At 35.3% G+C, this 83,375-nt stretch carries 62 protein-coding genes, 1 rRNA gene and 3 pseudogenes; 37 read left to right on the plus strand and 29 right to left on the minus strand.

Annotated elements, in window-relative coordinates; genetic code table 11:
- The first annotated feature begins 342 nt into the window (after nt 1-342).
- Nucleotides 343-1,398, plus strand: coding sequence for a choice-of-anchor L domain-containing protein (locus tag ACP6PM_RS26155; RefSeq protein ID WP_426589828.1), 1,056 nt, complete (start codon nt 343-345; stop codon nt 1,396-1,398).
- Between the two features lie 539 nt (nt 1,399-1,937).
- Here the strand turns inward: ACP6PM_RS26155 and ACP6PM_RS26160 are convergent.
- Both ACP6PM_RS26160 and ACP6PM_RS26165 read right to left on the minus strand, forming a co-directional pair.
- The gene (locus ACP6PM_RS26160) at nt 1,938-2,993 is read right to left on the minus strand and encodes a sulfotransferase (protein ID WP_426589829.1); all 1,056 of its coding nucleotides are present in this window, start codon (nt 2,991-2,993) and stop codon (nt 1,938-1,940) included.
- A gap of 427 nt (nt 2,994-3,420) precedes the next feature.
- Complete coding sequence (locus ACP6PM_RS26165) at nt 3,421-7,605, minus strand: tetratricopeptide repeat protein (RefSeq protein ID WP_426589830.1); 4,185 nt, start codon at nt 7,603-7,605, stop codon at nt 3,421-3,423.
- Nucleotides 7,606-8,805: 1,200 nt separating this feature from the next.
- Here ACP6PM_RS26165 and ACP6PM_RS26170 point away from each other — a divergent pair.
- The 4 genes from ACP6PM_RS26170 to ACP6PM_RS26185 all read left to right on the plus strand — a co-directional run bounded on the left by ACP6PM_RS26170 (nt 8,806) and on the right by ACP6PM_RS26185 (nt 14,917).
- The gene (locus ACP6PM_RS26170) at nt 8,806-10,101 is read left to right on the plus strand and encodes a M16 family metallopeptidase (RefSeq protein WP_426589831.1); all 1,296 of its coding nucleotides are present in this window, start codon (nt 8,806-8,808) and stop codon (nt 10,099-10,101) included.
- 1,003 nt (nt 10,102-11,104) lie between these two features.
- Nucleotides 11,105-12,133, plus strand: a complete 1,029-nt coding sequence (locus ACP6PM_RS26175) for a hypothetical protein (RefSeq protein ID WP_426589832.1) — start codon at nt 11,105-11,107, stop codon at nt 12,131-12,133.
- A gap of 624 nt (nt 12,134-12,757) precedes the next feature.
- Entirely contained in the window at nt 12,758-14,476 is a 1,719-nt protein-coding gene (locus tag ACP6PM_RS26180) for an NAD(P)/FAD-dependent oxidoreductase (protein ID WP_426589833.1), read from the plus strand.
- Nucleotides 14,477-14,776: 300 nt separating this feature from the next.
- Nucleotides 14,777-14,917, plus strand: coding sequence for a hypothetical protein (locus ACP6PM_RS26185; RefSeq protein WP_426589834.1), 141 nt, complete (start codon nt 14,777-14,779; stop codon nt 14,915-14,917).
- Between the two features lie 202 nt (nt 14,918-15,119).
- Here the strand turns inward: ACP6PM_RS26185 and ACP6PM_RS26190 are convergent, their stop codons facing one another.
- The 3 genes and pseudogenes from ACP6PM_RS26190 to ACP6PM_RS26200 all read right to left on the minus strand — a co-directional run.
- Nucleotides 15,120-15,998, minus strand: a complete 879-nt coding sequence (locus tag ACP6PM_RS26190; RefSeq protein ID WP_426589835.1) for an RNA-guided endonuclease InsQ/TnpB family protein — start codon at nt 15,996-15,998, stop codon at nt 15,120-15,122.
- Nucleotides 15,940-16,200: a helix-turn-helix domain-containing protein gene (locus ACP6PM_RS26195; protein ID WP_426589836.1), complete on the minus strand. Its 261-nt coding sequence runs from the start codon at nt 16,198-16,200 to the stop codon at nt 15,940-15,942. The genes ACP6PM_RS26190 and ACP6PM_RS26195 overlap by 59 nt, the downstream gene beginning before the upstream one ends.
- 144 nt (nt 16,201-16,344) lie before the next feature.
- A pseudogene (locus ACP6PM_RS26200) lies at nt 16,345-16,416 on the minus strand (IS607 family transposase); the annotation flags it as partial.
- An 82-nt stretch (nt 16,417-16,498) separates the two neighbouring features.
- Here ACP6PM_RS26200 and ACP6PM_RS26205 point away from each other — a divergent pair.
- From ACP6PM_RS26205 to ACP6PM_RS26240, 8 genes are all read left to right on the plus strand, one after another.
- Nucleotides 16,499-16,693, plus strand: a complete 195-nt coding sequence (locus tag ACP6PM_RS26205) for a hypothetical protein (protein ID WP_426589837.1) — start codon at nt 16,499-16,501, stop codon at nt 16,691-16,693.
- 505 nt (nt 16,694-17,198) lie between these two features.
- A complete protein-coding gene (locus ACP6PM_RS26210; protein WP_426589838.1) occupies nt 17,199-17,867 on the plus strand; it encodes a PEP-CTERM sorting domain-containing protein in 669 nt (222 codons plus the stop codon).
- A 171-nt stretch (nt 17,868-18,038) separates the two neighbouring features.
- Nucleotides 18,039-18,473 (plus strand): NAD(P)/FAD-dependent oxidoreductase, encoded by a 435-nt coding sequence (locus tag ACP6PM_RS26215; protein ID WP_426589839.1) that lies wholly within the window; start codon nt 18,039-18,041, stop codon nt 18,471-18,473.
- Nucleotides 18,457-18,645, plus strand: a complete 189-nt coding sequence (locus tag ACP6PM_RS26220) for a hypothetical protein (RefSeq protein WP_426589840.1) — start codon at nt 18,457-18,459, stop codon at nt 18,643-18,645. Before ACP6PM_RS26215 ends, ACP6PM_RS26220 begins: the two co-directional genes overlap by 17 nt.
- 503 nt (nt 18,646-19,148) lie before the next feature.
- The gene (locus tag ACP6PM_RS26225; RefSeq protein WP_426589841.1) at nt 19,149-19,751 is read left to right on the plus strand and encodes a PEP-CTERM sorting domain-containing protein; all 603 of its coding nucleotides are present in this window, start codon (nt 19,149-19,151) and stop codon (nt 19,749-19,751) included.
- 171 nt (nt 19,752-19,922) lie between these two features.
- Nucleotides 19,923-21,632: an NAD(P)/FAD-dependent oxidoreductase gene (locus tag ACP6PM_RS26230; RefSeq protein WP_426589842.1), complete on the plus strand. Its 1,710-nt coding sequence runs from the start codon at nt 19,923-19,925 to the stop codon at nt 21,630-21,632.
- Between the two features lie 842 nt (nt 21,633-22,474).
- A complete protein-coding gene (locus tag ACP6PM_RS26235; protein WP_426589843.1) occupies nt 22,475-23,503 on the plus strand; it encodes a C39 family peptidase in 1,029 nt (342 codons plus the stop codon).
- Nucleotides 23,504-23,957: 454 nt separating this feature from the next.
- A complete protein-coding gene (locus tag ACP6PM_RS26240) occupies nt 23,958-24,584 on the plus strand; it encodes a PEP-CTERM sorting domain-containing protein (RefSeq protein ID WP_426589844.1) in 627 nt (208 codons plus the stop codon).
- A 576-nt stretch (nt 24,585-25,160) separates the two neighbouring features.
- Here the strand turns inward: ACP6PM_RS26240 and nadC are convergent.
- From nadC to sufR, 5 genes are all read right to left on the minus strand, one after another.
- Nucleotides 25,161-26,024, minus strand: a complete 864-nt coding sequence (gene nadC, locus ACP6PM_RS26245) for a carboxylating nicotinate-nucleotide diphosphorylase (protein WP_426589845.1) — start codon at nt 26,022-26,024, stop codon at nt 25,161-25,163.
- A gap of 344 nt (nt 26,025-26,368) precedes the next feature.
- Nucleotides 26,369-26,758, minus strand: a complete 390-nt coding sequence (locus ACP6PM_RS26250) for a tellurite resistance TerB family protein (protein ID WP_426589846.1) — start codon at nt 26,756-26,758, stop codon at nt 26,369-26,371.
- Between the two features lie 568 nt (nt 26,759-27,326).
- Nucleotides 27,327-27,443: ribosomal RNA gene (rrf, locus tag ACP6PM_RS26255) — 5S ribosomal RNA — on the minus strand.
- Between the two features lie 251 nt (nt 27,444-27,694).
- Nucleotides 27,695-28,066 carry a hypothetical protein gene (locus ACP6PM_RS26260; RefSeq protein WP_426589847.1) on the minus strand — a complete coding sequence of 124 codons (372 nt, stop codon included), beginning with the start codon at nt 28,064-28,066 and terminating at the stop codon, nt 27,695-27,697.
- A gap of 74 nt (nt 28,067-28,140) precedes the next feature.
- Complete coding sequence (gene sufR, locus ACP6PM_RS26265; protein ID WP_426589848.1) at nt 28,141-28,827, minus strand: iron-sulfur cluster biosynthesis transcriptional regulator SufR; 687 nt, start codon at nt 28,825-28,827, stop codon at nt 28,141-28,143.
- A 284-nt stretch (nt 28,828-29,111) separates the two neighbouring features.
- Between sufR and sufB the strand changes: the two genes are divergently transcribed.
- The 5 genes from sufB to ACP6PM_RS26290 all read left to right on the plus strand — a co-directional run bounded on the left by sufB (nt 29,112) and on the right by ACP6PM_RS26290 (nt 36,109).
- Nucleotides 29,112-30,548 carry a Fe-S cluster assembly protein SufB gene (sufB, locus tag ACP6PM_RS26270; RefSeq protein WP_426589849.1) on the plus strand — a complete coding sequence of 479 codons (1,437 nt, stop codon included), beginning with the start codon at nt 29,112-29,114 and terminating at the stop codon, nt 30,546-30,548.
- A 498-nt stretch (nt 30,549-31,046) separates the two neighbouring features.
- Nucleotides 31,047-31,829, plus strand: a complete 783-nt coding sequence (gene sufC, locus ACP6PM_RS26275; RefSeq protein WP_426589850.1) for a Fe-S cluster assembly ATPase SufC — start codon at nt 31,047-31,049, stop codon at nt 31,827-31,829.
- 217 nt (nt 31,830-32,046) lie between these two features.
- Nucleotides 32,047-33,408: a Fe-S cluster assembly protein SufD gene (sufD, locus tag ACP6PM_RS26280; protein ID WP_426589851.1), complete on the plus strand. Its 1,362-nt coding sequence runs from the start codon at nt 32,047-32,049 to the stop codon at nt 33,406-33,408.
- A 591-nt stretch (nt 33,409-33,999) separates the two neighbouring features.
- Entirely contained in the window at nt 34,000-35,262 is a 1,263-nt protein-coding gene (locus ACP6PM_RS26285) for a SufS family cysteine desulfurase (RefSeq protein WP_426589852.1), read from the plus strand.
- 469 nt (nt 35,263-35,731) lie between these two features.
- Nucleotides 35,732-36,109, plus strand: a complete 378-nt coding sequence (locus tag ACP6PM_RS26290) for a DUF4177 domain-containing protein (protein WP_426589853.1) — start codon at nt 35,732-35,734, stop codon at nt 36,107-36,109.
- Between the two features lie 359 nt (nt 36,110-36,468).
- On the opposite strand, the gene ACP6PM_RS26295 is transcribed toward ACP6PM_RS26290, so the two are convergent.
- Complete coding sequence (locus tag ACP6PM_RS26295) at nt 36,469-36,942, minus strand: hypothetical protein (protein ID WP_426589854.1); 474 nt, start codon at nt 36,940-36,942, stop codon at nt 36,469-36,471.
- A gap of 620 nt (nt 36,943-37,562) precedes the next feature.
- Here ACP6PM_RS26295 and ACP6PM_RS26300 point away from each other — a divergent pair.
- The 6 genes from ACP6PM_RS26300 (at nt 37,563) to ACP6PM_RS26325 (ending at nt 43,310) form a co-directional block, all read left to right on the plus strand.
- Nucleotides 37,563-37,760 (plus strand): hypothetical protein, encoded by a 198-nt coding sequence (locus ACP6PM_RS26300; protein ID WP_426589855.1) that lies wholly within the window; start codon nt 37,563-37,565, stop codon nt 37,758-37,760.
- Nucleotides 37,761-37,905: 145 nt separating this feature from the next.
- Nucleotides 37,906-38,514 (plus strand): cytochrome b/b6 domain-containing protein, encoded by a 609-nt coding sequence (locus ACP6PM_RS26305; RefSeq protein WP_426589856.1) that lies wholly within the window; start codon nt 37,906-37,908, stop codon nt 38,512-38,514.
- A gap of 924 nt (nt 38,515-39,438) precedes the next feature.
- A complete protein-coding gene (locus ACP6PM_RS26310) occupies nt 39,439-40,074 on the plus strand; it encodes a PEP-CTERM sorting domain-containing protein (RefSeq protein ID WP_426589857.1) in 636 nt (211 codons plus the stop codon).
- Nucleotides 40,075-40,348: 274 nt separating this feature from the next.
- Nucleotides 40,349-42,385: a precorrin-3B C(17)-methyltransferase gene (gene cobJ / locus ACP6PM_RS26315; protein ID WP_426589858.1), complete on the plus strand. Its 2,037-nt coding sequence runs from the start codon at nt 40,349-40,351 to the stop codon at nt 42,383-42,385.
- Between the two features lie 242 nt (nt 42,386-42,627).
- Nucleotides 42,628-42,894, plus strand: a complete 267-nt coding sequence (locus ACP6PM_RS26320) for a hypothetical protein (protein ID WP_426589859.1) — start codon at nt 42,628-42,630, stop codon at nt 42,892-42,894.
- The gene (locus ACP6PM_RS26325) at nt 42,891-43,310 is read left to right on the plus strand and encodes a PIN domain-containing protein (RefSeq protein WP_426589860.1); all 420 of its coding nucleotides are present in this window, start codon (nt 42,891-42,893) and stop codon (nt 43,308-43,310) included. Before ACP6PM_RS26320 ends, ACP6PM_RS26325 begins: the two co-directional genes overlap by 4 nt.
- Nucleotides 43,311-43,510: 200 nt before the next feature.
- Here ACP6PM_RS26325 and ACP6PM_RS26330 read toward each other — a convergent pair whose 3' ends face one another.
- The 6 genes and pseudogenes from ACP6PM_RS26330 to ACP6PM_RS26355 all read right to left on the minus strand — a co-directional run bounded on the left by ACP6PM_RS26330 (nt 43,511) and on the right by ACP6PM_RS26355 (nt 47,372).
- Nucleotides 43,511-44,350 (minus strand): PEP-CTERM sorting domain-containing protein, encoded by an 840-nt coding sequence (locus ACP6PM_RS26330; RefSeq protein WP_426589861.1) that lies wholly within the window; start codon nt 44,348-44,350, stop codon nt 43,511-43,513.
- A gap of 618 nt (nt 44,351-44,968) precedes the next feature.
- Nucleotides 44,969-45,712 carry a sulfite exporter TauE/SafE family protein gene (locus tag ACP6PM_RS26335; protein ID WP_426589862.1) on the minus strand — a complete coding sequence of 248 codons (744 nt, stop codon included), beginning with the start codon at nt 45,710-45,712 and terminating at the stop codon, nt 44,969-44,971.
- 164 nt (nt 45,713-45,876) lie between these two features.
- Nucleotides 45,877-46,296, minus strand: a complete 420-nt coding sequence (locus ACP6PM_RS26340) for a WD40 repeat domain-containing protein (RefSeq protein ID WP_426589889.1) — start codon at nt 46,294-46,296, stop codon at nt 45,877-45,879.
- A pseudogene (locus ACP6PM_RS26345) lies at nt 46,294-46,347 on the minus strand (hypothetical protein); the annotation flags it as partial. The gene ACP6PM_RS26340 and the pseudogene ACP6PM_RS26345, both read right to left, overlap by 3 nt.
- Before the next feature lie 89 nt (nt 46,348-46,436).
- Nucleotides 46,437-47,153 carry an AAA-like domain-containing protein gene (locus tag ACP6PM_RS26350; RefSeq protein ID WP_426589890.1) on the minus strand — a complete coding sequence of 239 codons (717 nt, stop codon included), beginning with the start codon at nt 47,151-47,153 and terminating at the stop codon, nt 46,437-46,439.
- Nucleotides 47,154-47,372: a hypothetical protein gene (locus ACP6PM_RS26355; protein WP_426589863.1), complete on the minus strand. Its 219-nt coding sequence runs from the start codon at nt 47,370-47,372 to the stop codon at nt 47,154-47,156. It abuts the gene before it with no gap.
- 429 nt (nt 47,373-47,801) lie between these two features.
- Between ACP6PM_RS26355 and ACP6PM_RS26360 the strand changes: the two genes are divergently transcribed.
- The 4 genes from ACP6PM_RS26360 (at nt 47,802) to ACP6PM_RS26375 (ending at nt 51,619) form a co-directional block, all read left to right on the plus strand.
- Nucleotides 47,802-48,791: an aspartate carbamoyltransferase catalytic subunit gene (locus ACP6PM_RS26360; RefSeq protein ID WP_426589864.1), complete on the plus strand. Its 990-nt coding sequence runs from the start codon at nt 47,802-47,804 to the stop codon at nt 48,789-48,791.
- Between the two features lie 595 nt (nt 48,792-49,386).
- Nucleotides 49,387-49,878, plus strand: a complete 492-nt coding sequence (locus tag ACP6PM_RS26365; RefSeq protein WP_426589865.1) for a molybdenum cofactor biosynthesis protein MoaE — start codon at nt 49,387-49,389, stop codon at nt 49,876-49,878.
- Nucleotides 49,879-50,251: 373 nt separating this feature from the next.
- The gene (locus ACP6PM_RS26370) at nt 50,252-50,908 is read left to right on the plus strand and encodes a sigma-70 family RNA polymerase sigma factor (RefSeq protein ID WP_426589866.1); all 657 of its coding nucleotides are present in this window, start codon (nt 50,252-50,254) and stop codon (nt 50,906-50,908) included.
- Nucleotides 50,909-51,148: 240 nt separating this feature from the next.
- Nucleotides 51,149-51,619: an anti-sigma factor family protein gene (locus ACP6PM_RS26375; RefSeq protein WP_426589867.1), complete on the plus strand. Its 471-nt coding sequence runs from the start codon at nt 51,149-51,151 to the stop codon at nt 51,617-51,619.
- 387 nt (nt 51,620-52,006) lie between these two features.
- On the opposite strand, the pseudogene ACP6PM_RS26380 reads toward ACP6PM_RS26375, so the two are convergent.
- A pseudogene (locus tag ACP6PM_RS26380) lies at nt 52,007-52,345 on the minus strand (gamma-glutamylcyclotransferase family protein); the annotation flags it as partial.
- A gap of 23 nt (nt 52,346-52,368) precedes the next feature.
- On the minus strand, nt 52,369-52,503 hold the full coding sequence (locus tag ACP6PM_RS26385) for a hypothetical protein (RefSeq protein WP_426589868.1): 135 nt from the start codon (nt 52,501-52,503) through the stop codon (nt 52,369-52,371).
- 1,053 nt (nt 52,504-53,556) lie between these two features.
- Between ACP6PM_RS26385 and ACP6PM_RS26390 the strand changes: the two genes are divergently transcribed.
- Nucleotides 53,557-54,138 carry a glyoxalase-like domain protein gene (locus ACP6PM_RS26390; RefSeq protein WP_426589869.1) on the plus strand — a complete coding sequence of 194 codons (582 nt, stop codon included), beginning with the start codon at nt 53,557-53,559 and terminating at the stop codon, nt 54,136-54,138.
- 1,044 nt (nt 54,139-55,182) lie between these two features.
- Here ACP6PM_RS26390 and ACP6PM_RS26395 read toward each other — a convergent pair.
- From ACP6PM_RS26395 to ACP6PM_RS26420, 6 genes are all read right to left on the minus strand, one after another.
- On the minus strand, nt 55,183-55,710 hold the full coding sequence (locus ACP6PM_RS26395; RefSeq protein WP_426589870.1) for a YqeG family HAD IIIA-type phosphatase: 528 nt from the start codon (nt 55,708-55,710) through the stop codon (nt 55,183-55,185).
- 239 nt (nt 55,711-55,949) lie between these two features.
- Nucleotides 55,950-57,038: an endolytic transglycosylase MltG gene (gene mltG, locus ACP6PM_RS26400; protein WP_426589871.1), complete on the minus strand. Its 1,089-nt coding sequence runs from the start codon at nt 57,036-57,038 to the stop codon at nt 55,950-55,952.
- Between the two features lie 512 nt (nt 57,039-57,550).
- Nucleotides 57,551-58,123 carry a DUF3727 domain-containing protein gene (locus ACP6PM_RS26405; RefSeq protein WP_426589872.1) on the minus strand — a complete coding sequence of 191 codons (573 nt, stop codon included), beginning with the start codon at nt 58,121-58,123 and terminating at the stop codon, nt 57,551-57,553.
- 1,755 nt (nt 58,124-59,878) lie between these two features.
- Nucleotides 59,879-60,340, minus strand: coding sequence for a Holliday junction resolvase RuvX (gene ruvX / locus ACP6PM_RS26410; protein WP_426589873.1), 462 nt, complete (start codon nt 60,338-60,340; stop codon nt 59,879-59,881).
- Between the two features lie 59 nt (nt 60,341-60,399).
- Nucleotides 60,400-61,689: a GNAT family N-acetyltransferase gene (locus ACP6PM_RS26415; protein ID WP_426589874.1), complete on the minus strand. Its 1,290-nt coding sequence runs from the start codon at nt 61,687-61,689 to the stop codon at nt 60,400-60,402.
- A gap of 1,010 nt (nt 61,690-62,699) precedes the next feature.
- A complete protein-coding gene (locus tag ACP6PM_RS26420) occupies nt 62,700-63,872 on the minus strand; it encodes a F420-0:Gamma-glutamyl ligase (RefSeq protein WP_426589891.1) in 1,173 nt (390 codons plus the stop codon).
- 472 nt (nt 63,873-64,344) lie between these two features.
- On the opposite strand from ACP6PM_RS26420, the gene cruF reads away from it, so the two are divergent.
- From cruF to ACP6PM_RS26440, 4 genes are all read left to right on the plus strand, one after another.
- Complete coding sequence (gene cruF, locus ACP6PM_RS26425; protein WP_426589875.1) at nt 64,345-65,283, plus strand: gamma-carotene 1'-hydroxylase CruF; 939 nt, start codon at nt 64,345-64,347, stop codon at nt 65,281-65,283.
- Between the two features lie 922 nt (nt 65,284-66,205).
- Nucleotides 66,206-67,384, plus strand: a complete 1,179-nt coding sequence (gene cruG / locus ACP6PM_RS26430) for a 2'-O-glycosyltransferase CruG (protein WP_426589876.1) — start codon at nt 66,206-66,208, stop codon at nt 67,382-67,384.
- A 672-nt stretch (nt 67,385-68,056) separates the two neighbouring features.
- Complete coding sequence (locus tag ACP6PM_RS26435) at nt 68,057-69,004, plus strand: Npun_F2552 family protein (protein WP_426589877.1); 948 nt, start codon at nt 68,057-68,059, stop codon at nt 69,002-69,004.
- A 323-nt stretch (nt 69,005-69,327) separates the two neighbouring features.
- Nucleotides 69,328-72,087: a UPF0182 family membrane protein gene (locus tag ACP6PM_RS26440; RefSeq protein WP_426589878.1), complete on the plus strand. Its 2,760-nt coding sequence runs from the start codon at nt 69,328-69,330 to the stop codon at nt 72,085-72,087.
- Between the two features lie 2,074 nt (nt 72,088-74,161).
- Here the strand turns inward: ACP6PM_RS26440 and ACP6PM_RS26445 are convergent.
- The gene (locus tag ACP6PM_RS26445; RefSeq protein WP_426589879.1) at nt 74,162-74,434 is read right to left on the minus strand and encodes a PDDEXK family nuclease; all 273 of its coding nucleotides are present in this window, start codon (nt 74,432-74,434) and stop codon (nt 74,162-74,164) included.
- 678 nt (nt 74,435-75,112) lie between these two features.
- Here ACP6PM_RS26445 and ACP6PM_RS26450 point away from each other — a divergent pair.
- Complete coding sequence (locus ACP6PM_RS26450) at nt 75,113-76,027, plus strand: TlpA family protein disulfide reductase (RefSeq protein ID WP_426589880.1); 915 nt, start codon at nt 75,113-75,115, stop codon at nt 76,025-76,027.
- 233 nt (nt 76,028-76,260) lie between these two features.
- Here ACP6PM_RS26450 and ACP6PM_RS26455 read toward each other — a convergent pair whose 3' ends face one another.
- Both ACP6PM_RS26455 and ACP6PM_RS26460 read right to left on the minus strand, forming a co-directional pair.
- The gene (locus ACP6PM_RS26455) at nt 76,261-77,250 is read right to left on the minus strand and encodes a hypothetical protein (protein ID WP_426589881.1); all 990 of its coding nucleotides are present in this window, start codon (nt 77,248-77,250) and stop codon (nt 76,261-76,263) included.
- A 90-nt stretch (nt 77,251-77,340) separates the two neighbouring features.
- Complete coding sequence (locus ACP6PM_RS26460; RefSeq protein WP_426589882.1) at nt 77,341-77,565, minus strand: hypothetical protein; 225 nt, start codon at nt 77,563-77,565, stop codon at nt 77,341-77,343.
- A 279-nt stretch (nt 77,566-77,844) separates the two neighbouring features.
- On the opposite strand from ACP6PM_RS26460, the gene ACP6PM_RS26465 reads away from it, so the two are divergent.
- From ACP6PM_RS26465 to ACP6PM_RS26475, 3 genes are all read left to right on the plus strand, one after another.
- Nucleotides 77,845-78,195 carry a hypothetical protein gene (locus ACP6PM_RS26465; RefSeq protein ID WP_426589883.1) on the plus strand — a complete coding sequence of 117 codons (351 nt, stop codon included), beginning with the start codon at nt 77,845-77,847 and terminating at the stop codon, nt 78,193-78,195.
- A 648-nt stretch (nt 78,196-78,843) separates the two neighbouring features.
- Complete coding sequence (locus ACP6PM_RS26470) at nt 78,844-79,158, plus strand: hypothetical protein (protein WP_426589884.1); 315 nt, start codon at nt 78,844-78,846, stop codon at nt 79,156-79,158.
- Between the two features lie 650 nt (nt 79,159-79,808).
- Complete coding sequence (locus ACP6PM_RS26475; RefSeq protein WP_426589885.1) at nt 79,809-80,159, plus strand: hypothetical protein; 351 nt, start codon at nt 79,809-79,811, stop codon at nt 80,157-80,159.
- 569 nt (nt 80,160-80,728) lie between these two features.
- Here the strand turns inward: ACP6PM_RS26475 and ACP6PM_RS26480 are convergent.
- A partial coding sequence (locus ACP6PM_RS26480; RefSeq protein WP_426589886.1) for a WD40 repeat domain-containing protein occupies nt 80,729-83,375 on the minus strand: 2,647 nt, incomplete at its 5' end.

The following is an 83,375-nucleotide window of genomic DNA, read 5'->3' on the forward strand; positions in this document are numbered from 1 at the left end:
CGATTATGAAGATTCGGTAAAATTCTGGAAAATTAATTCAAAAGTAATCCGGTTTATCCGTATATATGCTAGAAAGGATATAAGGCAATATTACAATCACACTAATAGCCGATTATGAAGATTCGGTAAAATTCTGGAAAATTAATTCAAAAATAATCCGGATTCTCCGTATATATGCTAGAAAGGATATATTGTTCTAAAAAATACTGACGAGAAGAACTCACATATTTTCAGCTATATTTCACTAATTTAACTCAACTTAATAGATAAATATCACCCGATCAAACCGGGAAATTACAGATAAGAAATTTAAAAACTTTATTTTTAAGGACTAATCAGGGTATGACTACTTCAAAATTTTTCAAGAAACTTTCAATGGTCGTTGCTGGAACAGCTTTTATTTCGCTCAGTGGAACAACTATAGCTCAAGCAATTTCCATAACTCCCAACAGTAATGGGAATGAATTGGTAGGTAAAATTTTTGACAGTGATAGTGGGATTACAATTCTACAAGATTCTATCAAGTATACAGGTGCAAATGTTGCTTCAGGAATTTTCACAGATGGATTATCATCTGGAATTGGTATAGATCAAGGTATTATTTTGACTACAGGAACAGCAAAGGATGCAGAAGGTCCTAATCATTTTGATGGCTCATACAAGACTAGACATGGTTTGCTTGGAGATCCAGATTTAGATACCTTGATTACAGGATCGACAACAAGGGATGCAACTATTCTGGAATTTGAGTTTGAGACTCAAGGGGGTGATGTTTTATTCAACTATGTATTTGCCTCTGAGGAATATAACGAATTTGTAAATACTGAGTTCAATGATGTCTTCGGTTTCTTCCTAAATGGAGAGAATATTGCCCTAATTCCTGGTACAAATACTCCAGTTGCCATCAATACAGTTAATGGGGGTAGAGATGGCAAGGGTGAAGGAGATGATGCTAGTCACCCAGAATTTTTTAACAACAATGACAAGGATAATGTTAATGTTACAGAATTGTTTGATCTAGAATATGATGGTTTTACTAATGTTTTTACTGCACAAGCACTAGGATTAAATGCTGGTTCTTATACCATGAAACTAGCAATCGCTGATACAAAAGATGATCAGCGGGATTCTGCTGTTTTTATTCAGGCCAAAAGTTTCTCAGATGGGGAAATTTCAGATGAAGACACTTCAGATGGAGACACTTCAGATGGGGAAATTTCAGATGGAGACACTTCAGATGGAGACACTTCAGATTGGGAAACTTTAGATGAAGACACTTCAGATTGGGAAACTTTAGATGAAGACACTCAAGATGTTCCTGAACCTTCTGTAGTTATGGGATTATTAGCAATCGGTTTTGCCGGTTTGTTGCCCAAGAAAAAAATCAACCAAGTCTAATAACTAGAGTTGTCGCTAAATAGAGGGAAAAAGTCACTCAAACCTAGACAGAGCAATAATTCTAGGTACTTTTATTTGCTAATAGTTATAATCCTTACAGGACAAGGCTTTCGGGAATTTTTAAGCTTATAAAGCGACAAGTCTACTATATAGATATTTCCGAAAAAGAATTTAGAGAGATTCCATGGAATTTCACCAGAGTGGTTTGAGAAAATACAGAACTTACGCACGAGAACCCAGAAACCAGGTTTTGTCGTCGATGTTTATTGTTAAAACCAACTATTTCTCCTAGCAACCGGGTTTCTTTGCGTAATATTATGTCCGGTTTAACAGTTATAAATAATTAGGGAAGAGTCAGGAGATAGGAGTCAGGAGACAGGAGTCAGGAGGAAGAAGTGTTTTTCTCACTAATTATCCGGACATGGTATAAGTCCTAAAAGATTTATTTATTTACTGGAGATGTCTAATGTCTTTGACTCAAAATACTTAGATAGCGAGCTTTCTCTGTTGTTAAGAGCGATCGCTTGTAGTCAGTAAATTTAAGATATATAAAGTGTAGCTATTTCTACTTTTTGACGATTATTTATTTCCACAAAAATATTTAATTTTGCTGACTCACTAAGAATAATGTTATAAAATTTAAAACGAGCATTTTTACTAACTTTAACTGCAGGATATTTCTCGCCATAAACTGGAGAGCTTAAGCCTAGTTCTGCTGAAATTATTTTACCAGAATAAATTGTATATATTGCCGAAATAGAAATTTGATTATTTGTCGGAATGACTACACCAGCAAGATTAAATTCTTCACCGGGTAATATCTTATTTGGAACATTATCAATTTCACAGACAGAAAATAAGTGACTATATAAAGATGCAGGTGTTAGTTTAAGCAGAAAATTTTGATAAGTCTGAATATTCTTTTGCCCGTAACTGTGAGGAGTTAATAAAATTTTATCGATATTTTCTGGGTATTTAGCACCTAAAAAATCAAATAATAATTTGAAATTATTTGATTCTGAAACTACATCTTCGTAGGAAATTATAAAGGTATTTTCTGGGTGAGTTGTTTTATAGGTATGAAAAGCTGTTTCAAGATTCATTAGTTCAGTTATAGATTCTGCTCGGTCGGTATTTGCCCACCAACCACTTTTTAAGACATCATCTAGATTTCTGACATTGAAAATAAAAGCAGGAGTGGGAAAAATTTTAGCGAGAAAGTCTAAGTAATCAGCAATATCTTTTTGTTGTTGATAGACTTCAAAATATCGAATTTCTTTAAATCCATAACAGAGGATATTTTGATCGTGTTTTTTGTCAGCTAATAAAATATTCCTAACCATTTCCTGACAGTAATCTAAAAATAATTCTAGATTTATTTCTCCTGCTCCATACCAAGGATGATTAGCTTGAGAAGTCTTTTTCTGATTATGAGTATCTATCAATTTTTTGTAAGCTTCATATAATCCATAAATAAAGTTATTATTTTCGCCTCTGACTAAAACTCCGTCAATATTATTCAAAATACCTTGTAGTAAAGTTGAGCCACTTCTACCATAGGTGACAATTAAAACTGATTGAAAATTTAAAGACATATTTTTTATAGCGCTACGCGCTAGGGAACAGGGAACAGGGAACAGGGAACAGAGAACAGAAAACAGCAGACTTTTAAAGGTTTTTCCGACGGAATGCTGCGCAAACAGGACTTAGAAATGTCCTAAACTTAATGCGTAGTGCTATAAAATTCAAAAGTAAAAAGTAATATCAAGTGCGATGAAATAATAGTAAGCATTCAGCTCTCAGCTTCATTACTTTTAAAAGAGGAAAAAGTAATAAGCGAGATTTAAAAGAATTAAAAGTATGGGTAAAAGTCCATAAGTTAACCTTAAAAGTCTATGGAGCTATATCGTTCATTAAAAAGCTGTTTGCATAGCATGAGTAGGAAAAGCTGACTGCTAATAGCTGAATGCTTACAAATAATCGGTAAACTTTTTTCATCTACAATCTGATAACTGATAACTGTTAACTGTTAACTGTTTTATACTCTTGCCAAATAGCATCAACAGAATAAAAATCTTGTAATAGTTGATAATCTTCTGCATAAAATTCTATTAATTTTGTCAAAGACTTCTCTGTTAAATCTTTGAGAGTTATTTTGGGACCGCCAGTTTGAAGTCGAGGAAATTCTATTTCAACTTTTGCTTTTTGAGAAATTATTTGTCTGAGACTTTCTAGATTTTCAATTGGGCAAATCAAATCATAAATACCAAGGTCTTTACCTATATATTTGTTCTGCGGTGAAGCATGATGAATCATAGCATCAGAAATTTGAAAGTAATTTTCTAAATTTTCCACAAAATAGTTAATATCAGGTTCAAGTTTTAAACCAGCATTTTCTAATTTTCCTCGCACCGATTTTAACCAAAGACTTTTATGATGCAATACCCGATTTTTATAACAAGATAATAGTCGTTTTATTGGGTCACGAATCACAGTAAATTTGAAATACTTATCTAAATTTTTGAGGTTCTTTAAGACATCAGTATAGGGATACCATAACTGATGAATTTGTTCTACTGTTCCAGAATATTCTTGGTTAAATTTTAAGGAGTAAAAAGTATGCTTGAGAGTTGTACTAGCACATTTAGGAATTGGTAAATAAACTAACTCTAGTTCCTCAAACTTTAAAACTCGAAATACTTCTAATTTTAAGGCGCGATAAATTCTCGCTGGTTGATTGGGATTTATTTTTATTGCCTGACTATAATGTTTTAGAGCAGATTCAGTTTCTCCTTTGTCAGCTAAAATATTTCCTAACTTTAGATTAACACTGGCATCTTCAGGAAATCTATCTATTGTTGCTTTTAAGACAGCGATCGCTCCCTCTACTTGATTTATTTCGACCAAAAATTGACTCAAACTTTTATAAATTTTTAGTGGTTGGTCTGGTTGAATTTCAATAGCTTTATGAAAGTTGTCAATAGCAAGTTTTAAATTTCCTTGTTTAGCAGCTTCTCGCCCTTCTTTTAAAAAAGGTTCTGCATCTAACTCTTGTAAATTTGGCTGAATATCACCAGAAATAATTCCTAACTTAATTAAATTAAAATCATAAGGTTTAATACCATTCAAATATAAAATTTTGGCTACTAACACATCTTCATATAATTCTCCACGGAAACAACCAGGATATTTCATTGTATATTCAAACAAAATCTCCAGACTTTTTCGAGACAGAAAATATCCACTCCCACCATCGCACCATCGCGCTACAAATGGCAAATCATAAGGAGTTTTATCGATAGATTTAGATTCACATTTACTAAAATGCCAAGACCTACCGATAGAATATCCTATAGTATTACCCATATAATCCTGGGTAGATTCTGTTGATAACCAATCTATTAATTCTAAAAATCTTGGCATATCTTTAATCCAGGTATCATCATCTAACTTCAATACTCCCTGAAAATCAAAACAACAATGAAAATATTGAAATGCTTGGAAAACTTTGAGAGGTAAAGATTCATAATTATCAGGAGATTTGACATATAAAATATCTCCCTTATTTTGCCAATCAGAACTTAATTCTGGTTCTCCAATTACAAAACAGTAGGGCAGGTTAATTTTTTGATATAGCTTCTCTCTCAATATTTTGATTTTATCAAGATTTTTTTTGCAGGAAATAATCATAATAGCTATCTTGCTATTAGATGAATTAACCAGTGCAGGCATCTTGCCTGCGAGATGATTATGTTGTTGTTGTAAATTAGTTTTTATTAGAGGTAAGCAAGACTGATTTTCAGGATTTAATAATAAGCTATTTTGAAGATTTGCAATTGCTTGTTTATATTTTTTAGCACTTGCAGAATCAAGCCCCAAGTAGAGATAAATTATTGACAAGGTAATATGTTGAATTACAAATATTTTCTGGTTTTTATGAACAAAATCAATGATATTTTCAACCAATTCAGGTCGATTATTAGCTAAACAAGAACGAACTATACTTAAGACAGATAAAATAAAGATAAGGTGATTGTATTGCAAACTTTCTAGTAAATTATTGCCATAAAAATCTCGACAAGTTTCTAAATTAATCTGATAAAGATGCCATGCTGTATCTAACTTACCATTAGCTGCTAATTCACAAGCTTCAATAATTTCATTAATCAGACGATGTTGACTAAATATAGATTTTTTGGCGATAAAATCATCCACAAATTCATTAATCTTATCTAGATCGCCAATAGTCAAAAAACATCGACAAAGATGAGGATAAGCAGATAAAAATTTTCCATATTTACAGGCTTTTTGATAATTATTAATGGCTGCTTGATATTGACATTGACGAAAATATAAATTACCTAAACCGAGATAACCTTCACTAGAATATTGCGACAATTCCTGAAAAATTGACTCCGCTTCTGCCAATTTTTCCAACTTCATTAAAATCTCACCGCAACGCATATAAGCAGGAATATGTTGGGGAAACTTTTCAATAACTTCTTGCCACTTTGTTAATGCTAACGCCCACTTTTGCTGCCTTTCCAATACCCGAGCTAAACCGCATAAACCATCAGAGCGATCGGGAAATTTTTCTAATACATCATTAAATATAACTTCTGCTTGCTTAAACTTACCCAACTTAATTAACACATTACCTTTAGCAATATAAAAAGACAATTTTTCAGGAAATTTATCTATCGCTATTTCCCATCTTTCTAATGCAATATTCCAGTTTTTTTGTTGTTCAGCAACTTTAGCTAAATTTTCCCAACCCAAGATTTTATCCGGAAACTGTTCAGCCAATTCACTAAATAATTTTCTAGCTCCCTCAAATCTACCTAATTTAACCAATACTTTACCTTTACCTACAGAAGCAGGTAAATTATTTGAATCTAGTTTCAATGCTTTATCGTAATTACTTAAAGCAGCCTCAAAATGTTGTAAATGATTCAGGTAAAAATTTGCTAAATTAACATATATACTAGGATTATTAGAATTAAAACTAATCGCAGCTTCATAAGTTTCTAAAGCAGCCTTAAGATCGCCTATATTCGTATTAACTACAACTAAATTCTTGTAACCAACCAAATTATCCGGCTGTAATTTAATTGCCTTTTGATAAACAGTAATTGCTGCAGCAAAATTGCCAACTTGATTAAAAACTTCACCCAATTTTATATGTAACCAATAATCTTGGGGAAAAGCCTCCAAGCCATCTTGATAATAAACAATAGCCTCTTCTAAATTCCCTTGTTCTCGACAAACATCTCCTAACCCAATATAAACCCAGGAATTATCTGGACTCAATTTCATTGCTTGTCGATAAGAACTAACAGCTTCCTCCCAATTTCCTTGTTCTCTTAAAATACCCCCCAATCTGATATATAACCAAACAGTATTAGGACTCAATTCTATTTTTAATCCATCCTGATAATAAGCAATAGCCTCTTCTAAATTTCCCTGTTCTCTATAAATATCTCCTAATCCAAGATAAACTAATAAATTATCCGGACTCAATTCCATTGCTTGTAGATAAGAACTAACAGCTTCCTCCCAATTTCCTTGCGATCGAAAAACTCCCCCTAATCTGATATATAACCAAACATTTTTAGGACTTAACTCTCTTTTTAATCCATCTTGATAATAAACAATAGCCTCTTCTAAATTTCCCTGTTCTCTATAAATATCTCCTAATCCAATATAAACCCAGGAATTATCGGGATTCAATTCCATTGCTTGTCGATAATAACTAATAGCTTCCTTCCAATTTCCTTGCTCTCTTAAAATACCCCCCAATCTGATATATAACCAAACAGTATCAGGACTTAACTCTATCCCCTTTCGATAATAATCAATCGCTTCATTAAACTGCTTAATTTCTCGGTAAGTATCCCCAATAAACCCATAAATCAATTCATTTTTTGGGAAATTTTTTAAAGCATTATGATAATAGTCAATCGCCATTTGCTGCTGACTATTTTTTCTGAGAATATCTCCTAAAATTTGATAATTTTCTAATTTTTGAGGATGATTTTCAATGACTTTTTGATAAGATTCAACCAAACCTTCCCATCCTAATGAACAGTCAGGATTAACCTCTACAGCAGCTTGAAAATTAGCTATTGCCTCCTCCAACTTTCCCTCTATCTTCAATTTATTTGCAATTTCTACCAAACTGATACTTTGCGTTTGATTATTCGACATTGTATAAACTCTTCCCTCGTTTAAGTCCTATTACTTTTATTTGAACAAAACTATTAGTTAGTGTTTCGCCTCATCTTTACACTCAGAGATGTTGCACTTCAGAAATTTTTCAATTTTCTTGATAAAAAATTTTGTTAACTTTTAAATATTTTTCATCAAAAATTATTCCGTAGTTTGAAAACCACCATCTTTTAATCGAAAGTTAATAAGTATGGGAAACTCAAACCCTAGAAGTTTTAGCTAATAGACATCTCCAAAAATCAAAAGTAAAGTCAATTATTATCCAGAAATTATCAATTCCTCCTCCCTGTTCCCTGTTCCCTGTTCCCTCTTTTCTGGAGATGTCTAATAGTGAATAGCTAGTTATAGCGCTACGCATTAAGGTTAGGACATTTATAAATCCTCAAATCCTTTGATAGTCTCCTGTTCTCTGTTCCCTGTTCTCTATTCCCTAGCGCGTAGCGCTATAACATCTACAAGTATTTCTGGAAAGTTAACGATTGGCCAAATAATAAAATGGCATAATCAAAATATTTTTCACTAGAAAATTAAGTAAAACCGTAAAAAATCACCACGACTCAAGCAGAAATCAGGTTTGGTGAGGAAAGTTCCTCATTTTATTGAGCAGGGGAGTCGGAGAAAAGTAAAAATATGAATAATTAACACGCTCCTAGCTAATAGAAATCTCCAAAAATCAAAAATTAAATCAATCCCATACGCATAAACCGTCAATTATTTCGCCCTACTCCTGTACGGGCTATTCGTGAATCGCCCCTACTCCCTACTCCCTCTTTTCTAGAGATGTCTCATAATTATCAAAAAAAACCTTCTTATCGAAGGGAAAAGAAGAGAATGTATTTCAATTTCTCCCATTTCCCCAACTACCTATTTCCCAAACTACCCAACTCCCCATTTCCCGCTCTCTTACCGAAAAATTAAGGTTTAAAGCCTCTCCTTGAAAGGAGAAAAAGCGGTCGAAGGATGACGAGGTTTCCCGCTCTTTCAGAGCCGCTCCGAAGTACGCCATATCCAATCGACCAAGAGAACAAAAAAATTCCTTTCAACCAATCCTATCTGTTTTAAGAAGAGGTAATAATTAATAATTAATAATTAATAATTAATAATTAATTATTGAACCACATTTCTTTTCTTGTTTCCTTCTGCTATATATAGTGAAGATAAACAACAGATAGACCAAGAATGACCTCAACTTTAGTTCCACCAACTTTCCGACATCTCAATGCTCCCACCATTCGTCAACTAGCAAATGGACTAACCATCATCGCCGAACACCTGCCAGTTGAAGCTGTCAACCTCAATATTTGGCTTAACGTTGGGTCTGCCTTAGAATCTGAATCAATCAACGGTATGGCCCATTTTCTCGAACATATAATTTTCAAAGGCACCCCCAAACTTCCCAGTGGCGAATTTGAACGTTTAGTAGAACAACAAGGCGCCGTAATGAATGCTGCCACCAGTCAAGACTACACCCACTTTTACATTACCACCGCTCCCAAAGACTTTGCTAAGTTAGCACCTTTGCAGTGGGAAGTGCTCCTCAACCCCAGTATTGCTGAAGATGCTTTTGAACGAGAACGGTCTGTTGTTCTCGAAGAAATTCGGCGTTCAGATGATAACCCCAACCGTCGTTGTTTCCGAAAAGTCATTGAAACTGCCTTTGAAAAATTACCTTATCGTCGCCCAGTATTAGGTCCGGTAGAAATTATTTCTCAACTACAAACTCAACAAATGCGCGACTTTCACCGGAGTTGGTATCAACCTAATTCCATGACTGCTACTGTAGTCGGAAATTTACCAGTAGAAGAATTAATTGATATTGTCACAGACTCATTTACAGAAGCTGACAATAGTGGAAATACTCCACAAATACCACTGCCACCTAATATCAATCTAATACCGGAGTCACCTTTTACAGAAATAGTTCGCCATGAAGTGATAGATGAAGCTCTTCAGCAAGCAAGATTAATGATGGTTTGGCGCGTACCTGGGTTAAACGAATTATATGAAACTTATGCCTTAGATGTGTTGGCAACTATTTTGAGTCAGGGGAAAACATCTCGCCTCGTGCGTGACTTACGGGAAGAACGAGGTTTGGTTTATTCTATTGGTGTGAGTAACATGAGTCATCGTCATCAAGGTGTTTTCTATATTTCTGCCAGACTGCCAGAAGAAAACTTAGCTGAAGTCGAAGCAGCGATCGCTCATCACATTCATACTATCCAACAAGAGTCGGTGACAGAAACAGAAATGAAACGTATTCGGACATTGGTGGCGAATAGGTTTATTTTTGCTAATGAGACACCAAGCGATCGAGCGAGTTTGTATGGTTACTATCAGTCAGTAGTGGGAGACTTAGTACCTGCGCTCAATTATCCTCAACATATTCAAGCGTTTGAGTCGTCAGATATTCAACAAGCAGCATTGAAATATTTATCTGTTGATGCTTATGGAGTAGTAGTGTTTCGACCTAAGTAGATGTAAAAAGTAAAATCAGGTAGTGGCGTGTCTAGGCTAAAATTGTGGGTAAAAAAACCTAACCCCCTTACCCCACGAGTGAAAGCTATCCCCGATCCCGAACTCCTGAAAACCTTGTGGGAGAGTGGGGAGAGGGGGAAGAGGGGGAAGAGGGGGGAGTCAGAATCTTGGGGTGCATTTCTCACTTCTTTATGTCTAATTCAATACACTTTTCTCTTTTCTGAGAAAAAAGCCTTTCAAATGACTTATACATACAGCGCTTTCCGTTGTTATGAGGTACAAAATTTTAGGTTTGAGGGAACAGGGAACAGGGAACAGGGAACAGGGAAGAGAAAAGAAGAAAAACAACTGTACCTCATAGCTTTGGAAACTGCTGTAACTTCTCTTTTTTGTCTACGTTTTATGTTAAGAAAGATGTTTATCATGCATAGCTAAAAAAGGGGGGGTAGGGAAGGGGGAGAAACTCCCCTCTCCTTGTAGGAGAGGGGTCGGGGGAGAGGTCTTAACCAAGCAGCAAACTTACCCACATTATTTTAGCTGTGTCAGTCCAGTAGGGTGCCTTAGGCGGTAATAATATTCGTAGTCAATCACTCAATTGAAGATTTCCGCAGTAACCCAACGAGCACTCAAAATTGGCAGTAATAATATTTGTAGTGAATAACTAAATTGAAAATGTCCCCCTTAACCTACCTAGCGACCATCCCGTTAATCTACAACACCAGATAAAATCCCATCATATTGAGGCTATTTTAAGGAAAGCGTTATTTTAACACTCCCAGACTTCCTGGATACATCACTTAATCTAGCTTCATTAAAAGTTTATAATCTCTATTAACATAACTATACAGATGAAACCTTTATATGGCAAGTAATTTCAGTAATTTTGCCTACCAAAAACACCGTAGACATTTTTAAAGATTCGGTAAAGTAGAGCACAAAGGGGTTGCTGATTTTTCGGAGGGAGCGTAGATTAATGTTGTAGCCAATAAAAGGAAATTTAATTATGTTGAAAAAGTTTTCTATTGCTCTTGCTGCAGCTTTAGGCATTAGTCTTGCTGGTGGTGCTGCTCAGGCACAAACTTTTGATATTAGTGGCACCAACAGTTGGGATTTTCAGGGTGATGCTGATAATGAAATATTAACGTTAGATATTGCTGATGCTCTTGGTCTAGGATCTGGTTCTGCTGTGAATTTGTTTGGTGTAGGTTGGGATGTAACTATTGAGACCTTGGGAGGTTCATGGTTAAATGAAGCTGATATTCAGATTACTGATACCAATGATAACGTATTATTCGATTTTAATCCTGGTAATTTAGCCGAAAGCGGAACTGGTACTTTTGTTGGTAATCAGTTTCAATTCACCCCTGTCTTTTTGGCTGATGGTCTAGTCAATGTAGAATTTTATCAAACTTTTAATTCTTTTGAGAATGGAATTGACACAATTTACTTAGATACTAGTACATTAACCTTTTATGATCAACTACCGATAACTCAGACACAAACTTTCGATATTAGCGGCACTAATAGTTGGGATTCCTTAGGAGATCCTGATAATGAAGTATTAACTCTAGACATTGCTGATGCTCTTGGTCTAGGATCTGGTTCTGCTGTGAATTTGTTTGGTGTAGGTTGGGATGTAACTATCATGACTGATGGTTCTTTATCCGATGGTGATGGTTCATGGTTCAGTGAAGCTGAGATTCGGATTACTGATACTAGTGGTAACGTATTATTCGATTTTGATGCTGGTACTGGTGAATTTCCCGGAACTGATACTTTTGTTGGTGGTGAGTTTCAATTAACCCCTGTTGGTAGTGAGTTTCAATTCACCCCCGCATTTTTGGCTGATGGTCTAGTCAATGTAGAATTTTATGAGTCTTTCGATGATGCAACTGATGTAATTGACGCAACTTACTTAGCCACTAGTACATTAACCTTTCAGATAGAACCAGTAGATGTTCCAGAGCCAGCTTTCCTACTCGGTTTTGTTCTATTAGGGGGAGAACTATATCGTAGAAAGCGTACAAATTAAGCTTCAGTAATTTCCAGGTCTGAGAATTAGTTTCTCTAGAAGCTCTAAGGATAAGTTCAACAATTAATAATTAATAATTAATAATAGACATCTCCGGAAAAGAGGGAGTAGGGAGTAGGGAGTAGGGATTAGGGGAAAAGAATTGATTATTTATGGCCGATAATTGATTTAATTTTTAATTATCGGAGATGTCTAATTAATAATTAATTATTACCTCTCCTTGAAAACGGATAGGATTGACTAATAATGAAATTTTTTCTTTATTATTCCCTTAAAAGGGGAGGCTTTAAACCACAATTTTTCGGTAAGATAAAACAGAAAATTTAACTTTTTTCCTCTTTTTGTCTTACCTTTTTAACATGAAGAATTTACAGCACTTTTTAGGATGATGAGGTACATTTGAGGGCGATAATCTTTCGTCCCTATTAGACATCTCCAAAAATAAAAAGTAAAGTCAATTATTATCCAGGAATTCTCAATTCCTATTCCCTATTCCCAGTTAAGTGTTCCCTCTTTTCTGGAGATGTCTATTTACTGAACTGACAAAAATTTGTACCTCATTAACTCCAAAACTCCTGTAAACTAGAAATGGTGACGGCGGTAAATATTCTAAGTCAAAAAATTATGAGCAATTTCCTTCAACAAAATTACTATGATGTCGTTATTATCGGGGGAGGACCTGCAGGTAGCACAGCAGGAACACTCTTAAAGAAATATGCCCCTAACTTGCAAGTTCTCATCTTAGAAAAAGAGAAATTTCCCCGTGACCATGTAGGTGAAAGTCAACTTCCCGGTATCAGCAATATTTTAGCGGAAATGGGTTGTTGGGATAAAGTAGAAGCTGCTAATTTCCCCATTAAAATTGGTGCTACCTATCGCTGGGGAAAAGATCCTGACCTTTGGGATTTTGATTTCATTCCGGTTGCAGAATTTAAGGATGAGTCCCGTCCTGCTAAATATGAAGGACAGCGCAAAATTACAGCATTTCAAGTTGACCGAGCAGTATATGATGATATTTTGCTTCGCCATGCAAAAGAGTTAGGTTGTGAGGTTCAGGAAGAAACAGCAGTAACCAAAGTTGATATTGATGGCGATCGAGTTACGACTCTACACTTGAGTAACGGACAACAGGTGACAGCTCGCCATTATGTTGATTGCTCTGGACATATCGGAGTGCTGCGACGTGCTTTAGGCGTGCAAACGGATAGCCCAACACGACTCCAAAATATAGCAATTTGGGATTATTGGACGAATGCCGAATGGGCTGAAGAGATTGGCGTTGGTGGGACTCGCGTTCAAGTTATGAGTTTGACTCATGGCTGGATTTGGTTTATCCCCCTGGGACCAACTCGTACTAGTATCGGTTTTATTTGTCCTGCTGAACATTATAAAAAGCTGAGAAAACGCCCAGAAGAAGTTTATACTGAAGCATTAAAAAGTGAGCCTCGAATTGCTAATCTGATTGCCAATGCCACCAGTCGAAACAAGATTGAAACAACCAAAGACTGGTCTTTTTTAGCCCAGCGAATGGTAGGGGAAAACTGGTTTTTAGCAGGTGAATCAGCCGGTTTTGCCGATCCAATCTTAGCTGCGGGGATGACCCTCACTCACTCTAGTGCTAGAGAAGTAGCTTATACAATTCTTGAGTTAGAACGGGGAAGACATGATTCAGGTTGGCTGAAAATACACTATGAGCAAACTCAGCAACGACGGATTAAACAGCACATCCAGTTTGCTGACTACTGGTATGCAGCCAATGGACAATTTACTGATTTGAAAAAACACTGTCGAGATATTGCGAAAGACTCAGGTCTACGGTTAAGTCCAGATGAAGCTTTCCGGTGGCTAGCCCAGGGTGGGTTTACGAATGACTACATTGACAAGCCAGTAATTGGTGGTTTTGACCCAGGGTCTATGAAACATGTTTTACAAAAGTTTGCCAAGCAGAAAGCTAAATGGCAAATTGATGGTTTTAATATCTTTAAACTCAATTTGAAAGGTGCTCAGGAAGATTTTATTCCTCAGTATTCCCAGGGAGAAATTAGACGAATCAAGTGTTATGTTAGAGATAATGATCGTTTGCCGATAGCAGGTTACTATGACCTAATTTTTAAAGTTTTAAGCCAAACTTCGGATATTAGAGAGATCGCCAATAGAGTTAAAGTCTTTTGTCAAAGGAAATTTTCCTCAGCTCAACATGCACGCATTGCGTTCAATCAAGTTTTTCAGTGTTTAGATGTGCTTGTCAATGAGGGATGGGTGAAAGCACAGTTGGATAAGAAGAAGCCAAAGCTTACGATGAATATGCCAGAAGAGAATGCTTATATTCATTCCCATCAATAAGATTAAGGGGCGAGCGGTAGTAACCTAACGAAGTTTACCTCAACTCCCCCCATATAAATGTACTCTAAAGCGCTATACTGCCCGATCAATAAACCCGATCAATAAACCTTTTTCAACTTCTGACAAAAATACCTTGTACTGCGTAAGTCCTAGAAAATAAAGAATCATCTCCTAGCTGACAATTGCCCCTTATTTGACAGCGCTTTTGAAATCGATGACTACCTCACAAGCAAAATATGGTAGGAACTTTCCATGGAAAGTTCCTACTGTGATCTAGCAAAATGAAAACCGCTGTAAATCATGCAACAGCAAATAACCCTTGTATTTGTTAGGTTTTCTCTTTATCCTGCGGATCAGCGGAGCGAACACAGAAACTTCCCGTTGGCGATCGCCTGTCCTCTGCATCTGCACAAACCTCCCTCAAACCAACCTACTGAATAGTTGCTCGAATTTAAGTTGCCTTGATATAGCACGATCTCTACTTGAGGGACTTGGTTCTATCTTCCGTTCTACTAAACTTACCCAAACTTACCCAAGCCGGAATTGCATGAGCTTTGGAGCTAGCTTCCTGTCTCACAGAAGACCACTGACCGCAGTCTGTAACTTGTCTTCTCCACAGGCTTCAAATTGGCGGGAACTCCACCTACTGACTCACATAGTTTTCCAGGTTGACAGCAGCATTAAAGTCTCTGTCTGCTTCAAAACCACAGTTGCTACATTTGTAAGTTCTCACACTCAATGGCATTTTCTGTTGATGCCCACAGTGAGAACATATTTGAGAACTTGGATAAAATCTATCTGCTATTATTAGCTCACTGCCATACCATTCACACTTGTATGTAAGCTGACGCTTAAACTCATAAAAGCCACAATCTGCTATCGCGCTTGCTAGTTTATGATTTTTGAGCATTCCACTTACATTCAAATCTTCTATCACAATGGTGCTGTGGTTTTTAGCTAGCCATGTTGTTAGTTTATGTAGTGCATCGGCTCTGATATCAGCTACTTTATTGTGCAGTTTTGCTAGTTTTTTGATGCCTTTGGCTCTGTTTTTGGAGCCTGGCTCTTTTTTGTTGACACGGCGTTGATAACGAGTTAGTCGTTTTTTAGCTTGCTTATATGCTTTGACGTTAGCGTAGGTTGTTCCATCACTACAAGTTGCGCTTAGATTTATACCAACATCTACACCGATAACATCTCGTTCTTTGGCAGTAGGGTTTGATCGATTATCATATTGATCATCATATTTAAAACTAATGTACCAATTACCTGCACGTTTAGATATCCTTACATTTTTTACTGGTACAGAGGGTAAGATTTCATAAGTTTTTACTATTCCTATTTTTGGTAGTTTTATGTAATTTCCTTGCAGAATTTTGATACTTCCTTCCAAATAGAAACTGTCTTTTTTCCCTTTTTTCTTAAACTTAGGAAATCCCCGTTTGGGAATAGTTAAAAAGTTTTTAAATGCCCTTTCTAAATCTCTTAATGCTTGCCCTTGGTGCACATTTTGATACTTCATAGTACCAGGGATTTTGACTTTTCACTTCAGCCACTAAACGTTTATGCAAAGTGATAGCAATAGGGCGTTTCTTGGTTGATTCGTACTCGGAAATGCAAGTGGCTAATCCCCAGTTATAGGCATGACGAGCTACACCCGCGTGTTTGGCTAGCAGTGTTTTTTGTTTGTTATTAACTTTGAGCTTGGTCTTAATCGAGCTCATTGAAAGCACTTGATGTACCTCCCGATCATAAATTAGATTCTGTCTAATAATATCACAATAAATATCTAATTATGTACATTTATGTCTAACTTTTTAACTTCTGTAGTTAGCCCACCAACTGCAAGTAATTTTGCCCTCTGTTTACCATCTACGAAGCGTATTTGTACTCACTCCCAGTAAATCGGCAGCTTTTTGTCTACTTAATAAATTACTCATACTGCTACAAGATCGCGCTAATATATGTAAGTTTAAATAAGTATAGTTAATTTTTGCTTAACTGTCAAGTTCCCCTACCTTAATGATTCTGATGGTGGTGCATAGTAATGGTTTAGGGAGTGTGGGGGGTGTGGGAAGTGTGGGAAGTGTGGGAAGTGTGGAGAGTGTGGAAAAAAAATGTATATTTTCACCATTACTATGCAGGACTACCATGATTCTATTTCATCTTACTTGTGTAGATGCACTTTCTGCTACAGCTAGTTTTATTCTCTACTGATTCAGTTTTTTTCACTGATGCTAATAGCGACTTTACTAAATATTTCAAGCTTTCTACTGCTTTTTCTGTTTAGACATCTGGTGAAAATCAAAAATCAAATCAATTCTTATCCATAAATTATCAATTACTCCCCTCGTGGGAGGGGTTAGGGGTGGGTTAAGTGTTCCCAGTTAAGTGTTCCCTCTTTTCCGGAGAGGTCTTTTGTAGATTTTGACATTTTTCATTTTACACTCTTGTTTTTGACGATCCGGGAGAAAACGGAGATCATATCAAATCTTCATTATTTGCTTTGGCAGATATAGACACCTCATACCCTGATATCATAATTAATTTCACTGATTTTAACCACTAAAAACACTATCGTTATTTTTAAAGATTCTGTAAAATTACGCAGAAGGTATTGCAGAAATATTTTAGGCAGGTTTAAATAGAAGTATAGAAAACGAACAAAAGGTTAAAGCGCTTACTCGGCTATACCTAAATGTACACAATAGGAGATTTAATCATGTTGAAAAAATTATCAATCGCTGCTGCTAGTGCAACAATTGCTACTTTAACTGCTGTTTCTGGAGCAAGTGCTGTTAGTTTCTCTGGTGCTGGATTCTCTATTCCTGACAACGATACAGCAGGTATCAGCAGTTCTATTAATATTACAGATGAAATTTCCGTAGATGATATCACTGTTAACTTAGAGAATTTAGCTCATACTTGGACAGGAGACCTAATCGCAACAATTACTCATGAAGAATCAGGAACATCTGTAGATTTAATCAACCGGGTTGGTAGAACTGGAGGTAGTGGTTTTGGTGACAGTAGTGATTTAAGTGGTAATTATAGCTTCAATGATAGTTTTACAGGTGATATTTGGGCTGTTGCTGCTGGTGTTTTAAATGGAGATGTTGTTCCTGGTGGTGATTACTTTGCTACTACCCTTGATGGAACACAAAGTTTCCTTTCTGATTTCACTAGTTTAAGTTCAGCAGTAGGTACTTGGACTTTATTTATTAATGATGGTGCTGGAGGTGATACCGGTTCTCTAGGTAGTTGGAGTGTTGATATTGAGGGCGAGCCAGTTTCAGTTTCAACTCCTGAACCTGCTTCCTTGTTAGCTTTATTCGGAATAGGTGCTTTAGGTGCTACTTCCCTGAAACGTAAGCAAAAAGAAGAAAAGTAGGTTCACAGGTCTAATTTCTGGCAAACCTACGTCAATTTTAAAACCTAAGTCAATTATAGCTTCAAATATTTGTTTGTGAGGGTGACATTTAAAAAACAGTTATACACAGAATATGTATGGACATAACTTACTTATGTCCATACATCAGTATGAATTACAAGCATAACAATCATGTCCAATAAAAATTACGATGTGGCAATTATTGGTGGTGGACCCGCAGGTAGTACCACTGGAACATTACTCAAAAAATATAACCCTAATTTAAAAGTATTAATTTTAGAAAAAGCCAAATTTCCCCGCGATCATGTAGGAGAAAGCCAACTGCCTCAAATTAGTTCTATTCTGGAAGAAATGGGGTGTTGGGATAAAGTAGAAGCTGCTAATTTTCCCATCAAAATTGGAGCCACTTATCGTTGGGGAAAAACTTCTCAACTGTGGGATTTTGATTTTCTCGCAGCAACAGAATTTCAAAATGAACCCCGCCCAGCTAAATACAAAGGACAACGCCAACAAACAGCTTTTCAAGTCGATCGCTCAGTATATGACACTATTCTCTTAGATCATGCTCAAGATAATGGTTGCAATGATTATGATGGTCGTGCATAGTAATGGTTTAGGGAGTGTGGGGGGTGTGGGAAGTGTGGGAAGTGTGGGAAGTGTGGAGAGTGTGGAAAAAAAATGTATATTTTCACCATTACTATGCAGGACTACCATGATTCTATTTCATCTTACTTGCGTAGATGCACTTTCTGCTACAGCTAGTTTTATTCTCTACTAATTCAGTTTTTTCCACTGATGTTAATAGGGACGTTATATAAAATCCGGATAATTACTATATCCAAGTCCGCAGCGACTGGAACGGAGTGGAAGGAAGCAATCTCATGGATTTAAGAGATTGCTTCCTATCGTCGCAATGACTATTGTTCAACCGGATTTGATATTACTGAATATTTCAAGCTTGCCACTGCTTTTTCTGTTTCTAGATTTTGACATTTTTCATTTTACACTCTTGTTTTTGACGATCCGGGAGAAAACGGAGATCATATCAAATCTTCATTATTTGCTTTGGCAGATATAGACACCTCATACCCTGATATCATAATTAATTTCACTGATTTTAACCACTAAAAACACTATCGTTATTTTTAAAGATTCTGTAAAATTACGCAGAAGGTATTGCAGAAATATTTTAGGCAGGTTTAAATAGAAGTATAGAAAACGAACAAAAGGTTAAAGCGCTTACTCGGCTATACCTAAATGTACACAATAGGAGATTTAATCATGTTGAAAAAATTATCAATCGCTGCTGCTAGTGCAACAATTGCTACTTTAACTGCTGTTTCTGGTGCTGATGCTGCTAGTTTTTCTTATACTGGTTCTGGAGGTAATTTCCCACCAACTTTAACAACTTCTATCACTGTCACAGACGATATCACCATTGATGATCTATCTTTAGACCTAAATGATTTTCAGCATACTTGGGGTGGTGATGTAGTTGCCACTTTAAGTTTTGATGATGGTTTTGATTCAGTTACATCTTTAGTAATTAGTAATCCTTTGGGTGGGGTTGCCTCTGGTAATTTTGATTTTAACGGCGATTATACCTTTGCTGATGGAGGTAATGCTCTTCCAGCTATAAATCCTATACCTGAGGGTACTTATGCTCCTGTAGATAGTTTTATAGACACCTTTGGTGGTCTTAATGCAAAAGGAACTTGGACTCTTGAATTATCAGATTCATTGGAGGCTGCCGATGATGGCTCCTTAGGTAGTTGGGATATTAATATTGCCTCAACTCCTGAACCAGTTTCCTTGTTTGCTTTATTCGGAATAGGTGCTTTAGGTGCTACTTCCCTCAAACGTAAACAAAAAGAAGAAAAGTAGGTTCACAGGTCTAATTTCTGGCAAACCTACGTCAATTTTAAAACCTAAGTCAATTATAGCTTCAAATATTTGTTTGTGAGGGTGACATTTAAAAAACAGTTATACACAGAATATGTATGGACATAACTTACTTATGTCCATACATCAGTATGAATTACAAGCATAACAATCATGTCCAATAAAAATTACGATGTGGCAATTATTGGTGGTGGACCCGCAGGTAGTACCACTGGAACATTACTCAAAAAATATAACCCTAATTTAAAAGTATTAATTTTAGAAAAAGCCAAATTTCCCCGCGATCATGTAGGAGAAAGCCAACTGCCTCAAATTAGTTCTATTCTGGAAGAAATGGGGTGTTGGGATAAAGTAGAAGCTGCTAATTTTCCCATCAAAATTGGAGCCACTTATCGTTGGGGAAAAACTTCTCAACTGTGGGATTTTGATTTTCTCGCAGCAACAGAATTTCAAAATGAACCCCGCCCAGCTAAATACAAAGGACAACGCCAACAAACAGCTTTTCAAGTCGATCGCTCAGTATATGACACTATTCTTTTAGATCATGCTCAAGATAATGGTTGCGAAGTCAGACAAGAAACAGCAGTTACCAAAGTAGATGTAGATCTAGAAACAGACAAAATTAAAAGTTTACATTTAAGTAATGGAGAACAAATTACTGCTCGTTATTATATTGACGCTTCAGGACATATTGGTGTTTTAAGAAGGGTATTAGGAGTAGAAACAACAATTCCCACGAGATTACAAAATATTGCGATTTGGGACTACTGGACAAATGCAGAATGGGCTGATGAAATTGGCGTAGGGGGTACAAGAGTTCAAGTTATGAGTTTAGCTCATGGTTGGATTTGGTTTATTCCTCTTGGTCCGACTCGTACAAGTATTGGTTTTATTTGTCCTGCACAACATTACAAAAAACTCAAAAAACGACCAGAAGATATTTATCAAGAAGCACTCAAAAGTGAACCTCGTATTAGTGAATTAATTGCTAATGCTACTAGCAGAGGTAAGATTGAAACAACAAAAGATTGGTCTTTTCTCTCAGAAAGGTTAGTAGGAGAAAATTGGTTTTTAGTAGGAGAGTCAGCAGGTTTTGCCGATCCGATTTTAGCTGCGGGTATGACTTTAACTCATGTGAGTGCAAAGGAAGCAGCTTATACTATTTTAGAACTAGAACAAGAAAAACATGATCCTACTTGGTTAAAACACCATTACGAAGATAACCAAAAGCGACGTATCAAACAACATATTCGTTTTGCAGATTATTGGTATGCTGCTAATGGTCAGTTTAGCGACTTACAAAAACACTGTAGAGATATTGCTAAAGACGCAGGACTAAAATTAACCCCAGAACAAGCTTTTCGCTGGTTATCTCAAGGCGGTTTTACCAATGATGTTTTAGGTCAAGCAGGTGTTGGTGGTCTCGATCTAACTGGTACAAAACAAATTATGCAAAGATTTGCCCAAAAAGATTCATCTTGGGAAATTAGCGGTTACAACATCTTTAAACTAAATCTTGAAGGTGCAAAACAAGAAGATTTACCTGTATATAATAATGGTCGTATTGAGAAGATAAAATCTTATGTTAAGGATGAACAAAGACTACCATTAACAGGTTTTTATGCAGCATTAGTGAAAATATTAGAACGTACTTCTGATATTCAACAAATATCAGCCTTATTAAAAAAATCCTTAACTTCTCAATATTCACCCCAACACGCTCAAGTTGCTTTTAATCATGCCTTACAGTGCTTAGAAGTAATGCTTTCTGAAGGGTGGGTAACAGCAAAAATAGACAAGAAAAAACCCAAATTACAACTTTCTACTCCTACAGAAGGAGCTTTAATTCATACTCATTCTTAGTAATCTCAAGAGTATGTAGCAGATTCGGGATTAATGTGGTAAAATTAATGGGGTAAATATTTTTTGCTTGTTCGAGACCCTACTGCCCATCTTCGGTAGGACTGAGGGACGTTGTATGCAACGTCCCTACCTATTTTCATCAATATATGTACTCCGTGTCTGTTAGACATCTGGTGATAATCAAAAATAAAATCAATCCCATACGCAAAAATTATCAATTACTCCCCTCCTGGAAGGGGTTAGGGGTGGGTTAAGTGTTCCCAGTTAAGTGTTCCCTCTTTTCCGGAGAGGTCTGTTGAAAACTACTGTATCTATAAAAAAATCAAATATTTCTGATTGAGGAAGTCCATCCAAAAATATTACCGAATAATTAAGGTTTAAAGCCTCTCCTAATTAGGAGAAACAAGCGGTCGTTTGCGGAGCATGACCTAGGATGGGATGGCGAGGTCTCCCGCTCTTGACAGAGCCGCTTTTCATGTCGCGCAGCGTTTCATGTCGGCTCTTAGCCGAAAACGCCATATCCAATCGACCAAGAGAAGAAAAAATTTTCATGATTAGTCAATCCTATCCGTTTTCAAGAAGAGGTAATTGTTAATTATTAATTATTAATTATTAATTATTAATTATTAATTGTTGAAGGTCTGTCTCCCAATCTTTATGTTTAGGCCAGAAATTCCTTGCTCTCCAACTTCGGGAGGTCTCTAGAAGTAACGACTTCCCTTTGTCATCCCCCGCTCCTGACTCCTGACTTTTTAGCCCAAGTGTCCCATCTCCCAGTTGAGTCTAGAGCCAGAGTGTACTATGCTGCTGATTAGCTATTTCCTAGTTATCATTAACCTAGCATGGAACTTAAAGACTTTCTGGGGACAGATCTTAAATACGACGTAAAAACCCTCGCCGATGATGAACACCTGACTCGTGAGATTCAGGCCATACTTATTGACCTAAATATGCTTAACCCTCCAGTAGATGGCATATTTGGCCCATTAACCACAGCAGCACTTCATCGGTTTCAAGTTAATCAAAAAAGTGGTGAAGCTGGATATTTAGGAGAAAAAACTATCAAAAAATTGTTCGAGGCAATAGAAGCAAATATTCCCGCAGCTCCAATCATCTTAAAAACTAAAAAGGATACTATTCTTAAATCTAGACCGCTTCAATCTTCTCAATTAACTGATTCAGAAAAACATCATATCCCTGCTAATCAAGAGTTTGAACTTTTAGCTTACGCTCCAGTGAGAAACCACTTTCGGATTGCTTTTCGTAACCATAAACACAACAGTTTAGGAGTTTGGTATATCCATGAAAAAAACATTGAAATTTATGAAAATAATCAAGTTGTACATCCCAAGCACAAACCAGAAAATATCAGAATACAAGTTCCGTACAAACCAAAACTAGACAATTGGTATAATCCCACAGGCTTATGTAATATTACTTCAATTGCTTCATGTTTAGAATTTTTAGAGGTGAATCGTAGGTCAAATTATGGTGAGTTTGAAGACGAGCTTTATGACTATGCTTTAAGTCAAGGTTACAGTCGTCATAATCCATATCATTTAGTTAAAATTATTAGAGATTATGGATGTCAAGATACTTTTAAAACTAATGCCACAATTGAAGAAGTTCAAGACTCCCTAATAGGAGGAAATCCTGTAGCTATACATAGTTATTTTACTTCTTTTGGTCATCTAATTGTTGGTGTTGGTTTTGATAATGAAGGATTATTTATCCATGACCCTTATGGCGAATGGTTTTCTACTGGATATCGTACTGACTTAAGTGGTGCTTATCTACATTATTCTTATAGATTAATCCGTAATGTTTGTATGCCAGATGGTAATTTTTGGGTACATTTTATTTCAAAATAGAAGCGATCGCGACTGGGTCAAAGTAGACGATTTGGAGAGTATTTTCTTAGGAAAGCAGTCTTAATGTATTAGAGGTTGCTTCCTTATCGATCGCAATGACAACTATTCAACCAAACTGGATATGATGCCCCTAATTTTAACCTTGAAAAACAACCATTGGCAAAATTAAAGATTATTCAAAGTTGAGGATATTAATTAAACTTTTATTGTATCACTCCCTGTTTTCCTGGATAAATCACCCAATCTTACTTCATCAAAATTTCATAATTGCTATTACTGTACTTATAACCTCAAAGGCTTATTTAGTAATTGATTGTAGTAATTTTAAATGCTAAAAACACTTTCTTCATTTTTAAAGATTCTGTAAAGTTTAGCCAGAAGAAGTTGCGAAAATTTCGGGGCAGGAATAAGCTAAATGTCGTAGGCAATAAAGTTTTCCAAGGAAATTTATATTATGCTCAAGAAGTTTTCAATAGCTGCTGCTGGTGTAACAATGATTAGCTTTCAAACTATCCCCGCTCATGCAGCACAATTCAATTTTACTTTTGATGATATTATTGATAATAATTTAGCAGAACCTTTTGTAGGCAGTGGGGTACTCAGCTTTGACGGCGATGCTGAGGTTGGAACATATACACTAGATAGTTTGAGCAATCTTGATATGAATTTCAGCTTTGATGATGGTTCCTCTTTTGATATAGGAGATCTAAGAACAAATTTATCTCTTGCTGGAATTTCAATCTTCGATTTGGGAGCAGGTGAACTTGGTCTAGTTTTCACGGGTTTTAATGGCCTTATTGTTGGTGGCTCTATTGATTTTCAGAATGACTTTGATACTTTGTTGACGTTTGAACCTACAGGTTCTATAGATAATCCTATTGGTTGCTGTGGTGGTGATGGGGTTACTAACCTATATGCTAACTTATTACCTGATGGAAATTCTTTTGAAACTTCTTTCTTTGGCAGTTATACTGCTGTTTCTTCGGTAAGCACTCCTGAACCTGCTTCTTTATTAGGTTTTTTGGGAATAAGTATTCTAGGTGCTAGTTCCCTCAAGCGCAATCAAAAAGAAGAAGTGTAGGTTCACAGGTCTAATTTCTGGCGAACCTACTTCACTTTTAAAACCTAACTACATTATACCTTCAAATATTCCATTCTAAAGAGATGCACCTAAAAAAAAGCTTAGGGAGCATCTCTTTAATTTTTCATCTAATATTCTGTTATTCTGTGTAGCAAAACAATTGTCATTGCTGTCTTCAGCACAACTGAATTTTCAAATAATCAGAAATGGTTAGTAGTAAACAAGTAACAATTTTTATAGCTTACCGAATAATTAAGGTTTAAAGCCTCTCCTAATTAGGAGAAACAAGCGGTCGTTTGCTGAGCATGACCTAGGATGGGATGGCGAGGTCTCCCGCTCTGAAAGAAAAGAGCCGCTCCGAAGTACGCCATATCCAATCGACCAACAGAAGAAAAAATTTTCATGATTAGTCAATCCTATCCATTTTCAAGAAGAGGTAATTATTAATTATTAATTGTTAATTATTAATTGTTTAAAGTAGATTCGGTGATTAATATGGTAGAACTGATGGGATAAATATTTTTTGCTTTTTCCCTATCCTACTGCTCATCTTCCCTACTCCCTACTCCCTACTTCCTACTCCCTAACTTTCATACTTAAATCTAACCAAGTTGACCGAGTAATAGGAGCGCTTGTAGAAATATAATCTACTCCTGTTTCGGCAACATTTCTAATAGTTTCGAGGGTAATATTTCCCGAAGCTTCAATTTTAATCCGACTATTATTTTGCCGAATCATTTTAACTGCTTGCTCCATCACTTCAACAGACATATTATCGAGCATAATAATATCTGTTTGATACTCCAAAGCAGTCTCTACTTCTAGTAATGTTTCTGTTTCTACTTCAATAGTTAAAGGATAAGGTATTGTTTCTCTGACTTTAGCGATCGCTTCCCCAATACCTCCAGCAGCAGCAATATGATTATCTTTAATCATCACTGCATCATCCAGACCCATGCGATGATTTTTTGCCCCACCAACTTGAGTGGCATATTTTTCTAATATTCTCAGACCAGGTGTTGTTTTCCGAGTATCAACCAGTTGCGCTTCCAGATCGGCAATTTTGTCTGCATATCTACGAGTCATAGTTGCTATCCCACTCAGACGCATTCCCAGATTTAAGGCCACCCTCTCCCCAGTTAGTAAACTATCTAAAGGCCCATTTAATTTCGCAATTATTGTTCCCTTCTCGCACCATTCTCCCTCTGCAACAATGGGTAAAAAATTTACCTTTTCATCCAGAAGTTGAAATACCCTAGCTGCAATGGGTAATCCTGCAATGACTCCTGGTTCCTTTACTAACCAATGGCCTTTTCCTAGAATCACCTCATCTCCTACAAATAGGCCAGAAGTTGTGCGATCGCCCCTGCCAATATCTTCTAGCAGCCAATCTTTTAATAAATTGTCTAATATTATTTTTGGAGGTATAACTGCTTTCATAGTTTTGCCTGTTTCCTATATCAATAAATCGAATAAAATTCTGCAAAAATAATTATTTTGTACGTTACCTATATTTCTAATCCTTGAATATAGTAATCATATTTCAGTTGTGAAATTTTAGTGATAATTAGAAGTCAGGAGTCAGAAGATAAAAGAATTTTGATTTTTTTTAATTGTTCTTAAATTCTCTCAAAATCAGGAATGATTGCTATATTTAATATTGAATATAAGGTGTGAATTAAAATATACCTCAAAATTCTGAGACACTTAGATTTTTTTGAGCCACTCTTTTACTAGAATCAACTAGCGTGAGTTACAATTCTAAATTACAAAATCTGCCTCAATTAATCAATTTTACTTGTCTCTATCAATGCTTTCCGCGTTCTATTCATACTTTCTTCCATATCAACTAAACCATTTAAGGCTAATAGAATATCATCAGAGACTCTTAAAAGTTTAGCTGCTTTTTTGACAGCCATTTGTTCTTGATATGCAAATTCTAAATCAGCTTTAGACATTTTTATTGCATGATAAACTAACGCTCTGCCAACATTAAAAGGTACATCAGCTTTATTAATATTAGGAATTAGTTCTTCCAAATTAGAATTTTTGTAGTCAAAAGTTCTATATGCTTCAAGAATGTATTCTGGTATATTCAGGGAACGTTGGTGATTTATTAACCAATTCATTTCTGCTTGGCTAACTTCTCCGTCAGCTCCAGCAATAATCAGCAAGGCATAGCCATAGTAAAGAGTAGCTATTTCCTTAGCATTAGATCAACCATATGCATCTTGAAAAAATGTCGGAAATTCAACTTTTTTTTCAAATAAATTGTTCATAGTTGTTGGTAATTACAATTAATTTACGTCAGATTTATTTTTCGGGCTAGTTGGAATTCAATATTAATTTTTCAGTCTTAATAATATTTATATTCTGACTCTTCCTGATATTTTTTATATCATAAATAACTAGATTAAATTTCTATTTAACTTAGATTTCAGATACAGCAGATTCGGTGACTAATGTAGTACAACTAACAATCTAAATATTTTCTAGGACCTAGGGAATTCGATGTAACATCCCTACCTACTCCTATTAATCATCAATAAATATAATTTTTTTTGGTCTCATACTATGGCCTGATCAGTATCAGTTATAGGGCTTTTCATTAACGTAGAATACAGAGATTTTGGCTTAAAGGCAGAAGTTTTGTAGTCAACATTCTGTTTCCTGGTTTCCTTTTCAATTCACCAAAAAACAAAGGTTCTCTAGTATCGTTGAGAGAACCTTTGTTTATATTTAACCTGGCATCGTGCTATTTTACCGGGCAGCTACCCACCGAGTATCTTCGCCACTCTAGCGTTTCACTTCCGAGTTCGGGATGGATCGGAGTGGTTCCACTACGTCATAGACACCAGGAAAAGCTAATAATTAGTTAGATTAATTATATTTGCCTTTAACTCTTTAGGTCATTAGGCGCTTTCTTTTCCTTACATTTATTACTATATATACCTTTTCTATAAATGTCAACCCCCTTAGCAAAATTTTTTTTCCGCCCCAAACTTTCGGCTCAAATAGACGATTTTTTCTAAACTACCCAATCTAAAAAAGCGTCTATCTCCTAATCATTCGTATATCCGTGCCAAAAATCCTTGTCTAGCCTTCCTGCTTTACTCAACTTTGCCTTTTTTCTCAAACCATTCAACCACTTGTTGGACTTTTAAATCCTGAAGTGGTATGGCAGATTCTTGAGCAACCTGCTTTAAAGGAGACAACGAGGCCATCACCAATCTAGTAAAGAAGTTCCCAAAATTAGCGTCTATATCTAAATTTGGCTTCAGATTTTCATCGTTTTTAATCCAAATTTTCACTTGTTCGGCAGGTATTTCCTCTAGAGTCAAACCTGTTTCAGCTGCTATTTGCCTTAAACACCTCAAAGAATAAATTGCCAATCGCGTTGAAAACTTATCCTTGGAAGTTAGGAGCGCTCCATCAACTTGAGCAGACTCCTCTAGCGTTAAAAATTCCATAGATTGTTGCATATTAACTTTTGATTTTATCTTTTTTTTGACTGACAAGAAAATTTATACAACCCTGATAAATATATTTTTGTTTTTTATTTTCTAGTAATTAAATAACCACAACGATGTTCTCCATTAACAATCCAATGAGTTCTCTCCACAGTACAATCATGCAGTACAGCACCAAACATCTCTAACTCATGGCCACAAACACTGGGGAAAGATTCGGCCACATTAGATATGGCACAGTTGTGTTCTATCAATATATACCCTTCAACTTCCTCTGAAGTTGAATCACTTTTGAATTTTTGATTTTGAGTTTTGACTTGTTCATTAGGATACCACTCTGCCATGTAACCCTCAGCTTTGCGGAGTTCCACTAAATTGGCCACACGCTCCTGCACTGAACCTGTTCCCAGTAGTTGGCGATAGTGCATTGCCTTACGTTGCCATTGTTCATGCAGCACTTGTGTGAGTTGGTCATATCCCATAGTTTCTGCCAAGGTATCCAGAAAAGAAACAGCGAACCGATCGTAACTGTGGGGAAAGCGATCGCGTCCCTGAGTTGTCAGTTCATAGATATGTTGTGGCCTTCCCATTCCTGTTGCTACTGATTTGTATGTAATTAGTCCTTCTCCTTCTAAGTCCTTCAAATGGCGACGTATAGCTTGGGGGCTAATTTCTAGGGACTCAGCTAATTCCAAGGCAGTAGCTTGAGTTCGCTTCATCAAATGTTGCAGGATTTCTTGTTTGGTTGAATTTTGTTGAGTCGTTTCCATCATTGTCAGTTATCAGTTATTAATTATCAGTTATCAGTACCTCCGACTGTATTGGGAGACTTGAAATACTGAATTGAATATTTTTTTCATCCCCTTTAAAGGGACAGAAGACCTTATTTATTGGCCAAAAAAATTTTTTTAAATTGGACTTTGACAATATCACTGTTGTTAATGTAACCTAAAATAGACTTAAGCAACAAATAAGTTGTTTAAATCAAAAAGGCCACTAAAGCCTATCTCTTTTAATTGCTAAGTAAGTAAATATAACTAACTAGGAAATAAGTACAATGACTGCTAAAGTAACAACCTTAGTCAATCAACCTTATAAATATGGTTTTGTCACTGATATCGAATCAGACACCATTCCTCGCGGACTCAGCGAAGATATAGTTCGTTTGATATCTGCTAAAAAGAATGAACCAGAGTTTATGCTCAACTTTCGTCTCAAAGCATATAAAAAGTGGCTGGAAATGAAAGAACCAGTTTGGGCCCAGGTTGACTATCCACAAATAGACTACCAGAATATAATTTACTATTCAGCGCCAAAAGTTCAAGACAAGAAGAAAAGTCTAGACGAAGTAGACCCTACTTTGTTAGATACTTTTGAGAAACTTGGCATTCCTCTATCAGAGCAGAAACGTCTAAGTAATGTTGCGGTTGATGCTGTATTTGATAGTGTTTCTGTCGCTACTACTTTTAAAGAAAAGCTTGCTGAAGAAGGAGTAATTTTCTGTTCTATTTCTGAAGCAGTAAAAGAATATCCAGAATTAGTGGAAAAATATCTGGGTAGTGTCGTACCAGTGGGGGATAATTTTTTTGCTGCTCTAAATTCTGCTGTATTTAGTGATGGGTCTTTTGTTTTTATTCCTAAAGGTGTACAATGTCCGATGGATTTATCTACCTACTTTAGGATCAATAATGGCGACTCTGGTCAGTTTGAGCGGACTTTAATTGTAGCAGAGGAGGGTAGTTCAGTAACATATTTGGAAGGTTGCACTGCTCCTATGTTCGACACTAACCAACTTCACGCTGCTGTAGTTGAACTTGTTACTCTCGACAACGCTGATATTAAATATTCGACTGTGCAAAACTGGTTTGCAGGGGATGAAAATGGTAAAGGTGGTATCTATAATTTTGTGACTAAGCGCGGTTTGTGCAAGGGAGTAAATTCTAAAATTTCCTGGACGCAGGTAGAAACTGGTTCAGCTATTACCTGGAAATATCCTAGTTGTGTATTAGTTGGTGACAACTCAGTGGGAGAATTTTATTCAGTTGCTCTAACTAATAATAAACAACAAGCAGATACAGGTACAAAAATGGTACATATTGGCAAAAATACTCGCAGTACAATTATTTCTAAGGGTATTTCTGCTGGAAACTCTGCTAATAGTTACCGTGGTTTGGTGAAAATGGGATCTGGTGCAAAGGGAGCGCGGAACTATTCTCAATGTGACTCAATGTTAATAGGCGATCGCGCTCAAGCAAATACTTTTCCCTATATTCAAGTAGACAATAATACTGCTAAGGTTGAGCATGAAGCTTCTACTTCTAAAATAGGAGAAGACCAACTTTTCTATTTTACTCAAAGAGGTATTTCTGCTGAAGATGCAGTCTCTATGATTATTAGTGGTTTCTGTAAGGATGTATTTAATGAATTACCGATGGAATTTGCTGCGGAAGCTGATAAATTATTGAGTTTGAAATTAGAAGGAACAGTGGGATAATGGATAATGGATAATGGATAATTGATAATTAATCCTCAGAGGTTTTAAACCTCTCATTTTAGTGCATAATGCATAACTAGAGAGAGATGGTTTTCATTATTTATTATTCATTATAAATTAATAAAATTTCTGTACTTGCTTCAATCTTATCGTTTTTAATCAGAGGTAATTAATAATTGATAATTAGCCTAAAAATGTAGGTTGGCTAGAAAGGAAGTGAAACCCAACAGCGGGCTTATTATTGCCATACTTTATAAACATCTTTCTTAATAAGGGATAGGTTATTAAGTAGTTATGCAAAATTAATTACACATACTTTCAAGCTGAAAAGCATATATTCCTGTGATTTAGGAATAAAATTAGGTAATTAATTTTACCTAGGTATTTTTGTTGTTGGGTTACCCTTACGGGAAGCAAGCTACGGTTCCTCAACCCAACCTACACTTATTAAACCATTTGACTTAATGAAAATTATTCAGAACTGTTTCAGAGGTAAACATGATTAAAGAAAATAGTGAAGTTATATTATCTGTTAAAAACTTAACAGCTAATGTAGAAGGAAAAGAGATTCTCAAAGGTTTGAATCTAGAAATTAAGGCTGGAGAAATTCATGCCATTATGGGTCCGAATGGTTCCGGCAAAAGTACCTTTTCTAAAGTATTGGCAGGTCATCCTGCTTACGAAGTTACAGGTGGAGAAGTAACATTTTTAGGCAAAAATTTATTAGAGATGGAGCCAGAAGAACGTTCATTAAATGGCGTTTTCTTGGCATTTCAATATCCTCTAGAAATTCCTGGAGTGAGCAACTTAGATTTTTTGCGAGTTGCTTATAATACGAAACAAAAACATCAAGGATTAGAAGAATTAGATGCTTTTGATTTTGACGATTTGGTACGGGATAAATTAGATATTGTCAAGATGAAACCAGAATTTTTAGACCGCAGTTTAAATGAAGGTTTTTCTGGTGGGGAAAAAAAGCGAAACGAAATCTTACAAATGGCATTGCTAGAACCAAAATTAGCAATTTTAGATGAGACAGACTCAGGGTTAGATATTGATGCTTTGAGGATAGTAGCAAACGGAGTAAATCAATTAGCAAATGAATCAAATTCTCTGTTAGTAATTACTCACTATCAACGTTTATTAAACTATATTGTGCCAGACTTTGTTCATGTTACCGAAGGTGGTAGAATTATTAAAACTGGTACAAAAGAACTAGCATTAGAACTAGAAGAAAAAGGTTACGATGATGTAATTGAAGCAGCACAAATAGGGGCTTAAATAATTAATAATTAACAATTAATAATTAATAATTACCTCTTCTGATTTCTTAGAAATAAGCAGAAACCGTGAATTGTTTCCCCCTACTCCCTACTCGCGAAGCAAAGGGTGCAGACATTTTTCAATCCTAAAACCCCTTGAAAGTCTACTTTTCCCTATTCCCTGTTCCCTGTTCCCTGTTCCCTGTTCCCTAATTTTGATAATTGGTATAAAAATTATGCAAGTGTCCGTAAAACCAGAGGTATCTTATTTAGAAAAATTACTCGAAGAATCTTGTAAAAGAGTTTCTTCAACTGTACCGCGGGAATTTCCTCTAGATCCAAAAATGGCAGCTTGGTTACAACAAGTACGCGATCGCGCAGCAACCTGGGTGCGTGAGTTAGCTTTTCCGACTAAGCGAGATGAAGAATGGAAGTTTACTGACTTATCTGCAATGATGAAGTTAGGTTTCCAAGCACCTGCTCCAGTAAACTTGGATGCTTTGAATATCGCTCCATTTATTTTACCGGAAGTAGCAAATAGTCGGTTGGTATTTGTCAATGGGGTATTTGCACCTAAGTTATCATCGGTGACAGATATAGAAAATAGGGTATTTGTGGGTAACTTGGGGCAGTTACCGAGCGAATATCAAGACCGCATCGGAGATTATTTGGGGCAACAACAGGGGAGCAAAGAAGTATTTACATCCTTAAATACTGCTGGTTTAACTGATGCAGCAGTAGTATGGTTGCCAAAAAATCAGGTGGTAGAAAAACCAATACATCTATTATTTATTGCTACTCAGACGGAAGTTCCCATATTGACTCAGCGTCGTTGTTTGGTAGTAGCGGAAAGTAATAGTAGTGCGAAAATAGTTGAGCATTGCGTGACAGCAGAAGTAATTTGTCCAGAAGCACCAATTTCTCATCCCTATCTGACAAATACTGTTACAGAAATATGGGTAGAGGAAAATGCAGAAATTAATCATACCAGGGTGCAACGAGATGCAGGAGCAGCATTTCATATTGGCAAAACAGCGATCGCTCAAGCTAAAAATAGTCGTTATACCTGTAATGCTATTCATCTAGGAGGAAGGTTATCTCGTCATAATTTAGAAGTTGCTCAAATGGGTGAGGGAACGGAAACTAATCTTTATGGTTTGGCATTTATTGGCAACGAGCAAGAAGCGGATACTCACAGCAGCATTATTTTGAATCATCCCAATGGTGTGACTGACCAACTTTATAAATGCATTGTTGACAATAAAGCGCATTCTGTATTTAATGGCAAAGTCTATGTTTCTCAAACTGCTCAGTTGACAAATGCTGCTCAGTTAAATCGTAATTTATTACTTTCTTCTGGTGGAAGAGTTGATACAAAACCTCAGTTAGAAATTATTGCTGATAATGTTCAATGTTCTCATGGAGCAACTGTTAGTCAGTTAGATGATGATGAGGTATTTTATTTACAGAGTCGAGGTTTGAGTCAAGAAGCAAGTCGCAACTTATTAATTGATGCTTTTGCCGCAGAAATTATTAACAAGTTGCCCTTACCTTCTTTAGAACACATTTTAAAACAATGTGTCGCTTGTAAAGTTTAAAAGAAGGAGGAAGGAAGAAGGAAGAAGATGAATTAAAAAGTTGATTTAGACTTATGTCATGGAAAAAGATAATCTGGGAAAATTCACAGGAGTATTTCTAGTCAAAATCTAGTAGATGAGAAATATCAGGAAAGTAGACCTTTGATTTTTCAACTAGACAAAATATCTAAATTTGAGAATTCTGCCTTTTTGTCTTTTACCATCTGGGAAAATTCACAGGAGTATTTCTAGTCAAAATCTAGTAGATGAGAAATATCAGGAAAGTAGACCTTTGATTTTTCAACTAGACAAAATATCTAAATTTGAGAATTCTGCCTTTTTGTCTTTTACCATCTGGGAAAATTCACAGGAGTATTTCTAGTTAAAATCTAGTAGTAGACCTTTGATTTTTCAACTAGACAAAATATCTAATTTGAGAATTCTGCCTCTTACAATTTCTTTCCCTGGTAATAGAAAAAGAAAAACTTGCAAAAATGACCAAAAAATCAGCTCTCAAACTTCCCCTTTCAAGGGGATAAAAAAGAAAATTCTGATTTGCTTCACCTCCCTATTATTGGAGGTACTAATAACTAATAACTCATAACTGAAAAGATGACTATTATTCAAGAAAGAACTTTAGCAGATAAAGTACGAGAAGATTTTCCGATTTTAAATCAGGAAATAAATGGTAAACCACTGGTTTATTTAGATAATGCTGCGACTTCCCAAAAACCCCTAGCAGTTATCAATGCTTGGCAAGAATATTACCTCAAATATAATTCCAATGTGCATCGTGGTATTCATACCTTAAGCACAAAAGCAACAGATGCTTATGAAGGAGCAAGAGATAAAGTAGCTGCTTTTGTAAATGCGGCATCTCGGAATGAAATTATTTATACTCGCAATGCTAGTGAAGCTATTAATTTAGTTGCTTATTCTTGGGGTTTAAATAACCTCAAATTAGGAGACGAAATAATTGTCTCAGTCATGGAACATCATAGTAATTTTGTTCCTTGGCAAATGATTGCCCAAAAAACTGGAGCAGTTTTAAAATTTGTCGAATTGACTGAAACGGGAGAATTTAATTTTGAACAATATAAAACTCTGGTTTCAGACAAAACAAAATTAGTAGCAGTTGCCCATATTTCTAACGTTTTAGGTTGTATTAACCCAGTCAAAGAAATTTGCTCAATCGCTCATCAAAATGGAGCTAAAGTATTAATAGATGCTTGCCAAAGTGTACCTCATTGTGTAGTAGATGTGCAAGAAATAGATTGTGATTGGTTAGTAGGTTCCGGTCATAAAATGTGCGGTCCAACTGGCATAGGTTTTCTCTATGGAAAATTGGAATTACTAGAGGAAATGCCACCATTTTTAGGAGGTGGTGAAATGATTTCCGAGGTATTTATTGACCATTCCACTTATGCAGAATTACCTCATAAATTTGAAGCAGGAACACCAGCGATAGGGGAAGCGATCGCTCTTGGTGCAGCAGTAGATTATTTGACAAATATAGGTATGGAAAAAATCCATAACTATGAAGCAGAATTAACTACTTATTTATTTGAGAAATTAGATCAAATTCCTCAAGTTAATATTTACGGACCTCAACCAAATATTCATGGTGAAGTTAGAGCAGGATTAGCATCTTTTACGGTAGAAAATATTCATCCGAATGATTTATCAACAATGTTAGATGAAGCAGGGGTAGCGATTCGTTCCGGTCATCATTGTGCTCAACCTTTGCATCAATATTTAAAGATTTCATCCACAGCAAGGGCAAGTTTATATTTCTATAATACTCGTGATGATATTGATGCTTTTATTGTTGCTTTGAAAGATACGATAGAATTTTTTAGGAGCATTATGGGTTAAAGAAAAATTTGGGTTTAATACTTAAGAAAAGCAAGAGGGACTCGGTAGAATGTAATTAATTTTGTGTACCTGCTGAATTATACATAATCCGAATGAAAAGTCGTCATTGCGATGACAGGAAGGAATCTCAGGGGTTGCGAGAGATTGCTTCCTTCCACTCCGTTCCACTCGCAATGACTTACAATAACTAATTATCGGGATTTGATATTACGTCTACCTAATTAGATGTTGGGTTTTGTACCTCAATCCAACCTACAAAAATGTAATTAATTTTGTGTACTTGCTGAATTATACCTATCTAATTATATGTTGGGTTTCATACCTCAACCCAACCTACAAAAATGTAATTAATTTTGTGTACTTGCTGAATTATGCCTATCTAATTATATGTTGGGTTTCATACCTCAACCCAACCTACAAAAGTGAGTAAAATTATAAAATTTTTTCCAAGTATATAGAGGCTATATGTATGAGAGAGTGGAATCTAAATAAACTTATAGTTATTAACTTAATTGTTTTGAATGTTGCGATTATTTTCCTAGCAGTAGCATTAATTTTTTCACCCAATCAAACTTTAGCAACTTCTATCCCTAAACCTCAAGGAAAAACAGAGTCAAAAATTGAATTTATAAATTCAGAAAAGTTAAGTCAGGGTAGGGGGATAAAATATGAGTATAAAGTTGAATATCAATTTGGTTTTCCTCAAAGCGAGGAAGAAAGAGACAACTATACAAAAGCTTTAAATGAAGCTGGAAAAGATGGATGGGAATTAAGTCAAACTGACGTTGTTTTTAATCCTACTAACGGACAAGGGTTGTATATTTTGATTTTTCAAAGACAGAAATAAGTATAAGTAGGTAGGCAAAAAAATTTCTAAAATGCTATATACCCACATCTGAGGAAAACTTAAACTTTATACCACAGAGCATTATAATAAGTTATACAAAAATTTTCGTTTGTAGTAGGGCTTTAGCCCGAAGTATAGATATTACTCAAGCCCTACTAAGAAGCTCTAATTATAACTATTCAACTGGACATGATATAGTTCCTAATTTAGTCACAGCAATAATTTTACTTTTGACCAAAAAAGCAGGTCTCAAACCTCCCCTATTAGAGGATGAAAAAAAATCTTATTCAGTATTTCAATCCCGATGTTTCAGTCAGAGGTACTGATAACTGATAACTGAAATGACTTCAGCTATAATTCTATTTTTGTGCTACAACCTCAATGATTTCTGTATCCATAATCATTTTGCTATTACTAACTAAATCTTCGTGTTTATTAGTATTCAGAGTAACAGTGATTTTATTGCTACCTGGTTCTAAACTTCCCAGATAATACCAATTGCCATAAATTCTAGTTATTTTTTTGTCATTGATATATAAATGAGCATGACCTTCATTAGGGTTACTACTTTGGTTCACTGTTTCCGGGGCTAACTTAAAGTTAGTTAGTTTTAACTCTAAATTCCATCCTTTCATGGTATCTTGATAAACAAATAAATCTACTTCAGGAACTGGTTTTCCTGTGGGAATTTCTATCTTTTTATGACTATGATTCATGTGACTGTGAGATTTATCAGCAACTAAATAATTAGTCGAAGAATTGACTGTGGAAGCAATTCCTAATCCAGCGGTTAAAATTAGTATTGTGGATGTTAGCTTGAATATTTTCTTCATCTTTGTTTTTTCTATGGTTTATTATTAGTCCGCATATTATATAGAAGAATAGTAAAAATATCAAAAGACAAACTGTCATAGTTATCAATTGAAAATTTAATAATTTATTATAAATAATGGTTGTAAATCAAAACAAGTGTCGGGTAAGTAAGCAAGTTATTCCAACTTCAAGGCAGAAATAGGTTAAGACTATTTTCTCTATATTAAAGAGGGGTCAAAACAAATAAAATTGTTGGGCATCTAACGTAAGAATCAGCCGTACCAGAAGATATAGCAGAAAAAGTTTTTATACCATGTCACGATAATTACTGATACATACTTATTTATCCTGATACATTCCTTTCTTCTATCTCCTGACTCCTCTTATAACTGTTTAACTGGAAATGATATAGCGTTTTTCAGTCTAATGAGGTACATATATTTTTATGTTGTATTCTATTCCCTATTCCCTAAAACCAAAGAATTTTGTACCTCACCAGCATGGGAATTACTATATTAATTTTGCCAGGTTTATAAAAGGCTTCTATAATGTCGAGAAGTGAGTTTTTTATAATGAAGTTAAGAGTACCAATAGAAAATAAAATCAGGTAAAATAAAAGTAGTTAAAAAAGGAGTGTGATATGGATAGGGAACAAATTAAGCGTATTTATGAGCAAGTAGCATCGAAAATAATTTACGATAGAATCGAAAATCGTGAATCATATTTGGTATTTGAAAGAAAACTATTGCAAGCATATAGAAATAGTGAAGAGGCTAGCAGAAAATACTATGAATTAGAAATGCTAATCAGAGAGTCCAGTAAATCTACTGTAAAATAGAAGTATGTGTTTTTTGCTGATTATGATAATCTATTCACCAATTTATATTAGTAATTGGTGATTTTTTTTCCAATAAGATGAGGGAAAATGTCAAAAAAAAGCTGTCATACTGTAAAATTGAAGATAAAAAGAATAGAAAAAATTTATGCCAAAAACTCAACCCTATCAACCTTTTTTGCTCCGTTTATTTCACAGTATTAATGCTTTATTGGTAATCGCTTCTGTAATTACAGGGTTTTTGGTTTACGATAGTTGGGATGGTAGATTTGGCAAAGTCGGTTTGACTATCAAAAACCGTAGTTTAATAGATATCCATGGAACTTTTGCTTTTGCTTTATTCTTTGTATTTTTGGGATTTATTATAGTTAGCATTAAACTCGGCAGAAGCCGTTTAGTAAAATCAGATGATTGGCAAAAATTGACAAATAACGTAGGCAAAAATATTTGGTGGTATAGACTGCATCGCGTAGTCAATACCACAATTTTATTCTCAGCAATACTATCAATAGCTTCAGGGAAATTTCAAAATGAAAATTGGTTGCCTAATGGTGAAATATATCATTTTTGGTACTCCCTACATCTGATAGGTTGGCTAATCATATTATTCGCGATCGCTACTCACTTATTAATGAGTGCTAAAGTAGGTGGATATCGTCTAATTTTATCCATGTTTAATGCAAAATATCTGCCCCAAGAAAGTCCGAAATTATGGCCAGAAAAAATTATGGCTTGGTTAAAACACCCGAGATGGTAAGTCAACAATTAATAATTACATCTTCTGCAATAGAAGGATTGGGTTAAAATAATTTTTTTCTTATCTTGGTCGATTAGATATAGTTAGGTAACTAATCCATCTCTTGATAGCTTTTCTTCCATGAATGGAGAGACTTTATACTTTGATTTTTCGGTAATCTAAAAATCAGACATAATTATGAAGATATTAATATTAATACAGCGGATTTTATCTAATACTATGGGCAGTTTGTGTTGCAACCAACACTAAAATGACAACACCTCTGTTAAAAAGAAGCTAAGACTCTTAATCTATAATTTTTGATATTTTGAATATGTTTTCTCAAAGTTTCTAGCTTGTATTATGGTAACTAAGAATAACTCGGTTGAAATGCGACTTGACCAATTTCTCCTCTAGGTAGAATTTGAATTCTAAATACCATTCCCAATACCTAAAACACCTAAAAAATGAATTTAATTGGCCAAGAATTCCAACCAATAGCAGCGATCGCCACAACTCCTACAGCAGCAAAATTATTAGAACCTATTTTTCAAACATTGGGGACAACTTTGTAAATACCAGAGTCTTGCCAAAAAATGGTAAACTTTTCTTCTCACATCTAGGTTTACACTGAGTCTCTGAAAAATAATCTTAACTATTTAGCCAAGCTTTGTAGTGCTATTATTTTTTGTCTTCCTAATAGTAAAGTTGTAAAGTGTAACAGCTTAACATTAATATTTGAAATCTGGAAACTGAAATTAAGTAATACAAAATGAATAAAATTTGCATAATTATACTTAGTATAAATACAGTATAAATACATATTTTTAAAGATTTGGTAAGGTTTATTGATACCCCATTGATAGACCCTTTTACAATAGAATAAATTGTAACTAAGCTTAAAGTTAAATAATTTTACAAATAACAGGAAATTAACAAAATATATTGCCAACTAAACTACTAACAACTGCTGCTGCTGCTACTACAGCGATCGCTACTACTCTATCTTTTGCCTCTGCTGCACAAGCAATCAGTTTAGATTTGAGTAGTTCTGCCACCGGATTAAACTTAGGTTCTACAGGGATAACATACGATGTATCTATTGGTGGAGGCACCGGAACTATAGATGGTAATTTTTCCGGTGGTGGTGGTAGTAGTGTAACTGTTACATTCAGCGAAGCCATTGATTTGCTTGTAACTGCTCCTGATGTAAGTTTACCTTTTAATGATTCAACGGATCGAGCAAATCTACTTGTTAGTCCTAGTAGTAGTATTTCCGTATTAGATCTTGAAAATGAACTTGCTCTACTTACTCCAGTAACCTCTAATCTTAGCTGGACATACTCCCCTGTGTATCCTAATCCTGAAGGACGACCATTAAATCAGGAGTGGTCTCTCAGTGCTTTAGATACTGAAACTTTCACATTTTCTATTAACACTTCCAACGGTTCCCACACTATTGCTAAATTTGATGCTGTAGCTACAGTCAGCCCAGAAGAAACTCCTGAACCTACCTCAATTATCGGCCTCTTCGCCCTTGGCACATTTGGCGTTCTCAACCGTAAAGGCAAGAGAAGCTAACAGAGTATAGTGTATTTGTAGTGGTATTTTTAGTTCATCATGTTTTTAAACAGTTTGTGTTGCAACCAACACTAAAATGACAACACCTCTGTTGAAAAAAAGCTAAAACTCTTAATCTATAATTTTTGCTCTTTTGAATATGTTTTCTCAACATCCCTACCTTCTTTTATAGGAGGTGGGTTAACTGCGTTGAATTTATGCGACTTGACCAATTTCTCCTATAGATATAACTTTAGTTATAAATACCATTCTCAATACCTAAAATACCTGAAACATGAATTTAATTGGCCAAGAATTTCAACCAATAGCAGCGATCGCCACAACTCCTACAGCAGCAAAATTATTGCAACCTATTTGTCAAACATTGGGAGCAACTCTATGGATACCGGAGTCTTGTCAAAAAACAGTAAACCTCTCTCTTAACACTCAGGTTTACACTGACTCTCTGAAAAATCATCTGCCAAATATTTGGCAAAACTATTGCGCAATAGTTTTTTGTCTTGCTAGCGGTGCAGTAGTCCGTTTAATTTCTCCACTTTTGCAAGATAAATATCGCGATCCGGCAGTAGTTGTTGTCGATGAAGCAGGTAAATTTGCCATTAGTTTATGTAGCGGACATCAGGGAGGTGCCGATAAACTAACCAATATACTCGCTCCACTCCTGAATGCTACCCCAGTTATCACAGGAGCATCTCATAATTTAGAATTACCTGGTATAGATATTTTAGGTAAACCTTATGGTTGGCAACCTGGGGAAGGTGACTGGAATAAAGTTAGTGGAGTCGTTGCCAGAGGAGAAACTGTACAAGTGCTTCAGGAAGTAGGTTCGACATTGTGGCAAAAGCATCTACCAGATCAACATCCATTTTACTTTGAATTTCCAGAAATAGGCGAACCATCCCCTACCCCCAAAGCAAGAATTTGGATTAGTTTTACTCAAAGAAAGTTTTCGCCAGATTCAGATTTACCAAAAGTGCAGTGGCACCCGCGAGTTTTGTGGGTAGGGGTTGGTTGCGAAAGAGGAACTTCCAAAAAATTAATTGCCAGTGGTATCGAGCAAGTGTTTCGCGCTCATCATTTAGCAGAACAAGCGATCGCTGGTATTGCCACTATTAATATTAAAGCTGATGAAATAGGATTAGTAGAATTTTGTCAGGAACGAAATTTACCTTTACGGACATTTCCAGGGGAGTTATTAAACTGTGTTGAAGTTCCTAATCCTTCTAAGATTGTTGCAGCCGAAGTGGGAACTTCTAGTGTTGCTGAAGCAGCAGCAATTTTAGGAACAAAACAGGAGCAAGACAAGGATTTTCACGGATGGCAAGACACAGATTCTCACGGATGTACGGATGATTCGTTTTCTTTACTTCAACAGGGAGAAAAACAAGACCAAGACACAGATTTTCCCGGATGTAATGATGATTCCTTACCTCAACTTCAACAGGAAGAAAATATCTTAAAATTATCCACAAATTTATTAGTTAGTAAACAAATATTCCGCCTCGAAGGTGAACCAGGAGCAATGACTATTGCTGTTGCTTTAGCTGAAAAAGAATATACAGGCAGAACTGGAAAATTATTATTAATTGGCACCGGTCCTGGTCAACTAGACCAGATGACATCCGCAGCTAAAACTGCCGTTAGTTATGCAGATGTTGTGATTGGTTATTCTCTTTATATTGACTTGATTCAACCATTATTAAATCCAGGTCAAATAGTCGAAAAAATGCCAATTACTCAAGAAAGACAACGAGCAGAAAGAGCAATTGAATTAGCAAACTTTGGTTTAACTGTGGCAGTAGTTTCTTCTGGAGACTGTGGAATTTATGGCATGGCAGGATTAGTTTTAGAACAGCTTCGAGCAAAAGGTTGGGATGGGAAAATTCCGGCAGTAGAAATATTTCCAGGAGTTAGTGCTTTACAGTCCGCTGCATCGAGAGTTGGTGCGCCTTTGATGCACGATTTTTGTGCTATTAGTTTGAGCGATTTATTAACACCTTGGGAGGTAATAGAAAAACGTTTGATTGCTGCTGCAATGGCAGATTTTGTCGTAGCAATTTATAACCCTAAATCTCAGAATAGAACCGAGCAATTAGTTAAGGCTGTGAATATTTTTTTAGAGTATCGTCAACCGGAAAATCCAGTAGCAGTTGTTCGGGCAGCTTATCGAGAAAATGAAGAAATTACTTTGACAAGTTTGGGGGAATTATTAGAAGTTTCAGTTGATATGTTGACTGTAATTTTAATTGGTAATCAATCTACAGGAACTTATAATAATTGGATAATTACACCAAGAGGTTATTTAGGGTAATTTCAGTTATCAGTTATCAGTTATCAGTAGCTTGTGGAATAAGGAGGCTTGAAATACAGAATCTTCTTTTTTTATCATCACCGAAAGATGAGGCGTAATATCAAATACGCTCGCAACAGAAGTATCATAATAAACCGGGTTTGTTGGAGGTAGATACTATACAGTGGGGCATTTCAGACAAACCCGGTTTCTGGGTTAATTTATAATATAAAAGTGAAATGTTAAAATAGGGATAATTAATTATGGATACCGATAATATTGTTAGTATTACAACAGATGGAAAACTTGAATTACCGCCAAAAATTCAACGCCAAATTAAACCAGGCGATCGTTATAAAGTTTCAATTAGAGAAGATTCAATAATATTAGAAAAAGTTCAGCCACCCCTGGACTTAAATGATTGGTTTCGACGCATTGAAGAATTAGGACTAGATCCAAACCAACCTTCTCTTCAAGAAATTAGTGAAATGGTAAAAGAAGTCAGACGGGAACCGAAGTTTAATAAATGAGAGTTGTTCTAGATGTAAATGTAATGTTAAAAGCAGTGCGACTTGATATAATAGAATCTATCACTTCCTCAAATTTAATTAAAAATATGAACACAACAATTCCTATTCAATTACCAACAAAGGAAATAAATATTATTCCAGAAATAGCAGCTTGGGATTTAGGAATGGGAGAATCAGAAGTATTAAGTCTAGCTCTTAATACTCCTAATTTTGCAGTTATTATTGATGATAGGGCAGCACGTCGTTGCGCTCGTACTTTTGGTATTGCTACTATCGGAACAGGTGGAATACTAATATTAGCTAAACAACGAGGAATTATTCCTTTAGTATCTCCAAGAATTGAATCTTTGCTTGATGCAGGTTTGTGGTTATCCGATAATTTAATCAATTTGCTCAAGCAAAAAGCTGGTGAGTAATTATGATTTTTATGAATTTGAAAATGAGAGTTGTTCTAGTGGTTATTTTCCTGCTAAGTAGGCAGTTCTAATTAAACGTCAAAAAAAATGTAGGGGCGGGTTTAAGCGACAGCATTGACGTAAGCGCAATCTAGTTCTCAAAACCCGCCCTCTAATTATGAAGCAACCGCTCTCACCTAATATTTATAACCTTGATAACTCTACTTGCGCTTTAACTTGGAACCAGCACCAACAGCACCAACAGCTAATAAACCTAAAATTGAAGCAGGTTCGGGTGCAGGGACTGGGCTAGGTGATTGAATTTGCTGAATATCTGCAATAGTAAAATCATCAAATGCAAAAACATCTCCCTGTCCAGTAGTTGTTAAAAATTCAAAAGACGTAAATACTTCAGAAGCATCTTCTGCAACTAGACCAAAAAAGATAACTGAACCATCTGTACTTCCAAAGCTTCCCCCTGTATTTGGCACTGTAAACTGTTGTGTTGTTCCGTTGGATAGTTCTACAACAAGCTGACCGCCAAAATCACCAATGTCAATACCGTAGAAACCAAAAGCTGCAATTTCTGTACTAAAGTCTACTTGAAAGTTATTAGAACCACCTGCTGCTACTTGCCAGAAGTTAGTACCAGAAGTAGCGTATCTACCAAATCCATTAGTGCTGCCAACAGGAACAGAGCTTACCGATCCATTACCACCAGAAAGAGTAGCCGTAAGATTTCCTGTTGAACCAGGGAAAACTAAATTTAACGGATCAGTTGTATTTGCAGCAAATCCTTCAAAATCCTCTGTTCCTATTCCAACTAAATTAGAGAGGAAATCAGATTCAGCAGTGGAAGCATTGGGAGTGGAACTCAAAGGTACAAAGGGACTATTATTCAAGTCTTCTCCAAAGAAAATTTGAAACGCCTGCGCAGGAGCATTTCCAAAACTTACCATAGCACCAAAAGCAAGGGTACTAGAAGCGATGAATTTGGTTAATTTGAGGCTTTTTACAGCAACAGTAGCTAAAGTATTTTGGTGTGATTGAAAATTATTCATTGTTATTATCCAAGTGAGTTTTTAGTCGATTTTGGAGATGCACACTTTGGATAGGTAGGCATAGATGGATCACAGTAACTTTGACTCCTCTATCATTACATATTGAGCACTATCAAAGTTTCATCCTTAACCTTGTAAATATACTGGCATAACTATTTTAGAAAAAGCAAGTGTTTATTCAAAACTTTACTGAATCTTCATAAAACAGGCAAAAATCATGCCAAACTTTACTGAATCTTCATCTGAAAGTACCTATTGATTACATCAATTTTTCCTCAATGTAAATGATTTATTCGTAACTTCACTGAATCTTCATAAAACAAGCAAGAATCATGCAAAACATTACCAAATCTTGACATTAAAGTATTTGTAGTTACCATCAAATTTTCCTAAATGTCAACTCTTTTTCCGTAACTTTACTGAATCTTTAAAAATCGGGAGAACTGTTTGAAATTGTAGGATATGTTTTCTATCATCATTAATATAGAATTCTGTTAGAAAGTCGTCCGCAGCGACAATAGGAAGCAATCTCGCACAACCCCTGAGATTGCTTCTTTCCACTCCGTTCCAGTCGCAATGACGTAGTTGTTTTCCCACCTACCTACTTATTCTGAATAGCTAATTATAGAGAAACCGAATAATCAAACTTATACCAACAAACAACAAAAACAACAAAACCACCCTGCGAAATTTCTCCTCTGGCAACCTTTTTCTCAACCTACTACCAAAATTAATACCTATAGCAACAGGCAAAATACCCACTACAGCAATACCTAACAGAGATGGCTGAAGCAATCCAATTTTACCCAATAGAAACAGCATCACCATACTTGAAAGCGTAAAAGAAAGATTGATCGCTTGTACAAAAGTCTCTTTATTTATGTCTAAAGCGAGTAAAAATGGCAAAATAGGCATAATCTGAGAACCCGTGACACCATTTATTACCCCTGTTATCAATCCTACAGGAACAGTCAGCCATATTCTCATTTTCTCAGAAAGGATAATAGGTTTTGAGCGCAACGCCCATAAAGCATAGAGAAATAGAATAGCTCCCAGAATAGCTCGACTAATTGCACCTTCTATAGAATTAAGAACATATACCCCCAGAAGTAACCCTGGGAAAGTCGAGACATAAATAGGCCAAAAATTACTAACTGCATCTTTAAACCTTCCAGCTTGTGACATTACTAAAAGGTTACTTGAGAGGGAAGGTACAATAACTAAAGGTATAGCTATTTTCGGATCGAGAAAAGTTGCCATAGTAGGCAAACATATAGTTGAAAAACCTAGTCCTGTAATTCCTTTGAGAAAAGCTGCAAAGAAAAATGATACATATATGGAAACTACTGTCTGGAGATTCATCTGTCATATCAAGTACGGAATGTGGGTTATAAAAAAGTCTTTGTTTATACTTGACTAAATATAGCAGCGCTAAAGCGCAACATACTTATAATTAAGCTAGTAGTTGGGCTTTAGCCCAGATAGATATTTAGCGGGCTAAAGCCCAACTACAAACTAATACTTTTTTATAACTGATTATCCACAATTCGTAGCTCCCCCTCCGGGGGCACATGATATAAGGTTATTGGGACTGAAACGGAGTGGAAGCAAGCAATATCAGGGTTTTCGGGATGACTTTCCTTTAGTCGCAATAACAACTTTTTCAGCAAAATTAATGCCAAGTTATATTTCACAGATAAGCCGATCGCTTTACCACTTGCAGAAACTAATAGTTGAGCGTCGGAACTGAAATTGAGATTTTTAACTGAAGCATCATTATCGAGTGTCTGAAGTAACTCACCAGTTTCTGGATACCAAAGTTTGATAGTTTTTTCAGTGCCTCCAGAAGCTAATAGTTGACCATCGGGACTAAAACTGACACTTTCAATCCAACCACGATGTCCGCGCAAAGTTCGGAGTAGTTTACCGTTTTCATTCCACAGAATTACGTTGCCATCTGCACTCGCTGATGCCAATATTTTACCATCTTTGCTCCAACTTACATCTGCTTCATAAAACTGATATAAAACGTCATAAGCGCGACATTTTAATGTTTACTTCTTGCTTCCACTGAGGCCGTCGGCAGTTACTCATCCACAGGCATTTTCATGTCGTCTACAGCCGAAACGGTCAAGCCGACCGCATCTCTCAAATTTATACTGGCGTCATATAATTGCCAATTTTCAATAATTTTTTCTCTAACTATATTCTCTACTAAATCAGCTTCAGAATAATTTTGAGAATGCTCGACAGCCAATTCTAGGATTAACTGACAAACTTTTTGAGTTAAAAATGGCTGCCCTCCAGTCCAATCTAAAACCGCAGACATTACCACCTCATAATCATTAACTTTTCCCATTAAACCTAAAGTTAATGGTTGAACTTCATCTATTTTAAAACCAGTTAACTCAATTGCTTTATCAATATTAAAAGGAATACGTCGTTTATCCCTAATTAAATCTGAAGGGGTTGCCACTCCCATCATTACAAAAGTTATCCGTTCATATTTTGGTTGTTCTGCTCGTCTATTATAAAAATCTCTAATAACAGCAAAAAAATCATCAACACTAAAAGGCAAACTCAATATACTATCAACTTCATCAACAAAGATTACTATTTTTTCAGCAACTTTATTTAACAAAAAATCTCCAATAAACTTACTGAATTTTTTGATATGAGATAACTTACTATAAGTTTCCCACCAATCATCAATATTAAAGATATAATTTAATTGTAAATTGCTAACAATACTATCAATTATTCCCGCATACCATTCACTAGGAGTAATTTCAAAAGTACCAATTTATGTCATATCAATAGTAGCACAAAAAATACCCTCAGCTTTTAGTCTTTGAATAGTTCTTACTCGCAAACTTGACTTACCCATTTGTCGGGAGTTCAATACATAACAAAAATCACCCGCTTTTATACCTTCATAAATGTCTTCGTCAGCCTGTCGTTTCACATAACTCTGAGCATTAATGGGTAAACAGCCACCTAAATGATATGGGTAATTATTCATAAAAGAAAATTAGGATATCCCTACTATAGCAATCATATTTCAGTTGTAATATTTTAGTGGTAATTAGGAGTCATGAGTCGGAATATAAAAGGATTTTGATTTATCTTATATCATGTTTAGTAAAACAGTTATAATTAAGCTCGTAGTTTGGCAATATCCCTAATACTAAGTATTGTAAGGGCTAGAGCAAAACTACAAACAAAAACTGTATTATTAAGTAATTATCCGAACATGATATTAATTGTTCTTAAATATCTCATAAATCATTCCTGATTACTATAATTTTTATTTTTGTTAGTCAGATTTTTTGAGGAAAATTCTCTGTTAAAAAAAGTTGTAGCAAAATTTTATGAAATGCACATAAACCCTATAAGATTGATAAAAGCTGATTAATTAACTAATAATCATTTCACAAAAATTCAATCGAAAATGTCTACAAAATCTTGGACTCATCGCCATATTCTATCTTTAGCAGAATTTACACCCAAAGAGTATAACATCATACTACAAACAGCAGCCAGTTTTCAAGAAGTTCTGGGTCGCCGAATGAAAAAAGTACCTGCATTACAAGGTCAAGTAGTAGCAAATTTATTCTTTGAACCCTCAACACGCACCCGTAATAGTTTTGAATTAGCTGCTAAACGTTTATCTGCGGATACCCTGAATTTTGCCCCAGGAACTTCCTCTCTTAGCAAAGGAGAAACTATTCTTGATACAGCAATGACTTATCTAGCAATGGGAACAAATATGATGGTCATTAGACATCGCGATGCAGGAGTTCCAACAGCGATCGCTTCTGCAATGGATAGAAACGGTTATCAAGTTCGAGTTCTTAATGCTGGAGATGGTCAACATGAGCATCCTTCTCAAGCTTTACTTGACCTATTTACTATTTGTAAGTTGTTAAATTCAACTGAACCTAGAATAGAACTTTTAGAAGGAAAAAAAATTGCTATTGTGGGAGATATTTTGCACTCTAGAGTAGCACGATCTAATATTTGGAGTTTGACTGCTTCGGGTGCTGAAGTACATTTAGCAGGAACCCCTACTTTATTACCTAAATATTTTGCCGAATTCGGTAATAATAGACCTGGTAAATTATTTGTACATTGGGAGATTGAACCTGCATTAGAAAAGGCAGATTTTGTGATGACTTTACGTCTGCAAAAAGAAAGAATGAGTCAACATTTACTGCCTAGTTTACGAGAATATCACCAACTATTCGGCATTACACGCGATCGTCTCAAACTTTGTCAACCAGGAGTTAAATTATTACACCCCGGACCTGTTAACCGAGGAGTAGAAATTAGCTCCGATCTAATGGATGACCCCCAGTTAAGTTTAATTTCTCAACAAGTAACCAGTGGTATTGCTGTCAGAATGGCTTTACTATATCTTTTAGGAGGAGGCAACACTTAGAAGTAATTAAAAAGTCAAAAGCTAAGATAAATTAATAATTTATGTAGATCATAATTTATGTATATCTAGCAATCAGAAATAATTTGTCAGATATTTATGGGTTAGACTTCTATCTTGAGCAGGTAATACCATTTCTCAAAAACTTTTCTACATTTTATTCAGCCTGGGACCCACCCCTAACCCCTCCCAGAAGGGGGAGTAGGTAGTTACATGCAACGTCCGAGAGCGAGAAGTAAAAATATGAATAATTAACATTAACTGAGCTGCTAATTAGCAAAAAGGTGATTCAACCTGTGTTAATTAATTAATAACTGAAGTATTACATAAGTATAGTATTAATGCATAGGAATTGGTATTAAGATGCCCACTACATTCACATTTTTAAAATAAATAGGTTAAATCAGTTATACTGGGTGAGATAGATATTTTTCTCAATGCAACTACTTTGTGACATAAAGACCAAAGTAAAAAATAATTTCAGGATAAAAATCAGAAATAAATATTCATAAATCCTGATTTTTCCTCTGAGAAAATCAGAATTTTGCTAGAATTAATATATTTTTGATATTAGTGGAAAAAATTTATTTCTAACACCATGAACTCTAACTTAACAGTACCATTCTCTACTAAGACACAACAAGAAAAAGATAACTTTTCTATTACTATAGCTCCTTTGTCTATTGAAGATATCTATGCTTTAGCAGATAATCCTGCCAATGGTGCTGTCGTAGTAATGAGCGGAATGGTTCGTAATCAAACAGACGGTAAATCTGTAATTGCCCTAGAATATCAAGCCTATCAACCTATGGCTATCAAAGTATTTGAACAAATTGCCGCAGAAATTCGCAGTCAATGGCCAGATATTAATACAGTGGTAATTCATCATCGGGTGGGACGTTTAAAAATTGGTGAAATTAGTGTGTTAGTGGCCATAGGTTGTCCACACCGTTCCGAAGCCTTTGAAGCTTGTCGTTATGCCATTGATACTTTGAAACATACTGCCCCTATCTGGAAAAAAGAACATTGGGCCAATGGTTCCAGTAGTTGGGTAAGTATTGGAGCTTGTGAAGTCGAGAGTGAGGAGTAGAGAAGTGGTCTGTCAATTTTCAAATAATGGGTTGAGACCCTTACTTAGAAGAAAAGGGAGAAAATTGAATGATTTATCCCTCAAATCAATCTTGACAGACCATTAGACATCTCCAGAAAAGAGGGAACACTTAACACTTAACACTTAACAGGGAGAAATAATTGATAATTTATGGATAAGAATTGATTTTATTTTTGATTTTCACACCTGTGTCTATTAGTAGAGAAAAAAGTTATTTAACCGACACAACTTCCCAATTTCCTGACCTCCCATCCAATCACTCCTCTCCATCAAAGGTCAATTGGAAACTTTCTGAAACATTTATCGTCTCTAGAATTTAGATAATAGCTAAACTATTGAGCCAGTTCCGCCGATGAGTCAATATATATCTGTACCTTGGTCTAAGGTTGAGACAACCTTTTCACAAGTGGAATTGTCACCAGAAAAACTCTCTAACTACGATCTAGTATTGCGTTGCCAACAAGGCAGTCGCCCAGATCGAACTATATTTGCCGAACTTCTACATCGGTACAAACTCCATGTAGATAAAATTCTCTATCATTTGGCCCCCGAATGGCAAGATCGGTCAGATTTGGCTCAAGAAGTTTGGATTCGTGTTTACCGCAATATTAAACGCTTACAAGAACCAGCCAAGTTCAAGAGTTGGCTAAGTCGTATAACTACTAACCTGTTTTATGATGAGTTGCGAAAACGAAAACGAATTACCCCTCCTCTATCATTAGATGCCCCTTTGGCTTTTGATGATGGTATTATTGATTGGGAAATTGCTGCAGATACTCCTGGACCAGAAGAAGAATTAACTACACAAGAGTTTTATGACCGTCTCAGGGATGCGATAGCCCAATTACCTGAAGTATTCAGAGTAACTATTGTCTTGAGAGAAATTGAGGGTTTATCTTATGAAGAAATTGCAGAAATTACTGGGGTTTCTCTAGGAACTGTTAAATCAAGAATTGCTAGAGCTAGACAAAGATTACAATTACAGCTCCAAAAATATTTGGATATTTGATGATTCAATAGGCTGAATTAAGTTATTGGATTATCTTGTAAATCACTAAAAAATTTACCTAAAAAAATTAATAAAATTTCCATATATACTTCCAAAATATCAACCTAATTTTAATCAAAAAATTTAATTGCTAGATAAATTTATTCAAAAATAAATCTCAATTCTTTAGCAGTGTTAAGTATGAGTAAAAAATTTAATTCAGATGAGTTTGATAATCAGCTTTAGGGTGAAAAAATAACTATGAAACAAGAAAGATTTGAATTAGTAAGTGCATACCTTGATGGTGAATTGACACCATCACAACGTAGCGAAGTAGAAGGTTTACTGGCTAAAGATCCAGTTGCGAAACATCTTTATCAGAGACTACTACAACTACGTTCTGAGTTTCAAAGAATGCCAATAACTCCAACAGTAGAAACTGTAGATAGAACAGTCGAACAAGTATTTGAAAAAATTGATCGTAGATCAAAACGGACTTTTATTTGGGGTGGTAGTGCCATTGCTGCTCTATGTATAGCAGTTATATCGGGGATTATTTCTGCTACTCGTTCTCCGGTAATTCAGTTAGCGGATGTATCTGATAGTGAACCTCTAAAGATAGCTTTAAATGAACCTATTATAGAAATAGTTAACCCCAGTAATCTGATGCTAACTGTTAATGAACCATTATTTCAAATTCCCCAACCCTCTGTTACACCTGTAGAAAATTAAGGCGTTGCTGAATAAATGTATGATATTCAGGAGTTAGGGGTTAGGGGTTAGGAGTTAGGAGTCAGGAGTCAGGAGTCAGAAGATAGAAAAGAGTTTTTTTTCTCACGAATAGTGGTTTCTAAATATAATTTGTAGTTAATTAAGAACTCTTCAATATCTGAATTAGATGAGGCAACATACCTAAAATCAGCAACGCCTAAATTAATAGTAATTAATAATTATCAAATGATTGTTTTACTAGAGTTACTTATACCGTTTCACGGAAGTTAAAAGTCAAAACTCAGGGATTAATATTTTATAGGTTTATAGGCTCAAAACTTTGACCCCACAGTAATTTCAGGAAATTATTTCACTTATGGGGTTTGAAACTATTTATTTGTGGCATCTCTAAAGTGAATTGGTATTACCTGTCCAAAATCCACTAGATAATAATTTACCACCAAGTAACTTTACCTTTTCGGGTAACATTAAATAGCTCCAAACAGTCCATAAATATTGTCCATCGAGTCCGAAGGTAGGAATTTTTTGTCTTTGATACTCGTTTTCTTCTGGAAGGCGTTCAGGATGATAATCCTCTAATTTATCCAACTCTAGCAAAACCTTTGGATTTTGGAATGATAATACAAATCCATGTACATGACCTTTACCATTAGTCATAGCTGGATAACCAATGGGTAGTTCATACAAAAGACCATTGGCAACTGCTGGAAAGCACTCCACAATATATTCAGTACAATAGAATTGGTAGTTTACCTCTCCTGGTTTGAGAGTACCATAGACAAATACTCTAACTTTACATCCTCCTGACGTTGCGCTTCAGTGACAACGTGAGATTCCCAAATCTCGCGTTTAGCTGCCGAATATGAAAAGGGTTTACGTGGCATTCCGTAGGACAGCTCTTCCTAAGGAGACTTTAGGTTTCTGCTTCATAGCATCTTCCTCTAAGTCTGAACCTTTTTCTGCTCTAAAGGCGCGCTTGACAGACTTAAACTGCTAGCCCAGCAGCCTTATTTATACTAAAACACTATTAGGAAAACCGCAACATTATTGATTGGTTTTTCCATCCCTCCCCTCCCGCGCTCAAGAGAGCTATCCCTTACCCATAAGTCAAATAAGTATTGCAGGGTGGTCCGTGTGGTCCGTGTGGGGATATGGTTTAAGTAGCTCGTCAGAGTTGGGAAATGGCGAAATTTCACTATTCACTTTTAGCCACCTCTGTCCGGAATGAGAAATGGCAGATTTTTCTTGACTTTCCCATCCTTCCCCCTTACAGAGGTAAGTTTTTAACAAAGGGTTCAATAATTAATAATTAATAATGAATAATTAATAATTACCTCTCCTTGAAAACGGATAGGATTGACTCAAAGGAAAAATTTTTCTTGTTTCTCCTTTAAAGGAGAGGCTTTAAACCTTAATTTTTCGGTAAGCGATCGCTTTTATTAAGTATAAAATCTCAAAAAAAGTGTCCTTTTTTATACAAAAAATAGTCTATAATTTCTCCCCACACTTCTGAGTCTCCCCACACGGACCACACTCAAAGGCATAATTATAAAAAACATCCCCTTGTAAGCATCCTCCCCATCCCCCTAGTCTTCCCTATGCTGTAAGGAATTTAACAGATGTGGGTAAAGCATAACTCAAGAGAGGGCGGGTATTCAACCAACGTAACTCATAAGTATCTGGCCATAAATCAAGTTAATATTGAACAAGGAGGATAGCTGATGGTTTATGCAGGGAGGCAACAGGCAAAAGCTGATCGGGAAAAATTATAACTATGCTTTCTCGATCTAAACTGAATTGAGCATCACAATCTAAACAAAAGTAAATTTGCTAATATGGTATTGTTATAAGTCTGAAGCGAAATTAAATTAAATTTATTCAATAATAATTATTTAATTATTTAGACCGAATCTTAGATAATCTCAGTAGTAAATGTTATGGCTTTTTTGCTTCCTCAGTTACCTCTAAGTGCTTTTTTATCAGAATTGCCTCTTGATAGTCTATTTTCTACCCAAGGGATAATGGTCATGCTATTAGCTGCTTATGCTGTAGCTATGTGGATGTTTCTGACCAGCGCCCCGAAAGTTCATACGATAATGGTTTCCGACTTGGCGATCGCCCAACAATTATATGAAGGAATGCTGGATTTACCAGTAGCAGAAGTGCCTTTACATTACTACTATAATTATGAACAAACATTAGGAGCAACTGGTATAGATCCACTCTACCTATCAAATGATTATACCAGACCTAGCACTACTAACCAAGGAACACTACCTTCAGATGGTTTGTGGTATCAATTAATGAAAAATACGCAACTACACATTATCAGTGGAGCTAGTCTTGGTGCCAAAAACCGCCAACGTCATGTTTGTTTTGATAAAGAATGTTTAGAGCAAATATTGATGCGTGTACAAATGCGAGGTCTTAAGTACAAAATTAGGTCAGAAAAACCTCTTAATTTATTGGTTAAAGACTGGAATAGTCGAGTCATAGAAATAGCAGAAGTCAAGAACTAAATATTGATAGGGAATAAGTTAATACGCATTTAAAATGCGTATTAGCAAGTCAGAAGTAATAAGAATTTTCCTTTGAATGAAGCACACAACAATAAGTCGTTTAAAGTAAGCATTCAGCTATTAGCGGTCAGCTCTCAGCAATGAAAATGAATCAAGCATTCATTGTTAACTTCTACTACATTTTCACATAATTCTTGGAAATCTCTCAATTGTTTTTTCATTCTTTAAAGGTAATATAGCTCATGGCTGATGGCTGACTGCTGAATGCTTACCGTTTAAATGCACAACAGCTTAGGGAATAGGCAAAGAAACAATTATTTATCACTTATTCTTTAGCATAACTTTAGCAGTATGAATATCGTAAGTATTCAGCAGTTAGCTATTAGCTAGCCTCCTGGGTCGGAACTACGTTAACAGTTATTGATAAGAGCAGGAGTTCATTAATGGATAATGGATAATTGATAATTACCTCGGGTTAAAACCGTTACGGAATTGAATATAAGGAATATTTTCTTTTCTCTTGGTCGATTAGATATGGCGTTTAGCTAACGCAAAACTTCGTTAACGCTGCGCGACATGAAAAGCGTTCGCGGCTCTGCAACAGCGGGAGACTTCGCCATACCTCGACCGCTTTTTCCCCTTAAAACCCTTAAAATGGGAGGCTTTAAACCTGAATTCTTTAATAATTAATAATTAATTATTAATTATTAATTATTCGGTAAAAGCAATTGAGAAATTGAGAGAGAATAAAAAATTACCGTCGAACTGCTCTCCCCTTAATCCTAGCAGAATTATTCATTAGATATAGGCGTTAATTAAAGATATAGACTTTTGGCAAGATTAGGCAACAGATATAGAAGGAAAAAGGTACAAAAAATCATTTTTTAAGTAACTTTTACAACTCTTGCTTATGTTAAATTAAAGGGGAAGTTTATTTTATGGAGATATCTATTATTAATTACTGATAACTGATAGCTGATCACTGAATTCTTAAATAAAATCAAGTAATTTTCAGCTACAAAATCATTTTTTCTTGTCAGAAATTCAGCTATGATTAGTCATATTTAAAGACGCTCCTAATACTTGAGATACCCATACTTCAAAAGAACGAACTTTATAATTAGAAAATTCTAAACCATTATTGGATATAGGTTCAACAAGAATAGTAAACATTCCTAAACGATTTCCTGCTAAAACATCAGTAAATAACCGGTCCCCTACCATAGCAACTTTTTCCACTGGTAAATTCATCGCATCAACAGCTTTTTTTAACTTACGACGAGAAGGTTTACCAGCACCAGCAATATAAGGTATACTTAGTGCCTCAGCAATTCGACCTATTCTATATTGACTGAGATTATTACTAACTAACCATAAACTTGCTACAGTTTTAATTTCTTCTACCCACAAACTCAATTCAGGAGAAGTGTCGCTATCACGAATTGACACAAGAGTTTCATCCACATCTAACACTAAACCTTGAATTTGATTTTTTTTAATAATTTCTAATGTTAGACTTAAAACTGAATCACCCAGAACTAAATCTGGCTGTAAAAGTTTACCCCAAGACATAATTTTAATAAATTTATAACGAAGAAGAAGAAATTAAAAGTCAAAAACGAGCCAAGTATAAATAGTCCAAAATTATTTATCAACAAGCTACGAATTTTGACTTTATTGCCCAGAAAAAAACAACAAACTCAACAAAATTGAGATAGTCCAGCTTTGGTAAAGTAATCTATCACTGAAAAAATACTCAAAGCCCGATCTATCAATACTTTTGACTTTTCAATTCCCCGTAGCGATGCCAGTTACTGAGATGATAACATTCTCTCTACCTCTGCAATAGCAGCCTCATGTTCCGCAGCAGTACGACTAAAAATATGAGTACCATCATAGCGAGCCATAAAATACAAATATTCTGTATCTTCTGGATTAAGAGTTGCTTCTAAACTCGCTAAACCTGGACTAGCAATAGCAGTTGGTGGTAAGCCAGTATTCATATAAGTATTATAAGGAGAAGGAGTTTCAACCTGACTATAAGTAAGAGGCTTATCTTTTGTTTGACGGATACCAAGACCATATTCTACCGTTGGGTCTGCTGCCAACCTCATACCCTTCTCTAAACGATTATTAAATACACCTGAAATTAAACCACGTTCTTCTGCAACTACAGCTTCCTTTTCTACAATACTTGCCAGACTGACCCATTCATGGAGACTCAATTTTGTTGTATTGTTCGGGTTTTTCTGATAAACTGGTAAGGCTATTTTCTCAAACTGTCCTAGCATTTGATTAATAATAGCTTCTGGAGTAGTATTCTCGGGTACTATTTTATAAGTATCTGGGAATAGATAACCCTCTAAATGAGGTATATTACTTGGTAACCATGGAAACTTATCATAGGGAATATTTTTTGTAGCAGCAATAAAATCAGCAGCAGGAAAAAAACCTTCAGCTTCCAAATATTCAGCCATTTGTTTAATTGACCATCCTTCACGAATGACATAGCTGAGTTTAACCACATCTCCCTCTAAGATTTTATCTGCGATCACGCTAAGTGGTTCGGTGGGGAATAGATTATAAGTTCCTGCTTTAAACTCTAGATCGGGATTTTGTAGACTTAACCATTTGACCCATAAATTCCAAGCTGTTGCAGAGCGAATTATACCAGCAGTTTCTAAATCTTCGCCTATTTGTTGACCATAAGTTCCCACAGGAATTTTGATTGTTACAGCATCTGCTTCTGGAGACTGAGTAGATGATGTTGCTGAAACTAGGGGTCCACTTACCCAACTCCACCAAGTCCACCCCTGCCAAGCAAAAATACCACAGCTTACAGGTAGTATGGCCAAGTAAAACAGGGCACGATTGGAAATTAGTTTAATACTTTTTTTCATTTGATTGGTTAATATTTGGCAATAAAATTGCTCTGAGCTTAGTGTGTAGTAAAAATTATCACTTGGACTATTCTAGAGTATTACTAAGTCTAATCTTTGCCTCAATGACTAGAAAATAATTTATCAAACCTCCCCCTTCAAGGGGATAAAAAAAGAAAATTCTGTATTTCAAGCCTCTCTATTACGGCTATCCATTACCCACATCTATCTTTACTTAAGATAAAACTTGACAAAAGAGAGAAGTTATATATTTGTCATTAAATAGATATTTCGGGAGAGTTAACGTATTTGAAACCTATTTAATTACATTTAATTAGAGGCTTGTTGGACGTAATTTGGCTCTCTTTCTCCCCCCATCTCCCTATCAGAACAGGGTTTCAAGACTTATGGGTAAAGCATAGCTATTACAGGAGATACTGATAGCTGATAAATGTTAACGCAACTCCTCCGCAAGAAGCTAACTGATAATTGTTAACTGAAGTGACCCTAATTTGCTAAAAGCTGCAAATGTTTTATTCCATACCATCGAAAAGTTTATCTTCTAGCATTGCTTGAACCATTGGCTGAATTTGCTTAAATTCTTCTTCTGAAAGTAACTCCAGTTTTCCATTATCACTTTTACGAGCTGGAATCAAAAATGGATCTAATGGTGTATATATAGCGTATTTCCGATCTTCATACAAAAAAGTCGCTAGTTCTTCGTAATATTCGCTTGCTTCGTCATCTTCATCCAGTTCATCTAGTTCTTCTTCATCCCATTCTGGTAACTCCCCAGTCACAGTTAAAGTTATCGCCGTTCTTTGCAGGATGAGGTTTTGTTCTTCGAGGACGACTTTAGCGGTATCAAAAATTTGGTCAATTTCTGATTCGTCATCTATAGGGATACTTGCTTGTTCTACATCTTTTGGCCCCCAAGTAAATATTTCTACAGGTAGGTCTAATGGTAGTAACATTACATACTCTCGACCGTTTAACTCTAGAGAATACTCTATGGTACAATGTAGCGATCGATCTATCTCATCAGTTAGGGTGATATAGGTTTCTTGAAATTGTCCATTGTCTTGTGATTCTGGGGATGAAAACATTTTGGGTATGGGTGATTATTTGTTCATCTAAAAAAAATCGGTAGTTGGGAACCCCTTTTCCTTGATTAAGGGTCTGAAAAATACCGGGTGCAAGTTTGTGTGTATTTCAACACTTAAGACTTTTGCCGAATTATACTCTCCATATGATACATCTTTTTCCACTATTTTAACAATTAACTATTATTTATAAAAATTATATTTTAATCTATAGTTACTACTATAAGTTTTTACTAATTCAATAATTAAATTAGATTGTTATTTTTAACGATCATTTCAGGTTGGGAAATGTACAATTAAATTGCATATCTATTATAGATATAGCAATCCGCGCATAGGTTGCGGGTAATCAAAAAGTAAATAAAAAAACTGAAACTCTTACCAGTTAAGAGTTAAGTGTTCGCTGTTCCCTAAAAAGCAGTAATATTTTTGACAGGAATAAAATAGGATTGCTATAGTAATTCTAAAATTAGTGAGATATACAAGTTTTTTATCTTAGGGAATAGGGAATAGGAAAAAATACTGTACCTGATTAATATGATTGCCGCTATATTAAGTAGGTAGGTGGGAAAATTTACAAGTACGTCTGAAGGGAATTTAAATAATTAATAATTAATAATTAACAATTAATAATTACCTCTTCTTATAACGGATAGGATTGGCTAAAAGGATTTTTTTTTCTCTTGGTCGATTGGATATAGTTAGGTAACCCATCCATCCTATCCGACGGAATGCTCTGCAAACAACCGATTTTTCTCCATGAATCGAGAGGCTTTATACCTGAATTTTTCTGGTAACTGGGTGAAAAGTTTGCGGATAATTAGGTAGGATAGCAATCCCAATGCTTTTCACAATTTTAGATTTCGTTATATTGTTAGGTTTATTTGTGTCTACTTACTTATCAATATTTATCTGGAAATAATTATTCGTTAAAAATAATCAAAATCTTGGCAAAGCCATTTCATTGAGCTGTATTAATTTCATAAATTTATCTTGATTATTGCAATTACATCAAACCTAAAATATTTGAATCAATTCAAATATTTTTATGCCAATAATCATCAATATAAATCTGAATAAATAATCTTTTTAATCTTTCCTATAAATGAATTCGAGAAATCAGTAGTCAGATATCAGCTTTTTCCTTTTTCTCTGTCTTATCTAGGTTTTATACCAACTACCATGCATTAATGCTATACTTGATGATACTTCAATTATTAAGTAATTAACACAGGCGCATGGAAACTTTTTGATAATTGTTAGCCAGGAGCGTATTAATTATTCTTATGTTTACTTCTCTGGAAGGAGGTTGTATGAAACGTCCCTACCAATTACTCTACTCTAGATACGGGTAGAAAAATTTTTGATAAATGGTATTAGGGGTTGCTGACTGTAATGGATAAACATCAAAATAGCTAACTAATCAAGTTTAAAAAAACAAGTATTTAACTAGAAGTAAAATTTTTCAAAAACCTCCTAATTCTACCTTCAGTATAGTTTGCTCCAGGCTTTTCATCACGATAAATTTGAACCCCGATCTACATTATAAAAATTATCAAAAAGAATGATATGGTTGAATAAGCTACAAGGGTCTATATTTATACCAAATTTTCATCTGAATATACTTTCCATTTCCAGCCTCTTAGTGTCTTTTCTACTGACTAATAAATCCTGAATCCTGAGCACCTTAAAGATATCTAGCAAAACCTTTGATATTTGGTATTTTATCAAGATAAAATGAGTATTTACTAAGTCTAACTATATTGAGTTATTAACGGGTAAATTAAGTATTTTTAATCTCCGTTCGTCAAGCCATTGCTGCAAAATTAAAGCAGCAGCCTTTCTATCAATTAAACCCTTATTTTGAGAAGGAGAAATATTAGCAGCCTTAAGCATTTCCTCAGCTTGAATTGAAGTCAAACGTTCATCAACATATTCTATTGGTAATTCGAGAGCTTGTGACAACCGTCGAGCATATTTTTGTACTTCCTTAGCTTGGAAACCCATAGAACCATTCATCGAATAGGGCAAACCAACCACAAGAACTTGTACTTGACGGTCCTCAACAATAGTTTGCAATTGAGCTATATCTTGCTGAAAGGAGGTGCGCTTGATAGTAGTAATACCAGTAGCAATTAAACCCGTACCATCACATCCTGCGACCCCCATACGTTTTCTACCTACATCCAAACCTAGTGCTGAAATCCGAGATTGAGCCATTCGCAATTAAGCTCCTTTATCTATATAAAAATTCAATTTAATTACACAATAAAAAATTCTCATCTTGATATTTTTCCATCATCATCATCTCCACTTTTTGAATTAGGAGGTATAAATTTCGAGACAGAATTTACTTGTTCATTTTTTCCTTCCCCATAATTGTTATCATTAGTATTTTGCTGGGAATTAATATTAATTTTATGTTCTTTTTCCATCATTTTTAACCAAGAACTACGGCTTGGGACAGGCTTTCTCGCTGGTTGTAGACTTTGGAGAACTTCTGAAAATTGGAGGTCAGAAATGACTGACCTAGACTCTCGAACTTTATGCCAAACAGAACGAGACATTAACAAAGTATGTTCAATTTGTTTAGCTTTTATCTGTTCCAAATATGCTTCACGTTCAGGTTGATAATCAGCAGAAGCAAGTTGCAAAGATTGATTAGGAAAATCTTGAGCCAATGTTGCCATTTGTGATAATAATTCTGGGTATAACCAAGTATAAGCGGGATGTACAGTTAACTCGGCTATATGTGGTTGTGTACCATCACGGCATAATTTTACTTGGAAGTAACCTATTGCTGCTTTGCGTTGAGATTCAAACACATACCCACTAACCAGCTCAGTATGATTGAGCCATTGCCTAACTCCTTCAATCAAACCACTAAAAAAGCTAGTTTGGAAATCCTGGACATGGCGGTCAAATACTTGGCGTACCAGAGGTGGCATCGATGCTGTATCTAATTGATAGAGCAACTGAGCATCAGCATTACTAACAGGTAGTAAGTTTGGTAAATTTGGCTGATTTTGGGCTAACTCTTCTAATTGTTCGGGAGTAATTGTCCAGTAAGTAATTTGAGCCAATGGCTGAAAACCATTTTGGCGATACAATGCCATTGTATCTTTATCATTCACATTAACTTGCAATAACCATGTCCGTGCTTCCCAAAGTTTTTCAAAGCAGTATCGAAGTAGTTGAGAACCTATTCCTCTAGTATTTCCTGCTTCTTCGATAAATATCCTTTCTACCCGCCAACTGCTACGAGTGCGATTGGTTGGAGAAACTTGGATTGCTCCCTTGACTTGTCCATCTACTTCTGCAACGTAGGAAGTTAACAAATATTTGCAGGGATTAGGGAAAAGGCTCAACAACTTAATTGGCCAGTACCAACGATGAATTTCTGCCAATTTCTGGCTAAGGTTAATGGGAGAGAGATTAAAAGTAACATCTCGGTGGTTGTGTTGGGCCTCTGGAGTTTCCCAGCATAGCTTTTTGATAGCTTCTAGGTCGCGGTATTCTAGAGGACGGATGACCACCTGGCTTTGCTTTTGGTGGATGAAAGGTTTCATGATTTTTTGTTCTTGGTTTTGGGATGCTTTGGTCAAAGTAAGTTTTGAATTTTGTGGGCCTGGGAATTTGGCTAAATAAATTTATTGGTCATCCAAATTATTCAGAGTGACTAAGGTGAGGTTCTCTCATGGTTAAGTGCAAGGGGTATAATGTTAGCTCTCTCAACTTCACAGTTTGAGCTTCCTGCTTCTTAATCTTAATGTCGAACCCGACCCAGGTAGACAAGATCAGACCTACCTTGTTTAATGTTTTATTTAAAATATTTATTGCTGCATTTTCATCTCTGTCTATTACCAAACTACATTATTTAGGAGACATTATTTAGGAGAAAAATGAGTTTTAACTGACAGAGTTTCAGGTACTTTATGACCACAGTTACTACAATTATAACATCTATTATTAAGGCTCACTTTTACCAGATGAGGACCGGGTTTTACTCCTACTATTTCAAGTTTTTTTTATAAATGCGTCTCAACCCACATCATAAATTTATTTTGATAGTTTAGTATTTTTTTGCTTACCTATAAGATGTAATTCTTGAACTACAATCAAATCAAATTCATTGACTAATTTATGAGTAGTAATGCAAGTGAATTTTTTCCCTTTGTCTGGGAATATTTTGATTGAATAGCTATTCTCTTAATGTTGCTTATGCTAGTTCTGAGAGCAATTTTTTTTTTATAGATACTTTCCTTTAGTTTTCTAGCTAATAAGAATCTAGCTCTACAATAAAATTGTGAAACAGGAGAAGTTTCATTAGTCTCAGTAGTTAAGAATTATTTGATATCTACATTAATATTAACCGTGTTTTTAATATTTTCTATAGGCATTAGACTAATAACTAAACTTATCCTCTAAACTCAAACCGATTAAATTAAACTTAAAGTTTCAATCATAAGAAAGGAGTTTTTTTTGCTGTTTTCCTATCCCATTAAATCAAAGATTACAACGGGAGAGAAAAACAACTATTGTTTTTAATGGAGTCTCAAATTGTCATCAACTTTCTGTCTTATGATGAGAATGGCCTAATCAGAACTAGAGGGGTTTGCTCATCAGCATTTCCTGCGGGATTACTTCTCAAAGCTTCCTCTAGTAAAGGGTGAGATACCTTAGAGGTGGCTGCTAATATTTTAACTGCTTTTAAGTCGTTAACGTCTACTATTGCTGCACCCAGACCTGTTGCTTGTTGTATTTGTTCTACTACTTGCTGAGGATTTTCTGGACCTAAAACTATAAATTGGTCATAAGGAGGTAAAGTTCCAGTCACATCATCTATTAGTCTGGCTTGTTCTCCAGCAAATTGGTAAAACATTCCTGGTTTTCCTAAAATTTTGGCAATGGAGCCTCCAAAAAAAGCTATTAATACTCTTATTGGTCCGACAATATCTACTAGAGTTTGCATTCCACAAGCTGTGGCCAAACTTGAGGTAGGCAGAAAGAAGTAACAAATACGTTTGGCTACCCATCCTGGTTTAACATCTGTGGGGTGACGAAAACGACCTTGTATTAGAGCTAGGGGTGTTTCACCTATTGTAACTATGTCTCCCTTTTGAGCATGAGGAACTACATAACGTTTAATAATTTCTATTGGATCGTCTAGCTGAGTTAATAGGTGAGTCCGAATGGGAAATACTTTTGCATTTGTGGTTTCTCGCTGATTTGGTTTCGCATTAGGGTCAGGAAATTTTAGGGGGACTATAATATTTTTCACTTTGGGAATTCGACCACCAGGCCCATAAGTGACATAATTTACTTTAATCCAAGCTGATTTTAGTTGCTCTAAGTTATTACCTTGAATATCAATTGATATTTTGAGTTTTGTCTTTTTTCCTACTTTTACTATATAAGCAAACCAATAGTTATCGGCTCTAGCTGGAGCATCTTCATGGAAAGGAATAATTTGAGTTTGATAATTTACTCCTTCTAAACTTCCACCAGATAGGAGTTTAACTTCTGCCTGTACTTCTGGCACCATAATTTCTAGGCTTTTAGTACAGTTGCATAATTCCATTTCACCTACTAATAGGTATTTTTCTGGTTCTGCAACTGCTAAATTCCAATCTCCAGAGGTTAATTCTAAGGCATTGCCTGGACGATTACGATATTGTAATTCTAGTGCTAACCAGCTTAAAGTTATAAGTATGGCTAAAACAATAATTCCTGTTGTTAAAATTTCTGTAATCACTTAATCTCCTACTAAATATCATTTTAACTAAGTTTACTTAATATAATTTCCTTCATTTTATTTGAAAATCCTGTTGATTCTACATAAGTTTAGTTTATTTAGCCAACTATGAAATATATTCATTATTGATATATACTATATATTATGATATAATTATAAGTTTTATCTTTAAGCAAGAAGTAAGACTGAACTTCCGGCAAAAAATTTCATTTTTCCTTCTGAGTTAAAAAAACGAAATTTAAAAACATAAACAAAAAAATATATTAGGTTATTCCAGTTCTTTTTTTGTAAAGATTTGTAAACTATATAGATAGTGTTTTGTGGAATTGGTTTGCAGAAAAAATTAGTCCCACTTAGGAAAAAATAGTTCTAAATCTCTATTGCTGATGCACAGAGTAGATTTAAACTATTTTCCCAAAAACATAAAAGCAGAAAATTATTGACTTTTGACCTCAAAAATAGGACTTCTATGAAGCAACTTACGATTGCCGAACGCTATCTATTACTTGCACATATCTTATCAACGGTTTTTGGCCTAGCAGGTCTGTTAATAGTTCTACCAAATCCTGAAATTATTGTCAGCTTGCCTCCTATAGGACAAACTGCCTTCCAATGGAGCATGGCAGGTGGAGGAGCAACTTACATTATCTTTGGAGCATTAGCAGTTTCTCTATATGGAATTAGGAATTTAGGAATAGGTACAACTTTGGCTTTTATGCTGCCTTCTGTATTTCTATCTTTGAGTAGCGAACTATTAGGCACTAGCACAGGATTTCCTTTTGGGGATTATGCTTATCTCAGTGGATTAGGATACAAAATTGCAGGTCTGGTACCATTTACAATTCCCTTATCTTGGTTTTACATGGGATTCGTTTGTTATTTACTAGCTCGTTGTGGTTTACAGGTAAAGAGTTCTAGTTCTTGGTTACGTCATGCAGGAGCGATCGCTACAGGAGCAATACTTCTCACAGCTTGGGACTTAGTTCTTGACCCAGCCATGAGTCAGGCACCATTTCCATTTTGGGTATTTCAAGATGAAGGGTCTTTCTTTGGAATGCCTTACCGCAATTTAGTGGGGTGGGTAGGTACAGGTGCAATATATATTACTGTAGCTGCTTTGCTTTGGCGCAAGAAAACTATTTTATTGTCCCGTCAACAATTAAATCTGCCCCTAATAACTTATTTGGTTAATTTTGCTTTTGGAGCAACAATTACTTTAGTTGCGCTGGATAGTAGATTCTTATTACCTACTGGTTTGAGTGTAATATTGGGGGTAGTTCCAGCTATTATTCTATGGTGGATATCTGAAGCTAATAAATTAAGGCAGATGGATATGTCCATAGAAAATGTTGTGACTGGCAATAGGGAAAAACTACCTGAAAAACAGGTAAATCTGGCTATTAAATAGGAATGACTGAAAAATTCTGATAGGTGAGAACAGTAAATAGGGAATAGTTCAGCAATTAACAATTAATAATTAATTATTACCTCTCCCTAAAACGGAGAGGTAATACCAAGAATGAAAAATTTTCTTTTTTTCCCTTTGAAAGGGGAGGGTTGAAAACAGAATTATTTAATTATGAATGATGAATTATTAATTATTCGGTAATGAGTAATAGCTTGACTATTAATTTGCCTACATTTTCCCCTCGCCTGACTAGGAAAAATTCTAGTTAAAATCTGGAATTACTGATTTTTTGATAGTTTTTTCAAGCTTTCCCTAAACTTCAAACTTTGATATTTATTAAACCTCTCGGGAAAAGAGGGAGTAGGAAATAAAGGGAAATATATTGATGATTTCTGCGGTATAATTGATTTGATTTTTGATTATCGGAGATGTCTATTCCTAACAGTATATCCTGTACTTCTAATTCACTAATTCCAAGAATGAGTTTATAGACTCTTGGCTTTGTCTGAAAATAATATAAATAGGACTTACGCAAAGGTACTATATATAGAGTTCAAAAACTATAACGTTACAGTATATCCTGTACTTCTAATTCACTAATTCCAAGAATGAGTTTATAGACTCTTGGCTTTGTCTGAAAATAATATAAACAGGACTTACATTCCGCACTTCAAAATGTAATATGAAATGCAAGTGGTCAGTAGTCAGTAAAGAATAATTCTAGCTAATTATCTGGCTCCATCGAGTATTTATGCTTAATATTTGACTGAGAATTTGACTTAACAGAAAGGTTAATGAATAAGATATATACAGTCTAAATACTTACCAATATTCCAATTTTTATACTACTTTTAATGCTACGACTTGACGTGCGGAATGTGGGTAATAAAGTCTCAAATACTGGCCTATAAAATCTAAAATCATGCCTGAAGTCTTTTTTTTTGTCATGCTAATGTTGCAACTACCAGCAACAGCTATCTTACTATCACGTCTCATTAAAGGTCCGACTCGCCAACCGCCATTAAAACCTGACTCACCTACACCAGAATTATTAGGTAAGGTGACTGTTGTGGTACCAACTCTTAATGAGGCAGAGCGTATTACTCCCTGTTTAATGGGTTTGAGTCGCCAAAGTTATGAAGTGCGGGAAATAATTGTAGTTGATAGTAACTCGGTAGATGATACTCAATATTTAGTTAAGACTACAGCAAAAAAAGACCCAAGGTTTCGCTTAATTACGGACGACCCTTTGCCTTCTGGGTGGGTGGGTCGTCCTTGGGCTTTACATACGGGGTTTTTGGCAAGTTCCCCAAAGAGTGAATGGTTTCTGGGAGTAGATGCAGATACTCAACCAGACCCAGGGTTAGTAGCTAGTTTGGTTAAAAAGGCTGAAGCGGAAGGCTATGATTTGATTTCTCTGTCGCCACGGTTTATCCTGAAATATCCAGGAGAACTGTGGCTACAACCTGCTTTATTAATAACTTTAGTCTATAGGTTTGGACCGACGGGTACAGGGGTACAAACACCAGAGCGAGTTATGGCTAATGGTCAGTGTTTTTTGTGTCGGCGTTCGGTTTTATCGAAGATGGAGGGTTATGTTAGTGCTAAGGGTTCTTTTTGTGATGATGTGACTCTGGCAAGAAATATTGCTGCTGAGGGGTTTAAGGTGGGGTTTCTGGATGGAGCACAGGTTTTGCAGGTGAGAATGTATGAGGGGATGGTGGAAACTTGGCAGGAGTGGGGGCGATCGCTTGACTTGAAGGATGCTTCTCCTACTGTTCAAGTTTGGAGCGATCTTTGGTTATTGTCGGCAACTCAGGGTTTACCTTTGTTGGTGGTATTGGATTATTTGTTGTTTGGTTTGCCTGTTGCTATTTCTATATCTGCCAAATTTTTGTTATTTGCTCTGAATTTATTTTTGTTATTAATTAGGTTTGGTTTGCTATTGGGTATTGCTCCCTCTTATGACTTTAGTAAAGCTCAAGCTAGTTGGTTATTTTTATTATCTCCTTTAGCAGATCCTTTGGCAGTTTTACGGATATTTTTATCTGCTATGAAGAATCCGACAAAATGGCGAGGTAGAGTTTATGGAGAAAATTAGGCTGTTTTTTAGGATTCAGGAGTCAGAAGTCAGGAGTCAGGAGGGAGAATGAATAGTCTAAATCTTATTTATTGGCGTTGCATATTTACGGGATGAATTATAGTTTTAGAGGAATAGGAAGTATAAAGATGGGATTTACTTTTTGTGCAAAGATTCATTCCTTGACTCAGCAACGCCTATTAATTAGACTTAAACTTTGTGAAGTCTAAGAAGTCAGGAGTCAGGAGTCAGGAGAAATAGGAATTATAGAGGAGGTAGGAAAAAGAATTGTTCCTTGATTTTTCTGCTGTTGTCTGTCCAAAATGCTAACTTTTTGCACCTCTAGGGACTGAAAAGCTGGCAATTTTTTCACTCCAAAAAGACTAAAATATTTACAAATCAAAGGCTTTGAGAGTTAATCAGTAAGCACTCAGTAAAGTATTTTAATGAGCAAAATTATTTGTGGTATTATTTTTCATATTTCATATAATTACCTAATCAAAATTAAACCTGTCTAAAAATACCGATTTTGGAAAAGTTTAATAAGTTTAATAAGGGTTTTCAGCACCTACACATAATTATTTACATATAGAAATATTACACCATAATAATTTGAATAGTTTTAATGAAAAGTTGATTTTGTGTACTTGCTTGAAACCTTTTATAGAGATGTCTATTAGTCAAATAAAAATTATGTCTACTGTAAGTTTAATCCGAGCTAATTCTTATAAAATTAACGAATTAGAAAAATCTATAGAGAATCTTTTGGAACCACTAGGAGGAATTAATGCTTTTGTCAAACCAGGCGATCGTGTCTTACTTAAACCCAATTTACTCACAGGTTCTCGCCCTACAAAAGAATGCGTAACCAGGCGAGAAATAGTTTATTGTTTAGCTAAAATGGTAAAAGAAGCGGGTGGTAAACCATTTTTAGGTGATAGTCCAGCTTTTGGTAGTGCTATGGGTGTTGCAAAAGCAAATGGTTATTTATCATTGCTCAAAGAATTTGACTTACCAATAGTTGAATTTCATGGCAAACGTTACGACATAATTAGTCAAGAATTTAATCATTTACTATTAAGTAAAGAGGCAATGGCAGCAGATGTAATAATTAATTTGCCTAAGCTTAAATCTCATGTTCAACTAACTATGACAATGGGAGTAAAAAACTTATTTGGTTGTGTGCCAGGAAAAATGAAAGCTTGGTGGCATTTAGAGGCGGGTAAAGATGCTAGTCGTTTTGGTAAAATGCTGCTAGAAACAGCAAAAGCAATTAATCCAGATTTGACTATTATTGATAGTATTATCGGTCAAGAAGGTAATGGTCCTGTTGGTGGAGAACCTCGAAATTTAGGTATTTTGGGGGCATCTACAGATGTATTTGCTTTAGACCGAACATTTGCAGAAATTTTGAAGGTTAATTTAGCAGAAATTCCCACAGTAGCAGTTGCTGAGGAAATGGGATTTTGTTCTGATTTAAAGAGGGTTGATTTTCCATTATTACAACCCGCTGAAGTGGAGGTAGAAAATTGGCAGTTACCGACAACTAAGACACCTATTGATTTTGGTGTTCCACGGATAATTAGGTCTACTTTTAAACATTTATTCGTTAAGTTTATTCGAGAACCAATGAATATTTAGTATTAGGGAATAGGGAATAGGGAGTAGGGAGTAGGGAATAGACCAGAAGATGCAGCTATTTTTATTAGGACTTACGCATAAACCGGGTTTATCGACGAAATTTCGTGATTTGAAAAACAATAATCAGGGCAATAAACTCGGTTTCTTGTTTGGGTGTGTAAGTCCTATGTTTAAAAGATGACTGAAATTGGGACTAAAAATATAGCTAGTCCTCTGTAGGGGTTTGGTGACCAAACCCCTACTTTTATCAATCTTCATAATAAAGCTTCTGTCTAAACCGGATTTAGTATAATAGACTTTTTAATACAAAACAATGGGAAATTATGAAAATAGGAAATTCCATAATAATTGCAGTTAGTTTAATTTTTGTAGTTTTTGTTTCCCTTTCTCGAACTTTAGTTCATTTATTAACTGAAGTATGGTGGTTTAATGCTGTTGATTTTGCTGATGTTTTCTGGACAAGATTAAGTTGGCAAATATTTCTGTGGGTGGGTACATTTGTTATTTACTGTTTGTTTCTTTGGGGTAATTATTGGATAGCTGAAAAGTTGACAAGCGATCGCTCATTTAGTTTTTGGAGAGGAACTGAATTAGCACCCTATAGTAATATCTTCACTAAAGGAATAGTAATTGTAAATATTCTGCTGATATCTTTAAGTGCAGCAACAACTACATCTCCAGCTTGGGAGACTTTTTTGAAATTCTTAAATGCTGTAGATTTTGAGATTCAAGACCCCATTTATCAAAGTGATATAGGTTTTTATGTATTTAGATTACCCTTATATGAAGGAATCAAAGATTGGTTATTTACCCTACTTGTTGGCGGTTTAATTATTGCTATTATAGTTTATGCTTTGAAGGGTAAATTTACTAATCAGCGAAAATGGCAAAATTTCTTAACAGGTTCTATTAAAACCCATATTAGTCTTCTCGTGGCTGGAATTACTATTTTAGTTGCAGTGGGATTTTGGTTAGAACGTTATGAATTACTTTTTGACTCTAATGGGGTAGTTTTTGGGGCTGGATATACAGATGTTCACGCTAAACTTCTTGCCTATTGGGTTATGGCAATAATGGCATTATTATTAGCAGTAGTTTGTGTACTTTCTATCTGGAAAAATAATATTCTCTGGCCGACTTATGGGATGGTTATTTATATAGTTATCTTTGGATTATTCAATGTTTTATATCCAGGGTTTCAGCAGAAATTTATAGTCAATCCTAATGAACTGCAAAAGGAAAAACCCTACATAGCAAATAATATTAAATTTACTCGTGAAGCTTATGGTTTAGATGATGTAGAAACCAAAAGTTTTCCAGCTAAATCAGAATTAGATAGTCAAACATTAGAAAAGAATCAAGCCACAGTTCGTAATATTAGACTTTGGGATTATCGACCCCTACTCAGCACCTATCGTCAACTCCAGGAAATTCGACTTTATTATCGGTTTAATGATGTAGATGTTGACCGTTACACTATTGATGAAAATTACAGACAGGTAATGCTTTCTCCTAGGGAAATGGTTTATTCTCAAGTTCCTAGAAAAGCACAAACTTGGGTAAATAAACACTTAAAATATACTCATGGTTATGGATTAGTAATGAATCCGGTAAATGAAGTCAAACCAGATGGTTTGCCTGTGTTATTTATCAAAGATATTCCGCCAGTTTCTCAGGTAAATCTTCAGGTAGAGGAACCAGCTATTTACTATGGAGAAAAAACCGATACTCATATTTTTACGGGCATGAGTACCGAAGAATTTGATTATCCCCGGAGTGGTGAAAATGCTTTTACTTTCTATAGTGGTACGGGGGGAGTACCAATCAATTCTTTGTGGCGAAAACTTGCCTATGCCTATGATTTAAGCAGCATTAATATTTTAATTTCTGGCTACTTTACTGACAATTCAAAAATTCATTACTATCGAAATATAAAAGAAAGAGTAGAACAAGTTGCACCCTTTTTAAGATTTGATAATGACCCTTATATTGCCCTGATTGACGGAAAAATGCAATGGATATTAGATGCTTATACAGTGAGCGATCGCTATCCCTATTCAGAACCACTTTATTTGAGTAATAATGCCAGGGCAATATTAAATAGAGGTAATATTGAGCGGATAGCTAGGGGAAATGTTAATTATATTCGGAATTCTGTAAAAGTTATGGTTGATGCTTACAACGGCACGATGAAATTTTTTGTAGTAGATGAAAATGACCCGGTGCTGAATACTTACCGCAAAATCTTTCCTCAATTATTCACAGCAAAATCCGAAATTCCAGCTAATGTTAAAGCACATTTTCGTTATCCCTTAGACCTATTTAAAATTCAGGCTCAAATGTATTTGTCATACCACATGAGCGAGCCACAATTATTTTACAATCAAGAAGATTTATGGCGGTTTCCCACAGAAATTTATGAAGAGAATAAACAATTAATGGAACCCTACTATTTAATCATGCGGTTGCCAGAACAAAACCGAGAGGAATTTGTTTTAATTTTGCCATTTACTCCAGTAAATAAAGATAATATGATTGCCTGGATGGCAGCACAATCAGATGGAGAAAATTACGGCAAATTATTATTATATGAATTCCCCAAACAAAAATTAGTTTACGGTCCTAGTCAAATCGAAGCTCGCATCGACCAAAATCCTCAAATATCCCAACAATTAACTCTATGGAGTCAGAAAGGTTCAAAAGTAATTCGTGGGGATTTATTAGTAATTCCCATAGAAGAATCATTAATGTATGTAGAACCAATTTACCTCAGAGCTGAACAAGGAGAATTACCGGAACTAAAAAGGGTAATAGTTGCTTATGACAAAGAAGTTGTAATGGCAGAAACTCTAAATCAATCTTTAGCAGCAATTTTTGGTGGGGAAGTAGAAAAACAAGAAATTCAAGTTACAGAAAAAACGTCAGAAACAGAAAATATTTCTGATTTGATTAATGCAATAGTAGAAGTTTATGGTCAAGCTGAAGCAGCAAGACGAGAAGATAATTGGGTAGAATATGGTAAATCTAAACAAGAATTTGAACAACTGCTTCAAAAGTTAAAAAATCAAACAGAAAATAATTAAAATTAGTATTAGGGAGTAGGGAATAGATAAGAAGATGCAGCTATTTTAGTGAAATAAATATATTTATACCATTTCTGAAAAAGAATGCTATGTATGGTTTGGTAGGGAAGTGTGGGGAGTAGGTAGGGACGTTGCATGCAACGTCCCTACGGGAGAGGTTAAAAGTAGGAAAAATAATTATTAATCAACTAATAACTCTCGAAAACAGATTTTAAATCTTGCTAACTATTGAGGTCTTGAAGTATAGCTGAACCATAGCATTAATAGATGGTAATTGGTATTACTCCTCTGTATCGGTTTGGTAACCAAACCCCTACTTTAATCAAATGAATTTAGGCGATCGTTAAGGGGAACCAAGTTCTATCGCCATCAAGCTACTTTATCTAAAATCTATAGCACTTAGGCAGATACCACATATATAGCGTTAAAAACTATAACGTTATAGTTTTTGAACTCTATATATAGTACATTTGCGTAAATCCCGATCTAAAAACTATTGCGCAATAGTTGAATTATAGCGCTGTTCACAAAGGTAGACTACAAAACTTCTGCCACCTGCTTTTTGCTTTCTGCCTTTAAGCCAAAATCTCCGTATTCTATGTTAATGAGAATTCCTATAATTACCAATCTACAAGAGGGCAATTGCGAAGGGGAACGGAGTTCTATCCCTTGCGCAACAGTTAAATTAATTATCAATCTACAAGAGGGCGATCGCTAAGGGGAAGGGAGTTCTATCCCTACCAAGCTACTTTACCTAAAATCTAAAAACTGTTGCGCAACAGTTAAATTAATTATCAGGTAGTTCTGCATGGTAATGGTAAGGATATGTATTTTTTAATTTCTCCGACACTCCCCATCTCACCATCTCCCCATCTCCCCACACTGCTGGTGCTTCCTTTACAATTACTATGCACCACCACCAATTATCAATCTACAAGAGGGCGATCGCTAAGGGGAACCAAGTTCTATCGCCATCAAGCTACTTTATCTAAAATCTATAGGACTTAGGCAGATACCACATATATAGCCTTAAAAACTATAACGTTATAGTTTTTGAACTCTATATATAGTACATTTGCGTAAATCCCGATCTAAAAACTATTGCGCAATAGTTGAATTATAGCGCTGTTCACAAAGGTAGACTACAAAACTTCTGCCACCTGCTTTTTGCTTTCTGCCTTTAAGCCAAAATCTCCGTATTCTATGTTAATGAGAATTCCTATAATTACCAATCTACAAGAGGGCAATTGCGAAGGGGAACGGAGTTCTATCCCTACCAAGCTACTTTATCTAAAATCTAAAAACTGTTGCGCAATAGTTAAATTAATTATCAATCTACAACAGAGCAATCGCGAAGGGGAAGGGAGTTCTATCCCTACCAAGCTACTTTATCTAAAATCTAAAAACTGTTGCGCAACAGTTAAATTAATTATCAATCTACAAGAGGGCAATCGCGAAGAGGAACGGAGTTCTATCGCCACCAAGCTACTTTATCTAAAATCTAAAAATTGTTGCGCAATAGTTGAATTATAGCGCTGTTCACAAAGGTAGACTACAAAACTTCTGCCACCTGCCTTCTGCCTTCTGTCTTTAAGGCAAAATCTTTGTATTCTATAGTTAATGAAAACTGCTATAACTATCAATTCTCTTTCCTGTTCTGCTCTTTGCCGTTCCTTTTGTGCCTGTTCGTCTCCTGTTAATAAAATCCTAGCTGATTTATCGCATCATCGCAGCCAATTATATTCTTTACCCTCAAATTTGCCAGACCAAATTGTTAATCCTAACCCTACTTGTGACAAAAGTAAATTATCTAAAAGAATATAATTTTTTCCCTGTAAATGATAGATTCGTAGTATAAGTTCACCTAATTGATGAAGTGGGTTAAAAACTATATAATAAGCTACTATAGCACGGGCTTAACGAAGTCATAATTCAGATAGGGGAGCCGTCGGATTTGTGACGTACAAAAGTTATTTTTGTAACAGGGATTTGAGCAAGCCTCCAAAAATATTTCGCCTTAAAAGGCGGGGTTTTAGACCCAATTATTTTGATAATCTTCTAACTTACTACCTAGTTAATTTCCGATTTTATTAGAAACAATTTCAATTGCTACCTCTGGAGATTTGCCAAACTCCCAAACAAAATAGGAAAGATTCTTTTTTTGACTCCAATCTTCAGGAACTTCTACTTTTAAACTTAGGAGAATATCTGGTACAAGGGGTGGCTGTTTCAGACCATGAAAAAGTCCGACATTAGCAGTAGCTAAAAATGGTGTATCTGTCTGGAAAGAACTATAGAGAATAGATGTTAATAGTCGCTGTTGTTTTTCAGAAATTAGGTTATTCACAGGTGTATCATCTTCTGTAATTATATGACTAATATCAGGAGTCGGTATTTCCCAATTTTAACTCTGATTTTCTGGTATTTTTGATGGTGATTCAATATTTACTTTTGTTGGAGATGTAGACATAATTTGTAAGCATTCACCTTTTTAAAGTAATAACTTTACTTCGGTTAGGAGATGTGTAAGAATAACCTGAACAGTTTTTTGATTGAAGCTAGATTTCACAATCTATTTTAGATAAAATTTGTACAACTTATTTTTACATGATACCTTAGCTAATTATCTTTATTATTTCCTGCAGAATGTTGCACAAACATAAACTTTGAATTCTTCTTGGAAACTAATTCCTGCTTATCAGGCAATGAACTAATAGCTAATCGCTAATAGCTGATAGCTGACAGCTGAATGCTTACCATGATTTTTGATTGCTGTTTCGCTCCAAACTATTGTTATAATTAATTCTAGCAATTCTCATACTGGTGAGGTACAAAATTATAGATTTTCGGGAACACTTTAACTGGGGAAATAGCAGTAATATCATATTGTAGCTGAGTTATTTGACAAAAAAATACTAATAACTGATAACTGATAACTGATAACTAATAACTAATAACTGATAACTGATAACTGATAACTAATAACTAATAACTGATAACTAATAACTGATAACTAATAACTGATATGATGTTATTTATCTTAGCTTCTACAGCTTCAAATATAGTGGGTAGTATTTTTCTCTTGACTGGTATTGCTAAAGTTATAGAACCTTGGAAATTCACCCAACATATTGCCAAACTTAATTTAGTAAATCCTCAATTAATTACACCTGTTGCCGTAACTTTTACTGCGATTGAATCAGCTTTAGGAGTTGCTTTAATCTTAGGAGTTTTTCCGACCCTAATAATACCTGTAAGTATTTTATTATTATTTGGTTTATCAATGCTAACTTACTGGAGTACATCAACTGGTAAAACAGAAGATTGTGGTTGTTACAACGGTTGCTTAGAAATTACTCCTACCCAAAGTTTAATCCTAAATACTATTTATATTTTTCTATTAATATTTGCTGAATTTTTAGGTAAATATCACCCTACTGTTTTGTGGCAATGGCTAGTGGTATTAATAACTTTTATCACTAGCTATGCTTTGGCTGCTGGTTCCCTAGAATATATGCAAGAAAATGGTCGTCCTTATATTGATTTTACCCCATTACAAGAAAACCGAATGTGGCAAATAGAATGGCTAGGAGAAGATTCAAAATCTTTAATGTCTGGGTCTGTAATTGTGGTTTTTATGAGTCCTAAATGTTCTCAATGTAAACATTGGTTGGGTGTGTTGAAATTAGTACAATGGCAAGATAATTTACCAGCAATAGTCGGATTAATAGATACTGAAAATATCCAAGCAGGGCAAAATTTTGTAGATAGATATTTTTTGAATTTTCCCGTTGTTGTAGTGGATAAAAAGTTGTATAGAAAATTAAATATAGAGGTAGTACCTACGGCGGTTCTTTTAGAAGATGGGGTGATTCAAGAAAAATGGATAGGGTTAATGCCAATGTGGTTTATTAATAAAATTAATCAGCCCACTAGGTGACAAGCACCTCAAAACCATTGTTAAATAAGGGAGCATCGCCAAAAAAAGAAATGGAAATTAATTGCCCAAAATATAGGTAAAAAATTTGTATCCCTTTAGTAGACCTTTTGCAAAAGTTTTAATCAAATAAATTCAATATCTAAAATTAACAATTTCATCTACCTATTCCCTATTCCCTATTCCCTATTCCCTATTCCCTGACTTCTGCAAGAAGTCTAGTAAAATCCTGCTAATTAATGAATGAAAGAAAGATCGACTGTACCAAAATTTGTACTGAGAGCTATTTGCATATTCTCCAATGCTTTAACTAACCATTGAGCTTTTTTTTGTGTAGAAAATTTGTAATGATTAAACAAAATTGCAAATCGTTTCTCTAAGCTTGGTCTAACTTGTTGACAAACTAATAAAATTTTTAGTAGTAGTCCTATTGTTATTACGGGTCCTAAATTACCAATCAGATTAATAAAGAAGAAATGCTCTGGTTGCTTTTCATTATGCAAAATTAAAAAACTTAATAATTTATGGCAAGTCTCGATCGTTAAAAATTCATTCAATAGCTCATCATCACTATCAGACATAACAGTTTGTAAATAGTTGTATAGTTTATGCTTAAACTGAACTCGAATATGATGATATTCAACATCAAAAGATGTAATTAGGTACTCATACAAACTGTCTTTAAAACAGTGATATGTTAGGGGTAATGTGGTATAACCTAAAAACAGTTTAGCATAATTTAGATAAGTTTCATTACCTTCTACTTTACCCACAAATTGTTTGATAGATAATAAGAGTTCGTCATTTGATAATAAGGTGGGATTTTGAAAGGATTGTAATTCTTTAGTAACTGTAGAGCTTTTAATTTTACTAAACTTTCGTCGGAGTTGGTGAGTAACATAATGGGATAAATCAATTTCATATTGTTGCTGTTTTTGCTTTTGCATTTTTCTGATGGCTTGTCGATCTTCCTTACTAATATTTCGATTAATTAATAAATATTTATATAAATAGGGATAGTGACAATGAAGATTTTCCAAAGGTTGATTTAAAGTATTGTCACTATCATTTGTAGATGATAGATTCATCACTTCTACCATACGTTTTAAGCTGAAATACTTTTGACTATAAGTAAAACCTTTGACAAGTTCTAGCATTTTTTTTGTTTGGCGAGAGACATAACAGGAAGATTTAGATTTATCGATCGCTTGTTGAAATAAATTCATCAGTTTTTTTAAAGCATTTTGTTTATCTTGAGGTAGTGGCTGATGATTAATCAATATATAACAGGAACGATTCAGGATATAATTGAATTTTTATTCACATTGTGGGAGTTGTATAATTCCCCTCAGTACTGTAGATATTTCCGGAGTTTGGTATGGAGAACATTGAATCAATAGTATCCGAAATCGCTCAATGATTTTATCGATAGATTCTGTTAAAACCAGTTCCAAAAAGTGATGATAAATCTTTTGTTCTTCTCCACATATTTTTTGATAATCGGAATCTGTAGCGATGATTTTTTTACCTTGAGATTTCATGGGTCTATACCTCCCGGAAAAAAAGAATATTGTTGCTAATGCAGCCTGGCAGAAATAATCCGCCAGTTAATCATTAAACTTGTCGCTTGATAAAATAAAAAAATTTTGTGTCTCAATCTTGTTCCATTACAAATAATTTTAACTAACGTTTATTTGCAGTAACGAAAAATGACATTTAATTGCATATTTAATCTTGACTAACTCTGAAAATGAATTTCAAAATAGTCAATGTGAATTTTTTTTCACATTCACTACAAGAACAGAAAAATTTATGAAAATATGATTCATAGTAAATCTGGTTTAGACAGAAGCTTACCCGATGAAGGTAAGGCACTTATGTTGAGGAAAGAAGGTAGAAGGGTTAGAAAGTATTTGAAAAAAGGTAATGCATCCAGGACCCAATTTGGTATCATATTGTCTTTAATAGGTAGTGAGGGATATCTTAAAATTAAGGGTTTTCCTAGTAGATGTAGCGATAAAATTTTGATTTGGCGATCGCATTCCGCAAAGTTCTGCTTTTTCCGAGCAAAGTTAAGTGGCGATCGCTCTATCTATTCCATAACCAGTACTTTAGCACCCAAATCTTCTCCAATATTGGTTTCACTTCCCTCATCTTTGAGGTTTTGGTAACAGAGGTTCAAGCAGTTGCTACTGACGTTCGTGTACCCTCCCGGAGGGAATCGCTCAGATCCCTAGGGTAAGATTTTCAGGACATTCATTTGACAGATATTTTTACTGTTATTATCTTCCTGCTTCAAATGTCTTCATATACTTATCTTTAGCTTTTTTTTTACAAATAGTCTTTTATTATTGTGGATTTGTTCTGCTTGTTTTAATAACTTTTTTAACTGTTCATACTTGATGCCTAATAAACGTTCTAATTCTTGTGGATGATTATCAATTCATTCAAGCATACTGGTCATAATTAGCCACTCAAAATTATATTTTTTATTATTCTATAGCAATTCCCAAAAAGCGTGAGGTACAAAATTCGTTTGCTTTAGGTAACAGACAATAGGTAACAAGCAACAGTGAAGTAAAGATAAAAATGTACCTCAAGTTTACTGAGAAAAGATATATCACAATTTATTTATTTTTCGGAGATGTAAAATAATTTACACTATAACTAGATTAATTCCCAAAATCTAAGTAAAATAATTAGTAGATGGCCAAGATTTTTATGCCAATATGGCAACATAAATCTAGTTAAATTATTTACTATAAAACCAGTTGAAAAACTATAAATTGAATAATCAAATCAAAATTTGGAGCAAATCAATGAATATTTCTGAAATAAATTATCTAGAAAATGTGAAAGAATCCAGTTTAGTTAACGGTGGTTTATCTATTGCTTATCCTCCTATTTTTCCTTTTCCTCTTCCTACTAATACTCTGAATGCTTCTGCATCTTCCCAAACTTTTGGAAACGGCTATTTCACACAGGCTACAACTCAATCTACAGTCAATATTTCCCCAAACTATGCCCAAGCAAGTACCTATGGAACTGTTTCTACTTGGGGTGGAACTGCTTCTACCTCCAGTGCTGCTAGTGCTTCTAGTAGCAATTCCTCTCCCTATCCCTACTATTATTAAGTAGTTAGACAAAATTAATTGGAGCAAATAAAATCACCCTCTCCAGTCTGGATACTAAACGGTTTTAACCTGTGGAATATCAATAAATCAAGCATATTCCTATCCCTAATCATGGAACATAACTTGGTTATTTGAGTAGGTATTAATAAGAGGTAATATCTTGATGATAGCTCTTATTAATATCTTGGTTAATGCTAAAAATTCAACTCAAAGCTGCTCACTGTTATGATATAGACGAAAAGCGACGGCAAATTTCTGGTTATGAAGCTCAACTTCACCGTTAGACTTTAAAACTAGAAATAGCAGCAGCAGTATTTAGTGCTAAACCAGGAGTAGTAATTTCCCCTATTAAAATAGATCAAAGAGATCGGATTTTAAGTGAATTAGTATTACCTATCTCAACTAAGAAACCCGGTTCATTCAGCTGATTATTAAATCACGAACTTTCCTCGCTAAACCCAGTTTATGCGCAAGTCCTGATAAATTTATCCCTCAGAGATAGTTAACCTCTCTGAGATAATATCATCTCCGGTCGAATAAATTGTGATGATTATCACCTAGATTTTTCAACCAAAATGGCAACTAAATTCTAACTAATAGAATTACATTCTAAATTAATAGTAATACTCACAAAAAGAAACATTAACAAAATGATTATTTCAAACTTGAATTACTTAGAAAAGTTATCTGAAAAAACTGATAATGTCAAAGGTGGTGGATACGAATACACCGTAATCGCAATCTCCAAGGGACCTATAGCTCTTAGTGAGACTAAAATTCAGGCATCAAACGCTCCCACTGATAATATATCTGTATCCACTTTTGCTTCTGCCGCGAATTTTACTTCTACCAGGTTGACTGAGGGCCCTACTTCAGAATTTATATCCACTAAACCTTTTCAACCTTATTGTCTATGTGGTACTAGTTTCTATAATATAGTTAAACCACCGCAACTAGAGATTAAGCAAGAACTATTCCAAACTACAGACTTTTTGCACTAAGTTTTGCTGAATACTGTAGGGAGCTTGTATACAAAGTCCCTACATTATCTCTGTTGGAAAAGTCATCCTAAAAATCTTTTGTTGCGCCTAATGCTTTGAAAATCTCTTGCCTCTTGTATGAGTTCCTACTTCTACAAAAAGTCTATTCTTTTTCACCATACACCTTGAAACATCGCCCGATCCAGTGGGGTAATTCTTTATACCAATTCCCATGCATTAATGCCATACTTGGGTGACACTTCAGTTATTAAGTAATTAACAAGCAAAGCAAACAGGACTTATTCCCTAATTATTAGCCAGTTAATGTTAATTATTCTTATTTTGTACGGACGTTTAGCTAACGCACAACTTCGTTAACGCTGCGCGACATGAAACGCATTTTTGTTATGCAACGTCTCTACCCCCACCGACCACACGGACCACACTTCCCCACCTAATCAAATATAGCAAGATTTTTGAGAAATGGTATTAGATAGTCCCTTCCCTTACCCGAAGATAACCTTGAGCAAGCAGTCAGTCTAATTATTCGTAGGATGGGTAGAGCGATAGGGAAACCCATCAATTCCTTTCTAAGGATTAGGGCGAACACTAACATTAAGAATCACCGTGCCATTCGGATCGATAACTTCTAATTGATAGTTACCATTGTCAAGTGGAGACATTGTATATTGATAGTTACCATTTTTCCAGACGTAGCGACCATCTTGATAATCAGAAGCTTGAGCAATTTCAATACATTGGTTTTTACGATCGCATCCTTTGTAAGAAGCATTTTTACCAATGCCTGTAATTGTTATGGTATAGTCGTTACCTGTATATATTGATGGGCTATCATTAGATAGGGTAGAGGGATTTGGAGAAGGGATAGTAGAAATTGGAGATGCAACCTGCTTTAGTTGTGGTACACCCTCACATAAACGGCGATCGCTCTCCTGAACATTGGGGTTATTTTCTAAATAGTCTCGCACCAAATTACACCCTTTCTCTCTCAGTTCATCTAATCCCTCAATTTCCCACAACTTGACTGTACCGTCCTCTTTAGTAGCAATCAGTAGCTTGCCATCGGCACTAAAGTCTATCTCTTTGAGATCAGATTCATCCTTGTTTAACTTAAGCAATTTTAATTGCTTGCCTGACAAGTTCCATAAACGAATACCATCATCATGTCCGCTAGCAAATAACATACCATCAGGACTTAGACTGTCACCCCCCCCATGAAATTGCTTTATTGGAGAAGTTGCAAAAATTAGATTGCCGGATTTATCCTCAATATGGCTTGAAAATAGCTTTTCTCCTAGTTCATCTAGAGTTGATTGCCTCCTCAATTCGTACTCTTTTTTGCTCAACTTAACTTTATCAATTTGTTCTGGTTTGATTTTCACGTCTACAGTTACAAGCTTTTCTGTTAAATCCCACAAGCGTATAGTTTTATCTATTCCCGTACTAGCCAGTTGATTACCATTAGGGCTAAATGCGATCTTCAGGACTCGACCTTGATGCTCTTTTAATTCAAATAATAATTTACCTTCTCGATCCATTATGCTTATAGCTCCATTCTGTTTTGGATTTGCTATCTCCTCACCACTAGGACTAAAATTGGTAACAAATATTCTCTTTTCTGAATATTCTTTTTTTATAAAATCTTTTGTCTGTAAATCTGCCAAGCTTCCAAACATTATTAATTTCTTGTTATCAGGACTAAAAACAAGAGGTAATGCCCCACTCAAATTCAGATATCCTTCAAAATTACCTGAAAATTCACCTAGCTGTTCGCCTGTCTCAAAATTAGATAAGCGCAGAAAATCCCTATCTCTATGGACTATCACTAAATCATTATTGCTGTTAAAACCAACGTTGTTATAGTTAAAGTCTTGGTCTGGTTTTATTTCTATAGGTTTACTACCTGAAATATCCCACAAACTGACAGTTCTTATATAAAGCAGATTCAAAGTGCCTCCTAGAGAGTATGCAACAATCGCCAATTGCTTACTATCAGGGCTAAACAAAAGTTTATGAAAAGGTCCTGAAAAGTTATTTGGAAGTTCTTTTATTTTTTCCCCTTTTAAGTTCCATAAACGTATCTTACCATTTTTGTCAGCAGTAGCGAGCAAGTTTCCATCTTGACTAAAAGCTATTCCATCCAGAATCTGATCGCCATTATCTTCATGCCCTTTCAATGACATCTGGCTATTGTTAGACAAATTACGTAAAGTAACATTACCCTGTTTATCTCGTTTAGCCAACATTAAATTACCCTGAGAATTGAAAGCTATAATGTCGGCTTCTATTCGCTTCCATTGATTGATTTCTCTAATTGTATAAACTATTGTTCTCAGCGTTCCCTTTACTTCATTCTGTAACTTAGCGTTTGGCTTTAATAACTGCAAAAGCCACTCTGTTTTAAGAGTCTTTGCTGCCCGTAAACTCTCAACTAAAGCTTCTAAATCTTGATCTAATTGTAAGTTTGCTTCGGCAGCTTGCCGAGAAGCCTGAATTTGACCAATTAAAGCGTCTCTCTGTCCAATCAAGGAGAATACCAAACCGGTGCCTAACCCGATAATAACAGCGATCGCTACACCCCAATTGCGACGAGTATTAAAGTTTTTTCGCCTGACGCTACGCTGCACAAACTCACTTTCTACTTGATTAAGCCAGTTATTATCCGATAAATATACCTTTTTCAACAAATCCAGACGAGGGTTATTATGCCAAAGAAACCTGACCTGTCCTTGTTTGTTCCAATCCTTAGCCGCTGGAGTCAACCGCCGTTGTAGAAGTAAACCTTCCTCATCCTCCTGCTTCCACTCCAACTTTTTCCAACCCCGCACCAAAGCATCATGAGCAAGTTCCACATAAGAATTTCCATCAGCATCTTTCCCTTGAACTAATAACCGTGCTGCGGTAAAACGCCTAATTACTTCCTTAACTAGACCATCTTTCTGTTGGGAATATTCTAGTTCCGATGACGGGACTCGCCTGCGCGCTAACTCCCCTCCACCAAGAGCCACCATCCGTAACATTACATGACGGATAATCTGAGCATAAGCAGAATCGTGATTAACTAACGCCTCATATTCCTCATCAGCTCTTTGAGTCAGAGATTGAGTGACTCCTCCTATTGATTCATAGTCTGCTTGAGTAATACTGCGGTCTAATATCTCTCCTTGATTTTGTGCTTTTGTCTGTCGCTGTAAATACTTCAGATACAGTTCGCTC

The organism is Dapis brunnea BLCC-M229 (assembly GCF_050015995.1).
Classification (GTDB): Bacteria; Cyanobacteriota; Cyanobacteriia; order Cyanobacteriales; family Microcoleaceae; genus Trichodesmium.

What these genes read in the sequence shown, in the direction of transcription:
- ACP6PM_RS26390 (WP_426589869.1), top strand. Translation starts at nt 53,557, where the DNA reads ATGGCTTTTTTGCTTCCTCAGTTACCTCTAAGTGCTTTTTTATCAGAA.
- ACP6PM_RS26205 (WP_426589837.1), top strand. Translation starts at nt 16,499, where the DNA reads ATGATTCTGATGGTGGTGCATAGTAATGGTTTAGGGAGTGTGGGGGGT.
- ACP6PM_RS26320 (WP_426589859.1), top strand. Translation starts at nt 42,628, where the DNA reads ATGGATACCGATAATATTGTTAGTATTACAACAGATGGAAAACTTGAA.
- sufB (WP_426589849.1), top strand. Translation starts at nt 29,112, where the DNA reads ATGACTGCTAAAGTAACAACCTTAGTCAATCAACCTTATAAATATGGT.
- cobJ (WP_426589858.1), top strand. Translation starts at nt 40,349, where the DNA reads ATGAATTTAATTGGCCAAGAATTTCAACCAATAGCAGCGATCGCCACA.
- ACP6PM_RS26285 (WP_426589852.1), top strand. Translation starts at nt 34,000, where the DNA reads ATGACTATTATTCAAGAAAGAACTTTAGCAGATAAAGTACGAGAAGAT.
- ACP6PM_RS26360 (WP_426589864.1), top strand. Translation starts at nt 47,802, where the DNA reads ATGTCTACAAAATCTTGGACTCATCGCCATATTCTATCTTTAGCAGAA.
- ACP6PM_RS26215 (WP_426589839.1), top strand. Translation starts at nt 18,039, where the DNA reads ATGTCCAATAAAAATTACGATGTGGCAATTATTGGTGGTGGACCCGCA.
- ACP6PM_RS26370 (WP_426589866.1), top strand. Translation starts at nt 50,252, where the DNA reads ATGAGTCAATATATATCTGTACCTTGGTCTAAGGTTGAGACAACCTTT.
- ACP6PM_RS26235 (WP_426589843.1), top strand. Translation starts at nt 22,475, where the DNA reads ATGGAACTTAAAGACTTTCTGGGGACAGATCTTAAATACGACGTAAAA.
- nadC (WP_426589845.1), bottom strand. Translation starts at nt 26,024, where the DNA reads ATGAAAGCAGTTATACCTCCAAAAATAATATTAGACAATTTATTAAAA.
- ACP6PM_RS26475 (WP_426589885.1), top strand. Translation starts at nt 79,809, where the DNA reads ATGATTATTTCAAACTTGAATTACTTAGAAAAGTTATCTGAAAAAACT.
- ACP6PM_RS26260 (WP_426589847.1), bottom strand. Translation starts at nt 28,066, where the DNA reads ATGCAACAATCTATGGAATTTTTAACGCTAGAGGAGTCTGCTCAAGTT.
- ACP6PM_RS26455 (WP_426589881.1), bottom strand. Translation starts at nt 77,250, where the DNA reads ATGAATTTATTTCAACAAGCGATCGATAAATCTAAATCTTCCTGTTAT.
- ACP6PM_RS26240 (WP_426589844.1), top strand. Translation starts at nt 23,958, where the DNA reads ATGCTCAAGAAGTTTTCAATAGCTGCTGCTGGTGTAACAATGATTAGC.
- ACP6PM_RS26160 (WP_426589829.1), bottom strand. Translation starts at nt 2,993, where the DNA reads ATGTCTTTAAATTTTCAATCAGTTTTAATTGTCACCTATGGTAGAAGT.
- ACP6PM_RS26180 (WP_426589833.1), top strand. Translation starts at nt 12,758, where the DNA reads ATGAGCAATTTCCTTCAACAAAATTACTATGATGTCGTTATTATCGGG.
- ACP6PM_RS26220 (WP_426589840.1), top strand. Translation starts at nt 18,457, where the DNA reads ATGATGGTCGTGCATAGTAATGGTTTAGGGAGTGTGGGGGGTGTGGGA.
- ACP6PM_RS26415 (WP_426589874.1), bottom strand. Translation starts at nt 61,689, where the DNA reads ATGAAACCTTTCATCCACCAAAAGCAAAGCCAGGTGGTCATCCGTCCT.
- ACP6PM_RS26170 (WP_426589831.1), top strand. Translation starts at nt 8,806, where the DNA reads ATGACCTCAACTTTAGTTCCACCAACTTTCCGACATCTCAATGCTCCC.
- ACP6PM_RS26460 (WP_426589882.1), bottom strand. Translation starts at nt 77,565, where the DNA reads ATGAAATCTCAAGGTAAAAAAATCATCGCTACAGATTCCGATTATCAA.
- ACP6PM_RS26375 (WP_426589867.1), top strand. Translation starts at nt 51,149, where the DNA reads ATGAAACAAGAAAGATTTGAATTAGTAAGTGCATACCTTGATGGTGAA.
- ACP6PM_RS26175 (WP_426589832.1), top strand. Translation starts at nt 11,105, where the DNA reads ATGTTGAAAAAGTTTTCTATTGCTCTTGCTGCAGCTTTAGGCATTAGT.
- cruF (WP_426589875.1), top strand. Translation starts at nt 64,345, where the DNA reads ATGAAGCAACTTACGATTGCCGAACGCTATCTATTACTTGCACATATC.
- ACP6PM_RS26295 (WP_426589854.1), bottom strand. Translation starts at nt 36,942, where the DNA reads ATGAAGAAAATATTCAAGCTAACATCCACAATACTAATTTTAACCGCT.
- ACP6PM_RS26435 (WP_426589877.1), top strand. Translation starts at nt 68,057, where the DNA reads ATGTCTACTGTAAGTTTAATCCGAGCTAATTCTTATAAAATTAACGAA.
- ruvX (WP_426589873.1), bottom strand. Translation starts at nt 60,340, where the DNA reads ATGGCTCAATCTCGGATTTCAGCACTAGGTTTGGATGTAGGTAGAAAA.
- cruG (WP_426589876.1), top strand. Translation starts at nt 66,206, where the DNA reads ATGCCTGAAGTCTTTTTTTTTGTCATGCTAATGTTGCAACTACCAGCA.
- ACP6PM_RS26365 (WP_426589865.1), top strand. Translation starts at nt 49,387, where the DNA reads ATGAACTCTAACTTAACAGTACCATTCTCTACTAAGACACAACAAGAA.
- ACP6PM_RS26290 (WP_426589853.1), top strand. Translation starts at nt 35,732, where the DNA reads ATGAGAGAGTGGAATCTAAATAAACTTATAGTTATTAACTTAATTGTT.
- ACP6PM_RS26230 (WP_426589842.1), top strand. Translation starts at nt 19,923, where the DNA reads ATGTCCAATAAAAATTACGATGTGGCAATTATTGGTGGTGGACCCGCA.
- ACP6PM_RS26185 (WP_426589834.1), top strand. Translation starts at nt 14,777, where the DNA reads ATGCAACAGCAAATAACCCTTGTATTTGTTAGGTTTTCTCTTTATCCT.
- ACP6PM_RS26225 (WP_426589841.1), top strand. Translation starts at nt 19,149, where the DNA reads ATGTTGAAAAAATTATCAATCGCTGCTGCTAGTGCAACAATTGCTACT.
- ACP6PM_RS26355 (WP_426589863.1), bottom strand. Translation starts at nt 47,372, where the DNA reads ATGAATAATTACCCATATCATTTAGGTGGCTGTTTACCCATTAATGCT.
- ACP6PM_RS26470 (WP_426589884.1), top strand. Translation starts at nt 78,844, where the DNA reads ATGAATATTTCTGAAATAAATTATCTAGAAAATGTGAAAGAATCCAGT.
- ACP6PM_RS26395 (WP_426589870.1), bottom strand. Translation starts at nt 55,710, where the DNA reads ATGTCTTGGGGTAAACTTTTACAGCCAGATTTAGTTCTGGGTGATTCA.
- ACP6PM_RS26450 (WP_426589880.1), top strand. Translation starts at nt 75,113, where the DNA reads ATGATGTTATTTATCTTAGCTTCTACAGCTTCAAATATAGTGGGTAGT.
- sufD (WP_426589851.1), top strand. Translation starts at nt 32,047, where the DNA reads ATGCAAGTGTCCGTAAAACCAGAGGTATCTTATTTAGAAAAATTACTC.
- ACP6PM_RS26330 (WP_426589861.1), bottom strand. Translation starts at nt 44,350, where the DNA reads ATGAATAATTTTCAATCACACCAAAATACTTTAGCTACTGTTGCTGTA.
- ACP6PM_RS26165 (WP_426589830.1), bottom strand. Translation starts at nt 7,605, where the DNA reads ATGTCGAATAATCAAACGCAAAGTATCAGTTTGGTAGAAATTGCAAAT.
- ACP6PM_RS26305 (WP_426589856.1), top strand. Translation starts at nt 37,906, where the DNA reads ATGCCAAAAACTCAACCCTATCAACCTTTTTTGCTCCGTTTATTTCAC.
- ACP6PM_RS26195 (WP_426589836.1), bottom strand. Translation starts at nt 16,200, where the DNA reads ATGAGCTCGATTAAGACCAAGCTCAAAGTTAATAACAAACAAAAAACA.
- sufC (WP_426589850.1), top strand. Translation starts at nt 31,047, where the DNA reads ATGATTAAAGAAAATAGTGAAGTTATATTATCTGTTAAAAACTTAACA.
- ACP6PM_RS26210 (WP_426589838.1), top strand. Translation starts at nt 17,199, where the DNA reads ATGTTGAAAAAATTATCAATCGCTGCTGCTAGTGCAACAATTGCTACT.
- ACP6PM_RS26385 (WP_426589868.1), bottom strand. Translation starts at nt 52,503, where the DNA reads ATGCCACGTAAACCCTTTTCATATTCGGCAGCTAAACGCGAGATTTGG.
- ACP6PM_RS26300 (WP_426589855.1), top strand. Translation starts at nt 37,563, where the DNA reads ATGGATAGGGAACAAATTAAGCGTATTTATGAGCAAGTAGCATCGAAA.
- mltG (WP_426589871.1), bottom strand. Translation starts at nt 57,038, where the DNA reads ATGAAAAAAAGTATTAAACTAATTTCCAATCGTGCCCTGTTTTACTTG.
- sufR (WP_426589848.1), bottom strand. Translation starts at nt 28,827, where the DNA reads ATGATGGAAACGACTCAACAAAATTCAACCAAACAAGAAATCCTGCAA.
- ACP6PM_RS26405 (WP_426589872.1), bottom strand. Translation starts at nt 58,123, where the DNA reads ATGTTTTCATCCCCAGAATCACAAGACAATGGACAATTTCAAGAAACC.
- ACP6PM_RS26190 (WP_426589835.1), bottom strand. Translation starts at nt 15,998, where the DNA reads ATGAAGTATCAAAATGTGCACCAAGGGCAAGCATTAAGAGATTTAGAA.
- ACP6PM_RS26155 (WP_426589828.1), top strand. Translation starts at nt 343, where the DNA reads ATGACTACTTCAAAATTTTTCAAGAAACTTTCAATGGTCGTTGCTGGA.
- ACP6PM_RS26325 (WP_426589860.1), top strand. Translation starts at nt 42,891, where the DNA reads ATGAGAGTTGTTCTAGATGTAAATGTAATGTTAAAAGCAGTGCGACTT.
- ACP6PM_RS26465 (WP_426589883.1), top strand. Translation starts at nt 77,845, where the DNA reads ATGATTCATAGTAAATCTGGTTTAGACAGAAGCTTACCCGATGAAGGT.
- ACP6PM_RS26440 (WP_426589878.1), top strand. Translation starts at nt 69,328, where the DNA reads ATGAAAATAGGAAATTCCATAATAATTGCAGTTAGTTTAATTTTTGTA.
- ACP6PM_RS26335 (WP_426589862.1), bottom strand. Translation starts at nt 45,712, where the DNA reads ATGAATCTCCAGACAGTAGTTTCCATATATGTATCATTTTTCTTTGCA.